At 44.7% G+C, this 115343-nt stretch carries 121 protein-coding genes, 1 pseudogene and 1 riboswitch; of the genes and pseudogenes, 68 read left to right on the top strand and 54 right to left on the bottom strand.

Features of this window, described 5'->3' with window-relative positions:
- The first annotated feature begins 109 nt into the window (after positions 1 to 109).
- The 3 genes from FN782_RS13095 (at position 110) to FN782_RS13085 (ending at position 5076) form a co-directional block, all read left to right on the top strand.
- Positions 110 to 1441, top strand: coding sequence for a tetratricopeptide repeat protein (locus FN782_RS13095; protein ID WP_142506255.1), 1332 nt, complete (start codon positions 110 to 112; stop codon positions 1439 to 1441).
- The gene (locus FN782_RS13090) at positions 1428 to 2006 is read left to right on the top strand and encodes a T-complex 10 C-terminal domain-containing protein (protein ID WP_142506254.1); all 579 of its coding nucleotides are present in this window, start codon (positions 1428 to 1430) and stop codon (positions 2004 to 2006) included. Before FN782_RS13095 ends, FN782_RS13090 begins: the two co-directional genes overlap by 14 nt.
- A 394-nt stretch (positions 2007 to 2400) precedes the next feature.
- Entirely contained in the window at positions 2401 to 5076 is a 2676-nt protein-coding gene (locus FN782_RS13085; RefSeq protein ID WP_185956290.1) for an AAA domain-containing protein, read from the top strand.
- Positions 5077 to 5277: 201 nt separating this feature from the next.
- On the opposite strand, the gene FN782_RS13080 is transcribed toward FN782_RS13085, so the two are convergent.
- Positions 5278 to 6414 carry a phytase gene (locus FN782_RS13080; protein WP_281285959.1) on the bottom strand — a complete coding sequence of 379 codons (1137 nt, stop codon included), beginning with the start codon at positions 6412 to 6414 and terminating at the stop codon, positions 5278 to 5280.
- Between the two features lie 560 nt (positions 6415 to 6974).
- Between FN782_RS13080 and FN782_RS13075 the strand changes: the two genes are divergently transcribed.
- On the top strand, positions 6975 to 8474 hold the full coding sequence (locus FN782_RS13075; protein WP_142506252.1) for a Na+/H+ antiporter NhaC family protein: 1500 nt from the start codon (positions 6975 to 6977) through the stop codon (positions 8472 to 8474).
- 69 nt (positions 8475 to 8543) lie between these two features.
- On the opposite strand, the gene FN782_RS13070 is transcribed toward FN782_RS13075, so the two are convergent.
- A complete protein-coding gene (locus FN782_RS13070; protein WP_142506251.1) occupies positions 8544 to 9116 on the bottom strand; it encodes a hypothetical protein in 573 nt (190 codons plus the stop codon).
- A 200-nt stretch (positions 9117 to 9316) separates the two neighbouring features.
- A riboswitch (cobalamin riboswitch) is annotated at positions 9317 to 9508 on the top strand.
- Positions 9509 to 9641: 133 nt separating this feature from the next.
- Here FN782_RS13070 and metE point away from each other — a divergent pair.
- On the top strand, positions 9642 to 11930 hold the full coding sequence (gene metE / locus FN782_RS13065) for a 5-methyltetrahydropteroyltriglutamate--homocysteine S-methyltransferase (RefSeq protein ID WP_142506250.1): 2289 nt from the start codon (positions 9642 to 9644) through the stop codon (positions 11928 to 11930).
- A gap of 26 nt (positions 11931 to 11956) precedes the next feature.
- On the opposite strand, the gene FN782_RS13060 is transcribed toward metE, so the two are convergent.
- Positions 11957 to 12904 carry a F510_1955 family glycosylhydrolase gene (locus tag FN782_RS13060; protein WP_142506249.1) on the bottom strand — a complete coding sequence of 316 codons (948 nt, stop codon included), beginning with the start codon at positions 12902 to 12904 and terminating at the stop codon, positions 11957 to 11959.
- A 79-nt stretch (positions 12905 to 12983) separates the two neighbouring features.
- Entirely contained in the window at positions 12984 to 13544 is a 561-nt protein-coding gene (locus FN782_RS13055) for a hypothetical protein (RefSeq protein WP_142506248.1), read from the bottom strand.
- A 244-nt stretch (positions 13545 to 13788) separates the two neighbouring features.
- Here FN782_RS13055 and FN782_RS13050 point away from each other — a divergent pair, with 244 nt between their 5' ends.
- Genes FN782_RS13050 through FN782_RS13040 form a run of 3 tightly spaced genes read left to right on the top strand, consistent with a single transcriptional unit; the run spans position 13789 to position 16804 of the window.
- The gene (locus tag FN782_RS13050; RefSeq protein WP_142506247.1) at positions 13789 to 15489 is read left to right on the top strand and encodes a carbon starvation CstA family protein; all 1701 of its coding nucleotides are present in this window, start codon (positions 13789 to 13791) and stop codon (positions 15487 to 15489) included.
- Between the two features lie 21 nt (positions 15490 to 15510).
- Positions 15511 to 15789 (top strand): cory-CC-star protein, encoded by a 279-nt coding sequence (locus FN782_RS13045; RefSeq protein ID WP_142506246.1) that lies wholly within the window; start codon positions 15511 to 15513, stop codon positions 15787 to 15789.
- 13 nt (positions 15790 to 15802) lie between these two features.
- Positions 15803 to 16804, top strand: coding sequence for an ArsA family ATPase (locus tag FN782_RS13040; RefSeq protein WP_142506245.1), 1002 nt, complete (start codon positions 15803 to 15805; stop codon positions 16802 to 16804).
- A gap of 4 nt (positions 16805 to 16808) precedes the next feature.
- Here FN782_RS13040 and FN782_RS16920 read toward each other — a convergent pair whose 3' ends face one another.
- Positions 16809 to 16973, bottom strand: a complete 165-nt coding sequence (locus FN782_RS16920; RefSeq protein ID WP_185956289.1) for a hypothetical protein — start codon at positions 16971 to 16973, stop codon at positions 16809 to 16811.
- A gap of 17 nt (positions 16974 to 16990) precedes the next feature.
- Positions 16991 to 17971 carry a hypothetical protein gene (locus tag FN782_RS13035; protein WP_142506244.1) on the bottom strand — a complete coding sequence of 327 codons (981 nt, stop codon included), beginning with the start codon at positions 17969 to 17971 and terminating at the stop codon, positions 16991 to 16993.
- A 248-nt stretch (positions 17972 to 18219) separates the two neighbouring features.
- Here FN782_RS13035 and coaA point away from each other — a divergent pair, with 248 nt between their 5' ends.
- The 7 genes from coaA (at position 18220) to FN782_RS13000 (ending at position 25062) form a co-directional block, all read left to right on the top strand.
- Positions 18220 to 19167: a type I pantothenate kinase gene (coaA, locus tag FN782_RS13030; protein ID WP_142506243.1), complete on the top strand. Its 948-nt coding sequence runs from the start codon at positions 18220 to 18222 to the stop codon at positions 19165 to 19167.
- A 159-nt stretch (positions 19168 to 19326) separates the two neighbouring features.
- A complete protein-coding gene (locus tag FN782_RS13025; protein ID WP_142506242.1) occupies positions 19327 to 20391 on the top strand; it encodes a type III polyketide synthase in 1065 nt (354 codons plus the stop codon).
- 5 nt (positions 20392 to 20396) lie between these two features.
- Entirely contained in the window at positions 20397 to 20960 is a 564-nt protein-coding gene (locus tag FN782_RS13020) for an isoprenylcysteine carboxyl methyltransferase family protein (RefSeq protein WP_342778398.1), read from the top strand.
- Positions 20961 to 21182: 222 nt separating this feature from the next.
- The gene (locus tag FN782_RS13015; RefSeq protein ID WP_142506241.1) at positions 21183 to 21425 is read left to right on the top strand and encodes a ChaB family protein; all 243 of its coding nucleotides are present in this window, start codon (positions 21183 to 21185) and stop codon (positions 21423 to 21425) included.
- Between the two features lie 140 nt (positions 21426 to 21565).
- Complete coding sequence (locus FN782_RS13010) at positions 21566 to 22930, top strand: alkaline phosphatase (protein ID WP_142506240.1); 1365 nt, start codon at positions 21566 to 21568, stop codon at positions 22928 to 22930.
- A gap of 151 nt (positions 22931 to 23081) precedes the next feature.
- The gene (locus FN782_RS13005) at positions 23082 to 24401 is read left to right on the top strand and encodes a purine/pyrimidine permease (protein WP_246064950.1); all 1320 of its coding nucleotides are present in this window, start codon (positions 23082 to 23084) and stop codon (positions 24399 to 24401) included.
- Positions 24402 to 24528: 127 nt separating this feature from the next.
- Positions 24529 to 25062, top strand: coding sequence for an NADPH-dependent FMN reductase (locus FN782_RS13000; RefSeq protein WP_142506238.1), 534 nt, complete (start codon positions 24529 to 24531; stop codon positions 25060 to 25062).
- Positions 25063 to 25191: 129 nt separating this feature from the next.
- Here the strand turns inward: FN782_RS13000 and FN782_RS12995 are convergent, their stop codons facing one another.
- Positions 25192 to 26691 carry an FAD-dependent thymidylate synthase gene (locus FN782_RS12995; RefSeq protein WP_142506237.1) on the bottom strand — a complete coding sequence of 500 codons (1500 nt, stop codon included), beginning with the start codon at positions 26689 to 26691 and terminating at the stop codon, positions 25192 to 25194.
- Between the two features lie 397 nt (positions 26692 to 27088).
- Between FN782_RS12995 and FN782_RS12990 the strand changes: the two genes are divergently transcribed.
- From FN782_RS12990 to FN782_RS12950, 9 genes are all read left to right on the top strand, one after another.
- On the top strand, positions 27089 to 28099 hold the full coding sequence (locus FN782_RS12990; protein ID WP_142506236.1) for an ABC transporter ATP-binding protein: 1011 nt from the start codon (positions 27089 to 27091) through the stop codon (positions 28097 to 28099).
- On the top strand, positions 28065 to 29051 hold the full coding sequence (locus tag FN782_RS12985) for an ABC transporter ATP-binding protein (RefSeq protein WP_142506235.1): 987 nt from the start codon (positions 28065 to 28067) through the stop codon (positions 29049 to 29051). The genes FN782_RS12990 and FN782_RS12985 overlap by 35 nt, the downstream gene beginning before the upstream one ends.
- Positions 29052 to 29132: 81 nt before the next feature.
- The gene (locus FN782_RS12980; RefSeq protein ID WP_142506234.1) at positions 29133 to 30740 is read left to right on the top strand and encodes an ABC transporter substrate-binding protein; all 1608 of its coding nucleotides are present in this window, start codon (positions 29133 to 29135) and stop codon (positions 30738 to 30740) included.
- 89 nt (positions 30741 to 30829) lie between these two features.
- Positions 30830 to 31840: an ABC transporter permease gene (locus tag FN782_RS12975; RefSeq protein ID WP_185956288.1), complete on the top strand. Its 1011-nt coding sequence runs from the start codon at positions 30830 to 30832 to the stop codon at positions 31838 to 31840.
- Between the two features lie 6 nt (positions 31841 to 31846).
- The gene (locus tag FN782_RS12970; protein ID WP_142506233.1) at positions 31847 to 32746 is read left to right on the top strand and encodes an ABC transporter permease; all 900 of its coding nucleotides are present in this window, start codon (positions 31847 to 31849) and stop codon (positions 32744 to 32746) included.
- A 68-nt stretch (positions 32747 to 32814) separates the two neighbouring features.
- Positions 32815 to 33756, top strand: coding sequence for an MBL fold metallo-hydrolase (locus FN782_RS12965; protein ID WP_142506232.1), 942 nt, complete (start codon positions 32815 to 32817; stop codon positions 33754 to 33756).
- Between the two features lie 268 nt (positions 33757 to 34024).
- A complete protein-coding gene (locus FN782_RS12960) occupies positions 34025 to 34255 on the top strand; it encodes a glutaredoxin family protein (RefSeq protein ID WP_142506231.1) in 231 nt (76 codons plus the stop codon).
- 310 nt (positions 34256 to 34565) lie between these two features.
- Positions 34566 to 36080 (top strand): sodium-dependent transporter, encoded by a 1515-nt coding sequence (locus tag FN782_RS12955; protein ID WP_142506230.1) that lies wholly within the window; start codon positions 34566 to 34568, stop codon positions 36078 to 36080.
- Position 36081: 1 nt separating this feature from the next.
- Complete coding sequence (locus FN782_RS12950; protein WP_142506229.1) at positions 36082 to 36192, top strand: MetS family NSS transporter small subunit; 111 nt, start codon at positions 36082 to 36084, stop codon at positions 36190 to 36192.
- A gap of 28 nt (positions 36193 to 36220) precedes the next feature.
- Here FN782_RS12950 and FN782_RS12945 read toward each other — a convergent pair whose 3' ends face one another.
- Positions 36221 to 37231 carry a M23 family metallopeptidase gene (locus tag FN782_RS12945; RefSeq protein ID WP_142506228.1) on the bottom strand — a complete coding sequence of 337 codons (1011 nt, stop codon included), beginning with the start codon at positions 37229 to 37231 and terminating at the stop codon, positions 36221 to 36223.
- A gap of 248 nt (positions 37232 to 37479) precedes the next feature.
- Here FN782_RS12945 and lipA point away from each other — a divergent pair, with 248 nt between their 5' ends.
- The gene (gene lipA / locus FN782_RS12940; protein WP_142506227.1) at positions 37480 to 38373 is read left to right on the top strand and encodes a lipoyl synthase; all 894 of its coding nucleotides are present in this window, start codon (positions 37480 to 37482) and stop codon (positions 38371 to 38373) included.
- A gap of 42 nt (positions 38374 to 38415) precedes the next feature.
- Here lipA and FN782_RS12935 read toward each other — a convergent pair whose 3' ends face one another.
- A complete protein-coding gene (locus FN782_RS12935) occupies positions 38416 to 39057 on the bottom strand; it encodes a YhcN/YlaJ family sporulation lipoprotein (protein WP_142506226.1) in 642 nt (213 codons plus the stop codon).
- A gap of 140 nt (positions 39058 to 39197) precedes the next feature.
- Here FN782_RS12935 and FN782_RS12930 point away from each other — a divergent pair, with 140 nt between their 5' ends.
- The gene (locus FN782_RS12930; RefSeq protein ID WP_142506225.1) at positions 39198 to 39533 is read left to right on the top strand and encodes a YutD family protein; all 336 of its coding nucleotides are present in this window, start codon (positions 39198 to 39200) and stop codon (positions 39531 to 39533) included.
- Between the two features lie 29 nt (positions 39534 to 39562).
- Here FN782_RS12930 and FN782_RS12925 read toward each other — a convergent pair whose 3' ends face one another.
- From FN782_RS12925 to FN782_RS12850, 16 genes are all read right to left on the bottom strand, one after another.
- Positions 39563 to 39835 (bottom strand): hypothetical protein, encoded by a 273-nt coding sequence (locus FN782_RS12925; RefSeq protein ID WP_142506224.1) that lies wholly within the window; start codon positions 39833 to 39835, stop codon positions 39563 to 39565.
- Between the two features lie 51 nt (positions 39836 to 39886).
- A complete protein-coding gene (locus FN782_RS12920) occupies positions 39887 to 40159 on the bottom strand; it encodes a DUF3055 domain-containing protein (protein WP_142506223.1) in 273 nt (90 codons plus the stop codon).
- Positions 40160 to 40244: 85 nt separating this feature from the next.
- Complete coding sequence (locus FN782_RS12915) at positions 40245 to 40895, bottom strand: MerR family transcriptional regulator (protein WP_142506222.1); 651 nt, start codon at positions 40893 to 40895, stop codon at positions 40245 to 40247.
- 155 nt (positions 40896 to 41050) lie between these two features.
- Positions 41051 to 41401, bottom strand: a complete 351-nt coding sequence (locus FN782_RS12910; protein ID WP_142506221.1) for a winged helix-turn-helix transcriptional regulator — start codon at positions 41399 to 41401, stop codon at positions 41051 to 41053.
- Between the two features lie 215 nt (positions 41402 to 41616).
- Entirely contained in the window at positions 41617 to 42816 is a 1200-nt protein-coding gene (locus FN782_RS12905; RefSeq protein ID WP_185956287.1) for a hypothetical protein, read from the bottom strand.
- On the bottom strand, positions 42813 to 43550 hold the full coding sequence (locus FN782_RS12900; RefSeq protein WP_185956286.1) for an OmpA family protein: 738 nt from the start codon (positions 43548 to 43550) through the stop codon (positions 42813 to 42815). Before FN782_RS12900 ends, FN782_RS12905 begins: the two co-directional genes overlap by 4 nt.
- A gap of 10 nt (positions 43551 to 43560) precedes the next feature.
- A complete protein-coding gene (locus FN782_RS12895; protein WP_142506218.1) occupies positions 43561 to 45066 on the bottom strand; it encodes a hypothetical protein in 1506 nt (501 codons plus the stop codon).
- Between the two features lie 576 nt (positions 45067 to 45642).
- On the bottom strand, positions 45643 to 46191 hold the full coding sequence (locus FN782_RS12890; RefSeq protein WP_142506217.1) for a carbonic anhydrase: 549 nt from the start codon (positions 46189 to 46191) through the stop codon (positions 45643 to 45645).
- Positions 46192 to 46209: 18 nt separating this feature from the next.
- A complete protein-coding gene (locus FN782_RS12885) occupies positions 46210 to 47877 on the bottom strand; it encodes a SulP family inorganic anion transporter (protein WP_246064949.1) in 1668 nt (555 codons plus the stop codon).
- Between the two features lie 348 nt (positions 47878 to 48225).
- Positions 48226 to 49365 (bottom strand): MBL fold metallo-hydrolase, encoded by a 1140-nt coding sequence (locus FN782_RS12880; RefSeq protein WP_142506216.1) that lies wholly within the window; start codon positions 49363 to 49365, stop codon positions 48226 to 48228.
- A gap of 22 nt (positions 49366 to 49387) precedes the next feature.
- On the bottom strand, positions 49388 to 49786 hold the full coding sequence (locus FN782_RS12875; protein WP_142506215.1) for a DsrE/DsrF/DrsH-like family protein: 399 nt from the start codon (positions 49784 to 49786) through the stop codon (positions 49388 to 49390).
- An 11-nt stretch (positions 49787 to 49797) separates the two neighbouring features.
- The gene (locus FN782_RS12870) at positions 49798 to 50370 is read right to left on the bottom strand and encodes a sulfurtransferase TusA family protein (protein WP_142506214.1); all 573 of its coding nucleotides are present in this window, start codon (positions 50368 to 50370) and stop codon (positions 49798 to 49800) included.
- A gap of 60 nt (positions 50371 to 50430) precedes the next feature.
- Positions 50431 to 51054, bottom strand: coding sequence for a sporulation-specific diadenylate cyclase CdaS (cdaS, locus tag FN782_RS12865; protein ID WP_142506213.1), 624 nt, complete (start codon positions 51052 to 51054; stop codon positions 50431 to 50433).
- A gap of 106 nt (positions 51055 to 51160) precedes the next feature.
- Positions 51161 to 51388: a sulfurtransferase TusA family protein gene (locus FN782_RS12860; protein ID WP_142506212.1), complete on the bottom strand. Its 228-nt coding sequence runs from the start codon at positions 51386 to 51388 to the stop codon at positions 51161 to 51163.
- A gap of 32 nt (positions 51389 to 51420) precedes the next feature.
- Positions 51421 to 52563 carry an MBL fold metallo-hydrolase gene (locus FN782_RS12855; protein WP_142506211.1) on the bottom strand — a complete coding sequence of 381 codons (1143 nt, stop codon included), beginning with the start codon at positions 52561 to 52563 and terminating at the stop codon, positions 51421 to 51423.
- A gap of 36 nt (positions 52564 to 52599) precedes the next feature.
- The gene (locus FN782_RS12850; protein WP_142506210.1) at positions 52600 to 53169 is read right to left on the bottom strand and encodes a sulfurtransferase TusA family protein; all 570 of its coding nucleotides are present in this window, start codon (positions 53167 to 53169) and stop codon (positions 52600 to 52602) included.
- Between the two features lie 191 nt (positions 53170 to 53360).
- On the opposite strand from FN782_RS12850, the gene FN782_RS12845 reads away from it, so the two are divergent.
- Positions 53361 to 54707, top strand: a complete 1347-nt coding sequence (locus tag FN782_RS12845; RefSeq protein WP_185956285.1) for a glycosyl hydrolase family 18 protein — start codon at positions 53361 to 53363, stop codon at positions 54705 to 54707.
- 28 nt (positions 54708 to 54735) lie between these two features.
- Here the strand turns inward: FN782_RS12845 and FN782_RS12840 are convergent, their stop codons facing one another.
- Positions 54736 to 55002, bottom strand: coding sequence for a metal-sensitive transcriptional regulator (locus tag FN782_RS12840; RefSeq protein WP_142506208.1), 267 nt, complete (start codon positions 55000 to 55002; stop codon positions 54736 to 54738).
- 61 nt (positions 55003 to 55063) lie between these two features.
- Complete coding sequence (locus FN782_RS12835; protein ID WP_142506207.1) at positions 55064 to 55549, bottom strand: DsrE/DsrF/DrsH-like family protein; 486 nt, start codon at positions 55547 to 55549, stop codon at positions 55064 to 55066.
- 413 nt (positions 55550 to 55962) lie between these two features.
- Here FN782_RS12835 and FN782_RS12830 point away from each other — a divergent pair, with 413 nt between their 5' ends.
- Positions 55963 to 56283: a TM2 domain-containing protein gene (locus FN782_RS12830; protein WP_142506206.1), complete on the top strand. Its 321-nt coding sequence runs from the start codon at positions 55963 to 55965 to the stop codon at positions 56281 to 56283.
- Positions 56284 to 56402: 119 nt separating this feature from the next.
- Here the strand turns inward: FN782_RS12830 and FN782_RS12825 are convergent, their stop codons facing one another.
- From FN782_RS12825 to FN782_RS12815, 3 genes are all read right to left on the bottom strand, one after another.
- Positions 56403 to 57476 carry an acyltransferase family protein gene (locus tag FN782_RS12825; RefSeq protein WP_142506205.1) on the bottom strand — a complete coding sequence of 358 codons (1074 nt, stop codon included), beginning with the start codon at positions 57474 to 57476 and terminating at the stop codon, positions 56403 to 56405.
- Between the two features lie 218 nt (positions 57477 to 57694).
- Positions 57695 to 58030 (bottom strand): spore coat protein, encoded by a 336-nt coding sequence (locus tag FN782_RS12820; RefSeq protein ID WP_142506204.1) that lies wholly within the window; start codon positions 58028 to 58030, stop codon positions 57695 to 57697.
- A gap of 13 nt (positions 58031 to 58043) precedes the next feature.
- Positions 58044 to 58265, bottom strand: a complete 222-nt coding sequence (locus tag FN782_RS12815; protein ID WP_142506203.1) for a ferritin family protein — start codon at positions 58263 to 58265, stop codon at positions 58044 to 58046.
- Between the two features lie 155 nt (positions 58266 to 58420).
- Here FN782_RS12815 and FN782_RS12810 point away from each other — a divergent pair, with 155 nt between their 5' ends.
- Genes FN782_RS12810 through FN782_RS12790 form a run of 5 tightly spaced genes read left to right on the top strand, consistent with a single transcriptional unit; the run spans position 58421 to position 61971 of the window.
- Complete coding sequence (locus FN782_RS12810; RefSeq protein ID WP_142506202.1) at positions 58421 to 58873, top strand: DUF86 domain-containing protein; 453 nt, start codon at positions 58421 to 58423, stop codon at positions 58871 to 58873.
- Positions 58870 to 59478 carry a hypothetical protein gene (locus FN782_RS12805; protein ID WP_142506201.1) on the top strand — a complete coding sequence of 203 codons (609 nt, stop codon included), beginning with the start codon at positions 58870 to 58872 and terminating at the stop codon, positions 59476 to 59478. The genes FN782_RS12810 and FN782_RS12805 overlap by 4 nt, the downstream gene beginning before the upstream one ends.
- Before the next feature lie 20 nt (positions 59479 to 59498).
- Complete coding sequence (locus FN782_RS12800) at positions 59499 to 60233, top strand: class I SAM-dependent methyltransferase (protein ID WP_142506200.1); 735 nt, start codon at positions 59499 to 59501, stop codon at positions 60231 to 60233.
- Entirely contained in the window at positions 60230 to 60997 is a 768-nt protein-coding gene (locus FN782_RS12795) for a TIGR01457 family HAD-type hydrolase (RefSeq protein ID WP_142506199.1), read from the top strand. The genes FN782_RS12800 and FN782_RS12795 overlap by 4 nt, the downstream gene beginning before the upstream one ends.
- 11 nt (positions 60998 to 61008) lie before the next feature.
- Entirely contained in the window at positions 61009 to 61971 is a 963-nt protein-coding gene (locus tag FN782_RS12790) for an MBL fold metallo-hydrolase (protein ID WP_185956284.1), read from the top strand.
- Between the two features lie 47 nt (positions 61972 to 62018).
- Here the strand turns inward: FN782_RS12790 and FN782_RS12785 are convergent, their stop codons facing one another.
- The gene (locus FN782_RS12785) at positions 62019 to 62525 is read right to left on the bottom strand and encodes a phosphatidylglycerophosphatase A family protein (protein WP_142506197.1); all 507 of its coding nucleotides are present in this window, start codon (positions 62523 to 62525) and stop codon (positions 62019 to 62021) included.
- Between the two features lie 141 nt (positions 62526 to 62666).
- Between FN782_RS12785 and FN782_RS12780 the strand changes: the two genes are divergently transcribed.
- From FN782_RS12780 to FN782_RS12765, 4 genes are all read left to right on the top strand, one after another.
- On the top strand, positions 62667 to 63452 hold the full coding sequence (locus FN782_RS12780; protein WP_185956283.1) for an SDR family oxidoreductase: 786 nt from the start codon (positions 62667 to 62669) through the stop codon (positions 63450 to 63452).
- Between the two features lie 78 nt (positions 63453 to 63530).
- Positions 63531 to 64601, top strand: coding sequence for a phosphotransferase (locus FN782_RS12775; protein WP_185956282.1), 1071 nt, complete (start codon positions 63531 to 63533; stop codon positions 64599 to 64601).
- Between the two features lie 113 nt (positions 64602 to 64714).
- Entirely contained in the window at positions 64715 to 66379 is a 1665-nt protein-coding gene (locus FN782_RS12770; RefSeq protein WP_142506195.1) for a GAF domain-containing sensor histidine kinase, read from the top strand.
- The gene (locus FN782_RS12765; RefSeq protein ID WP_142506194.1) at positions 66354 to 66998 is read left to right on the top strand and encodes a response regulator; all 645 of its coding nucleotides are present in this window, start codon (positions 66354 to 66356) and stop codon (positions 66996 to 66998) included. Before FN782_RS12770 ends, FN782_RS12765 begins: the two co-directional genes overlap by 26 nt.
- On the opposite strand, the gene FN782_RS12760 is transcribed toward FN782_RS12765, so the two are convergent.
- The gene (locus FN782_RS12760) at positions 66995 to 68533 is read right to left on the bottom strand and encodes a YheC/YheD family endospore coat-associated protein (RefSeq protein ID WP_142506193.1); all 1539 of its coding nucleotides are present in this window, start codon (positions 68531 to 68533) and stop codon (positions 66995 to 66997) included. The genes FN782_RS12765 and FN782_RS12760 overlap by 4 nt on opposite strands.
- Positions 68534 to 68699: 166 nt before the next feature.
- On the opposite strand from FN782_RS12760, the gene FN782_RS12755 reads away from it, so the two are divergent.
- Entirely contained in the window at positions 68700 to 69443 is a 744-nt protein-coding gene (locus tag FN782_RS12755) for a YheC/YheD family protein (protein ID WP_142506192.1), read from the top strand.
- A gap of 70 nt (positions 69444 to 69513) precedes the next feature.
- Here the strand turns inward: FN782_RS12755 and FN782_RS12750 are convergent, their stop codons facing one another.
- Entirely contained in the window at positions 69514 to 69804 is a 291-nt protein-coding gene (locus FN782_RS12750; protein ID WP_142506191.1) for an MTH1187 family thiamine-binding protein, read from the bottom strand.
- Between the two features lie 262 nt (positions 69805 to 70066).
- Between FN782_RS12750 and FN782_RS12745 the strand changes: the two genes are divergently transcribed.
- The 3 genes from FN782_RS12745 to FN782_RS12735 are packed head-to-tail and all read left to right on the top strand — an operon-like array spanning position 70067 to position 71097.
- Positions 70067 to 70276, top strand: coding sequence for a spore coat associated protein CotJA (locus FN782_RS12745; RefSeq protein WP_221930189.1), 210 nt, complete (start codon positions 70067 to 70069; stop codon positions 70274 to 70276).
- On the top strand, positions 70276 to 70503 hold the full coding sequence (locus FN782_RS12740; protein WP_221930188.1) for a spore coat protein CotJB: 228 nt from the start codon (positions 70276 to 70278) through the stop codon (positions 70501 to 70503). The genes FN782_RS12745 and FN782_RS12740 overlap by 1 nt, the downstream gene beginning before the upstream one ends.
- 24 nt (positions 70504 to 70527) lie before the next feature.
- Positions 70528 to 71097: a manganese catalase family protein gene (locus FN782_RS12735; RefSeq protein ID WP_142506189.1), complete on the top strand. Its 570-nt coding sequence runs from the start codon at positions 70528 to 70530 to the stop codon at positions 71095 to 71097.
- A gap of 35 nt (positions 71098 to 71132) precedes the next feature.
- Here the strand turns inward: FN782_RS12735 and FN782_RS12730 are convergent, their stop codons facing one another.
- Together FN782_RS12730 and recQ are read right to left on the bottom strand one after the other, a co-directional pair.
- The gene (locus tag FN782_RS12730; protein ID WP_142506188.1) at positions 71133 to 72041 is read right to left on the bottom strand and encodes a TIGR01777 family oxidoreductase; all 909 of its coding nucleotides are present in this window, start codon (positions 72039 to 72041) and stop codon (positions 71133 to 71135) included.
- Positions 72042 to 72234: 193 nt separating this feature from the next.
- The gene (recQ, locus tag FN782_RS12725) at positions 72235 to 74370 is read right to left on the bottom strand and encodes a DNA helicase RecQ (RefSeq protein ID WP_142506187.1); all 2136 of its coding nucleotides are present in this window, start codon (positions 74368 to 74370) and stop codon (positions 72235 to 72237) included.
- A 179-nt stretch (positions 74371 to 74549) separates the two neighbouring features.
- Here recQ and FN782_RS12720 point away from each other — a divergent pair, with 179 nt between their 5' ends.
- The gene (locus FN782_RS12720) at positions 74550 to 75494 is read left to right on the top strand and encodes an ABC transporter ATP-binding protein (RefSeq protein WP_185956281.1); all 945 of its coding nucleotides are present in this window, start codon (positions 74550 to 74552) and stop codon (positions 75492 to 75494) included.
- 51 nt (positions 75495 to 75545) lie between these two features.
- Here the strand turns inward: FN782_RS12720 and FN782_RS12715 are convergent, their stop codons facing one another.
- Entirely contained in the window at positions 75546 to 77081 is a 1536-nt protein-coding gene (locus FN782_RS12715) for a class I adenylate-forming enzyme family protein (RefSeq protein ID WP_185956280.1), read from the bottom strand.
- A 460-nt stretch (positions 77082 to 77541) separates the two neighbouring features.
- Positions 77542 to 77664 carry a hypothetical protein gene (locus tag FN782_RS17315; protein WP_281285957.1) on the bottom strand — a complete coding sequence of 41 codons (123 nt, stop codon included), beginning with the start codon at positions 77662 to 77664 and terminating at the stop codon, positions 77542 to 77544.
- A 223-nt stretch (positions 77665 to 77887) separates the two neighbouring features.
- Here FN782_RS17315 and FN782_RS12710 point away from each other — a divergent pair, with 223 nt between their 5' ends.
- Positions 77888 to 79099: a cytochrome P450 family protein gene (locus FN782_RS12710; RefSeq protein WP_342778396.1), complete on the top strand. Its 1212-nt coding sequence runs from the start codon at positions 77888 to 77890 to the stop codon at positions 79097 to 79099.
- Positions 79100 to 79169: 70 nt separating this feature from the next.
- On the opposite strand, the gene FN782_RS12705 is transcribed toward FN782_RS12710, so the two are convergent.
- Positions 79170 to 80057 (bottom strand): LysR family transcriptional regulator, encoded by an 888-nt coding sequence (locus FN782_RS12705; protein ID WP_342778395.1) that lies wholly within the window; start codon positions 80055 to 80057, stop codon positions 79170 to 79172.
- A gap of 116 nt (positions 80058 to 80173) precedes the next feature.
- Between FN782_RS12705 and FN782_RS12700 the strand changes: the two genes are divergently transcribed.
- Positions 80174 to 81202 (top strand): YeiH family protein, encoded by a 1029-nt coding sequence (locus tag FN782_RS12700; RefSeq protein WP_246064948.1) that lies wholly within the window; start codon positions 80174 to 80176, stop codon positions 81200 to 81202.
- 6 nt (positions 81203 to 81208) lie between these two features.
- Here the strand turns inward: FN782_RS12700 and FN782_RS12695 are convergent, their stop codons facing one another.
- Positions 81209 to 81586, bottom strand: coding sequence for a DUF3899 domain-containing protein (locus FN782_RS12695; RefSeq protein ID WP_142506183.1), 378 nt, complete (start codon positions 81584 to 81586; stop codon positions 81209 to 81211).
- Between the two features lie 209 nt (positions 81587 to 81795).
- Here FN782_RS12695 and FN782_RS12690 point away from each other — a divergent pair, with 209 nt between their 5' ends.
- The 6 genes from FN782_RS12690 to FN782_RS12665 all read left to right on the top strand — a co-directional run bounded on the left by FN782_RS12690 (position 81796) and on the right by FN782_RS12665 (position 89522).
- Positions 81796 to 83436 (top strand): peptide ABC transporter substrate-binding protein, encoded by a 1641-nt coding sequence (locus FN782_RS12690; protein WP_246064947.1) that lies wholly within the window; start codon positions 81796 to 81798, stop codon positions 83434 to 83436.
- A 406-nt stretch (positions 83437 to 83842) separates the two neighbouring features.
- Positions 83843 to 85444, top strand: a complete 1602-nt coding sequence (locus FN782_RS12685) for a peptide ABC transporter substrate-binding protein (RefSeq protein ID WP_142506182.1) — start codon at positions 83843 to 83845, stop codon at positions 85442 to 85444.
- 137 nt (positions 85445 to 85581) lie between these two features.
- The gene (locus FN782_RS12680; protein ID WP_142506181.1) at positions 85582 to 86511 is read left to right on the top strand and encodes an ABC transporter permease; all 930 of its coding nucleotides are present in this window, start codon (positions 85582 to 85584) and stop codon (positions 86509 to 86511) included.
- Between the two features lie 8 nt (positions 86512 to 86519).
- Positions 86520 to 87461, top strand: a complete 942-nt coding sequence (locus tag FN782_RS12675; RefSeq protein ID WP_425462713.1) for an ABC transporter permease — start codon at positions 86520 to 86522, stop codon at positions 87459 to 87461.
- 19 nt (positions 87462 to 87480) lie between these two features.
- Entirely contained in the window at positions 87481 to 88512 is a 1032-nt protein-coding gene (locus tag FN782_RS12670) for an ABC transporter ATP-binding protein (protein WP_142506180.1), read from the top strand.
- Complete coding sequence (locus tag FN782_RS12665; protein WP_142506179.1) at positions 88509 to 89522, top strand: ABC transporter ATP-binding protein; 1014 nt, start codon at positions 88509 to 88511, stop codon at positions 89520 to 89522. The genes FN782_RS12670 and FN782_RS12665 overlap by 4 nt, the downstream gene beginning before the upstream one ends.
- A 142-nt stretch (positions 89523 to 89664) precedes the next feature.
- On the opposite strand, the gene FN782_RS12660 is transcribed toward FN782_RS12665, so the two are convergent.
- Complete coding sequence (locus FN782_RS12660; RefSeq protein WP_142506178.1) at positions 89665 to 89886, bottom strand: NifU family protein; 222 nt, start codon at positions 89884 to 89886, stop codon at positions 89665 to 89667.
- Positions 89887 to 90103: 217 nt separating this feature from the next.
- Here FN782_RS12660 and cysK point away from each other — a divergent pair, with 217 nt between their 5' ends.
- From cysK to FN782_RS12645, 3 genes are read left to right on the top strand one after another with little or no spacing between them, the layout of a single operon-like run.
- On the top strand, positions 90104 to 91027 hold the full coding sequence (cysK, locus tag FN782_RS12655) for a cysteine synthase A (protein ID WP_142506177.1): 924 nt from the start codon (positions 90104 to 90106) through the stop codon (positions 91025 to 91027).
- Positions 91028 to 91030: 3 nt separating this feature from the next.
- The gene (locus tag FN782_RS12650) at positions 91031 to 92164 is read left to right on the top strand and encodes a bifunctional cystathionine gamma-lyase/homocysteine desulfhydrase (RefSeq protein ID WP_142506176.1); all 1134 of its coding nucleotides are present in this window, start codon (positions 91031 to 91033) and stop codon (positions 92162 to 92164) included.
- Between the two features lie 17 nt (positions 92165 to 92181).
- On the top strand, positions 92182 to 92514 hold the full coding sequence (locus FN782_RS12645) for a YuzD family protein (RefSeq protein WP_142506175.1): 333 nt from the start codon (positions 92182 to 92184) through the stop codon (positions 92512 to 92514).
- Between the two features lie 41 nt (positions 92515 to 92555).
- Here the strand turns inward: FN782_RS12645 and FN782_RS12640 are convergent, their stop codons facing one another.
- Positions 92556 to 93167: a class D sortase gene (locus FN782_RS12640; protein ID WP_142506174.1), complete on the bottom strand. Its 612-nt coding sequence runs from the start codon at positions 93165 to 93167 to the stop codon at positions 92556 to 92558.
- A gap of 213 nt (positions 93168 to 93380) precedes the next feature.
- Here FN782_RS12640 and FN782_RS12635 point away from each other — a divergent pair, with 213 nt between their 5' ends.
- The 5 genes from FN782_RS12635 (at position 93381) to FN782_RS12615 (ending at position 95637) form a co-directional block, all read left to right on the top strand.
- Positions 93381 to 93641 carry a YuzB family protein gene (locus FN782_RS12635; protein ID WP_185956279.1) on the top strand — a complete coding sequence of 87 codons (261 nt, stop codon included), beginning with the start codon at positions 93381 to 93383 and terminating at the stop codon, positions 93639 to 93641.
- Between the two features lie 144 nt (positions 93642 to 93785).
- Positions 93786 to 94022, top strand: coding sequence for an aspartyl-phosphate phosphatase Spo0E family protein (locus FN782_RS12630; RefSeq protein ID WP_246064946.1), 237 nt, complete (start codon positions 93786 to 93788; stop codon positions 94020 to 94022).
- Positions 94023 to 94074: 52 nt separating this feature from the next.
- Complete coding sequence (gene erpA / locus FN782_RS12625; protein WP_142506172.1) at positions 94075 to 94473, top strand: iron-sulfur cluster insertion protein ErpA; 399 nt, start codon at positions 94075 to 94077, stop codon at positions 94471 to 94473.
- Between the two features lie 110 nt (positions 94474 to 94583).
- Positions 94584 to 94787, top strand: coding sequence for a hypothetical protein (locus FN782_RS12620; protein WP_142506171.1), 204 nt, complete (start codon positions 94584 to 94586; stop codon positions 94785 to 94787).
- A 262-nt stretch (positions 94788 to 95049) separates the two neighbouring features.
- Positions 95050 to 95637, top strand: coding sequence for a DUF2179 domain-containing protein (locus tag FN782_RS12615; RefSeq protein WP_142506170.1), 588 nt, complete (start codon positions 95050 to 95052; stop codon positions 95635 to 95637).
- Between the two features lie 290 nt (positions 95638 to 95927).
- On the opposite strand, the gene FN782_RS12605 is transcribed toward FN782_RS12615, so the two are convergent.
- The gene (locus FN782_RS12605) at positions 95928 to 96128 is read right to left on the bottom strand and encodes a hypothetical protein (RefSeq protein WP_142506168.1); all 201 of its coding nucleotides are present in this window, start codon (positions 96126 to 96128) and stop codon (positions 95928 to 95930) included.
- 113 nt (positions 96129 to 96241) lie between these two features.
- Complete coding sequence (locus tag FN782_RS12600) at positions 96242 to 97249, bottom strand: NAD(P)/FAD-dependent oxidoreductase (RefSeq protein WP_142506167.1); 1008 nt, start codon at positions 97247 to 97249, stop codon at positions 96242 to 96244.
- 345 nt (positions 97250 to 97594) lie between these two features.
- Between FN782_RS12600 and FN782_RS12595 the strand changes: the two genes are divergently transcribed.
- Positions 97595 to 98788 (top strand): NAD(P)/FAD-dependent oxidoreductase, encoded by a 1194-nt coding sequence (locus tag FN782_RS12595; RefSeq protein WP_142506166.1) that lies wholly within the window; start codon positions 97595 to 97597, stop codon positions 98786 to 98788.
- A 76-nt stretch (positions 98789 to 98864) separates the two neighbouring features.
- Here FN782_RS12595 and FN782_RS12590 read toward each other — a convergent pair whose 3' ends face one another.
- Positions 98865 to 99638, bottom strand: a complete 774-nt coding sequence (locus FN782_RS12590) for a chlorite dismutase family protein (protein ID WP_246064945.1) — start codon at positions 99636 to 99638, stop codon at positions 98865 to 98867.
- Between the two features lie 204 nt (positions 99639 to 99842).
- Between FN782_RS12590 and FN782_RS12585 the strand changes: the two genes are divergently transcribed.
- Positions 99843 to 100103 (top strand): YuiB family protein, encoded by a 261-nt coding sequence (locus FN782_RS12585; protein WP_246064944.1) that lies wholly within the window; start codon positions 99843 to 99845, stop codon positions 100101 to 100103.
- Positions 100104 to 100163: 60 nt separating this feature from the next.
- On the opposite strand, the gene FN782_RS12580 is transcribed toward FN782_RS12585, so the two are convergent.
- On the bottom strand, positions 100164 to 100970 hold the full coding sequence (locus FN782_RS12580) for an ABC transporter substrate-binding protein (RefSeq protein ID WP_142506165.1): 807 nt from the start codon (positions 100968 to 100970) through the stop codon (positions 100164 to 100166).
- 58 nt (positions 100971 to 101028) lie between these two features.
- Here FN782_RS12580 and FN782_RS12575 point away from each other — a divergent pair, with 58 nt between their 5' ends.
- Complete coding sequence (locus FN782_RS12575; protein WP_142506164.1) at positions 101029 to 101592, top strand: GNAT family N-acetyltransferase; 564 nt, start codon at positions 101029 to 101031, stop codon at positions 101590 to 101592.
- On the opposite strand, the gene FN782_RS12570 is transcribed toward FN782_RS12575, so the two are convergent.
- Positions 101589 to 102071, bottom strand: coding sequence for a divergent PAP2 family protein (locus tag FN782_RS12570; protein WP_142506163.1), 483 nt, complete (start codon positions 102069 to 102071; stop codon positions 101589 to 101591). The two genes, FN782_RS12575 and FN782_RS12570, sit on opposite strands and share 4 nt — an antisense overlap.
- Before the next feature lie 129 nt (positions 102072 to 102200).
- Between FN782_RS12570 and FN782_RS16915 the strand changes: the two genes are divergently transcribed.
- On the top strand, positions 102201 to 102368 hold the full coding sequence (locus FN782_RS16915; protein ID WP_185956278.1) for a hypothetical protein: 168 nt from the start codon (positions 102201 to 102203) through the stop codon (positions 102366 to 102368).
- Between the two features lie 203 nt (positions 102369 to 102571).
- On the opposite strand, the gene FN782_RS12565 is transcribed toward FN782_RS16915, so the two are convergent.
- On the bottom strand, positions 102572 to 103255 hold the full coding sequence (locus tag FN782_RS12565; protein ID WP_142506162.1) for a protein kinase domain-containing protein: 684 nt from the start codon (positions 103253 to 103255) through the stop codon (positions 102572 to 102574).
- Between the two features lie 163 nt (positions 103256 to 103418).
- Between FN782_RS12565 and FN782_RS12560 the strand changes: the two genes are divergently transcribed.
- Entirely contained in the window at positions 103419 to 104321 is a 903-nt protein-coding gene (locus FN782_RS12560) for a hypothetical protein (RefSeq protein ID WP_142506161.1), read from the top strand.
- Positions 104322 to 104352: 31 nt separating this feature from the next.
- A complete protein-coding gene (locus FN782_RS12555) occupies positions 104353 to 105054 on the top strand; it encodes a glycoside hydrolase family 25 protein (protein ID WP_142506160.1) in 702 nt (233 codons plus the stop codon).
- 104 nt (positions 105055 to 105158) lie between these two features.
- On the opposite strand, the gene FN782_RS12550 is transcribed toward FN782_RS12555, so the two are convergent.
- Positions 105159 to 107228 (bottom strand): molybdopterin-containing oxidoreductase family protein, encoded by a 2070-nt coding sequence (locus FN782_RS12550; RefSeq protein ID WP_142506159.1) that lies wholly within the window; start codon positions 107226 to 107228, stop codon positions 105159 to 105161.
- Between the two features lie 261 nt (positions 107229 to 107489).
- Entirely contained in the window at positions 107490 to 108299 is an 810-nt protein-coding gene (locus FN782_RS12545; RefSeq protein ID WP_142506158.1) for a squalene/phytoene synthase family protein, read from the bottom strand.
- Between the two features lie 577 nt (positions 108300 to 108876).
- On the opposite strand from FN782_RS12545, the gene FN782_RS12540 reads away from it, so the two are divergent.
- Complete coding sequence (locus FN782_RS12540; protein WP_342778394.1) at positions 108877 to 109347, top strand: GNAT family N-acetyltransferase; 471 nt, start codon at positions 108877 to 108879, stop codon at positions 109345 to 109347.
- A 57-nt stretch (positions 109348 to 109404) separates the two neighbouring features.
- Here the strand turns inward: FN782_RS12540 and FN782_RS12535 are convergent, their stop codons facing one another.
- Both FN782_RS12535 and FN782_RS12530 read right to left on the bottom strand, forming a co-directional pair.
- Positions 109405 to 110001: an LOG family protein gene (locus FN782_RS12535; RefSeq protein ID WP_142506156.1), complete on the bottom strand. Its 597-nt coding sequence runs from the start codon at positions 109999 to 110001 to the stop codon at positions 109405 to 109407.
- A 402-nt stretch (positions 110002 to 110403) separates the two neighbouring features.
- On the bottom strand, positions 110404 to 110622 hold the full coding sequence (locus tag FN782_RS12530) for a DUF3951 domain-containing protein (protein ID WP_342778399.1): 219 nt from the start codon (positions 110620 to 110622) through the stop codon (positions 110404 to 110406).
- A 293-nt stretch (positions 110623 to 110915) separates the two neighbouring features.
- Here FN782_RS12530 and FN782_RS12525 point away from each other — a divergent pair, with 293 nt between their 5' ends.
- The gene (locus FN782_RS12525) at positions 110916 to 112241 is read left to right on the top strand and encodes a helix-turn-helix domain-containing protein (RefSeq protein ID WP_185956276.1); all 1326 of its coding nucleotides are present in this window, start codon (positions 110916 to 110918) and stop codon (positions 112239 to 112241) included.
- A complete protein-coding gene (locus FN782_RS16910; RefSeq protein ID WP_185956275.1) occupies positions 112228 to 112365 on the top strand; it encodes a hypothetical protein in 138 nt (45 codons plus the stop codon). Before FN782_RS12525 ends, FN782_RS16910 begins: the two co-directional genes overlap by 14 nt.
- 134 nt (positions 112366 to 112499) lie before the next feature.
- On the opposite strand, the gene FN782_RS17520 is transcribed toward FN782_RS16910, so the two are convergent.
- Both FN782_RS17520 and FN782_RS12515 read right to left on the bottom strand, forming a co-directional pair.
- Positions 112500 to 112736 carry a GNAT family N-acetyltransferase gene (locus tag FN782_RS17520; RefSeq protein ID WP_425462714.1) on the bottom strand — a complete coding sequence of 79 codons (237 nt, stop codon included), beginning with the start codon at positions 112734 to 112736 and terminating at the stop codon, positions 112500 to 112502.
- A 28-nt stretch (positions 112737 to 112764) separates the two neighbouring features.
- A complete protein-coding gene (locus FN782_RS12515; RefSeq protein WP_142506154.1) occupies positions 112765 to 112974 on the bottom strand; it encodes a hypothetical protein in 210 nt (69 codons plus the stop codon).
- Positions 112975 to 113394: 420 nt separating this feature from the next.
- On the opposite strand from FN782_RS12515, the pseudogene FN782_RS12510 reads away from it, so the two are divergent.
- Positions 113395 to 114747 (top strand): annotated as a pseudogene (locus tag FN782_RS12510) (alpha-amylase family glycosyl hydrolase); the annotation flags it as partial.
- A 272-nt stretch (positions 114748 to 115019) separates the two neighbouring features.
- On the opposite strand, the gene FN782_RS12505 reads toward FN782_RS12510, so the two are convergent.
- Positions 115020 to 115343, bottom strand: a 324-nt coding sequence (locus FN782_RS12505; RefSeq protein WP_142506152.1) for an RNA-guided endonuclease TnpB family protein, incomplete at its 5' end; no start/stop codon positions are given.

Below are 115343 nucleotides of genomic sequence, written 5' to 3'. Positions count from 1 at the left end.
TTTTTAGGAGGGGACAAGGATATGATTATCGTATATCTTAATAAGTATATTTCAGTGGATGGCTATTTGCTTTTGTAAGGAGAAGTAATTATTTGGAAAGGGGATTGTCATGTCTGCCATCGCGATTCGAGAAATTGGCGAAATTATAAGAAAAAACAGGAAAGAAAAGGGATTTCGTCTGGAGGATTTGGCTGACGAAAACATTTCATCAGCCACAATCAGTAATGTGGAACGTGGTATTCCGTATGTCAGTCTGGATAAGGTTCAATATTTGCTGGCCAAGCTGGGCATTGAGATGGACAAGCTTCCCAGTCTGTTAATGGATGAACAGCGGGAGAACAAAGATCTGGAATTTAAACTGTTTGCAATTGAGACCATGCGTGATGCATTTGGCAATACTGATGATCTCTTGAAAGAATTAAATGGGCTTGAATTGGAAGATTCCCATCCGTATGCAGCGACAGTTTGGTATTTAAAAGGGCGTTGCTACTGTCAAAACAGATTATGGGACAAAGCGGAGAGAGCATTGTCCAATGGTATACGCTTATCCAAGCAACACCCCTATGGAGAGAAAAGCAATATTGAAGCAGCATGCTTTACGGAGTTAGGACTCTGTAGTTACCATCAGAACAATTTGGAAACGGCATTGAAATTTACGGAAAGTGGTCTTGATGCTTTTCAAACGGAGGGGGACCGGAAGTTTATTCAATATAAGTTGTTACGGAATAAAGCAGTTTATCTAGAGCGATTGGGTCGGTTGAATGAGGCACTTCAGGTGGTTCAGGACACTTGGGATTACCTTTCCGAAATTCAACCGGTCAGTGTTGTTTTGAGTCTCTATTGTCTTCGCGCCGATCTATCTGTAAAAACGGGATTATACCAGGAAGCGATTGAAATTGCCAAAGATGGATTGAAAATAGCACAATTCGACCAACGGTATGGTCATCTGTTTGATTTATGGGCCATTCTCGGTAGTGCGTATATCAAGTTAATGGAATGGTCCATTGCAGAATACTGTTTTCGGATGGCATTGAAATTGAAAGACAAACCCATTCACCAACACTCACTGATTGATGCCTATACACGTTTGGGATTGATGTATTTGAAACAAGAACGCTGGGAAGAGGCTCGTGAGGTGATTGAAAAAGCAGTAGAAAATGGAAAGAAATTGAATCATGTACCATGGTTGATCAATGCGTATATCTCTTTGGGGGATTATTATCGGTTGCAAGGCGGAGATCAGCAGGCGATTTCTAGTTACCAAAACGCCTATGATCTCGCTTATGCGAACCAACTCCGTTACAAAGAGCAAACAATTCTCTTACGTCTCGCAAAATGTTGGGAAAAAATAGATGAGCAGGAATTTCAAAGATGTATGAGAAATATATACAAGGTGCAAGAAAAAATCAGTGAGGAGGATGATTTCCTTGAAAATCTCTAGTAAAGGGTTTTTGATTGGTGCAACTGTATTTGTTTTGGGACTCAGTATGACAAATATGCAAGGAGTGGACGGTTCCATGGAAGTAAGCCGCCATCCGGACGGTACGATGAAAGAGGATGTCCGTCACCCGGATGGCTCGATGGAAGTGAGCCGGCATCCGGACGGGACGATGAAAGAGGATGTCCGTCACCCGGACGGCTCGGTGGAAGTGAGCCGGCATCCGGACGGGACGATGAAAGAGGATGTCCGTCACCCGGACGGCTCGGTGGAAGTGAGCCGGCATCCGGACGGGACGATGAAAGAGGATGTCCGTCACCCGGACGGCTCGGTGGAAGTAAGCCGGCATCCGGACGGGACGATGAAGGAGGATGTCCGTCACCCGGACGGCTCGGTGGAAGTGAGCCGGCATCCGGACGGGACGATGAAAGAGGATGTCCGTCACCCGGACGGTTCGGTGGAAGTGAGCCGCCATCCGGATGGGACGATGAAAAAGGATGTCCGTCACCCGGACGGTTCGGTGGAAGTGAGCCGCCATCCGGATGGGATGATGGAGCAAAACGTTTAGCTGATCATTTATGATACATTGATGAAATATTCCAGATGGGAAGACCGGTCTCAGACCGGTCTATTTTTCTGGGGGGAATCGGATCTTTTTGGTACTTTTAAAACTAAAAAGATACAGTCAGCATGTTTACATCAGAGAAAGTAATTATAATGACCTATTTTTAATAGAACATGTGCAAAGTCAAGTCTTAAGATGATAGAATTTCATTTAAAGAGACAGGCGGTGGATTCATTTGTCTTTATTTATGTCTTTCTAGCTTCAGCTATCGGAGAGAAAAGCGAACGTACACAGGAACTTCCTTTGGTCGCACCATGAACACTTCCTTGGGTTGTGGTGAGAAAGGGGTGTTTTTTGCCTCTCTAACTTTGTTCATCAATTACGTGGGGTGTGTATGATGGAAGGACAACTAAATGAGCTGAAGAATCGGTTCAAAGATTTAAGTCTACACAATCGCTCCATTCGTTTGTTGAAGCTGGACAAAAAATGGGCGATGGATTTGTTGCAGTTGGATCAAGATCAGGAAGACGGAACAGCGGAAAAAGTGATAAAGGGGATCTTGTCACGCAGAGAGAAAGTATCCCTTTTGCGGATAAAAGGGGAGAATCAACGTTTGCAGTCATTGAGCCATCATTTGACAATGTTGTATCAAACGTTGAAAGAGGTTGAAGAAGAGACCGGTCTGTATGATCTGTATCTGGGTTATCCCTTTTTATCCGGAACTTTGGAAGATGGAACCTATATTCAGGCACCACTTTTTCTTTATCCCGTACGTTTGGAGAGACAGGATTCCAGTAATCGATTTTGGCGTCTGCATCGTGGAGAAGGAGGGCCGCAACTTAATCGGACATTGATGTTGGCGTTGAATACGTTTCATTCATTTCAAGTAGAGGATTCCATTTATGAGGAAGCGGAAAAGGAATCGCTCAAGGGAGACATCACACAGTGGACGCAGTGGCTACGTGATCTTGGTCTTCATCTTTCCGATCCGAATCCTGATATTCTCCCACTACCTGAATACAAAAAAGATGAACTTCCGGACCAAGCTCCTTTGACATTGAATCGTCATGCAGTATTGGGACATTTCCCCCAGGGAATGTCAGCGATTCTGAAAGATTGTCAAGAATTGATGTCAATGGATACGAAAGAGTTGGGAATGGTAGGAGAGCTTCTTCAAGCGGGAACGGATCGGCTGAAAGACGGTGTTTCTACAGAAGAGGATGAGGAATGCAAACGGGAGTTGCCGGAAAAAGAACGGTTTTATCTTCTCCCTTTCGATGTGTCCCAGGAACGAATTTTGCTGAATGCTCGCGAAAAGAAAACGTTGGTGATCGATGATCCGCCAGGTACCGGAAGATCTCAGATGATCGTAAATTTGATCGGAGATGCCTTGTCGCAGAGGAAAAAAGTGTTGTTGGTTTCACCGAAACGGGCGGCTTTGGATGGGGTGTACCAACGTTTGGATGGACTAGGGCTGAGCAAGTATACAGCTTTGGTTCATGATGAAAAGGCGGATCGAAAGAAGGTGTATACCCAGATTTATCATTTACTTTCTTGGTCGAAAGAAAGCCTTTCTGATCCAACGGAGCAGTTCGAATCTCTGTGTCAGCGATTGGAAGATCAAAAAGCCAAGTTGGACGCTGTCCAAAAAGGGCTGTATGAGCCACACCGCAGTGGATATCATGCCCATGAACTCTATTCGCGGGTTCAATCGCATGATCAGTTGAAAGATGTGATCGATCTCAGTGGGTTTTTGAATAAGTTGGATCGACACAGCCTGGAGGATGTTTTGCAGGAAGTTTCCACATATGCGTCCTTTTATCAGCGTTTCGGTCAAAGGGATTATCCTTTAAACAAGCGTCAGTCTTTTGCCTCTTTGGATCATCAGTCTTTTACGTTTATACGAGAGCGATTGGATAATATTTACCGCAAGGCAAAGAAAGCGGAAGAATACTTGAGAGCTTTGCATCATCCCAAGATCACCCCGGCCTATACATGGCTGGTAAGTGACCGACTGGAAAAGGTTTATTCGACTCTGGGGATTCAGAAGAAAAATATCATTCATAAAATACGCTTCTGGTGGTGGAGATCTTTTGCCGGAAAAGAGATCATTCAGAAGCTGTTGCAGGGGAACTCATTTCCCGGAACAACCTCAACATCGGAATGGACCCATATTCAAGACAGTCTACGGGTGATGTATGATCTGGCGCAGATAACAGAGCAAATGAAGCAGGAAATGGATCAGTTACAGCCCTATTTCCAGGACAACTGGATTCAGGATCTGAAGAATGCGATCTCAGAGGGGAATGTTCCAAGCAGCAAACTGTTGCAGGTAATTCAACATTTCGACTCAGATTTTGCTGATCTGCGGGAAATGGATCGTTTCCTGGAACAAACCTCTTCATTGGCGAGGGAAATGATCGCTTATGTACACAAGCAAATCGGGTGGCAGGCAGAGGGTTTATCCAAGCGCTGGACAGAGGCCATTCGACAAAATGCATATGTCCAATGGTTGGATGAAATAGAGAAACAGTATCCCATGATTGCCAATATATCTTCAGATGAATATGAGGAAATTCGTCAGTCATACAAAGAATTGTTGCAGGAAAAAAGAGAGATTGCAAGAAAGTGTCTGCTCCGAAACATTTCCCAACGAGTGGAGCAGCGGAAGAAAGAGTTCCCCAAAGCTGTAAAAGAGCTTCGGCATCAAGTGGGGAAAAAGCGGCTAATTTGGCCTCTTCGTAAGTTGGTTCGTCAATTTTCTGGGTCAGGGTTGTTGGAGATCGTGCCTGTGTGGTTAACGAATCCAGAGACACTTTCTTCCATTTTCCCTTTGGAAAAGGGAATGTTTGATATGGTCATTATTGATGAAGCATCCCAATGTAGAGTGGAGGATGGTCTTCCTTCTGCCTTTCGGGGAAAACAGGTGATTGTTGCAGGGGATGAAAGACAGCTTCCTAATTCCGATTATTTTCAAGATATGATGGCTGATGACGAAGAAAAGCCGGGATTTGAGATGGAAGCATCGGAGAGCCTTTTACGAATTGCACAAGTAAAGGGAAGGAAAACATGAAAGTAACTAAACTCCCCAACCGACACTCGTCGTATCTAGCTGTAAGGAGCCCGGCTGTTTGGCCGGGCTTTTCTAGTGGTACACGATGACACATTCCGGTCTGAAGGGGAGTTATTCTTGCTATTGGACTAGAAGGGCAATGAGATCCGGAAGAGACGGCTGAAGGCGATCTTCCATAGGAAGATTCGCATCCGTTTGATCTTATCGTTTCCGTTTGGTCAATGTACGTGGATTGACAGCATCGTCCGTCCACAACTCTGGACAAAAGGACTCTGCGATCGTTTCCCATCTTACCATTTTAAAATTTTGGTTGGCGATTCTGCCATTCTCCCGATTTTGTCCATCCTGGGCGATAAACAATCCATAGGGATAGGCATCACCCAAACCGAATCCAATGACATCGATCCCATCGGTTTCCTCCGTGCCGTCCGTTTTGTCACCATCGACAATGCGAAAGTTGCCAATGTATTTGTTTTTTCCCTTCCGATCATAAATCGCATAGCTGTTATCGCCTTGACTGGAGGCGATTAAATACCCTTTTCCCTTTGCCCCGTAGTACAGTGTCAAACCCTCAATATCCGCGTGCAGGTGATTTCCATCCGCACGATCCACGATCGTCGGCTCTCTGTCGCCATTCGGTTCAGCGTCATATTTCCAGATTGCCACTTCCTCTTCCGCTATGTAGAGATACCCGTATTCGTCATCGACGACCATCCCTTCCGCTTTTGACCCCAATTTGAATTCCCGCACTTTCTTGCCTTTTACCCTGCCTTTTCCATTGTCATAGAGTCGGTATTGTTCAAATTCCCCCTGTTTTCCCACAACCATCGCATAAAAATCTCCGCTTCGACGGCTCTGGTACAGACTAAATCCATACACTTCCGTCATATCCGCTTGGATTGGATGTGCTGCAATATTCTTCAATTTTCCGGTTTGAGAGATTGAAAAGATGTCAATCGTATTGGTTGTGCGGTTTGTACCTGCTACGATATCCACTTTTTTCTCTCCCAGCGGAAAGTTGTAGCGCACATCCACATTGTTGATTCTCCCTAGATCAACGGAGTTTACTTGTTTCCCTTCCAAATTGTAGATATTCAACCCTTTTTTCTTATCCGTTCCGATCAGAAGACTCTTTTCCGAATCGGTCGGATGGACCCAGATGGCGGGATCGTCCGCGGCATCCTCTTCGCTTTCCACCGGTTCCGTCTCCGCATCAGCCGTTACCTCGACATGGAGCGGCTTTGGAGATCGCGATTCTGGTCGTCCCTCCACCACTCCAGTAAACGAATGAAACACCATGAAAAACGTCAAGAGACAAGAGATAACGATTTTTCGCATAGTTGATTTTTCTTCCTCCCTTAGATAAGTTGTTGTCTTAACTTATAATAAATGGTAAATATGAAGTAATAGATAAATAATTATTAATATTTTTTATATTCCGCGAACCGGAAAAAACGCGTTCCTCAATGAATGTAGGCTACTGCAAAGGATTTTGAATCCGGTTTTGGAAAGCAGGTTTGGATACCCTGCGGGATATGGTGATCAAGTGGAGACACAGGTCGGGGTTTCTGGTGACCAGTGAATCTGGCAGCGATTGTTTCCAGGGACCCACAACGGAGCTCCTAGGGTGGTTTGTGGTGTAAGAAAGTGAGAGAATGAGATGCTTATTAATGGGGATTTATCTTTCCTTGAAGCAGAGAGAAAAGATTGAATCGCGTGGATGAAGCCCAATGATTATTTCCTTTAAATAACAGGTATCATTTGTGTAAATCCGGAGACAACAAGTGCAATATGTAGAGAGAAACCGGATATCCAATATATTTTGGTTTGATCCCGAAGGGATCAATGGTAGTATTAAAAAAATCAAGATATCTTGTATACAGAAAGGAGAGAATGAGTTGACAGAGACTTGGTTATCGCTCCTTCCGCCATTGATCGCGATTGGAGCAGCGTTATTGACACGTGAGGTGATTTTGTCCCTATTACTGGGTATAGCGAGTGGCAGTGTGATTTTAGCTGATTTTTCTGTCACCCAGGGATTGGCTGATTCATTTCAGGTGATTTTTGCACAGATTGCTGATCCGGAATGGTCGGTTCCTACCATTATTTTCCTTCTGATTTTGGGAGGACTGACCAATCTGATTGGTGAATCCGGTGGAGCGGAAGGATTTGGCCGATGGGCGATGTCCAATGTGAAATCGCGGGCTGGTGCACAAATGGTTCCATTTGCAGCAGGTTGCGCCGTCTTTATCGATGATTATTTCAACTGTCTGGCTGTCGGTCAAATTGCACGTCCGATTACGGATCGACAGGGTGTGTCCAGAGCCAAGCTGGCATATATCCTGGATGCTACCGCTGCCTCTGTCTGTATTCTGGTTCCTTTATCCAGTTGGGGAGCTTACCTGATGTCCCAGATCGCCAAGCCGATTCAACAGTATGGTGTGGACAGTTTGTCTCCGATGACAGCATTTATCTCATTAATTCCTGCCAACTATTATGCAATTTCGGCTCTCCTGCTGGTTTTTCTGACTGTCTGGCTCCGAATTGATTTCGGTCCGATGAAAAAGCACGAACAGAAAGCGATGCAGAGTGTTCAAAAGCAACGTGTTGAATCACAACAAAACGGGAAAAGCGTGATGGACCTGGTGCTTCCTTTGGCCATGCTAATCGGAGTAACCCTGTTTTTTATCTTGCAAACAGGAGGCTATTTTGAACAGAAGAAGGGGGTCATCCAGGTATTGGGTGATGCTGATGTCATGCTCTCTCTTCTATACGCCGGGGTCATTTCAATCATTTTTACCGCTGTTCTCTATATCCCTCGCAAACGGATTCAGGCTGGAGAATTTCTTTCTATATTTTCCAAAGGGATGGAGAGTATGCTTGGTGCGGTAGTGATCCTTGTATTGGCCTGGTCGGTAGGGGATATTGTGGAAAAACTGGGTACAGGGGAATATTTGGCCGGTTTGGTGAAATCGGCGAGTCTGCCATTGGAAATGATGCCGATTGTCCTCTTTATCATTTCCGGTATAATGGCTTTTTCCACAGGGACATCATGGGGGACATTTGCCATTATGATTCCAATCGGTGCCGCGATTGCCGGACAGTTTTCCCCGGACTGGGTTTTGCCTTTTATCGGTGCAGTTTTGGGTGGTGCCGTATTTGGTGATCACTGTTCGCCTATTTCCGACACCACGATTCTGTCTTCCGCCGGTGCTCAATGCGATCATATGGATCATGTGCGTACCCAATTGCCCTATGCTTTGTTGGCGGCGGGAACTGCCAGTGCAGGATATTTGGTTTACGGTTTGTTGCATGAGGTGTGGATCGGTTTGGTAAGTGCTGTGACCCTGTTGGTGGTTGTTCTCCTGTTTATCAAAAAAAGAAGCGTTCGTTATTGACCCTCTGATTTTGAATGCTGAAAAAACAGCCCGGTGGCAACTGGGCTGTTTTTGTTCAAGGTACGGTTTTTATTGAGTTTCTTCATACTTCATTTCAACGGAAAATGAGCCTATCGAAATGCCGTCAAGGGGATTATCAGATGATATGGACTTATTTCCGTGGATAATAAATCGATCTTTCTTTGCCAGCTCAATCACTTGATTTAAATCATCATCTTTTTTGAGTTTAATCAACACCTGGATGGTTTCCTCTTTTTCTTTTTTGGGTGGAAAATCATAGCTAAAAGGGTTTTTTTGAGTCCACAGTACTCTCTTCTTCATTTCCTCTGAGAAGGTGGGTTGGTATGCAAATCCAAAAATCCCGACAAATTTAGAGGTGTTGTTTAATTCACAGCGATACTGAATAAACCGATAACGCTCTGAATGTTGAAGCAGATCCTCTGCCTGTTTGGCATTTAGTCCAAAACGATGCATCCATTCATTTTTATCCATATTTAACTCATCCACTCGATCAATATTGATGCTTACTATTTTTGCCTTGATCGGTGAGCCGCTTAAAAGAGTAAAATAAATACCAAAAAACAAGACCATTACAATTAAGGTCACTTTTACATATATCTTTGGCTTTAGAAAAATTTTCATTTTTATCCTCCTGACACCGAAGAACATGGTGATCGTTCCCACTTATATATTTAAATCTATATTGATGTATGGATCAATATAGGGTATTTTTGGATAAAGGGCTGTCAACATCCCCTATCCAAAGGAAATATTTGAATCATTAAAATTGGTTATTGACTTTTGTTTAATTCCATGTAATCCTATAGTTTAACTAGGAAATAGAACATGCAAAGGGAACAGGTACCTTGTCGCTGTGGATGAGGTTTAAAAGGGAAGTCGGTGGAAATCCGACGCGGTCCCGCCACTGTAACAGAGAAGTTGACGCTTGTACATGTCACTGGTATTTACCGGGAAGGCAAAGCGTGCAGCAAGGATTCTGAAGCCAGGAGACCTGCCTGTTTCAACGCCACTGCTGGACCTACGGAGGATAGGGAGGTGTGCTTGGAATAAATGGATTCAAACCATTCGTATGGTTTGAATGTTTCAGGCATCCCTTTTTTCAGATTTCTGGGATGTTTTTTAATTTGCTTATAAGGAGGATGTTTAATGAAATGGGTGAAAAGCAGTAATCTTGGATATCCGCGCATTGGGGAACAACGAGAATGGAAAAAAGCATTGGAGTCTTATTGGGCTGGTGACTTAACCCAGGAATCCTTGATGAAACAACTGAAAACCATACGGCTCAATAATCTGAAAAAGCAGGCGGATAAAGGGATTGATTGGATTCCTGTCGGTGACTTTACATTATATGATTCCATGTTGGATACAGCCGCCATGTTTGGGCTGGTTCCTCGTCGGTTTGGCTATGATGGGGGGCCGGTATCGGTCAACACATATTTTGAAATGGCCAGGGGAAGTCAAGACCGTGTCGCTTGTGAAATGACAAAATGGTTTAACACCAACTACCATTATATTGTACCGGAGTGGGAAGGGCTCAAGCCTCAGTTGACGGAGAATCGGCCACTCAGGGAATACCGGGAAGCAAAAGCCGAGCTGGGCATTGAAGGAAAGCCTGTCTTGATTGGCCCCTATACGTTTTTAAAGTTGTCCAAGGGATATGAACAGAAGGATTTCAGCCAATATCTGGAAATTCTGGTTCCATTATATAAACAGGTGCTCGCTGAATTGGAAAGAGAAGGAGTGGAGTGGGTGCAGATGGATGAACCCATCCTAGTCACCTCTTTTCCCAAGGAAGAAATGAAAATTGTGGTGGAGGTTTACCAAGAACTTCGTCAGGCGGCTCCTTCATTGAAGCTGATGTTACAAACATACTTTGATTCCATTGAATACTATCCCGAAACGGTAGAGCTTCCTGTTCAAGGGATTGGACTGGATTTTGCGGCAGGCAAGAAGAATTTTGATCTGATCAAGTCCCACGGTTTCCCAGATGACAAAGTATTGGGAGCCGGCATTGTGGATGGTCGCAATATCTGGCACAGTCGTCTGTCAGAAAAGGCAGAGATTTTGGAATGGTTGACCTCCTTTGGATCGGGTGTGTTTGTTCAGCCTTCGTGCAGTTTGATTCATGTTCCTGTTACGGTAACAGCAGAGACGGAGCTGGACCCGTTGCTGAAAAAAGCCTTATCGTTTGCTGATGAAAAATTGGACGAAGTGGAAATATTAACCCAACACCTGCGGGAAGGAAGGGAAAAAACGGTTGATCGATTGAAGGAGAGCAATAAAAGGCTGGATGATTTGGATCAATCCGATCTTCGTCATCAACCCCAGGTTCGGGAAGCGGTTAAAGATGTGAAGCCTCAGGATACCGTACGCACTCCCTTTGAATTACGATGGGAGAAGCAGCAGAAACGGTGGAATCTTCCTCTTTTTCCGACCACAACGATTGGTAGCCTTCCCCAGACGAAAGAAGTCCGACGTGCCCGGCTGAAAAGGCGGAAAAAAGAGTGGTCAGAGGAACGCTACAACAAGTTCGTTCAAGAAAAAATCGTTGAGTGGATTCGCCTTCAGGAAGAGGTTGGTTTGGATGTTCTGGTTCATGGAGAATTTGAACGCTCCGATATGGTGGAGTACTTTGGAGAAAGGTTGGAAGGGTTTGCCTTCACCCGAAATGGATGGGTTCAGTCTTACGGCTCCCGTTGTACCCGACCTCCGATCCTTTACGGGGATGTTCGATTTGTAGAACCGATGACGGTTAGGGAGAGCTCTTATGCTCAATCCCTTACGGATAAACCGGTGAAAGGGATGTTGACTGGTCCCAGCACCATTTTAAACTGGTCTTTTGTTCGGGATGACATTCCTCGACGGGATGTTGCGTTCCAGGTGGCTTTAGCTTTGCGAGAAGAGGTGCAACATTTGGAGTCCGCTGGAATTGAAATGATTCAAGTGGATGAACCGGCTCTAAGAGAAGGGTTGCCTTTGAAAAAGGAAGCGTGGTCCGATTTTCTCGCCTGGTCTGTTGAAGCCTTCCGTCTGGCGACTTCATCGGTGAAGGATACAACGCAGATCCATACGCATATGTGCTATTGTGAATTTAGTGAAATCATTGACTCCATTCGGGACTTGGATGCAGATGTCATTTCCATAGAAACATCCCGCAGCCACGGAGAGTTGATTGAAGTCTTTGAAAAGCATACCTATGATCATGGCATTGGACTGGGGGTTTATGATATACACAGTCCCCGAATCCCTCAAGTGGAAGAGATGGAAAAGATTATTAACCAGGCGATTGGTGTGCTGGACCCTAGCCTGTTTTGGATCAATCCGGATTGTGGGCTAAAAACACGAAGGAGAGAAGAAGTGATTCCAGCGTTGAAAAATATGGTGAAAGCCGCGGTTGGTGTACGAGACCGTTACCGTCTCAGTAATCAACCCTGATGTGAACCAATAAATCCCAGTGCTTTTCAGGCACTGGGATTTGTTTCATCAGTTTCCCCTTTTCCCTGCGACACCTGTGTCCAAGTTCCTCCTCCATCACGGCTGGTATAGATGTTTCCATCAAACGTGGAAATGGCTAACGTTTCAGGATTGCTGGAGCTTTGCGCAATAAACTGAATGGCGTCGTTTGTATGATCAAAGGGGAGAGGGACTTCCTTTTTCTTTTTTGATCGGATATTCAGATGGTATAGATGGGGTTGGTCGGTGTAAGTACCAATCCATATTTTTTCCGGATTTTTGCGGTCGTGTAGCAAAGCGGTGGCTTGAATACCCGTCCATACGTTTTCAAAGTCTTTTTTATTTCCGCTTTTCAGATAAACACCTTGGTCGGTACCGACAACCAATGCATCTGCTTTTTGCGGATGGGCATCCATGGTGATCATTTTACCGTCGATCCCTTTTGTGGAGACTCTGTTCCACTTTTCTCCCTTTTTCTGTGAAGTATAAAGCCCTGTCTCCAATTCTTCATTGGGATGTTCATTCCAAACAAAGATTGCTCCTGATTCAAAACCGGCTGTCATATAGTGAAAATCGGATTCCCCTTGGAATTTGACAGGGGTCCACGATTGACCTTCATCATTGCTGATGATTAAGCCCAAAGGGTCCGGTAGATTGGAGCCTTCGGCCGGATGCCCGCTGGCGAAGATCCCATGTTGGGTGTAGGAGAAGCCCATGAGATCGTGGCTTTCTCCCACAGGACCGGTCCATGAACGGTTTTGATAGCGGTAGATTCCGTGGTGGGTTGCTGCGATCAATGTTTTTCCATCATCTGAATAGGAAAGACCATGGATATGTGGAGTACTTAGTGCACCTTTTTGCTCTTCTGTTTTTCCATCCCCAGCATTGCAGGCGAAAAGTGACAGAGATGCAACGACGGTTACAAGAATGATCCCTATTTTTCTCCGGCGTTTCATGAGCAGCACCCTCTTAGTGATTGTGAGATATTTTCCAGTGTAGCCGGAAAACGAATGGTTCATGCTTGGATAGGGAAGGTCACTTCTCAGGAATGGACTCTTTCACCAAATGTGCCAAGAACAGCTTTAAATAGAATAAGGGGTAAAACCATTCCAGTCCTGGTGGGGTATTCAGATAATACTGGATTAAAGCAAGGGATAGGGTATAAAAAATGAACGCCACCAATCGCTGAATAAACAGAGGAACGCTTAGAATGATCAGACTGGCAAGGAGTAAAAACAAATAGGCAACAGTCGCTTGAATCCATGTGATCTCAGTGAATAACAGTGCCAAAATAAAGGGTTGGATATGAATGAGCACAAAGTAGATATGATCTTTTTTGGTTTGAGAGGGGCGGTGCCACCATGCCTTTGCGGAATTGGAGGCATTGACGCTCACTCCTCCCGTGATATCCACAAAAATGAGAATGACGATCAGTAATTGCACCCATGACCATTGAATCTCCCGAATGCCCAAACTGATCAGAAAGGCAACAGCGGTTAGAATGATCCATAGTCCGTTGATCCAGTTTTCAACACGTGTAGACTCCGGCCCTGCTAACTGTGACCATGCTTTTTTTACCCAATTCTGTGAACTCATGTGTCAGTATCCCCTTTCTTTTACCGGGTTCACAAAGATGAATCAGCACTCATTTGGATCAGTATTGACCAAAAAATGAATTCGTTCAAAAATGAATGTATTCATATTTTAACGCTAATGAAATGCAAACGTCAACTCAAAAGTCTTTACTCCAAAAGAGATCTGAATTTTTGTTGAATAAAGAATAAAGATTCTCTTAAAATAGTAATACCAACTCAACAAACGTTTATAGGGAGGGGAAGATATGAGCCATCCGGTTTGGTTAACACTCAGTTCATTGCTGTTATTTTTTCTGGGGTACCGTATGTATTCAAAATATCTGGCTGAAAAAGTATTTCGCCTGGACCCGGAATTTCAGACGCCGGCTCATGAATTCCGGGATGGAGTGGATTATTTGCCGACGAACAAATTCGTCCTTTGGGGGCATCACTTCAGCTCGGTTGCTGGAGCAGCTCCGATTGTGGGTCCGGCGATTGCAGTGATTTGGGGCTGGGGTCCAGCCTTGTTGTGGGTGGTATTTGGAACCATCTTTTTTGCCGGAATGCATGATTTGGGGACGTTATGGTCTTCTGTCCGATCCAAAGGACAGTCGGTGGGTGTCATCACTCATTCTGTGATTGGCTCCAGAGCCAAAGGTCTGTTCCTTCTGATTATTTTCTTTTTACTGTTGTTGGTAAACGCGGTGTTTGCTGTTGTCATCGCGAACTTATTCACCGGATTTCCGGAAAGTCTGTTGCCTTATTGGCTTCAACTGCCGGTAGCCATGAGCATTGGCTATTTGGTGTACCGACGGGGAGTGGGGCTTTTCTGGCCGTCTGTGGTCGGTCTCATATTGTTGTTTACTTTTATTTTTCTTGGGTCCCAAATGCCTGTCCAGCTTCCAGAGTCGATTGCCGGTCTCCCAACAACCGGTTGGTGGGTCATTGTGATGCTTTTATATGGAGCGATTGCTTCCCGGCTCCCGGTATGGCTTTTGTTGCAACCTCGTGATTATATTAATTCACACATGCTGTTTTTGGGTTTGGGCGTTCTTTATTTGGGATTGTTTTTTGCCCAACCGGAATTTAATGCTCCCTTTTTCAACCGGGATGTTCCGGAAGGAACCCCTGACTTGGTTCCCCTGCTCTTTGTTACGATCGCGTGTGGAGCGATTTCCGGTTTTCATGGTCTGGTGGGGTCCGGAACGTCTTCCAAACAATTGAATAAGGAGACGGATGCACGATTTGTCGGATATTTTGGCGCTATGGGAGAGGGATTGCTTGCACTGGTTGCTGTCATGGCGACAGCGGCGGGCTTTGCCTCTCTGGATCAATGGTCTGAACATTATGGCACCTGGGAGAGCGCCAGCTCCGGAGGGGTTGGTGCTTTTGTTACCGGAGCAGGAAGCTTTCTTGCCAGTTTGGGAATCCCAGTGGTCATTGGAACGACTTTTATTTCGATTATGATTGTGGCCTTTGCCGCGACTACGTTGGATACCTCGATGCGTCTGCAACGTTTTATCCTTTCGGAAATCGGAGAGCAATATCAGGTTCGTGCCTTGAAAAACATCAATATCAGTACCATTGTTGCCTTTCTTTCCTGTATTGCATTGGCTTTTCTAGCAGATCCGGCCAATCCTGGACAAGGTGGAATGGTTTTATGGCCCCTGTTTGGAACGACAAACCAATTGACCGCAGGTCTTTCCTTGATTGTGATGACACTGTTACTGTGGCATAAAGGGAGAAACTATTTGGTTTCCTTGATTCCCCTGGTTTTTGTAGTAACCATGACTGCCTGGAGCATGGTTCTGGGGATTGCGGATTATATGAACCAAGGAAATATCATGCTGGTGATAGTAGGAATACTCATTTTGGCACTTAATCTCTGGATGATTCTTGAAGGGCTTCTTGCCGCACGTCGTCACCGCAGTCAATCGATTACAACGGATTACGGAAGAGACGTATGACAGGAGAAAGGGGGGGAGCATATGTTTTATGATCCAGCAAAAGTTCGTCAATGGTGGAATCAAATCAAATGGTTTTATGAGGAGATGTATTTTGTTCCTTACCGTCGAACGATGCTGAAGGAAATTCAGAATGAAGAAGATCTCTTTAAACTTCTCGCGTTGTGTGAGACGTTGGGAGTGCCAAACCCGGTTTCCTACTACACATTGGAGTTGATACCGTTTATGGTGGAGGATTTTCATCAGTGGCACCAAAGGATGGGTATGGAAAAATCTCCGTTGGAAGGATTTAAATGCTGTTAAGAGAGGGGAAAAAATGTTGGCATTGGAGAGAGAAAGAATCACCTTTTTCGGAGGGAAGGGTGGGGTAGGAAAAACCACCTGTTCGGTTGCTTATGCAGTAGCCTTGGCTCAACGGGGTTACCAAACATTGCTGGTTTCCACTGATCCTGCACACTCATTGGGGGATCTTTTGGAGTTAAAAACGGCGGCGGAACCGGTTCATGTAACCGCTCACCTATGGGTGCAGGAGATTGATCCAGAAAAAGTATCCCAACAGTATATAGAGGAAGTAAAACAGAATATGAAGGGGTTGGCTGCTCCGGGTGTATTGCGGGAAGCAGAGCGGCAGATGGATTTCGCTCTTGCTTCTCCCGGAGCCGACGAAGCAGCACTTTTTGATGCGATGGTTTCGGTTATTCTTGCAGCTGAATCCGATTACGACCGGATTGTCTTTGACACCGCGCCGACAGGGCATACCCTGCGTTTGTTAACATTGCCCGAACTGATGGGGGTGTGGGTGGAAGGAATGTTAAGCAGACGAAAGAAAACCCAGGAACTGCATCGAATGTTCCAGCATGTATCCAGAGGATCGGAAGAACCGAAGGATCGGGTTTATGAATTGTTGGAGAGAAGAAAAAATCGATATACCTCTGCACGGAAGCGTCTTCTCAATCCAAAAATCACATCTTTTTACTTTGTTCTCAATCCGGAGAGGCTCTCCATTTTGGAATCGGAGAAAGCGATGAAGTTATTGAAAAAATATGGCGTTCCCGTTTCTGGGATTCTTGTAAACCGTGTGATTCCTGATGATGCGGATGGTACGTTTCTTGCCGGAAGGAGAGCGATTGAAAATGGTTACCTTCAGGAAATTGAAAAACGGTTCGCCAAACTTTCCCGGACCGTGATTCCTCTTTATCCCGACGAGATTCGTGGACTGAACGGAGTGGAAAGAGTGGCGAAAGTGTTGGAGGCGGATGGATTTGGAACGCTACAGGAAATGGGAAGAAAAAACCTGGGCACAGGCCCAGGTTTTTAAAAAATCATCCCAATATGAGGCGACTTTCTGTTTTTCCCAAGACAGCGGAAAATAATTGTTGGTGATTTACTTTTTTGACTCCATCCTTTTTTACCGTGAATCCCAGTTGTCGCAAATTGTCAATAACCCATTCTTCATTCATATAATCGCCTTCTGTGGATTTTTCCAAAATCAATCAGCCCCCTTTCAATCTATAGGGTCATTATACGGTAAATGAAAAGTACTTTGCATATGTTTTGCAAACTTTTGTTGAATGCGATCCAATTCATTGTATTCATCATCTTCATACAGGATGTCAGGGTTCAGCGTCAGCATGAAAATATAGGGTGTTCCTTTAATTTCGGTTGTTCTTGTGAGATAGAGACGACCCCGTTTCCGACTGGTGCCTTTGTGTTCAAAGATATATACTTCTTCGTCCAGCAAGATTCCTCTTAAGATGCCCGTTCGTTTTTGTTCGTTCAATGCCATGATCAGATCTTCATCGAGCGGAAAAGAAACCTCGATGTTTAATTTGTTCTCCAAAAGATTGATACCCATGACCAAAAAAGCGTATTTTAGGCTGAGATTATCATTCACTTGATCACGGTTGCCATATTCCTTGATTTCATGATAGATTTCCCCGATCAAGGAAAGCAACGAATCCGGTTTATTCTTGTCAATATCCCTTTTGGCACGGAGAAACCGATAGTATAGATCTTTATCGATGTCAAAGATAATCTGTACCAAAGCATTTAGCTCAAAACCTTCCGAAACATAAGCTGTGATATGATTCACTTGAACTTTTACATGGCGGTGATAATGCTTCATATTGTATTTATACAACTGTGAAGCAAGTACATGAGGTTCATTTCGTGCGAATTTTTCCATTGCTTTTTCTATGGAACTTCTCCACTGCATTTCATTCAGGTGATCGTACAGTTCCATAAACGTCCGTGCCTTATCAGCCAAAATATCTTTGTAGACTTCCCCTCGCATTCGGGCGATCAGAATACAAAAAATCAGTAAAAGAAAAGTGACGATCAAGGGGAACCTGTACCCTAGGATATCTTCCAGATAATAATTGGAATAGACCGTACCGGAACCGTTTTCGATCCACAAATCCAAGATAAAAAGGGCGACAGCAGATCCTGCTACTAGCCAGTGCGTCAGTGCAAATTTAATTTTCAACCATATACACTCCAAATGAATAGAAAAATCTGTTTTGCATTTTAGCACAAAAAATTGTGTGGTTGCTTTAATTTTAAACTATAAATATTACTTTGATCATGGTTTTCTCATGGATCATAAAGGGATGTATTCCAGCTCGTTTGATACATGTGGAAATGAAGGAGAGAATTGTGTCATAGTAGAATCATAGGCTTGTTTTCTTTTGAACAGGATCTGGACTGTTCCGTGGAAAGAGAGGAACCGATGCAATGAGTGTGACGAAGGGTATTTCACAATATCTCACTTTTGACCGTGAACAGTGGATGCAACTGCGTGCCTCTGTTCCGATGCCCCTGACGAGAGAAGAATTGGAAGATCTTCGGGGGATCAATGAAAATCTATCTTTGGAGGAGGCCTCAGAGGTTTATCTCCCATTATCCCGTTTGTTAAATCTGTTGGTGACAGGCAATCAAAAAATGGCTGAGGCAACCGGACTGTTTTTGGGAGATCTTTATCCAAAAGTACCTTATGTGATCGGGATTGCTGGTAGTGTCGCCGTCGGGAAAAGTACGACAGCCCGTGTTTTAAAGGCTCTTTTACGCCGTTGGCCGGGACACCCTAAAGTGGATCTGGTGACGACGGATGGCTTTCTCTACCCAAATCGGGTACTGGAAGAGCGGGGATTGATGAAAAGAAAGGGTTTCCCCGAAAGCTACGATATCCGGCGATTAATCCGGTTTCTTACGGACTTGAAGTCTGGTCGGGAACGTCTGAGTGTCCCAATCTATTCCCATCTCTCATACGATATTCTTCCCGACAGAGAGAAAGTGGTGAATCAGCCTGATATCTTGATTATTGAAGGATTAAATATATTGCAAAATCTTTGTGTGGATAAGCAGCAATCACCTTGTGTGTTCGTTTCTGATTTTCTCGATTTTTCCATTTATGTAGATGCTCATGAAACGGACATCGCTCGATGGTATCAGGAACGGTTTCAGGTTCTCAGGAAGACAGCTTTTCGCAATCCGGCATCGTATTTTCGCCGCTACGCTGATTTGACGGTAGAGGAAGCGGAAAAAACGGCTCAAGGTATATGGGAGGAGATTAATCGGGTGAATCTGAAGGAAAATATCCTTCCGACACGGGAACGAGCCCGTTTGATTCTGGAAAAGGGACCGGATCATTCAGTAAAAAAAGTATACCTCAGAAGGATCTAAAGATTGAAACGCAAGGAATCATTTTCTTATTATCAATTATGATTGATGCCGTGCGGTTGAAGCCGCATGGTTTTTTCTTTTTGGGGCATATTTCCAATAGCAGTGGAGAGACTATGGGAAAATGTTTAAGGGAATGTCGAACAGATGGAGGGTGCGGGAATGCCAAAGATTGTTTCTGTCGGGACCGCTGTCCCGGAACATATCCTGGAACAGCAAGAGGCACAGGAGTTTGCCGTCCGTCTGTTTAAGGATTCCTTTCAGGATCTAGAGCGTTATCTGCCGATTTTTGCAAATTCTCGGATTCAAACACGTCGGTTGAGTCGACCCAGAGAGTGGTATGAAAAGGAGCGGGGATTTGCTGAACGAAATCGGGCTTATACCGAAACGGCTTGCAGATTGGGAGTTGAAGCGATTTCCCGCTGTTTGGATGCGGCAGGACTTTCCCCTGAGGAAGTGGACCATCTCTTTTTTGTTTCCACATCTGGATTGGCAACCCCCAGCATCGATGCAAGAATGGTCAATCAGCTGGGGTTTCGTCGCCATGTCAAACGGACACCGATCTGGGGATTGGGATGTGTGGGAGGCGCATCAGGGGTGGCACGGGCTTATGAATACACCCGAGCCTATCCGGACAGTCGGGTTGTATTGTTAACCGTGGAGTTATGCAGTTTAACCTTTCGTTACAATGATCGATCCAAAAGTAATTTGGTGGCTACTTCTCTTTTTGGGGATGGAGCGGCAGCCGTATTATTGGCGGGAGATGAAGCAGAACTTCCTGCAAACTCCTCCCATATACCCCGTGTGTTGGATACCATGACAACTACTTGGCCGGACTCTTTAAACGTTATGGGATGGGATGTGACCGATAATGGACTGAAAGTCATCTTTTCCAAGTCCATCCCTGCAATTGTAAAAAATGAGGTGTTGCCCGTCATTCAAGAATTTTCGGATCAAACAGGAGTTCCCTTGAATCAGGTGCGTCGGTATATTGCTCACCCTGGTGGAATGAAGGTATTGAAGGCCTATGAAGAAGTATTGGGACTACCGGAAGAAGCATTGGAATGCTCTTATGCCATTCTTAATGAGTATGGAAATATGTCTTCAGCAACTGTTTTGTTTGTTTTGGAACGGGAACTCCAACGGCGGCATCATCCGGGGGAGTATGGTTTGCTTACAGCACTGGGACCTGGATTTAGCTCTGAGCTTGTGTTGATACGGTGGTGAAAACAATGCTGGAAATGAACGATTGGTTTGTGGTGGTTATGATTGGAGTGATTCTACAACGGGGGATGGAACTGTCGATTGCGAAAAAACATACCGAATGGATTCGAAGTCGGGGAGGGTATGAGGAAGGAAGAGGTCATTATCCGTTGTTGGTGATCATTCATCTGTTCTTATTTATCGGGCTCTTTGTGGAGGTGACAATATTCCGCGTGACCCCTCCTTTTTGGTGGCCGGTTCCCTTTTTGGTGTTTTTAATTGCCCAGGGATTTCGAATCTGGTGTATTCGTTCTTTGGGTCCTTATTGGAATACGCGGATTATGGTGATCCCTGGTCATCAGCCAGTGGTTCGCGGCCCATACCGATTTCTGCGACATCCTAATTATTGGGTAGTCATTACTGAGATTTTAACTCTGCCTGTTATGTTTGGTGCCTATGTTACAGCAACCATTACATCGCTTTTCAATCTATGGGTTCTGTTTAAAGTGAGAATTCCCACAGAAGAAAAAGCGTTGGCCACTGCAATGCTCTATGGAAAAGAGACTGGAAGTTTAGAAGGTGATGAGACATAAATATTGTAGTGATCATGGGGAAGCTTCTTTCGCAAAAAACCGGGTGGTTGGTGCCCGTAAAGATGTAGAGTATATGGAGAAAGCCGTATTTATGTGAATAAGTCTTGTATTTTGCCGTTAGATCCGGTTTAATGAAGGGGTATTTTCCTTATTGAATCAGATAAGTGGAACTCATCATAAAGGTTTCTAAAAATCTATTTTCATTGTTGGGGGAGTGAGCTGATGTCGCAGGAAGAAGTGGAAGACCTAGAATTGCATGATCAGGTAAAAGCACATCTGTCTTACCGGGCAGCACAAATTTATTCGACGGCTTATCAACTGATTTGGATGCATGTTTCCGGCGAACAGGGTGAACGGGAAGAGATTGCCCACCAGGTTGCCTGGGATCGCTTAAAAGACGAGTACATCAAGCGATCCAAACGTATTCGCTTACATTCCAATATCGGTCAATGGAGCCGGAATTAACAAAAAATCATAAAATTAAGACAACCTCCCCGATCAAGGGGAGGTTTTTTGTTTTTGTAAAGATTAAATCATGAAGATTGACATTTTATCAGGTGAAGTTTAGCCTTGATTTTGTAAAATATAATAAAGGGGGATAATTTGTGAAAAAAAGAAAAGCGGGAATTGTTCTCTTGATGATCGTTTTGTCAATTGCTTTGATCGGTGGACAAATTCATGGTGTGCAAGCTGGCGGAAAGCAGGATATTTCCAATAAACCGAAAAATGTTATCCTAATGGTGGGTGACGGAATGGGGTTTCCCCAAGTGACAGCTGCCGCTTATACTAAACGTAAGCGGGGCTACTCGCCGGGTCATCTACATATGCAACGGCTAACACATTCCGGCAATGTCATAACACATTCCCATGACAGTGTGGTTACCGACTCTGCGGCTTCAGCTACAGCTTTCTCTGCGGGTCACAAAACGGATAATGGCTACCTTGGGCAAGCTCCTCGAAACAAACGACACTGGGATCACGAACATTTTTATAATGTTCAGACAGTATTAGAAGCTGCAGAAAAAAGAGGATTGAAGACAGGGTTGGTCACGACAGCCCGTTTGACTCATGCCACACCAGCTGCCTTTGCCTCCCATGTGCCGGATCGCGGGATGGAAAATGAGATTGCATCACAGATGTTAACGCAGGATATTGAAGTGCTGCTGGGAGGGGGACGGCGTCATTTCCTGCCAGAATCGGAAGGTGGACGCAGGGATGATGGACGTAATTTGCTGAAAGAGGCTGATCAAAAAGGATATGATGTGGTCCAGGATCGCAAATCCTTGCGTAAAGCAACCGGGGAAAAGCTTTTGGGCGTCTTTAATGATTCACATCTAACCTATGAACTGGATCGAAAAATGACCCGTGAACCCCACTTGAAGACCATGACAAAAAAAGCCATTCGTCATCTCAGTAAAAGCGATAAAGGGTTTTTCCTGATGGTGGAAGGGGGACGGATTGATCATGCCGGACATGCCAACCATCCTGCCACCAATGTGAATGAAACGCTCGCTTTTGATCAGGCAGTCAAAGAGGCAATTAAATTTGCCAGCAAGGATCAAAATACATTGGTTATTGTGACGGCTGATCATGAAACGGGTGGAATGTCTGTAGGAGCCAACAGTGAGTATGCTTATCACAAAGATGTGATTCGTAAGGTGAAGCGGACTCCGGAGTATATGTCAAAAAAATTGAAAGCAGACGGCAGCAATCTGGAAGCCGTTCTGGCCCGTTATGCCGGAATAAAGAATCTTAAACCAGAGGAAAAAGAGATAATTCGTTCTGCTGACAATACGGCGGATGGAATTGCAAAAGTAATCAGTGACCGAGCCTTGATCGGATGGACAACGGACGGACACACAGCACTAAACGTTCCGATATACAGCTATGGACCTTATTCGAACCGATTGACCGGCACCTTGGACAACACTTTAATTGCCAAAATCATTTTTCGTGCGATTGGCGATTAAAACGTAACGATCCAGCCCTTGACAAAGGGCTGGATATTGCTTTTGAAAACCCACCAGAAAGATGGACTCCATGAAGATGTGGTTGACGGTCTCACCCGCTTCAGCGAGAATAAAGAAGAGTGTTAAAGTGTAATGGAATGATGGTGATTCGATGAAATCCTCGATGCCTTCCAGACAAACCGCGGCGGGGTCCGTTCAGTGGTTTGTTTTTCTTGTGTCCAATACCGTGGCCATGCCGATTATAATCGGTCAGGTGTTTCAATTATCACCGGAAGAAGTAGCTGGTTTGATGCAACGAGCTTTTCTGGTAATCGGTGTGGCTTCCTTTCTTCAAGGTTGGTTGGGACATCGGTTGCCAATTGCCGACGGCCCTGCGGGAGTTTGGCTTGGAGTGTTTGTAATCACGGGAGAAACAGCGATCCGGCAGGGACAGGAGCCTTTGGAGGCTCTCCAATTGCTACAAGGCGGAATGCTGGTGGCAGGATTTTTTCTTGCCTTGCTGGGGGTATTTCGTTTATTAAGACGCATGCAGAACCTGTTTACCCCCTTTATAACCGGTGTATACTTATTGCTTTTGGTCATCCAACTAAGCGGTGTACTGTTGAAGGGGATGCTGGGAGCCGGTGGATCGGACATCAGGTTGAACAGTGAAACAGCTGTGATTTCACTTGGTGTACTGTTTTTGATATTGTTTCTTTCCTTTAGAGGCAAGGGGTCCTGGAAAAACTACGCCGTTTTGATTGGAATCGCGATTGGATGGTTAGCGGTGACCGTATTGGGAGAAAACCAGGCTGTGGGTGCCAAAGGAGCCGGAGTGGCACCGGATGTGTTCGCATGGGGAGAGCCTCGCTGGGATGCGGGAATTCTGCTTTCCGGTCTGTTGATCGGGTTGGTGCTGGTTTCCAACATTTTGGCTAGTGTTTCTGCTGTGGGTCAAGTGGTTGGGGCTTCTGAAAAGAATACCCGTCCTGGATTAAATCGGAGTGGGATGATCGCCGGGGTCGCTACGGTGCTGTCTGCTCTTTTTTCCACTGTTGGCTCGGTTCCCCTGTCCAACAGCGCGGGCTTTATTCAGATTATCGGTCAACGAGCACGGCGACCGTTTCTGATCGGGAGTTTTCTCATGGGAGTGGTAGCTTTTATTCCTCCAGTGATGATGTGGTTGGCAACCATTCCTTCGCCTGTCACACATGCTGCACTGGCAGCATCATTCACGGGGATTGCAGGCATCGCTGTGCGCAACCTCACCCGCCAACCTCTGGATGAGCGAAGAATCACCATTTTAGGTCTGGCACTGATTTCTGGTACCGGTGTGATGGTGCTGCCAGCTTCTTTTTTTCAATCCTTGCCTGCTGTGTTGCAGTTTGTCGGTGGCAATGGGTTGTTAACCGGAACCATGGTGGCGATGGTGTTGGAACAGGTGTGGCGTTCAGATGGTGAGCGGACACGACGCAAACGGAAACGTGCTTGACGTCTTTGAGATGGACGGGCCCTGATAGATGGAAAAATCATGTTGTTGAATGGTAAGATGACAGAGAGACTTATTGATTCTGATACATGTTGTGCTACTTAAATCTTAACCAAAGGAGAAATGGGATATGAAGATCATGGTGATCAATGGGAGTCCGAGAGAAAAATCTCTGACCGGCACCTTGGCGGACCGGGCGGAACAGAAGTTGGTAAGGGAAGGGGCGACGGTTATTCGCTTTGATGTGGGTCAAGCTGAAGTGCCTCTGTTCCGGGGTGGGACGGAAGGAGAAGCTGAGATTGTGCGCCAGTTGAAAGAAGATGCATTATCAGTGGACGGTTTTTTCATTTGTACCCCTGAGTATCACAATGGAATCAGTGGAGCGTTGAAAAATGTATTGGACTTTCTCAATGGTTCCCACTTTAAAGGAAAACCGACGGCGATCGCGGCAGCGGCAGGAGGTGGCCGCAGCGGGATCAATGCACTGAACAACCTGCGATTGGTGTTGCGCGGGTTGTATGCCTGGGTGTTACCAAGTCAAATCGTGGTGGATTCGGGGTCCTTTGATATGAAAGGAGAATGGTCTGACCCGGAGATTCGCGAACGCATGGACAATCTTGGAGCAGATTTGGTACATGCTGTCCGTGCTTTGGGGAATCGCTGACATTCGTATCCATATGAAATCGGAATCAGTGATAAGATCTACAATAGAGATCAGATAAACCTGACCGTGAAATGATTGAAATGAAGAACCTCCGCTAAAGGCGGAGGTTTTTTGTGGTTTCCGATCGATTTATCCTCTTCGTTTGGCATAGCGAGCGAGAACAGGATGATGCTTTTCCAATTCCATATATAACTGTTCAAATGTAGATCGGATATCCCATTGTGCTTCCGGACTGGTTCGCAGGTTGATCAAGTGATACAGCTCCCATAGGTTGGCGGTTGCTTTTACCATTCGATGATGGGCATTGGTGACACAATAGGAAGCGATGTTAGGACATTCTTGCTGCATCTGATCAAACAGCCGTTCGGCGTCCTCCATCAGTTGGGAAAACATTTCCGTCAGTCCTGCTTCCCGGACATGAGGTGGAATCGTATATCCCCAATCCACAGTGGGTTCTCCAAAGGTGAAATGAGTCCCTCGGTTGTGACGCAGCAATTGATGCCAATTCGCTTCTGACAGGGTCATCTCCATCGCATAGAAGAGATGACGGAACAGGTCTTTTGGATGGTCGAAAAAACGGATGGACTTTAATGTCTCTTCAATACGCTCCTCCTGTTCCTGAAAATTCATCTGCCGGGCTTTTTCAGCAGCTTGATCGTGGGAAAAACCGTATTCGCCAACAAACAGATGGGTGCAGAGTATCTCCAAAGCCTGGGAATAATCCGTTAATTGGACAAAACGGGCTGAAGGGCCGTCAAAAGCCTGACCGCGTGTTGAACTTTCCGGTCGAGGGAGCGGCTGGTTCTCCAGCTTTTCACGGGTGCTTAAAAGATAGTCGCTCGCTTTTACATGCTTTAACAAGGTAGGAATCACCTGACTGATTTCACGTTCCATCTCCCGTGCCAAGGTTCGCGATTCAGCATATCGGCTGGATAACAGCCTGACCAGAGTGTCCCGGAGAGCCCGTCCATTTCCAGTTAATCCAAGACTGGTTTGGGTGGCCAAGGTGAGCACATAGCGTGCGTCTTCAAAGGCGATTTTTTCCAATCGGGAAGAAAAACGTTTGTCACTTTCCCCTTTCTCTCGTGGAAGGGTATTTTCCAAGTAAGGGATCAGTCCAGCCAGAAGTTGCTCATATGTGTCAAAAGCTTTTTTATTCAATCGAATAAAGGCTTGTTTTAGTTCAGGGAATGAATCAAGTTCTTCAGGAACATGGAAAGATCCACGATTGGGACGTTGATAACGTTGACTGTATTCCGTAAAGCTGTTGAAGGTGTTGGCCAATTCCAGTTCTGCTGATGCCAGGCGACTGATTTTTTCCACTCCCAGATGGGCGACGGCGTGTTCGGCAACACTGCTGTGACCATAGCCTACCACCCATTTTTCATGGAAACGGGCGGCTTTTTCCGAATAGGTGGTAAAGGAACCCTCTGGCGTGTTTCCCACAGCCAAATCGTCGTCTTTCAGCAACTTAGCTAGGTTGTCTCGAAAACTGGCGGGACTTCGGCTTACATAGGCAAAGATGACAGCGATCACTTCTTCAGGCAAGTTATAAATGGTGTAAACATTCCGATCCAGATTGGAGACGTACCGGGTAAGGTCAACGGTTTCATTCTCAGTTTGTGTCATTTCCGTTCCTCCGTTTTTGCGTGTTCACTTCTCTTATTCTATCAGGAGGTTCAAGTTCCCCCAAGTGGAAAAGAACGGACAGCTACTGAAAAGGTACGGTTGTATCCAGTCAGTCATATTTACTAATGTATGTTTAGTTTCTTTCAAAAAACGTAAGCAAAAATTTAACGGGACTTTTTTTGCCCCTCGATTTCCTTCGTATAAGTTTGTAAAAAACATCTTGATCAGTTTGGTTATTTTAAAAAATGGAGCGGATAGATGGGTCTGAAATTTTTCTTTTATTAATAGCTAGGAGAAGGAATTGTCCCCTTTTCATCGAATATGAAAAATAGTCATGTATTTAATTATTTTGCAAGTGAATGACTTATTTATACTTTTTGATGAATGAGGTGTCTTCATGGCTGAACCGTTACTTGATATTTCTGAATTTAGAATGTACTTTCACACGGAAAAAGGGGTCGTGAAGGCTGTTGACGGTGTGGACTTAACGGTTCATGAAGGGGAAGTGGTTGGTCTGGTCGGAGAATCCGGTTGTGGAAAAAGCGTTACATCTCTTTCAGTGATGGGCTTGGTTCCTCAGCCGCCAGGAAAAGTGGAAGGAGGGAGTATACGGCTGACAGGGAAGGATCTGACCCACCTTCGTCAGAGAGAATGGCAAAGGATTCGCGGAAATGATATCTCAATGATCTTTCAGGAGCCGATGACTTCTTTGAACCCGGTATTTACAATCGGTGATCAAATTGTGGAAGCGCTTCAAAAGCATCAGAAAATCAGCAAGAAAGAGGCAAAAAAACGGGCTGGCGAGGCTCTAAAAGAAGTGGGAATCTCACGTAAAGGGATCCTTGGTGAATATCCCCATCAATTGTCCGGTGGAATGAGGCAACGGGTGATGATCGCGATGGCGATGGTCTGTCGCCCCAAGCTCCTGATTGCGGATGAACCGACGACAGCACTGGATGTGACGATACAGGCCCAGATTCTGGACTTAATGAGGCGGCTCAATGAGGAAACGGGAACCGCCATTTTGATGATTACCCACGATTTGGGTGTTGTGGCGGAGATGTGTGATCGTGTGGTGGTGATGTATGCCGGTGAAGTAGTGGAAAAAGCGGATGTTAAGACCTTATTTCAAGATCCCCGGCATCCCTACACCCAGGGTCTTTTAAAGTCAATCCCTCAATTGGATAAACGTTTTGACCGGTTGTATTCCATTCCCGGAAATGTTCCTGATCCCAGAAAAATGCCTGAAGGATGTCGTTTTTCTCCGCGGTGTGAATTTGCAAAAGATATCTGTATGACACAGAAACCGGATTTGCTGGATCTGGGGAAGAGCCATTTCAGCAGATGTTGGCTGCATGACGAAAAAAAGGGGGATGCGGATCGTGACCCAATCACAGTCACTACTTGAAGTAAGAAATCTAAAAAAATACTTTCCGATCCGCGGTGGGGTTTTTGGTAGAAAAGTAGGAGAAGTCAAGGCGGTAGATGATGTTTCTTTCTCTGTTAACAAGGGAGAAACCCTGGGAATTGTGGGAGAGAGTGGATGTGGAAAATCAACTACCGGTCGGGCGATTCTTCGCCTAGAGGAGCCTACATCAGGGAATGTGGAGTTTGAGGGGAATGAACTCACCCGACTGAAAAAAGAAGCGATGCGTCGCATGCGTCGGGAACTTCAAATGGTTTTTCAGGACCCTTTTGCTTCTCTGAATCCGAGAAAAACGGCCTTTGAAATCATCGAAGAACCACTAAAAGTACATGGCATCGGTCATGCATCTGAGAGAAAGGAACAGGTGATGGAACTTCTGCAAGTCGTCGGCCTTGACGTCTCTCATGCCGGCAGATATCCTCACCAGTTCAGTGGGGGGCAACGGCAACGGATTGGGATTGCACGAGCCCTGGCGGTTCGTCCCAAATTGATTGTTGCGGATGAGCCTGTATCGGCGCTGGATGTTTCGATTCAATCGCAAGTGTTGAACTTATTGGAAGATTTGCAGCATACATTTGATTTAACCTATGTTTTTATTGCCCATGACCTTAGTGTTGTTCGCCATATCAGTGATCGTGTGGGTGTGATGTATTTGGGGAGAATGGTTGAACTGGCCAATCGGGATTCACTATATGATCAACCTTTGCACCCCTATACTCAAGCGTTGCTGAGTGCGGTTCCCGTTCCGGACCCGGATTCGGTTCGGGAGCGAATCATTTTGAGTGGAGATGTTCCAACTCCCAGTAATCCTCCCAAAGGGTGCGCTTTTCACACCCGGTGTCCCCATGTAATGGATATTTGCCAAGAGGTGCGACCGGAATTTAAGGACTATGGGGAAGAGCATTATGTTGCCTGTCATCTGCTGGAAAAATGAGATTTTGTGAAGGAGGTGTTGACGGAAGGGCAGTGGTGATGGTGAACCATCAAAATTAAGATGAAGGGGGCAAACTGACAGATGAAGTTTCGCAAATCGGCTTTTCTAATCATTGGACTTCTGTTTGTTTTATCCACAGTTCTGGCCGGATGCGGGGGAAACAGCGCAGGAGGACAGGGAAAAACATTGATTTATGGACGAGGTGCGGATTCTCCCAAGCTGGACCCTGCACTGGTTACAGATGGAGAATCCTTTCGAGTGACTGGAAATATTATGGAGACGTTGGTTCAGTATGAAAAAGATAGCATGAATGTGACAGAGGGATTGGCCACCGAGTGGAAAAATTCCGAAGACGGAAAAAAATGGACATTCAAGCTGCGGGATGATGTGAAGTTTCATGATGGTACCAAATTTAATGCTGAAGCGGTTGTCTTCAACTTCCAACGGTGGATGAATCGTGAACATCTTGGCAGCAAGAAAGATGACTTTATCTACTATGGTTCCATGTTTGGCGGGTATAAAGGGGACAAAGGGCATGTTATTGAAAGTGTCAAGGCGGTGGATGAGTACACCGTTGAGTTTACACTGAAAAAACCGCAAGGTCCTTTTTTGCAAAATCTGGCGATGTCCCCCTTTGCGATCGCCTCTCCCAAAGCGGTAAAAAAGGACCCCAGTAAATTTGCAGAACATCCAGTCGGTACCGGGCCTTTTAAGTTTAAGAGCTGGAAAAAGAATGATTCCATTACCCTTGAGAAAAACAACGATTATTGGAAGAAAGGGTTGCCAAAATTGGATCGGGTCATTTTTAAATCGATCCCTGACAATTCAGCCCGGCTGACAGCTCTTCAATCCGGAGATATTGATGTCATGGATGGATTAAATCCGGACGATGCGAAAAGGGTGGAAAAGAATAAACAACTGCAACTGTATAAGCGTCCTCCCAATAATGTCGGCTACTTAGCTTTTAACATGGAGAAGAAGCCTTTTCATAAGAAAAAGGTGCGGCAGGCGATCAACCATGCTGTCAACAAAAAAGGGTTGATTAAAAGCTTTTATGCCAACTTGGCAGAACCGGCCAAAAATCCAATGCCACCCTCTCTGTGGGGATACAACGACAAGGTTGAGGAGTATGAGTATGATTTGGATAAAGCGAAAAAACTCTTAAAAGAAGCCGGATATGAAGACGGATTTGAAGTGGAATTCTATGCCATGCCGGAACCGCGTCCCTATATGCCTGACGGAAGAAAGATTGCGGAGTATATTCAGGCCGACTTGAAAAAGATTGGAATCAAGACGAAGATCGTCAGCCCGGAATGGCAAAGTTATTTGGAGGATACTCAAGAAGGTAAGCATGAAATGGCTCTTCTCGGATGGACTGGAGACAATGGTGATCCGGATAACTTCCTGTATGTGTTGTTAGATAAAGACAACACCAAAATCCCGGCCCAAAATATTTCTTTTTATAAAAGTGACAAATTACATGATATTTTGATTGAAGCACAAAAGGAAACAGATCAATCCAAACGCACAGAGTATTATCAAAAGGCGCAGGAAATCATCCATGAAGACGCCCCCTGGGTTCCGTTGGTGTATGCGACCCCGCCGCTGGCTGGACAGTCCTATGTAAAAGGATATGTTCCCCATCCCAAAGGAACGGAAAGTCTTGCGGAAGTCGACATCCAAAAGTAAATTCCAAAGGGCGGTGTTGCACTGGGCAATGCCGCCTTTTTCACACGGACCCTAAGAATTGACACAGGGATCGAAAGGTTGGTGAAAATGTGATTGCTTATACAATCCGGAGAATATTGATGCTGATCCCGGTTTTGATCGGTATGTCGGTCATCACTTTTTTCATTGTACATGCCATTCCAGGAAGCCCTGCCAAGGCTTTATTGGGAGAGCGGGCAAGTCCGGAAGCGCTGCATCAGTTGGAAGAGAAAATGGGGTTAAATGATCCTTTGTATATTCAATATTTCAATTATATCAAGAATTTGCTTCAGGGGGATTTGGGAACCTCCATCCAAACAGGTCAGCCTGTATCGGAAGAGATTATTCCTTATTTGGCGGCCACTTTTGAGCTGGCTTTGTTTGCTATGGTAATCGCTGTTTTTTTTGGAGTGAACCTGGGAATCTTTTCAGCGTGGCGGCAAAATTCTTCTGTAGACTATCTGTCTATGGTGATTGCTTTGATCGGGGTATCCATGCCGGTCTTTTGGCTTGGATTGATGGAACAATGGATATTTGCTCAGGAATTGGCTTGGTTTCCCTCGTCAGGACGTCTCGATTCACGGTTGTTTTTTGAGCCTGTAACGCACTTTTATTTTTTGGATGCTCTCATCCAGGGGGATTTTGTTGTTTTGCAAGATGCACTGAAACATATGGTCCTTCCTGCTGTTGCCTTAGGAACCATTCCCATGGCAATCATTGCCCGAATGACCCGTTCCAGTATGCTGGAGGTACTCCGTTCTGATTATATACGAACAGCCCGTGCCAAAGGGGTTGGAGAACTTTTGATCATCTATAAACATGCCTTAAAAAATGCTCTCATTCCTATTGTGACTGTTTTTGGCCTTCAGATGGGTCTATTGTTGGGTGGAGCGATTCTGACCGAGACAATCTTCAGTTGGCCTGGCGTGGGTCGATATCTTTACGATGCCATTCATGCCAGGGACTATGCCGTGGTTCAGTCCGGAATTTTGGTGGTGGCAACGATCTTTGTGCTCATCAATTTGATTGTTGATCTTCTGTATGCCTGGATTGATCCGCGGATTCAATACGGGAAGGAGTGAGAACCCATGAATGAACCCGTCCTGACAGAGCGACATTCTGTGACAGAGCTGAACCAAGAGAAGGTGGAATCTCCTTTTCGTGAAACCATGCGGGCTTTGTTACATCATCGTTCCGCAATGATCGGCGGAGGAATTATTTTATTCCTCATTCTGATTGCATTCATCGCCCCATTGCTTCTTCCTTTTGGATACAATCAGATTGATGCGGATGCCAGGTTACAGCCTCCGTCAGCTGAACACTGGTTTGGAACGGATGACTTTGGTCGAGATATCTTTGCCCGTGTGGTATACGGAGCCCGTATTTCCCTTTGGGTTGGATTTTTTGCCATTACCGGGTCGATTGTGATCGGTTCGGTTCTTGGATTAATCGCTGGTTATTATGGTGGGTGGCGTGATACGCTTATTTCCCGGAGCTTTGATATCCTCTTGGCATTCCCGGCTATTCTTCTGGCTATTGCGATTGTGGCAATGTTGGGACCCAGTTTGGAGAATGCGATGTATGCCATAGCCATCATTAACATCCCCACGTTTGGTCGTTTGATGCGTTCACGGGTTTTGGCTGTGAAGCAAGAGGATTTTGTATTGGCGGCACAAGCGATCGGCATGAAAGATACCCGGATTTTGTTTCACCATATTTTGCCAAATTCATGGACTCCGATTATGGTTCAGGGTACACTGGGATTTGCTACGGCGGTATTGGAAGCGGCTGCCCTTGGCTTTATCGGTATGGGGGCTCAACCGCCGGACCCGGAATGGGGAAAAATGCTGTCGGATTCCAGAGGTTTTTTTCAGTCGGCTCCATGGACGATGATCTTTCCCGGTCTTGCCATTATGTTGACCGTTCTCGGCTTTAATCTCCTGGGGGATGGCCTTCGGGATGTTTTGGACCCTAGGATGAAACAATAAACCATTGTTTTCGATTCTGAGATGAATCCGTTATGATGAAAGAAGCATCAGGGAGGAGGGCGGAGAACATGATGTCGTCTCACTTGTATGACTGGGGAAATCACATCCGGATGATTGATGGATATGATTTGAAACTGCCGGAGAGAACAGGGATATATGTGCTGGAAGCAGAAGAGTTGACACTGGTGGAGACCGGTCCCAGCATCTCCATTCCCTATCTATTGAAGGGATTGGAAGATTTGGGACATCGACCGGAAGATGTGCGAAATATCATTGTTACCCATATCCATCTGGATCATGCGGGGGGTGTGGGATTACTTCTGGAAAAATGTCCAAACGCGCAGGTGGTTGTGCACCCCAGGGGGGCACGCCATCTAGCCGATCCATCGCGGTTGATTCGGGGAGCCCGAATGGTGTATGGGGATCAATTTGATTCTCTTTTTGATCCGGTTCTTCCGGTTCCTGAAGATCGCATACGGATCAAAAAGGATGAAGAAACGCTAGCGATTGGTCCGGAACGGACATTGACATTTTTGGATTCTCCTGGACATGCGGCTCACCATTTCAGTATTTATGATCCAATCAGTCGTGGATTGTTTACAGGAGATACCGCTGGGGTAAATTACATTCGGTCAAAGGTGTTTGGATTCCCTTTTTATCTTCCTTCCACTTCACCCAATCAGTTTGATCCGGAAGCGATGAAAGCTTCCATCTCCCGTTTTCAAAAATGGGATGTTGAGCGGATTTTCTTTGGACATTTTGGTATGTCAGATAAGCCCGGTGTTGTATATGATCAAGTGACAAAAGAATTGGATACCTTTATGGAAATGGGTGAGCAGGCAATAAAGGCAGGAGAAGGAGCGAAAGGAATAGAGATCAGACTGAAAGAGCATTATCAGCAATTCCTATTGAACAAAGGGGTTCCTGAGAATGACGTTTTGTTCCAACTCCTTTTCATAGACTTAACGGTTTGTGCCAAGGGAATCGAGCATTATCTGGGCAAAAAGTGATCCTTATCGCTTGACTGGAGTTTAATAGGGATTCTTGGCGAGTTTCATCGTTGTATCGTTTACTCAATGGAGTCTGTAAGGACCGAACCGTGTTAGTGCCCACTAGGGCTGGGTTCGGTCCGAAGCAGACAAAATTCCCCGCACGATGTGGCAAATGGACAGTTACAAAGAATGGACCTGAAACGGTAATGAATGCAATTCCTGGATAGATGATCATGCAGTCGATTAGAATGTAATTGCAACTTTTTGAGATAGAGGAGGAGAAAAAATGAACGTGGTTGTCTACTCTAAACCCCACTGTTTGGAATGTAATTTGGTCAAACGATTTCTTCGTGATCATGGGGTGGAATTTGAAGTGAGAGATTGTGGGTCCAATCCGCAGTACTTGGAAGAAGTGAAGGAAATGGGCTTTTTGGGAGTTCCTGTGACGGTTGTGAACGGAGAAGCGATTCAGGGTCTGCAACCGGAGAAACTTAATGAATATCTCCATAAAACGTAAGAGGTTTGCCCGTCACGAACGGGCAACTTTGAATAATATGGGTATAAAACCATTTATTTTTATAAGAAAAGAATGGACAATTAAATGGAATTGAGTTAAAATTCAATGATATAATTACAGTAAAGGGGGAAAGCAATAGAGTGTGTCTGTTATCCTATTAATTTTCTGACTTTTGTTATCCTACAAATAACGATGTGTTTGGATGGAACTTATTTTTATTTATTTTGCATCAAATAGTAAGAGAAGAGGATTTATTCAGAAAAAATCGAATATAGTAGAGGTAAGGATTTAAGTATCAGGGGGGAACGAAATGGCACAGATAAGAGATCAATGGACCAGTCGAGCCGGATTTATACTGGCTGCTGTCGGTTCAGCAATCGGTTTGGGCAACATTTGGCGTTATCCCTATACCGTTTACGAACATGGTGGCGGGGCTTTTTTGATTCCTTATTTTGTTGCATTGCTGACGGCAGGAATTCCTCTTCTATTGTTAGAGTATGCGATGGGACACAAAAACCGAGGGTCTGCTCCACTTGCTTATCATAAACTGTCGAAAAAATGGGAATGGCTTGGATGGTGGCAAGCCGTCGTTGCCTTTTTGATTTCAAGTTATTATGTGATTATTCTGGCTTGGGCGATGAGCTATACTTGGTATTCGGTTGGTACTCAGTGGGGGCAGGATACGGAAAAGTTTTTCCTGGATCAATACCTGGGTGTCGCGCAAACGAATGGGTTTTGGGACTTTGGTGGATTGCAGCTAAGCGTTGTGATTCCATTGGTTATCATTTGGGCCTTTATTTATTTTGTTATGCGTCAACAGGCGCACAAAGGGATTGAGCGGCTAACGCGAATTGTGATGCCTGTTTTATTGGTGCTGATGGTGATTATCACCTTGAGAGGAGTAACACTTGAGGGGGCGACAACGGGATTGAATGCCCTTTTAACTCCCGATTTCGGTGCATTGATGGACCCCAATGTCTGGGTGGCTGCTTACGGACAGGTTTTCTTCTCTCTTAGTGTTGGCTTTGCAACCATGATTACCTATGCCAGTTATCTGAAGAAAACAGATGACCTCGCCAACAGCGGATTGATCTGTGCCTTGGCAAACTCGGGGTTTGAATTTATGGCGGCCTTGGGAGTTTTTGGGGCGCTTGGCTTTCTTGCTGTTCAATCAGGTGTCGACGTGCAGGAGGTTGTGGGTGGCGGAATCGGATTGGCATTTATTGTATTCCCCAAAATTATCAGTCAACTTCCTTGGCTGAATTCTCTGTTTGGAGTGATATTTTTCGGTACTCTCGTCATTGCCGGATTAACCTCCATTGTCTCTTTGGTGGAACCGGTTGTCTCCGCTGTTCGGGATAAACTGGGATTGGCCCGAACCACAGCTGTCAACTGGATCTGTGGAATCTCCTTTTTAATCAGTATTCTTTATGCGACAAAAGGTGGGATTAACTATCTGGATCTGGTAGACCACTTTGTCAATACGTATGGTCTTCTGTTCGGTACGATTCTGATGACCCTTGTTACGGCATGGTTCACTCGAAAAGTTGGAGATTTGCAAAATCATATCAATGAAGTCTCTGATGTTCACATCGGAAACTGGTGGATCTTCTGTGTCAAATATATGACACCAGTGATGTTGATCATTATTACAGGCGTTCATATCTGGGAAGAGTGGCTGGCTCCTTATGGAGGATTCCCGCAATCCGCTATTTGGGGAATGGGATGGGGAGCTCTGCTCGCTGCATTGATTACGGGAATTATTTTCCAACGAATTGAGTGGAAAACCATTGATCAATCGCTTCGGGATAAGGAGGGTGCTTAATATGACGGCTGGTGCCTGGGCAATGTTTCTCGTCGGTGCGATCACCCTTTGGGGAGGATTTGCTTACTTCTTATTGATTGCTTACAAAGCTGAAAAAAAAGGAAAAGCATAAAAATAAAAGGTCCCAAATCTGGGGCCTTTTATTTTTTACGTTTTTTGTTTTTGTTTAATTTGTATTCGGCTCGTTCCCAAGCTTTTAAATAGGGGTACGGGTCAAAAGAATACGTTGTTCGTCCATTAAATTTGTAGATTCCATAATGAAGGTGTGGAGGAAATTTTCCTGATGTACCGGGGGGGCCATATCCAGACGAGCCAACATAGCCGATCACCTGACCGGGCTCTACGATATCCCCTTTTTTGATTTTCTTGTTGTAGCGGCTTAGATGTGCATAGTAGTGGTAGTTGTTTTTTAAGTCACGAATACCGATCCTCCATCCTCCATAACGGTTCCATCCTTTTAACTCCACATATCCGTAAGTGGTACTTCTTACTGGAGTACCATAGTCCGCAAAGATGTCCGTACCTTCATGAATACGGAGTCCCCCCCATCCTCGCCGATCTCCCCACGTATTGTGATAAGTATAGTTGTACTGAAGTGGCATGATAAACCGATTCTTATTTAATTGTGTCGTTCCGAAATGAGCGTAGATATCTGCAAAGTGCGTAATGAGATCTACGGCTGTGGAATGCTGATAAAACTCCCACAAGCCAATGCGCAGATCATCACGGGTTAATCCGTGACGGGAAAGATACTGGGTAATTGTATAAAGTACATCAAGCGGTTCCTGCATATCCGCTTTGCCATCTCTGTTCCCATCCAGGCCGATTCCTCCAAAAAATTGGATGGATTCAGGAACCGTATCATAAGGGTCAGGGTTGGGTACTCCACTCCAGATTTTTGGTGGAAGGGATATGGCTACCAGGCCATCTTTTTTTTCAAGATCCTTGCGAACCTGTTGGATATTCCGTTCATATTGATCCATTGCGGCTATAAAATACCAGGGGACTCCGGTAAGTGCTTCCACCTTTTCAAAAAGAGCCTGTCTTTTCGCTTCAAATTGGTTGTCTGAGCTGGCATATAATTCAGTAACAGGACAAATATGCCCCAAAAGGGTTATCACCAGTAAAAGAGAGAGAACTTTTTTTCCCATTTTCTCAACACCACTTTGGTTCTTTGCTGTTACTAGTGTGCAACATGATGGAAAAAGTCATTTTAGAAAATAATGACAAGAAAAACCGGGAAGATTTTCCGGGTAATCCGATCTCTTTTTTCTTACTTTATCGCAAGAAGCTTTTGCTTTTGTGTTAAACTATCGGTGAGAGTTGTTTCAATTGGTTTGCTAAGAGAATAAGGTTTTCTATACCTTTTACTATTTATTACATAGGGGGAGGGTGCGGTTTGGCATACGAATACAAGCGCAAGCCGGAATGGCTTAAAACCAAATTGACAGTCAATGAAAACTTTCGTGAAATCAAGCGGATGATGCGGGGCAAAACACTTCACACGGTATGTGAAGAAGCCAAATGTCCAAACATTCATGAGTGCTGGGCGGTTCATCGAACAGCTACCTTCATGATTTTAGGGGATATCTGCACCCGTGCCTGCCGTTTTTGTGCGGTGAAAACCGGTCTGCCAACGGAGTTGGACTGGCAGGAGCCACAACGGGTGGCTGAGGCGGTGGAACAGATGATGTTAAAACATACGGTAGTGACATCTGTTGCCCGTGATGATTTAAAAGATGGTGGTGCCGCTATTTTCGCAGAGACGATCAAAGCGATTCGAAAGCGGAACCCTTTAACGAGCGTGGAGGTTTTGATTCCCGATTTTCAAGGGAATCCGGAAGCCCTAAAAACCGTAATGGATGCCCGGCCGGATATTTTAAATCATAATCTGGAGACTGTTCGTCGGCGTTCTGATCGTGTCCGGTCAAAAGCGAAATATGAACGGTCTCTGGAACTTCTGAAGCGTGCAAAAGAGTTCCAACCGGAAATCCCCACCAAATCCAGTTTGATGATTGGGGTTGGAGAAGAATGGGGTGAAATCCTGGAAACCATGGACGACCTTCGTCAAGTGGATTGTAATATTATGACGATTGGCCAGTATCTTCAGCCAACCAAAAAACATTTGAAACTGGAAAAATACTATACACCGGAGGAGTTTGCTCAACTCAAGGAAGAAGGACTGAAAAGAGGATTCGATCATGTGGAATCAGGTCCTTTGGTCCGAAGTTCCTACCATGCCCATGAACAAGTGGAGGCTGCGACGAAATCGTTACGAGCCAAAGCCCAATAATGAAAAAACAGCCCCCGATCATCGGAGGCTGTTTTCGTAAAATCAGTCGTTTTGATTGGTGACCGTTCCGGGAGAAGGGTTGTTGGGAATATGCTTTTTCATGGGGTATCCTTTATTCATTTGATCCGTCAGGTCTTCCATTTCTTCTTTGTTCATACGGATGTTTTGTTGTGATCCTCCCACCCGACGTCCAATCCGAAGCAACTTTTTTCGGGTGTTTTCATCGTTTGTCACATAAATTTGGTAATATCGTGGAGTCAGACTCCAAGCGGTTCGTCGAACTTCATAAAGGGTATCATCCAAGATTTTTTTGTTATGATTCTTTACTCCAATAAAAACCTTGTCATCGGTTACCAAGACGGTAGCGTCATCTACTGAGGGGAGTTTTGTGGATAAAAATGATATTTGCCGGGCGAGGGCTGTTCGGTTAATGTAAACATCAGGTCCAGGAACGGCACCACCATCGGTAGCATTATACAGTTCATTTCCTTTCTGATGGCTGAACCCAATGGTGTTGTAGCGATCTCCACGAGGCCTTCGCCCGTTGTTGGTTAAATAATCATATGCCCCTCCCTGGGGGTCCGGATATAGGGATTCATCGTAACCATCATTGGGTCTTTCAGCAGGTGCGCATGCTGAAAGGGCCAAACACAAGGCTAGAATGGGAAAAAGCAATCGCTTCATGTCGTCACCTCCTGGTCCTTAGGTTACCCATGAAATCCTTTGTTTGCTTCTGGGAAAAGAAGGATTCCCAATCTTTGTTGCGAATTGATTAAGGAAAGATGAGGGATATTGAAAAAGAGGGGTGTATTGAGGGGTTTTCAATGGAAACGTATGAAATACAGGGAAAAACGTATAAAGTGCTGATCAACCATAAAAATGGATGGAATCCCAAGGCATTCAGTAAGCGATACAGTGAGGTTCTGGATAAGTATGATTACATTGTGGGTGATTGGGGATATGGACAATTACGTTTGAAAGGATTTTTCTCCGATCGCCATCCTCGTGCCACTCGCGAAACTCGAATTGCACATGTGGAAGAATACATTCATGAGTTTTGTAATTTTGGTTGCGCTTACTTTGTGCTTGAACGTCTGAAACCGAGTACGGCTTCTCATTCACGAAACGGAAAGCATAAACAACGTCGCCAGCAAGGATAAAAGCCAACACCGTCGGTGTTGGCTTTTCATTATTGGTTTACTTCCTCATCTCGATCTGGATCATCATGAGTGGGATGGCTTCCGGGGACTTGTCGGGGAATGCCTTCATGAAATTCCCGCATTTCGTAAGTGAAACGCGGGGAGGCATGCTGGGATGCCCGCCAAGGGGATTCTTTACCTAATACGTCTTCATTGGTGGTGGCACCATAGGGACCTTCCGGAAATTCTTCCGGGACGAGTTCATTTCGCTGGGATTCCACAGATTTTAAATCGTTGTAGGAAGTATTTCGGCGTCGAATCACATTGAATCACCTCTAGCCGGTAGGATATCCCGTGAGGTGAGTATTTAAACGTTAGAACAGGGAGAAGAGAAACTGTTTGAGTTCCTCTGCCTCATCCGCATTTAAATGATATACTTCTTCCAAATACCCCGGTTCTTCTAAATCATCCGGACCGATAATGGCAAATCGGCTGGATTGAATGTTAAAAACCAGCAACTTGCCGTAAAATCGGTCCGTAATGGTAATTCCGAGGTCGAAACGACTGTTTTCCCCAATGAAACTGACAAATCGCGTACGCGTCTCTTCTGTTTCATCGTAGAGAAAAATCGGACTCTCTTGGGACATGGGAATAACTCCTTTTTAACAGGGTTCCCTATCATTATACAGAATTCTGTTTGTTTTCCCACTGCCCTTGTGAGGTTTATTCTGTTTAAAAGATTCCTAAAAATCGGGTTCGCTTCTGTCTTCTGGGAGTAAGTGGTTGCGTTTGGGATGTAGCGGATGCCAGACGGTGAGAGAACGTAGCGTTTCTCAGCTCCGCCTTCAGTTGATCCTGTTTTTTTCCGATATCCTCCATCATGTGCTGAACAGTAGCCACAGGCAACATGTTTTGTTGAGTGGCGATCAGTCTGTTTTCCATTTCCTCCACCATATCAAACATGGTAAAAACATGATCTTCCAGCTGGTCCAGTCGTGTAAATACAGCCTCCATCATTTCCCCGATCTCATCAATGCTTCCAACCAAGCGATATACGGGATATTCATTCATATGGGGAACACTTAGATTTTCATGATTCGTTTCCTTGGTGTCTGTTTCATCGATGGGCCGTTCCATTTCCCATTTCCCCTCTTTAATCAGATCCTGACGGATTTGACGCATGGATTTGTTGGTTTCCTGTAGACGTTGCTGAATATCTGAAAGCTTTTGGAAGCCATCAGAGGTTAACATATAGTGTCCACGGTCATTCACTTGAGGGGAAATATATTCTTCAAAAACGTCAATCCATTTTCGGATTGTACGTGCATGAACGTGGAGGCGTTCGGCGGCCTCCCGCGTGGAAATGCGCGCCTCTTCCGACATAGAATTACCTCCCGAATATACATTTTTAAAAGTATTTTTCGGGGATCTTTTGCGGAATCCTCCCTGAGCGACAAAGGGTGCCACTCAATGACAAACAAAGTGTCAGGTTGACAATACACGTAAAAAACCGACCAGACAGAGTGATATCAAAGAATTTAAGATTCGTTCTTTTCCCTGATTCCTAATATATCCCATTTATTTCCCCAGTCTTTCATTGCATCAAAAACAGGACGAAGTTCCTGACCTTTTTCTGTTAGTGAGTACTCTACATGAGGTGGAATTTCGGAATAAATTTTCCGCGATATAATCCCTTCCTTCTCCAATTCTTTTAATCGCATCGAAAGGGTTCTGGGACTAATACCTTTCAAAGATCTTTGCAATTCACCAAATCGCTTTGGCCCATAAAAAAGGTCTCGAAGAATAATGAACGTCCATTTTCCGCCAATTACACTTACTACTTTTTCAATCGGACACTTTTGTTCGTTGTGTTCTTGGGAGTCAGTCATTTTATGTCCCTCCAACGCTTTTTATAAATATAGTTCCTATATAAAAAGATTGTACTTGCAGATAAATAGCACTTTTAATAATTATAGTTTTATCTGGACTTTGAGTAAAGAATCTCTGAAATGTATGAGAAAAGCTTGTTACACTCATTAGTTCCATGGAACCGCTAACAATCGAGGTTCCTTTGCTAATGGATGCAACAAGCCAATCAGACCACCTAAAAATTTCCCTCCAAATACCTTTCCACAACCTCACTCATCCTTTTCTTCCAACTTCCCTGATGCGAAATCCGATTAATAAAAACAGGAATCCCATTTTGATAACGGGTTTGCACTTTCAAATAACCTTCTTTTTGAGTTTTTTCATATGGGGGACGCACTACTTTCTGAAATCCTTCTGGATGGTAGAAATAAGCGGCATTCCCTGTGCCTGCAAACTCTACCACGACGAATTCAGGAAAGAATAAGAATAGGACAGATTGCATTTTATGTAGCTCATAAATACTGACTTTATCCAAGTATTTTTCCCAGAATCGGAAGCGATGGGAGTTGTGGTCTTGGGCGAAGAATTTTTTAAGCTGGCTTTTCATATAGTACTGCTTTACTTTCTCTAATGATTGTTTATCTAGGAAACCCCAGTTCTCCTCCTTTTGTTGTGGATCTCCAAACCGATCCCGAAAGAACGTCATCAGTTCTTCGGCATAGAAGGTGTCGGCATTTCTGGATTGGACATATGCCACAACGTATGGTGTTAGTTGCTCCTTGGAGAGACGCTTCATCTGTTGGATGATCCAACGCTCTTTTATACGCTTGATCCAACGATCGTTTGATAAACCAAGGTGGATCATAGTATAGAGGAGCCTCTGCTCTAAAAGGGATTTAGGTTGAATGCGCCATGTTCGCAAAGTTTTACGTATGGATTGTCTTGAATCTACTAATTGTTGAGCCAGAGATTGGATGGGATCGATGTCGCTCATCGCTTGGGATAAGATACTCCACTGTTTTGATTCATAATCATCGAAACGAAGCCTGGGTTCTTGTACTTGAAAGGCATATCGCAAAAGAGCGAAAATCTCTGGATGTTCTTGATCATGTTGGTAATGCATCCAGACATGTCGTCCAATTTTAGGTGTATAACGTTTCATAAGAATGTGGGTGATCTTTCGAACCAGTACAGGCTCGTTACGATTTGCAAAGGGATATGGTTTAATGATGAGATCCAATTCCTCGATGCTTAATTGTTTAGAGAGTTGATCCAACTGAGAATAAGGTGTTCTACGGATTTTTTCCAAGAGAGAGGAAAATGGATCCGATTGGGAGTTAAGGTTATGTTTAAATAACGTTTGCAGCTCTTTACCTTGTTGGTTCAGTTTTTTTGGAAAAAAGACGAATGGAAAACGGTTTAAATCTGTTCTCATGGTTTTTCCCCTAGCAATTTATTCACGTAATTAGCCAGCTCATCATCTTTTAGACGAAATTTGAAGACGACTCGACGGGATTTCTCAGCATCAATGGATTTTGTCCCCTTGATATAGATTGGATCACTGTAAGAGCGCCCATTGGCAGTAAGAACTTTTTGTAAATCATCTTTTTGAGGGAAGTTTGGAAACTCCTTGCTATAAATTGTTCGGACGACAGAGGAAGCGCGGTCTTGCGATAGATCCAGGTTATATTGATAACTTCCTGTTGGATCTGTATGTCCTTCGATGATGATGGCACTCACGTGATTCTTAAATGGACCAGAAAGAAGTACATCGATATAGGTCGGAAAGAAGTCTTCTAACCTTTTCTTTCCGGCATCTGAAATGTTACTACTGTCTTTTTCAAAGAAAATGCTTCCACCAAAGGTGATATCACCCGTTTTTTCATCCAGATTGATGTGTAAGTCATTTTTGCGAAAGGTAGTGATTAACTCCTTGATTATCTTGTTTTTTACTCTGTTTTCCTCTTCGACTTGTCTCTGGGCAGTCTCTTTTTCTTGTGCTCGATTGTTAAATCCGATTGCGGTGTTACTGTTGACGATTACAGCTATGACGATAGAAAACATGAAACAGAGTAACAGAAAAGCTAAGAGTGTTGCATAGGAAATCCATGTTTTGTGTCCGTTGCCATGGTTGTTATGCAATCTACGTTGACGGCGTTTACGAATCATAAAGTACCTCCTAACTCCGTGATTTCTGAGAAAGTACTGTTTGATGTTGTACTTCCTGGATTGCTTGGAGAATACTTTCGTTAGCATCTGAGATCGATTTGCTTAGTTTGCCATTGATCTCGCCTACCTGATGATTGAGCTGTTCGACTTGAATAGGGAGCTCTTGAAACAGTGTTTCTAAGGTACCTACACCACTGGCAAGTGTACGAATCGCATTTGTGAGTGCAGTGTCAAACTGGGTGAACGTTTGTTCTAAACCCGAATGCATGTGCTGTACAAAACGATCTGTGGATTCGCTTAGTTGTTCATTTACATCTTTGATCATACAATGGGTGTCTGACCAGTGCTCTTTTAATTGAGCAGCACGATCATCCATTTGTTGAAGTTGCTTGATTAGTTGTTGTTCAATCTGTTGACGTTCAGCAGTGATTTTCGACAATAGATCGGCGAATATCATTTGTAATTCCCTTTGTTCATTCGTTGTTTCATTCAGTTTAGTAATATTCGGTTGAAGAGCAGCTTGATATTTAGAGAGATGTTTGGCATTTTGTTGAATCTCGGTTGCAAGAACCGTTGTTTTTTCTACCATCTTCGTTTGATGGGTTACGGAATTTTGAAGGGATTTCACGAGTTCGGCCATATCGCTATGTATTTTTTCTTGCCATTCCACCGATTGGTGGAGTGTTTTTCCAAGTTGCTGCATCGGTTCTTCTAGGGACTCGACAAGTTGATGCGCCATTTTTTCCATAACAGCTGTTTGGTTCTCCGTATTCCGGGTGAGAGTTTCTTTCATCATGGATTGAGTCGCTTGAAGATGGGATGTGAATGTCTCATTCATTTGTTGAAAACCATCTGCCAGAAATGTCTTGAAGTCTTCTAACTGCGACTTCAAAGTTGGTTCTTCACTTGGAAAAGCTCGTTGTAACACATTGAGAAACTTGTCATATTGTTGAAGTAAAAAGGGATAATAGGTACGATCATTGCTTATTTGCCAATATAGAGATAAGCCGATTGCAGTGATGGAGCCTACAAATGCAAATCCAATTCCATTCATTAGATAAGGCATTTGGTTAAAATCAACATATAGACCAGGTATGGATAGAGTAAGTCCTAAAAATGTGCTTAGGATTCCAATGCCAAGAAAAATCCCTGGTACCCATTCTATTACTTTGCGATTTCCAAGCTCTTGGGTAAACCCATACTCATCGAAGTGATCTTCAATCGATGGAATCATGGAACTTCCAGCTGTTTGGTTTCTATGGAACGCTTGATTAAAACGTTCCCAGGATTGTTTGATCCAAATGCAAACTTCTGTTTGTTTTTGCAGCTCCTTATGAAACAAATCAATAGTTTTTGAATCATTTGTCTTACATAATTGTTCGATCAGGGACACTTGATGACGAACCTGTTTCATGAGACTTTTTCGTTTTACTACGAAAAAAATGTGTAATCCAGTTAATGCAGTTACTAGAATGAAGAATTTGTATTTAATGAGCAAAATTATAAATTCCTGCATATCCTACCCTCCAAAAAGTATTTAATAATATATTTATTAAGGACAATATATAGTGCTTAAGTTTTATGTAATAACCATTATACATATACTCCAAAAGTATGAAAACAATTATAAGTAACCTCTTTTGTAAGATAAGGATGGCATCAGTAAAATGCTTAAGAACTTTAGATGTCCTAAAAAGAATGTGTCTTTAGAAATAACGAAACATAATCAAATAAAAAAACACACAATCAGCGACTCCAGTTGTGCTGAAAGCGATGTTTTAAAAATGATCACGTTTATTTACTTAAAAGAAGAGATGGACAGAATAACGGGAAGAAGGGCTCATATCTGTATTTGCTAACAATCTTAACGGAAGAGCAAATGACGAAATCATCAATGAACACCATTCACAATAAAAAATATTAACCATGAATCGACTCAGGAATGATAACAAGATACGTAATCTAGGGTTTCAAACAAAATATTCAATGACAGATGCAGTAGAAGCGGCGGTCAACAATTTAATGAGATGACAATCCAAAAAAATCCCCCCTTTCATTGAGAAAAAGGGAGGTATTTATTCATAAGACATATTTATAATTTTTCCAATTCCCCGGATTCGAGGTGAAACAGGTAACCGATAATATCCACTCCTGCTCCATATTGTAGATAAACGGGGTGTTTTTTTAGTTGCTCCATCTGTTTGAGTACATTGATTCGGGACAATGCTTCAGGGGTTAGATCGGGATTTTCTTTTGGATTCGGCAAGTGTTTGCGGATTTCTCCCACCCAGCCTTGCAGTTCCGGGTCTTCTATACCCTTCCACGCAGCGGCAATCCCACCACAACCGGTATGACCGTTAATAACAATCTGTTTTACTTTCAGATGCTTCAATGCATAAGTCAGACTCGCGGTAAAACTGGTGTCTTCTTCACTTGCCTGGTTGGCGATGTTGCGATGGACAAATAAGGAGCCCAAGGGCATTTTGGTAATGACAGAGGGATCAACACGTGAATCGCAACATGCCAATAGAAAGGTGTGGGGCTGTTGCCCCTCTTTTAGTTGGTTAAAAAAATCTGGATTCTGATCACGGGTTTGTTGAATAAACTGACGATTTCCTTTTACCAGATCATCGTTGTTCACAGTGGTTTCCCTTCTTTCTCAATGGAGGATTTCCAAAGCTTGTTTTACCGTTGGGTAGGCGATATTCTTTCCGAATTTTTCCTTCCAACCCGCTCTTTCTGCCAAATCCCGAACGGGACCTTTCATGGCCGCGATTCGGAAGTCAATACCTGCCTGCTTGTAATTATCCATAAGTTCCTGCAAAATGTCCAACGCAACAGCATCTATATCATTAACCCCCGAAAAATCCAGGATCACTTGTTTGGTGTCCGGTTTTTCCTCCAGTTTTTTGCGTATGATCTCTTCCAAAAACGACATGTTGGCAAAATACATTGATGCGTCAACGCGAAGGATGAGGGTTTGGGGAAAGGTCTGGGCTTCAGGAAATCGTTGAATGTTTCGGTAGATGTTTTGCTCTTCGACATATCCCAATTCCGCTGTATGGGGTTTTGCGCTTCGCAGAATAAAGAGAAGAAGCGAAAGTGCAACCCCGAACAGAATCCCTTTTTCAATCCCCAGCGTCAGTGTGGCGAAAAAGGTGGTCAACAGTGTCCATCCATCTGTAGATTTTACGCGAAACAGATGGATCGCCTCTTGTATATCGATCAATCCGAAAACAGCAACCATGACAATGGCGGCGAGGACAGCTTTAGGAAGGTAGTAAAAAAGCGGAGTGAAAAACAACAGGGTGACTATAATAATTGCAACGGTGATGATGGAGGCGAGTCCAGTTCTGGCTCCCGCCTGGTAATTGACAGCCGACCGGGAGAAACCACCTGTGACCGGATAAGAAGAGAAAAAGGATCCGACAATATTGGCCAATCCAAGAGCATTTAATTCCTGGTTAGAATTGATTTTATACTTTTCCCTGGAGGCAATCGCTTTAGCAACAGCGATCGATTCCATAAAACCGACAAAAGAAATCGTCAAAGCGATGGGCAGTAATGTTCCAATTGATTCCATACTAAATCCAGGCAAGGAAAAGCTAGGCACCCCACTGGGGATTTCCCCCACGATTTTTACACCGGACTGGTTTAAACCAAAGAAGTAGACAGTGAAGGTTGCGAGCGCAACGACTAGCAGAGGACCTGGGAACCGTGGCAGGATTCGTTTGAAAACCAACAAGAGAATCATACTGAGCAATCCGATGATAAAGGTAATCGGATGGGTTTTAGACATTTTTTGTATCGCATCCCACAAAAGGAGAAAAACATTTTGACCTTTCTCCAGATCCACACCCAACAGGTGCTTTAGCTGACTCAATCCGATAATGATTGCAGCTGCCGATGTAAAGCCGCTAATCACAGCGTGGGAGAGAAAATTGACCAAGGAACCTAATCGGAACAGGCCCATGGCCAGTTGAATGACACCTACCATTAACGATAACAAAAGCGTGTAGGAAATGAACGCTTGTGAACCCGGTTCAGCCAAGGTGGATACCCCTGTGAACACCAATAGAGAGACCATAGCCACCGGTCCTACAGCTAATTGTCGGGAAGAACCGAACAATGCATAAATCAGAAGAGGAATGGTGGATGAATAAAGGCCGATCACTGGTGGTAATCCAGCGAGCATCGCATAAGCCATACTCTGGGGAATCAACATGACAGCAACGATGAGCCCAGCTGAAATGTCACCACTTAAATCCTTTTTGTTATATGTGGATAACCAATCAAATGCAGGAATGATGTTTTTTAGTATGGACATTTTCGTTTCTCCTTTTCGCCTTAATCCGGTTCATATACATATACCCCTATATGTATATGATACAATGTTTTTTCGATCATGGCAACGATAAAAGAGGAGGGAAACCTCCCTGAGGTTCATGACAAAGTGATGAAGGGTAGATCCGTTTCCTCTCTTTCCTCCAGCAAAAAGAAGTGGGCTGTACCCTTACCTGTTCCAAACAGCGAACCAAATATCCGCTAAACGGTTAGGGGGGCCTTCAGTGGTTCCGCTGAGTCGTCGGAAAAGGATGTTCCACCAGAAATTTTTGTCATAAGTCTCAAAGGGGAACCCTCCCTTTTTATCATTATCTTTGCAAAGGAGAAGAAATTAACCGTGGTGATGTACGGCACAACGATTGGGGCCGATTTCCAGCTCCGTGGCTTCCGCTTCATCTACCTGTTTTTCTCCACGGTTAATGGCTACGATGGTTTCAAAGTTGGGAGGTGTTTCTGTGGCAGCAGCACTCGACACGATTTCGGTGAACGCTTTCTGTTCCTTCGTCTGCATCGCTTGATTACTGCTCCGGATTTCTCCTAATTGCGCACCTACAATACCATGTTCGTTAATCTCACTGATATCTGCATAATGAGCAGGAAGGACTAGCACATCATCCGGCAGATTTTTTATCTGGTTAAATACGGTTTTATACAACATTTCTGCCCATTCCTGGGCTTTACCACCTAGATCTGGACGACCTAAGCCGCCGACAAAGATGGTATCTCCGGATAAAAGGAATTTTTTGTTAATCAAGAAGGAGACACTTCCAGGGGTATGGCCGGGAGTTTGCAGGGCCAATACTTCTACTTCTACATCTCCAAAAGATATATGGTTGGTTTTTTCTAGCGGTTTATACGAGAAGGGAGGATTTCCTTGTAAGTCGCTAGTATTGATATAGTATATGGCTCCCGTTTTTTCTGAAAGAGCCGGTCCGCCGGAAATATGATCTGCATGAACGTGGGAGTCAAGAATATGGGTAATCTGAACGTTTTCCCGTTGAGCCATCTCCAAATAAACATCGATATGGCGGCCTGGGTCAACCACCGTTCCCTCGCCATTGGAGGCAATCAGATAGGAGAGGCATCCTTTGGCGGGGCGAATCACCTGGAACAGTTTCATTCGGTTTCCTTTGAATACCAGAGTGTCGTCATACACTTGGCTCCAGGCTTTCATTCCGCCTTCCAGAGACTTTACCTTGTATCCTTTGTTTTGCAAGATTTCCGCTACATATTGGGAGGAGCCTCCCTTGGCACATACCGTGATCACTTCAGTATTTTCGGCGAGGCGATCATCCGCTGCATTTTCATCATCCAGAAACTCAAAGTATGGAATATTTACGGATTCCACATTGCCGCCTTCTATTTTCCAATCCGTGTAATCCTCCTCATTGCGAACATCTAGGATGAGGATTGAATCTCCATCCTTGATCCGTTGTCTGAGCTCTTCTGCGGTAATCAAAGGTATTGACATGTTGTTCATCCATCCCCCTTGTTCAAAATGTGACGGTTGTGTCCGCATCATAGGCAAAGTCAAGGAAAGTAACGGCTCCACCTACCTCCACACCTTCTACCAGTTCTTCTTTTGCGATATTCATGACATCCATTGTCATCTGGCATCCAATCAGTTTAACATTGGAATCCTGTGCGATCTGCAGGAGTTCTGGGATGCTTGGAACATTGGCCTTTTTAAATCCTTCCACAAAGTGTTCTCTGCCAGGACCCATGGACAACGCCTTATGTCCTTCCTTGTGAATTATGTTTAAGCCTTCAAAGGTAAAAAAGACAGCTGCTTCAGCTTCGGTAGCCGCTGCTGCTGTGGCAATATTTAATACTTTGTAAGCATGGTCTAATCCGCCGTTACTGGCAATGATGGCAATCCGTCGGGTGGACATGGCTATTCCTCCTAGTCTTTTTCCATCTCTTTGTTCCATTCTTTCATTCCAGGAACTACATTTTTCACTTTGGAAAATCCTTTTTCATTTAATAACTGACAAGCAGCATCACTTCTTGTTCCTGTTTGGCAAATCACATAGTACTCCTTGGTGGGATTCAGCTCAGAGATTCTTTCCTCCAGTTCTCCAAGAGGGATGGACTTGGCTCCGGGAATGTGACCAAAGGTATATTCCATTGGTTCCCGGACATCAACAATCTCCACATCGGGGTCATTTCGTTTCTGTTCCATTTCCTCCAGGTTGGCTACATGGGGATATGTTTTTTCATGTTTTTCCTTTCCCTCTGCTGCCTTTCTCAAAAAATGACGAATCACGTCCCCGTCCTCTTTGGAACCAAGGTAATGATGTCCCGTCCGTTGTGCCCAGCTCTTCAAGTCGGCTAGCGATCCTTTGTCGGTAGCTTCCACTTGCAAAATCTGTCCCGGTTTCAACGCTTCTACCGCTTTCTTTGTCTGAATGACTGGCATTGGACAGGAGAGTCCTTTACAGTCCAGCGTTTTATCCACCTGATAGGATGTAGTCATAACATCCTCCTTTTTTTCATGAAGTTCATTTTGCTCATAACACGGGTTTAACGATTATGTTTAAACCGCTATCTCACTGATGTTTAAGGGAAACAGTTCTCCTTCCATAGCGAAGGAAGCATGACCTGTCTCTTCTGAGACAATCATCACCAAGGCATCGGTATTTTCTGTTAGACCGAGTGCAGCTCGGTGACGCGTTCCTAGTTTCCAGTCATCTATAAACTGGCGGGATAAAGGTAACAAATTGGCTGCTGAAAGAATGATATTCCCTTTTACAATGACAGCTCCATCATGTAAAGGACTTCCGGGATAAAAGATGGATTCCAACAACGAACTGGTTAAAGTGGCTCCAATGGGTGTTCCTGATTGGATTAAGTGATCAATAGGGTCGTTTCGGTGAACGACAATCAATGCGCCGTGCTTTTTTTGTGACATTCTTCGTATGCTGCTGCTTAACTCCTGATATTTATCTGTATAAGGAGAGAGATAGCATTGTAGATAAAAGGATGCCGCCATCGACTCCACTTGTGACAAGGTCTTGTGGATTTCTGCAATTTCCTGCAGTAAACAGTTTCGTTCCTCCTCCAAACCTTGCACAACTCGATAAATTTCGCTATGCAAGCTTTTAAGGTTGTCCTTGACCATTTTCTTCATGGGAGAAAAATCACAATCCGTTTGTTGCATCCCTTTCACCCCCCGAATAATTTTTAGCATTACCTGAATTTCAGAATGGATTCATTCCATAAAAAAAGAGAAAGGGAGTGATCCCCTTCTCTTTTGTTTGTTTCAATCAGCCTTTCCTTACATAAAACGTGTAGACGCCATCTTCTTCTTTGTGCTCCAGCAGTTCATGTTTGGTTTGTTTTACCCAACTTTGAAAATCTTTGACAGACCCTGGATCAGTGGTGATCAGTTCCATGATTTCACCGGTATTTAGGGAGTCAATCGATTTCTTGGCTCGAACGATCGGCATGGGACAGGACAATCCTTTGGCATCAACAGTCATATCCGCTTTCATTTTTAAAACCTCCTCAATTGTTAAGTAGTTAATTAACCATGGTGATGAACGGCACAACGGTTTGGACCGATTTCCAGTTCAGTAGCCTCTTCCTCTCCTGTTACTTTTTCCCCACGGTTGATCGCAATAATCGCTTCATAGTTCGGGGGAGTTTTTGTAGAGGCGGCGCTGGCCACCATTTCTGTAAAGGTTTCTTTTTCCTGAGTCTGCATCGCCTGGTTATTTTGACGAATGGTACCCAGCTGGGCGGTGATTAGTCCTTTTTCGTTCATCTCACTTTTGTCTGCATAGTGTGCCGGGAGGACCAAGACATCGTCCGCCAGTTGATTTAATTGATGAAAAACGGTGTCGTAGAGCATCTCTGCCCATTCCTGTGCTTTTCCTCCCAGATCGGGACGACCCAGCCCGCCAACAAAAATTGTATCCCCGGACAGGAGAAATTGTTTGTTGATAAAGAAGGAAACACTGCCAGGTGTGTGTCCGGGCGTTTGTAGTGCAAGTACCTCTACTTCAACATCTCCAAAATGAATGAATGGATGTTCTTCCAAAGCTTTGTACTCAAAAGGAGGTGTTCCTTGGAGATCGCTGGTGGTGATAAAATAGTCGGCCCCGTGTTGTTTGGCCAGAGCAGGACCACCGGAAATATGATCGGCATGTACATGAGAATCCAAAATGTTAGTAATCCGAGCGTGTTCCCGCTCAGCCAATTGCGTATAAAAATTAGTGTGGCGTCCGGGATCAACCACTGCGGCTTCACCATTGGAGACAATCAGGTAGGAGAGGCATCCCTTGGCAAGGCGGTTAATTTGGAACAGTTTCAATTTTTCATCTTGATATACCAATGTGTCACTGTACACTTGACTCCAGTCTTTCATTCCACCTTTGAGAGAAGCGACGTTGTAGCCTTTACCATCGAGAACTTCCCCCACATACTGAGAGGAACCTCCTTTGGCACAGACAGTCACGATCGGTGTGTTTTTGTCTGGAAGCTGATCGTCTGCCACATCTTCATCATCCAAAAATTCAAAGTAGGGGATATTGAGAGATTGAACAGTATTTCCTTCAATTTTCCAATCCTGATAGTCACTTTCATTGCGAACATCCAGAATAAACAGGGGCTCACCATTTTGAATTCTGTCGCGGAGCTCTTCCGCGGTCACTGTCTTTACGGCCATGTTGAAACCTCCTTAAAAGTCAGGATGAGGAGACATTTAGCTGTTGTCTGTAGGACCATCCCAGTCTTTCATTCCCGGAATCACATTTTTAACGTTTTGAAATCCCTTTTCCATCAAGATTTGGCAGGCTGTATCACTTCGGTTTCCTGATCGACAGATTACCCACGTTTCCTTGCCAGAGTCCAGCTCTTCTACCCGGCTTTCCAATTCACCCAGCGGAATGGAAACAGCTCCAGGAATGTGGCTGAAGTGATACTCCATCGGTTCGCGAACATCGATCAACTGGATGGAAGGATCTTCATAACGGATTTTTACTTTATCCAACTTGATCACCTCAGGGTGCTTCTTCTCTTGTTTTTCTTCCCCTTCTACAGCTTTGCGGATGTAATGGTGAAGCACCTCCCCTTCTTCCTTGGAGCCTAAGTACTGATGTCCAGTTCGCTCCGCCCAGCTCTGCATGTCAGCCAGAGAACCCTTGTCAGTGGCTTCTACATGGAGAACGTCACCAGGATTCATCCCTTCTATGGCTTTCCGGGTTCGCACAATTGGCATCGGACAGGAAAGCCCTTTACAGTCCAATGTTTGATTGGCTTGGTAATGAGACACCGTATTCACTCCTTCTGGTTTCAGATTGTTTCTGTTGTTGATAGGGCATATACCTATACAGGTATATTCTTTACAGTATTATACCCCTATGGGTATATTACGTCAATGTACCTTTGGATTTTTTTTATCAATGCATCATTTTTAAACCAGTTTGTCACATTAATGACATAAGGAAAGGAGGAATGATCATCATGTATTGGTTTCGTCTGTTTTTTGTTGTGTTACCGATCCTTTCGGGATTGTTCGTTTCCTTACCAGTGGCTAAGGCAGTTGAATCAAACGATTATATTATTGAAACGGTTCGTAGCGGGGATACACTAAGCTCCATTGCCAAGCGGTATGGAACGAGCTGGAAACAAGTAAAACAACTTAATGGTCAACCCCCATCCCAGTTGGTTCCCGGACAATCGGTGATTGTTCCCGGACATCGCCTTCTGGTTCGTTCCGGGGATACTGCTTGGGAGATTGCTCTTCGTCATGGTTTGCAACTCAGCCAATTGAAAAAGGTTAATCCACATCAGAATCTTACATCGCTTCAAACGGGAACATTTCTTAACATTCCTCAACCTCTGAGACGAAAGATCGATACGGGACTATTTTTCGACCCTTCAGGAAGCTCTTCCAAAGACCGCCAAACGATGAGCAAATACCGGGGATTAATTTCGAATGTCGGTCTGTTCCATGTTCCTGTAAATCCCAACGGAAGCTTAAACGTTCGCTCATTTGGCACCACCACCCATCTGATCCGGAAACAGGGTTATCAGCTCTATCCTGTTGTGACGAACCTGACGAAAAAAGGATTTGATTCAGAACGAATGCACCAAATCCTCTCTCAATCTTCCAAACGTGACGTTTTGGTGGATAGTATATGGCACTTTCTAAAAGCGAACCAGTTTCAGGGAGTTATGTTGGACATTGAAGGTCTGAAACCGAAGGATCGATGGTATTTTAATCGTTTCCTTCGCCAATTAAATGTGAAACTCCACCCTTCTGGAATGAAGATCGCAATATCCATTCCACCTAAACTCGGACATCAGGTTCCCGATTATTCAATGGCATATGATTATCCAATTATTGGGAAAAATGCAGATCAAGTTTTTATCATGGCTTACGACTGGCACCTTCCCAAGTATACGGGTCCAGGTCCCATCGCGCCCTACGCACAGGTCAAGGCGACAATGAAATATGCTTCTTCTGTTATACCAACGAAAAAGCTGTATTTGGGTATCCCTATGTATGCGTATGAGTGGGAATCAAAAACAACGCATGGGAAGGCATATTCACAGGCAGACGCTCTTAAGAAAGGGATTGATCATGGAAGTGTTATACACTTTGATTTGAAATCTCGCAGCCCCTGGTTTCAATATCAAGAAAATGGGCAAACGTACACGGTATGGTTTGAAGATGCACGCAGTTTGTCATCTAAATTTCAGTTGGTTCGATCTATGAACTGGGCGGGAATGGGCGGTTGGAAAATGAATTTATCTTTCCCTCAAGGGGAGAGACTTTTACGAAGGCAGTTTACAATTGAAAAATAAAAAAAGAGCGGATATCCTTTCCGCTTTTTTATCGGCTCTTCACCAGTAATCGGACAGCTTCTTCCAACATATCATCGGTGTTCCCCTCATTCTCTTTCTGAAGCTCTTCGATAAGGCACTGTTTTAGGTTGGAAGTGACCAAAACGGCTATGGTTCGATCCACCGCTTTACGGATGGCGGAGAGTTGAGAAAGGACATCGTTACACTCTTTCCCATCATCCATCATCCGTAAGACACCGCCGATTTGCCCCTCTATACGACGCAGTCGGTTCTGGATCTTTTTATTGTAGTCCATTGGATCGCCTCCTTAAATGATGATAAAAGCCCGAGGGAAACCCTCGAGCTTCTGGGGCTTTTTAGATAAACAGGTTGACCTTGGCATCATACGCTTCCCCCAGGTATGTGGCCACACCCCCATAATCGATTCCATCGATCAGTTCATCCTTACCGATTCCTAGGACATCCATAGACATGGTACAGGCGACAATATTGACATCCAATTCTTTCGCCATCTCCATCAATTCAGGAAGTGTGGAGATATTTTTGTCCTTCATCACTTTTTTCATCATTTTCGCGCCCATACCACCCATGTTCATTTTGGACAGTCCCAGCTTTCCCGGACCCTTAGGCATCATCTTACCGAACATTTTTTCCATAAAGTTCTTGTTTTCAGTGGAGGTGTAGTTCTCTTTCCGAAGAACGTTTAATCCCCAGAACGTAAAGAACATCGTTACACGGTCACCCATGGCAGCTGCTCCCGTAGCAATAATGAAACTGGCGATCGCTTTGTCCAGATCCCCGCTGAACACGACCATCGTGGTGTTGTTGTTTTCTTCAGCCATTATGATTCCTCCTTATGATTTATAGGTGCCAGATCCGAGTTATGACCTGTGATTCCAACAAGATGAACAGGCATTTTACTTATAGGGGTAAGGGTAATATATCAGGCGAAAGAAAAAGGCTACTTCCAATATACCCCTATAGGTATATGATGTCAAGCAACCTTGTTTAGATAAAAAGATGGTATGTTGGATGGACATATCTTATGGTTTATTGGGGTTCTTCTGAATCACTATATAGTTGTTCTGGTTGTTTGTTAAAGAAAATATAATTCTTTGTAAAAGAGATTTGCAAAATAATGTAGAATTAGATTATTATATTAAAATAAAGTAAAACATAACAAAGTTTGATTTCGGCCTTTTCACTCTATGAAGTGTGGGATATAATGATATTTTATAAAGGGGAATCTTTACTCATGGATAATATTTTGTTGAAAAGGGATTTGACTGGAGAGCAACTGTCTATGGTCCATTCTGAATTGGAGCGTCGTAAAAAAAGCAAAGGCGTTTTATATCTTATGTGGTTTTTTCTGGGTCTTATTGGTGGACATCGGTTCTATTTGGGGGATATTGGTCTGGGGGTTGCGATGTTATTCTTTGGATGGCTGACCTTTGGCATTTGGCCTTTTATCGATGTTTTCTTTATTGGAAGTCGTTTGGAGAAAAAAACGGAGATGTTGGAAAGGGAAATCATCCAAGGGGTTATGGTTGCTACGAAACAAAAACCTTCGGCTTAACCTGTTAACCTGTGAGATGTGTAACTTTGGATGGCAAGAGCTTTAAGATGGAAAGTCAGAAGCAAAAACCGGGTGAGGATGATTCCTTACCCGGTTTTTGTTTTTGCATCAAAAATCAGTTAGTAGGTTGCCTTGTTCCATTTGTTGTGCTTTGTGTGATGATAGATCCATTGGATATTTGGTTGGATCATGGGCTGGAACATCCTTTGAATCCATTGGGAGGAGAGCAATACTGTTAATAAAATCGCAAAAACCGTGACCAAGAGGTAAAAGGCAAGTCCAGAAAATTTGTCGTCAAGATCCATGGCATCATAAAATTTGATGAAGAATCCATGGATCAGATAAACATAGATGGATCGACTCCCCATTTTGCTGAAGAAGGTTTTTCTTTGGGGTATGATCGACAGCAGGAAAAAGGAAGCCACCAAAGCCAGAAGAATTAAAGCGATTCGAATCCCTCCCGCATACCATTCAGGGTGGCCGATGTCTTCATAGGGAAACTCAAAATATAGCCAGCGCCGTAAATCGAGATCGATGGAGGAATGAAATTCCAATCCATACATCATCAGAAAAAAGAGAAGTAAACCAGTATAACCGATGATCCGTTTCCTCGAAGTAAATAAGCGTTCAATGTGATGCCTTTTTAAATAAAAACCGAGCAGAAAGAATGGGAAAAAAGCAATCGTTCGGGAAAGGCTTAAAAAACCGTCCGCTTCATCAATGTAACCGATTCCAACAGAAAGAAGCACAGCAATGACCAATGAATATCTCAGATGAACGATGTATGGCAGAATTAAACGCCACAAAAAGAGGCTGAACAGAAACCACATAATCCAATAGGGTTCCAAAATGGTGAAGGTTACGGAATCGGTCTGATAAACCCAATGGTCATACAGTGAATACAGAATCTCAAAGATGATATAGGGAATGAGCACGGAATTGATCAGCTTTTTATTTTGTCCTTCTTTACTGTAGTTTTTTGCAAAATATCCGGAAATGAGAATAAACAAAGGCATATGAAATGTATAAATGGACAAATATATAGCCTTGATGATTTCGTTTTCGTCAATTAAAGGGCGATAGGCGTGACCAAGAACCACCAACATGGCCAAAATAAATTTGGCATTGTCAAAGTAATAATCTCTTGATTTGAGATTGTTCTGTTGAATGGTCTCTTGATTTTTGGTACACATAAATGGTTTGTTTACCCTCCTTAAAAAACTGTAAAACAAGGGTTAAATTTTATTGACATTCATCCCTTGAAAGAACCCTACTCTAGGAACGATGAGAATGAGCTGTCGGTTTCAGTTTTTCAGGAAAGTAGCTGATAAATTTTACCTTATAGGAATATTCAATCTAAAATTTCACAAATAGAAGTCGCCGACCGATAGAGATCGGTCGGCGATTCTGTTTATTGATATGGAAACTGGCTCTGATAGTTGGTAAATTTTTGAGCGGATTTGGCAACATGTTGTGGGTTAGCATTATCAAACTTGTACCAGCCTTTGGAATGCATCAGGTTAAAAATATCCCGTTGACATTGATGCAGTTCAGAAAGAATATTCATCTGGATTTGGTACAGGTCGTTGTTACTGGCCTCATTTGCGGCGATATTGTAGGCCATCAGCATATATTTTTCCATAGCCAATACATCATTAATCCGGTCGCGATCATTCATTTCCGGTCCCTTTACTTGGGGAGTCATCGTCTGAGCACCGGGTTGATTTGTCTGTTGTTGATTTTGCATCGGTGATTCCTCCTTATTGGGGCATATTGGGTTGTGTTCCACCGGTATTGTTGGCATTTAGGTATTGTAAAATTTGCTCATAGTGACGTTGATGTTTTCTGCCGATATCGTCAATCATCTGTTTGACTTGAGTGTCTTGGCACTGTTGGGCATAATGGTGGCATTTCTTAAACGCAAGCAATTCCCAGGACATTTCGTCTTTCAGATAGTTTAAATCCTTGGTACTGAGTGTCATGTCCTTTCACCCTTTCCGCTTTGGTTGTTATTCTTTTTTATCCTTTAACAGCAGAATAAGATTATACATTCAAGAGGTCTTTTCTTTTGGAGTGTAGGCTGAGATATAATAAAAGTGTTGTGGAAAAAGGGGATCATGAGAGAGAGGATGTTAAGATGATTTACGATGTGGATACCGAACGGATTGAAGCTCAACTGGGATGTTTAGAGCAATGTTTGGATGTCATGGAACGTTCGCGCAATGAGTGGAAAGGGAAGAGTGAAGAGGTGATAATCTTTGCGGCTTCCAGGGCCTTGCATATCGGGGTCGAGTGTGTCATCGACATCGGAAGCACGATGATTGATGGGTTTATGATGCGGGACCCAGGGGGGTATCTTGATATTATTGACATTTTGGAAGATGAAAAGGTGATTCCAACGGAATCTGTTTCCCGTCTCAAAGAACTGATTCGCTTTCGCGAGCGCTTGGTGCGTTACTATCATGAGGTATCAGAAGATGAGTTGATTCAGGAGTTGTCCGATATAGCGGTATTGGTTCACTATATGGATTGGGTACGGTCCTACTTGCGATGGGAGTTGGGAGAGAGGGACCCCAGTGGTGCTTCATGAATCACTTTGCGACACTCCCGCTCTCTGAATTTGCTGATCACATGGCTGAAAGGAAATTGCCCAGTCCCGCTGCGGGAAGCAGTCTGGCAGTCTCGTTAATGATGGCTTGTTCCCTTCTGGAGTTAACGATCTCTTCTCTGGCGGAAAAAGGAGAAGTTGCAGGAAAACGGAGTCCTTCCAGTGACCTTGCGCAGTTGTCCGCTTGGAGAAAAGAAGGGGAGGAATTGGTGGAAGCGGATATTCGCGTTGTAGAAACCATGTTGCGAGAGCCAGAAACAGCGAAGGCGGACGTTCTTTTGAGACCTGTGCGACGGTTGCATGAGATAGCCAAAGAGATCCTGGCGATCATTCCTGACTATTTGGCTGTATCCGGTTCAAAGGCGAGCGATACCTTGACAGCCTGTCTTCATTTACGGACGGTGCTTGTCAGCTCTGTTCATATCGCTCGCTTCAATGCTCAAGCCTTTGGTTGGCCCGATCCGTTGTCAAATGGTTGGGAAGAGGTGTTGACACAGACGGACCAACTGATCAAGGAAGCGATTCAATTGGTTGATATAAGCGATGAGAGGGGAGCAGAGTCCCCATCAGCAAAGGAGAAAGAGTAACCATATGGAGGATTCCAAATATGCCATGGTATGAGGAAAGTTTTGGGGAAGATTACCTGATCGTTTACCGTCACCGCAATCGATCAAAAGCGGAACGGGAGATCCGATCGGCTGTTGAGTGGCTACATTTGAAGCCAGGTAGTGAAGTGCTGGATCTGTGCTGCGGAACGGGCCGTCACTCCATCGTTTTGGAAAAAATTGGCTTTAAAGTGACCGGAGTCGATTTGTCCCCCGTTTTACTCAATTATGCTCAAAAGTATGCAAAAGGAGAAGGGATTCAATATGTACAAGGAGATATGCGAAATCTTCCCTTCAAACAGAATGCTTTTGATGTGGTCATGAATTTGTTTACCTCTTTTGGCTACTTTACAGACGATGCTGAAAATCAAAAAGTATTGGATGAGATTGCTCGTGTGACGCGTCCTGATGGACCATTTTTAATCGACTTCTTAAATCGTGAATATGTGAAAAACAATTTAGTTCCCGAAAGCCAGCGGGAAGAAGAGAATGGAATGAAGATTACAGAAGAACGTTGGATTGAAGGGGATTTTGTGCGAAAAAAAATTATGGTCACCGATGCGAAGGGACCCCGTGAGTATCATGAACGAGTAAAAATGTACAGCCGGGAACAAATGATGGAAATGATGGAGACCGCAGGACTTTTGGTGAAGGAGGTTCGGGGAGACTTTACAGGAAGTGCCTATGACCAAGAGACAAGCCCCCGAATGATTTTTACGGGGAGGGTCATGGGATGACACGTTACCGAGGGTATCTGATCGATCTGGATGGGACGTTATTTAAGGGTGAAGAGGTTATATCCAGCGGGTTGCGCTTTATTGATGAGTTGGAAAAGCGTGGACTTGCCTATCTTTACTTTACCAACAATTCTTTCCGAAAACCGGAGCAGGTTGCAGAGAAACTGCAGGGTTTCGGTTATCCGGCGACCCCGGATCAGGTGGTCACCTCTGCACAGGCAACAGCTGTTTATTTGCAAAACAGATTGGGAGCTCCTTCCGTCTACCCTGTTGGTGGGAAAGGATTAAAAGACGCACTGACCGAGGTTGGCTGTCGTTTTACGGAACATCATCCGGACGCGGTTGTTGTTGGAATCGATCCATCGTTTACCTATGATAAGATGAAAACAGCCTGTCTAGCGATCCGGGCAGGAGCGAAGTTTTTCGCGACCAATGGGGATTTAATGCTACCGTCTGATGAGGGACTGCTTCCGGGAAACGGTTCTCTGTGTGCGGGGATTACAGCTGCCACAGGGGTTCAGCCGACATTTATAGGAAAGCCGGAACAACCGATTGTGGATTATGCGTTAAGTCGGCTCCAGACATCCGTACAAGAGACATTGATTGTCGGTGATAATCTGCTGACGGACATTCAGGCTGGTGTGAACAGTGGGATGGATACATTATTGGTGTTTGGCGGGGTGACTACAGAGGAGGAATATCGGAAGAGTTCCATTCAAGCGACGTATAGTGTTTATGATCTGATGGAATGGAATTTTATTTAAGGAGGCTCTTCATGAACCGCTGGAATGATATCATAGAAGTCCCTTTGCCGTTGCCCTTTCCGTTGAAAATCATAAAATCCTATGTTGTGAAGGGCTCCACAGGTTATACCATCATTGATACCGGTCTTCATTATGAAGACAGCCTGAACACATGGGAAGAGGCAAAAGAGAGTATTGGGTTTACCTGGAGTGATGTGGAGCAAATTGTATTAACCCACTATCATCCGGATCACTATGGATTGGCTGGATGGATGCAAAACCAGACGGGTGCACCGGTAAAGGTGTCACAAACGGACTTTGAACAGGCGAGCCTGTTCTGGGCGAAAGATTCAGACCAGCCGGAAAAGATGGCTCAATTCTTTTCCGAACATGGACTGTCTTCGGAATGGGCAAAGGAGATTCCCGGTCACTTAAGAGCGTTTACCAAATGGGTGGAACCTCATCCTGAACCACAGTTTATTGAAGGTGGCCAGACCATTTTCCTAGGGGACCGGGAGTATCAGATTCTTCACACTCCGGGTCATGCTGACGGCCATTTGAGTTTTTATGATCCAAAACGGGGTTGGTTGATTGGCGGGGATTTTTTATTGCCCAGAATTACACCCAATATCAGCCTTTGGCCCGGATGTGATCCAAATCCTCTCCACACTTATCTGACGACATTGGATCAAATGGATCAACTTCCGGTCAAAAAAGTGTTTCCTTCACATGGTGAGGCTTTTGGGAATTATCATGAGCGGATTGAAGCATTAAAACGGCACCATCGGGAACGCCTGGAGCAGATGAAAGGATGGACGGAAGGGAACGGACTTACTGCTGTGGACATTTGTTATCAAATCTTTGGAAAAAATATGTCCATTCATAATCTCCGTTTCGCATTGTCCGAAACCTTGGCCCATTTGGAATATCTACGTATACGAGGGGAATTGGTTTGTGAGAAGGTTCAGGGAACATGGAGATATAAACGTGTATGAAAGGATCTGGCTGTCGTTGAAGAAGACCCGGAAACACCGGGTCTTCTTCATGATTCTTGTTTTGCGTCTTGCTGTTTCTTTCGGTTATGAGAAAGCCGGGCAGCAGCGGAAGCGGCCAGGGCCCCCACCAGATCATCGAGAAAAGTATGGATTTGATCACCGTCTTTGTTGTCCAGCCTTTTGAGTATCCCTGGTTTTACCCGGTCTATAAATCCGTAGTTGGTTAAGCCGATACTGCCATAAACATTAAGAATTGAAGTGGCCAAAATCTCATCGATCCCATAGAGGCTTTCATCCTTGCGAATGATTTCTAGGAGTGGTTCAGACAAAATGTTTTTTTCTGCGAGTATATCTAGTTCAATTCCAGTCAGTATTGCATTTTGAACCTCTCTTTTCCGAAGGACATGTTCCACATGCTCCTGGCACTCAGCAAGCGTGAGTCCTTGATGATAATCTTTTTGCAGATAAAATACCAGATCCGCGATTTCATCCAGGTTTACACCCCGTTTTCTCAGCTTGGAAAGCGCGATTTGGTATACCCTTTCTTCTTTCATATCCGTTTTCCTCCCCGAAACAAAAAGACACAAGGTTATTATGACAGAGAAGAGGGAAAAACATGCCCGTTATGAACGGTTTGCAATGGATGAGAAAGGGAAAAATTTCTATGGCATCTGAAGATCAGAGGAGGATCGTTTATGAATTCCGAAATCAGACGTGTGGTGTTGGTAACAGGGAGTTCAAGAGGGTTAGGGCGTATGGCAGCCCAGGTGCTTGCAGAGGCGGGATGGAATCTGGCGATTCACTGCCGCAGTCATGAAGATCAGGGACGCAATTTGGTGAAGGAGCTTTTGGAAAGTGGGAGCGAAGCAGATCTGTTTCAGGCCGATGTCAGTGTCCGGGAAGAGGCGGATGAGTTAGTAAAGAAAGTGGTGCAACGCTATGGGCGATTGGATGCGCTTGTTCATGCCGTCGGTCCCTTTATCCGGAAACGTTGTCGATTTGCTGATTATACTTCCCGTGAAATTGAAGAGCTGGTAAACGGCAATTTTAAAAGCGCTCTTTATACCACACATGCAGCTCTTCCCTTTCTTCGAAACGGGGGATGCGGTCGGATTATTTTATTTGGATTTGGACGGGTGGGTGAAGCTCCTGCCTGGCCGGACCGTGCTGTATATGCCGCTTCAAAGACGGGTTTGGTCTCTTTTGTTAAATCGTTATCGGTGGAAGAAGCCCCTTTTGGGGTGACGGTCAATATGATCTGCCCCGGAGATATTGTGGGAGAAAACAAAGAAAAGCGAATTTCTGAAGTGGCAGGGTTAAAAGATCATGAAGTTCCTCTCGGCCGTCCAGGTTCAGGAGAAGATGTCGCTCGTGTCATTCGGTTTCTTTGCGAACCAGCATCCGACTTTATTACCGGGAACATCATTCAGGCGACCGGAGGTCTGGATGTGATTCATCCTGTTTCCAAGGCAGAGAAATGAAACGGGGCATAGCATGGATTTTACCTGCCTATACATAAGGTAACTCTTGTAATGGGAGAGAGGAAAGGGGGGGAGCCCTTGACCGAAAAATGGACTGAATGGACGGGTGAGCCTCGGCTTCCGGAAGTGTTGTGGCATCATTACGGAATCCGGCTCAAAGATGCCCATCCTTCAGGTGGGGTTTTGCGTCTGGAAACAGACCAAGGGGTGTTTGCACTTAAACGTGTACAGGAATCGGATGCACTTCGTTGGCATCTTGTGAAGGAATTGGGGGATTACATTTCAGAGACTGGTCTGATTCAGTTTCCTGTTCCTGTGCTTACCGAACGGGATGGAATCATGGTATCAGGTCATCAGCGTCGATATGTTTTGCTTCCTTGGATTAAAGGGAAGGTCTATGATCTGCGGACGGAGAACCGCTGGCCTCAAGTAGTCCGAACACTGGCCCGGTTTCATTCCGCTTCCAAAGGCTTTTCTCCCTCAAGGGGAATGGTCGGCAGGTGGGTTCATACAGGGAAATGGAAAAATATTTGGGAAAATTTAAACCGGCAGATTCAGATGTTTAAACTGACCGCTGACTTAAATCATGAACCGGAACCGGTGGACCGTCTGTGGCTAAAACAAAGTGCGTTTGCAGAAGGAATGGTGGAGACGGCGATCCAATACCTTGAAAAACTGGGTGGAGATCAGGTGGTTCTTTCCACGCGAAAGGGCGGCGAAGCTTGTCATTGCAATCTCCATCGTCGGAATTTGGTCTGGGATGAGACCGGTGAGGTTCATTTTATCGACTGGAACCGCCTGGTTTTGGATGTTCGAAGTCGCGACTTGGCCCGGTTGGTTCTTTATGCTTATGGACGAACCGGTTCCCTGGAACCAGTAGAAAACATACTGAAGAATTACCGAAAGTTTGCTCCTTTGGAAGAGGAAGAGTATTCCCTGATTTATGCTCAGCTTCTTTTCCCGCATCGCCTGTTACGAACGCTCTCACGCATTTATCGGGAGCAGAAAGTTCCGTCTCATTTGACAAAGAATGATTTATCTAATTCCTTGGCACAAGAGGCCAAAAAAGAAGGACTTCTGCGGGAATATCCGAAGTTGGTGGAACGGGAGTTTGGTGTGACCATGAACCGGGTGGACTGGTTATCATAGTTTGGTGAAAGGCCCATCTTCCTGGAGGAATGGGTCTTTGTATTTTTCCGTAGCGGTGAGTGCAATCAAACCGACATCGAAACGTGATATATTGGATAGGGAAGAGATTTTACATGAAAGGGAAAAAAGCGGTGACAGAGAATATCCAGAGTCAACAGTGGAAGATGTTGCGCACGATTGCTGAAACTTTGAATCAATCCACAGAGGTCCAACCGATGCTTCAGTCGGTATTGGAAGAATTGCTGGATGTAACGGGTCTTTCCACAGGGTGGATTTTTCTTACAGATAAATTCTCTCTTTTTGAAACAGTGGCGGTACAGCGCATTCCGCCTGGATTGTCCTGGGAGAGGAATCGGCCATTGTGCGAGGGTTCTTGTTGGTGTCTAAACAAATATTGGAAGGGAACGTTGAATCAAGCGGTCAACATTATTGAATGCAAACGGTTGGATGATGCATTGAAGTACCATTGGGGGGACACTTGGGGAATTACCCATCATGCGACGATCCCATTGACAGCGGGCAGTCAGCGGATTGGTCTTTTAAATGTAACCTCTCCGGGAAAAGAGCGATTCTCTGATGAAGAGTTGGCTCTATTGGAAGCGTTTGCTTATCAGATTGGAATGGCGGTGCAGAAGACCCGGTTAATCCAAGTTCAAAAACGGCGTGCCCAGCAATATGCCAGATTGGATCAGGCAAGTCGTGCAATCTGGGCCATTCGCGATATCGATCACCTTCCGGAACAGGCAATCTGTGAAGTGGATCGGTCGTTTCCTTGGCCATTTGTAGCCATGTGGGTGAACAAAGGAAATCGGATGCAACTTGTTCAAGGGAAAAAACGACCCTCCAACGTGGACATTTCTTTGGAGATACCAGATCTCATCCGTAAATCTTTTGAAAAACAACAGTTGGTTCTGGTTCGGGAAGATGAGTCACTGGAGCACTTCCAATCGTTTTGGCCTGATTGTACGGGAGTGATCGCTGTTCCTGTCTCTACACAAACGGAACGAATTGGAGTCCTTTCCGTGGGGGGAATCCAAGGCAATGAAGTGGAAGAAGACGATAGCCAAGTGGTGAAAGCTTTGGGAAAACATCTCTCTCTTGCTATGGAAAGTGCCCGTTTGGAAGAAAAGCGTCAGCAATTGACTGTATCACAGGAGAGAAATCGGCTTGCACGGGATCTGCATGATTCTGTCAATCAGAAGTTGTTTTCTCTTTCATTAAGTGCCCAGGCGATCAAAGAATTTCCTCAAGAGGAAAAAAAGCTTTTTCAGGAGACATTGCAGGATATTCAAGATCTGTCCCAGGAAGCGTTAAAGGAAATGCGGGCATTGATCTGGCAACTTCGCCCGCCGGGGTTGGAAGCAGGAATAATGACTGCTCTTCGGAACTATGCTCATCAATTGGGACTGAGAGTAAAAGATGAAGTGGAAGGTGTTGATAGACTTCCCGGTCCGGTTGAAGAAGCGCTGTGGCGGATCGGACAGGAAGCCTTGAACAATGTGAGCCGTCATGCCGGGACGGATCAAGTCATTCTCCGTCTAAAGGTGAAGGAAGGTGAAGTTCGTTTGGAAGTGATCGACTTTGGAAAAGGATTTTCTTACGATTCAAAACAGCATCATCAACGTACTTTTGGAATGACCAGTATGAAGGAACGGGCGGAGATGTTAGGGGGAAGCTTTTATATAGAAAGTATACCGGGTGAACGAACCGTTTGTCGGACCGTCATCCCGATCAGGGAAAGGGGAATGAAAGATGATTCGGATTCTGATCGTGGATGATCATCCGATGGTATTGAAGGGTTTGCGCCTCTTTTTGCAAACCCAGAAAGACCTAGAGATTGTGGGAGAAGCCAGGGATGGCTTAAAAGCTCTGGATATGGTGGGAAAATTGTGTCCCGATGTGGTCTTAATGGATCTGAAAATGCCAAAGATGGATGGAGTGGAAGCCACCCGCAAGATGAAGGAAATCCATCCCGAAGTGAAGGTAGTGGTCCTGACCAGTTTTTCTGATCAGGATCATGTATTGCCTGCGATTCGTGCTGGAGCAGAAGGGTATCAACTGAAAGAGATTGAAGCGGAGGAATTGGCTGCTACAATCCGAAATGCATATCAGGGGAAGACACATCTTCATCCCCAGGCAACAAGACAGCTGGTTGAACAATTCTCGGCGGGGGAGAGCGATGGCTACAAGAAAGATGGTATGGAGATGCTTACCCGTCGGGAACGGGAAGTACTACAGATGATTACGATGGGGAAAAGCAATAAAGAAGCGGCGTTGGCGTTGGGAATTACGGAAAAGACAATAAAAACCCATGTAAGCAGCATTTTAGGCAAGCTAGGATTTCAGGATCGGACACAGGCAGCAATCTATGCAATCAAACAGGGTTGGTTTCATTAAGGGGAAGGTCCACGTTTTTCGGATATACGATCCGTATGTTCCGCTTCGCCGCTTTCATTGGTTTTATGGATCTCTTTTTGTTCTATCTCCTCCTTTTGGCGATCTCCAGAATTTGGGGAGTATGAATCCTGTTGGCTTTCCCGTTCGGAAGATTGATTCGGTTGATGAGTTGAATGGGAAACTGAAGCAGGTGATGAGGTGGGTTCGCTGATAAATCCGGCCAGTTTTTTTGCATACATCATATTGGAAAGACAAGCCTTCTTTGCGAGATCCCCTCTTCCCGCCTTTACGGCTTTTTGGTGGTGAGGGTCCCTTGAGTTGATTTCTATCAACCAAATGTGATGATTGTGATCAATGGCAAAATCCATCCCAAAATTGCCGTATTGGTTGGTTTGATCCATCACTTGGGCGGCTTTTAGGGCAATTTGGGACATCTTCTTTCTCAACTGCTTTGCTTTCTCTGGGTCGTCAACAATACTCTGAATGGTTGTCTCTCCAGGTTCCCGAAGTGCTCCTGTGATACTGCTGCTGACGATGGCTCCTTTTTTTCCAAGGCGACCGATTAAGCCCACATCTTCCCATTGGCCGGTTTGATTTTTGACCAGTATTAATCGAAAATCCCGAATCGTTCCATGGTATTGGATCTGTAGGATGGGCTGGAAAATATACTTTTTTCGCTGATTTAACCGGTAATTTAGAAATTTCAGCAAGGGCTGGGTATCCGAAAAGCTGATTTTTATATTTCTGCCCCCCTTGTTATATTTGATGGCAAGACCGGATGACTCCTTTTGAATGCAGCAAACATTTTTCCCTAAACTTCCTGTAACCGGCTTAATATATAGACCGTTCCATCGGTGGAGATAGGGAAGAAGATCGCTGGGTCTTCTTAACAGGTGAGTTTCAGGCACATGGTTTTGGATGGATGAATCTGCACTTAACACCTGGTACATTTCCCATTTATTAAAACGATAGTTATTAAAGAGTCTGTTATCCAGTGTTTTCGAGAAATGTTTTCTCCATTGTTTGTTTAGTGTAATCCGATTAAATACGGAATCGGGGTAGGGAGTAACGGTTGCTTTCCATTTACCGGTATCGGGTTGATACCAGTAACCGCTGATTTGTTTTGTATAGGGATTCACTCCGTAAAGTGCGAATGCCACAAGAATTCCATTGATAGAATGATAGTGCTGTGTGTATCGAGAGAGCGTCAGCAATCTTCTTTTCAGTTCTCCTTTGGAGATCGCAGCCAGGATTCCAATAAAAGGACCGATATGAAATTCTCCATTGGCGATCTTTACCTCATAGCGTGCTGGAAAGGGAATGTTCATGGATTGAAGGAGGTTGGATGATAATTGGATTTCTTTCGTCGGTACGTTTAAATCGGTTTGGACAAGGAGATTGTACTTAGCTTGCCCGAACCGTAAGTTTATTGCTTGATGCTTTTCAATGGCCATGAATGATGCGGTATCCGGATGCAGAAGTAAGCGGTCCGATTCAATCACCGGGTTTGCAGTTAATGTAAAGGGTCCATCCATTCCATATCCCCTTTCCTTGTTGCTGTCTTCCAATAACGTATGGGTATTTCAACCTTTTTGTCTATGCGGATACATCATGAAAAACACCCATTATCGGCCCCGCCCTTCCCTATGGTGGATCAAACACATACAGATAGAGAGATCAGCCAAGGTTGGGTGAGGGAAAATGAATAAAGATACCAAGTTGACCCGCTATCAGCTGCTGAAGGAGAATCCTTCGGTTGCGCACGCTCTTCCAGAGACCGCTTGTTTTACCAAGGAATCACTGTCAACCTTTTTGGAAAAATATGACCAGGTCATTCTTAAACGGTTTACAGGCAGTCGAGGAAAAGGATTGATGAAGATAACGGGTGTTGAAAAGGGTTTTGAGGTGCAAAACAATCACAGAAAGAAAATATTTGATGATTTGGACTGTTTTATTCAATATATGAAAAGTGAGAAGAAAAGCGAAAATTATTTGATCCAACAGGGTATCGACCTAGCTTGCCTAAATAATCGCCCCTTTGACTTGAGAGTGATTGTACAGCGTCGAGGGAATGAACCTTGGAAGGTCACAGGGAAGTATGCAAAAGTGGCACGCAAGGGTTTTTTTAAAACCAATCTGGCATTGGGTGGGGAAGTATTGCCGGCCAAGAAAGCGATCCGCCGTTCGGAGCTTGACGAAAAGCCCTCCAAGCTATTGGAAAAAGTGGACCAACTGGGGTTGATGACAGCAAAAGCGTTGGAAAAAGGTTTTAAAAGGCAACGGATTTGGGGAATGGATATAGGAATCAGCAAAAATGGGGACGTGTACTTGATTGAGGTGAATCGGGCTCCGGGTTTCAAGGGTTTTCGAAGATTGAAGAACCGGCGTATGTATGATCGGATTATGCAAGTCAGCCAATATAATCGGATGAGAAGGCAGGTTTGATAACCAGGCGTAATTCTTTTTTTTGAACAGATGAAACAGGCAGCCCGTTTTAAGGTGGGCTGCCTGTTTTTTATGGTCTCACTTTGTCCGTCTGACGTTGCAAACCCATGGGTTCGTCTTGCCGATCATCAATGGTGATATGAGTGATCAGACGCTGAATGCCGTTTTGAAGGGAGGTCCGGTGAATATCGGAAGCGACGGATATCAGGCTGTCCAAGTCTCCTTCCACAACTGTTGCTGTGGGGGTGACTTGGTAAGAAAGGCCGTTTTTTTGGACGATACGACAAGCATCTTTAACGACCGTGCTAAAACTGGGTGTTTCTCCACCAACAGGAACGATGCTAATTTCCATCAGGGGCATAGAACAATCACCTCATTGAGGATGGTTTGATAGGTCGAAGGTGTTTTTCCTCCGGTTTTCAGTATGCCCCATATATTCCTGTTACACGCCTAAAATTAAGACTTGCTTTTTAGGAAAATGGGATACTTTTTCCTTGATCGTTCTAAGGGCCTTTTTTGTGAAATATATACTGTGTAGAGAGAATATAAAGGAGGGCGGAGAGTTGTACACGTATCGGAAGGCGTATCGCCCCTTTGTCAGTCCGAATGATCCGTGTCCACCGATGTGGGTGAAAACGTATGAAACGCCGCCACAGTTGTACTTGGGATTTCAGCCGTATGGCATGCCCCAGTTTCCACCCATGGAAGCGCTGAGATGGGGAACATTGTGGCCGGCATTGTTTGCTCCATACAGCAACCCGTACAAACAGAAAAGAATGGGGGGATACAGGTGGAATGGACAGATGAACGGTTCAAGGTATACCAACAGTTAATGAAGGAAATCCAGGCTGTAGACTTTGTGCTAGTGGAATTGAACCTGTATTTAGACACCCACCCCAATGATCAGCAAGCTGTCGAGCAGTACAATGATTATGTTCGGCAGAGTGCAGCATTGAAAAGTCGCTTTCAGTCCATGTTTGGCCCCCTGTACGGCTTTGGAAACAGTTATACCACCTGCCCATGGTCATGGAAAGAGGCGCCTTGGCCTTGGCAGGTGTAATGTTGGACACAGGAGGTTTGCACCTTGTGGGTATATGAAAAAAAGCTTCAATATCCTGTCCGTGTCAATAAATGCGACCCTCGGATGGCAAAGTTTTTGATTGAGCAATATGGGGGAGCAGATGGAGAACTGGCAGCAGCGCTTCGCTATCTGAACCAGCGGTATACATTGCCGGATCGGGTGATCGGGATTGTCAATGACATTGGTACAGAAGAACTGGCCCACTTGGAAATGATTGCAACGATGGTTTACAAACTGACCAAGGATGCGACTGCCGAACAGATGAAGGAAGCGGGACTCGGTCCCCACTATGCGGATCATGATAAGGCCTTATATTTTCACAATGCTGCAGGTGTGCCATTTACAGCTACCTACTTTAATGCGAAAGGAGATCCCATTACAGATTTGTATGAGGACATTGCGGCGGAAGAAAAAGCGAGAGCTACCTATCAATGGTTAATCAATATGACGGATGATCCGGATCTCAAGGATGGTCTGCAATTCCTCAGGGAACGGGAAGTCGTTCATTCCCAACGATTTAGAGAAGCGGTGGAGATTTTGAAAGAGGAGCGGGATGCAAAGAGGTTGTTCTGAATCTCTTGCATCCCACTGCTCCATGAACCGGTAGATTAATTTGTCAACTCCTGAAGCGTTGCTTGCAGATCCGTATGTTGAAACTGGAAGCCTTCATCGAGGAGACGTTGGGGGAGACAGTTCCGACCGTGAAGTGCCAGATCGGGATCGGATCGCATGACGATGATGGCTCCCAGTCGCACCAGTGGAGCAGGAGTGGGAGGAGCCCAGCCTTTTCCCATGGCTTTTCGCAGTGTTTCCATAAATGTTCGATTGGTTACTGGATTGGGTCCGGTGGCGTTATAAATCCCTTCTGTTGGGTGATCCAGTATATATCTGAGCATGCCCTTCAAATCCTCCATATGAATCCAACTGATGTATTGCTTTCCACTTCCAACCGTTCCACCGAGACCATATTTGGTCAATCTTTGCAGGGGCTCTAAGGCCCCTCCGTTTTTCCCCAGTACAAATCCGATCCGTAGAGCCACTTGTCGTGTATTTGGCAAATTTTCTTTAAAGAAAGCACTTTCCCATTGTTTGCAAACATCTGCCGAAAACCCTTCTCCATGGGGAGCATTTTCATCACATGGATTCTGGGTGTTTCCAAAAATGGCCAGAGAACTGGCTTGGATAAACACTTCAGGGGGGGTGTCGCAGGTTTGAATGGCTTGATGCAGGACTTGGACGGAATCCAATCGGGAATCCAGGATTTCCTTGCGATTTTTTTTGGTGTACAAGCAGTTGACACTTTTCCCTGTTAAGTTAACAATTCCTTTTGCCCCATCCAGCTCGTGAATCCATGAACCCATTGTTTTCCCATCCCACTTCATATATCGGATGTTCCCATCTGTCCGTTCTTGTCCTCTGGTTAACACAGTGACTTGAACATTTCTGGAGGCTAAGTCGTTGGCAAATGCCTGTCCGAGAAACCCTGAACCACCGGGAATCACAATTTTACGGTTCATATCGACACCTCATTTGTGATAGTTTTCACATATCTGCCATCATTTTATCATGTTTGGAAGAAAAATAGGAAAAAAAAGAAAACCCTCTCATGGAGGGGAAGGTCTTGCGACCTTCGGGGGTCTCAGCGAGAAAAAAGAGGTGTGGAGATGAAAATTGAATTTCCGATTGTCAGTTCCTCGTTCTTTAAAAGTTTTATTTATGTTCCGCCAGTTTGGCAAAAACCGCCCGAATGGTTGTATAGGAAATGTGATTGGGGAGGGCTTCCTTAATGGGCTTGAGGCGGGTTCCTCCCACTTGTTGAATCGCTTGGCGGACGAAACCTTCCTGACCTTCAGGGATCAGACGATCCCAATCGATTGAATAACCTTCTCCAGCCGCATCAAAAAGGTGTTTTTCAACAGTGGAAATGACAATCCCCCGTTCGCGGCTGATGGATTCCAGATCCTTTCCTTCCTGCCAAAGCCGCCAGGTGATCAGGTGACTGGGTTCTTTGTCCTTTTTTTGCGAAGATGATGTATTGTCCCCAGCCAATTCACTGGTCGTTTGATCAGGGCGAAGTCCATTCTCCTCTATATATCGGCGGATAACGGTTAAGAATTTCTCCCCATACTTCTCCAATTTCCTCTCTCCAACACCACGGATGAAACGCATGCTTTCCCGGTCTGTAGGGAGGGTTCGGGTCAGGTCTGCCAACGTACTGTCAGGAAAAATTAGATAAGGTGGCACCTGTTCTGCTTCCGACAGCTCCCGTCGCAGGGTGCGAAGAACTTCGAAGAGATCTTCCCGAATGGAAGCTAACCGTTTCTTCCGTTTTTTCACCCGAAGGAGCACCTGTTTTTTTCCTCTTAGAACCTCGATGGCTTCAGGGGTCAAGGTGAGAACGGGATATTCATCTTCCGTCAGTCTGAGATAGCCTTCCGCAGTCAGAACGTGGATGCGATGCGTAATCTCTTTTTCTGTATACTCTTGAAGAATTCCATACGTGGGCAATCGGTTGAAACCCCATTCAAGAACACGCTTGCTTTTGGACCCTTTTAATACTTTGGCTGTCAGTGAAACGCCGAATCGCTCCCGCATACGACGGATACAGGAGAAAATTTTTTGTGCTTCCACCGTTACATCTGTTTTTTCTTCCTCCGCCGTGCAGTTACTGCATTTCCCACAGGGGTCCGAAGAGGTTTCTCCAAAGTAGCGGACGAATGTTTGCTGCAAACATTGCTGTGTATGGGCGAAACGGTACATTTCCTGCAATTTGGCGTGTTCTCGCATTTTTCGTTCCGGGGAAAGCTCGGATTGATCGATCAGGTACTTCTGAGTATGTACATCCGAGGGAGAAAAAAGCAGGATGCATTCACTCTCTTCTCCATCCCTCCCTGCCCGACCGGCTTCCTGGTAATACGCTTCGATTGTGCGGGGCATCTGGCAATGGATCACAAATCGAACATTGGATTTATCAATCCCCATGCCAAAAGCATTCGTAGCAACAATTGCCTGTACCCGGTCGTAGGCGAAATCCTCCTGTGCCTGTTTTCGCTCTTTTTCCGTTAATCCCGCGTGGTAGCGACCGACTGTCATCCCTCGTTCTGTTAAAAAACGGTGCAATCCATCTACATCCTTGCGGGTGGCACAGTAGAAAATGCCCGGTTGTCCGGGACGTTCCTTTAAATACTGAAGTGTGAAGTCCTGAACCGATTCTCCATGTAAAACAAAAAAAGAAAGGTTTTTGCGTTCCACGCCTCCGGAGAAAATCCGATCTGAAGAAAAAGAGAGAAGACGAGCGATATCCTCACGTACTTCCTGCGTTGCGGTTGCTGTGAAGGCGGCGATCACCGGTTTTTGCGGAAGCTCTCCGATCCAGTGTGCCAAGGCCCGGTAACTGGGACGAAAATCATGTCCCCACTGTGAGATACAATGTGCTTCATCCACTGTGACAAGAGATAGCGGAATCTTCCGGAGCATGGTTTGAAAGCGGAGTGATTCCAAGCGCTCTGGAGCGATATATAACAACTTGTAGGCTCCTTGATTGGCATCCCGCAAGTGCAGTTCCATCTCTTCAAAAGAAAGCGAACTATTGATATAGGCAGCGGGAATTCCCAGCTGATTCAGGTTATCCACTTGATCTTTCATCAATGAGATTAAGGGTGAGATGACCAAGGTGAGTCCTGATTTCATGAGTGCGGGGATTTGATAGCAAATGGATTTTCCTCCGCCAGTGGGCATAATGGCAAAAGTATTGTGTCCGTCCAGGATACTTTGAATGATCCGTTCCTGGCCCGGACGGAAGGAGGGATAGCCGTAGTATCGTTTTAACAGATCCAGCGGTTTCAAAAAAGCATGCTCCTTCCATCTAAGATAGTTTGCGACGGGTTATGGAATCATTATATCGGAGAGTTTGGATGCCGTACAGAAAGTACAGATGAAAAGGGTTTTCTATTAAAAAAAGAGTCTTGTATGCTATAAAGGGAGGATGATTCGTTGTTTATTATTTATTGGGAGGAGTCAAATCATTGAACCGTTTTCGATCAACATGGTTGGGGATTAAGTTGTTGCCTGACCCGGTGTTACATAGGATTGAGGAGTCCTTTCCAGAGCAAGATTGGGAGGATCCATGGCCAGATGTCCAAAAATTTAAAGGAGAAAAATGCTATATTTTCTATCGGAGATCTAAACCCCCCATTGTTATTTCCGAAACGGGGAAAATCCTATCTAAGAAGGGCTTACAGAAGGAGAAAAGTAATTGGAAATTTCTATCATACTTGCTTTCCATCGTACGGGGGATCGTTTCGCTTTTTATAGGGATCGTTTTTCTTTTTTCCATTATGGTGATCAGTATGGCGATTTGGGATATATTTGCGGACCCGCCGGAAAATGCGTTTATCGAGGACGAAAGCAGTGTTTGGTTAACACTGTTATTCGCTTATTTCACGATCTTTGCTCTTCTTTCTTTTCATTTTCTCCGCCCGATGAACTGGAACGTGTTAAAAATTCTGAGACGACGTATCTTTCTGGGTTCTTTGCTGGCTTTGGCGATTCTATTTTTCCCCTTTTTAGTGCTTGCCCAAGACGCTTATACCTTTTATACTCCCAAGGGAATTGTGTCGTCTAATTATTGGGAATGGAACGATCAACAAAAGGTTTCTTGGAAAACATTTAAAGAAGTCCGATTTACCACTCGGTGGGGTGAAGAATCGTTCTATCTGGTTTTTGAAGGAACGGCGAAAAATGGAAAAACCTTTTTATGGCAGGCTGATTCCCACGATGAGGTGAAGGGCTATATGAAACTGGTGAAAAAGGCTGATGAAACGGGAATTCAGAAAGTGGTCAAATGGATGACGGATGAAGAGTTATTTGATGTATACAGTCATTTTGGAGATGAACCCCGTAAGTTTTTTTATGAAAAAGCTCAGTATTTTGAAAAGAAATACCCGGGTCAATCTGCTGAAGACCATTGATGAACAATCTGTTGCTGAAAAGGCATCCCATTGGGGGATGCCTGAAAATGTTTACTGGGACGCGGTAGATGATTCTTCTTCATTTGCTTTCTGATGCAAAACGTTTTTCATCACTTTACCGATTTCATTCTTGGGAAGTTCCTCTGTAAATACGACTTCTGCCAGCTTATAGGGGGCGAGATGTTTATGAACGTATGTCAATACATCGCCTTCAGTTAAACGGGAGTCGGCTTTTTTTACAACGTAAGCACGGGGGATTTCTTCCCAAAAAGGATCGTTACGGGCAACAACGGCTGCTTCCAGAACCTCATCCATGTCCATCAGAACATTTTCCACCTCTACCGGAAACACTTTTTCAGCACCGACATGGATGACGTCTTTGTAACGACCGACAAGATAGAGAAAGCCGTTTTCATCCATCTTGCCGGCATCTCCTGTGAAAAACCAGCCATCCCGAAGTGCTTTTCTTGTTTCTTCTGGGTTTTTCCAGTATCCCTTAAACAGCTGAGGTCCCCGAATAACCACTTCCCCCACTTCTTTTTGAGGTAACTCGTTTTCTGTTTCGGGATCGACGATCTTTATCTGTCCGATTAGGTTCTTTCCTACGGAACCACACGTTTCAATTCCCATCAGATCTGGATGCCAAAATGTGGCCACACTGGTGTATTCACTTAAACCGTATATTTGGAGAACAGGGAAACCAAGTGCGTAAAACTGTTTGATGATGGGGACCGAAACCGCGGCACCTCCGCTGACAATCATTCGAAGCGTTTCCAGCTCCCGATTTTCTTCCATGATACTACCCAATATCATTTGTAGCATGGGTCCGATCCCGACAGCTTGGGTGACGCGTTCTTTTTCAATCAGATCCAGAATATGATGGGGGTGAAAGTGAGGCATACAGACAATGGTCATTCCAACATAGGGGGCGCTGGTAACCATGACGGAGCCACTGATATGAAAAAGGGGTGTGGGCAGCAATGCTCGATCCCCCATTTGAAATCCCACATGGGAAAATGCGGCGGGACCCGGATGATAAAGATTGGTATGCGTGGCAATCACCCCCTTGGGTTTACCAGTGGTACCGGATGTATAGGTGAGCATCGCCGGGTCTTCACCATCCAGTTCTACATTGGGCTCTTTTGTTGCATAGGTGGCAAAAATGGAAGAAAAATCGGGATGAAGCTCTCCACTGATAGAGACTTGAACCCATTCCCGAATAAAAGGGACTTCATTTGTTTGAGGCAATGATGAAGAGAAATCCCCGTCGTAAAAGATGGCATCGGGTTGGCTGTGTTCCAGAATCCATATCAGTTCATCAGGGTGTAAACGATAATTGAGAGGAACGGCGATCGCTCCGATTTTTAAAGCGGCCCATAAAATCGTAATGAACGGATGATCTGTCAGACAGAGAATGGCGATTCGGTCTCCTTTACGGATATTCCGTTCTTGAAGGTAGTGGGCGAGTTGATTGACACGTTGGTTTAATTTTCTGTATGTAAGGCGAACGGAGGGTCCTACCACTGCCTCCAGCTGGGGATGAAGATTGCTTCGGTTTTTCAGAATATCTCCCATGACAAGACTCAAGTATAAAACCTCCTTATCAGTCCATCTCATTTATGTCAAACGAGAAAAAGGAACTGATCGTTCCCATTATTACAAAATTAGGAGATAGGATGATGTTCATGACAAAGTCAGTAGCGGAGTTCGAGTGGAATCCCTCCGCTAACCGAATCACCTCCTTTCGTGAAGAGATGTCTTTGTCGGCAGTCCTCAGAATGCTTTGTTTGATTTGTTATGATGAGAGGAAGTGTCCTTTCTTTTCAAATCCATAAAAAGCCCCGCTGCAAACGGGGCTATAAAGAAGCATATTTTTGTTTGGATTTGCGGGAAAAAATCTCTGCGCATGAATGTGATCCATTTCTTTCACACATTTTTAAGTGGAATCCCTACATTATTACCTTGAAAAAACGAATTGTCTGCTACACTTGAAATGCATCTGCTGAGATGCTGTCTGTATGGACAACATTAGCAGATCCGTGTTTTGCTATTTAGGGCTGTTTGCAACATCAGACATAAACTGAACCAATCCCCAAAACCCGGCAACTACTGTCAAGGTCCATACAGGCAAACAAAGGAGCAACAATACCGCAGGAATCAAGGTATCCATTTTAGTGATTCTCCTTTTAAGAGGGATTGTTACTAATATAAATAATATTAATTACGAAAATAAGACAAAAGCATTAAATTCATATTACAAAAGTACTAGAAAATATCCGATTCTATTATATGATGAATAGTTTATAAATTTGTAATAATTGATGAAAGGAAATGGATGATGTTTGTAAAATTAAGGAATATAAATGATTATGAACGATAAAGGGGCGAATATTGTGCAGCAGTCTCTCGCGCGTTGGGACATTGATTTATTTTCTTCAGCGTTTAAAAAACATGCGTACTCCATTTACAAAGACCTCAGAGCCAATTCCCCAGTCCATCCTGTGAATATTCCTCTCGAACGAAAAGCTTGGTTGGTGACGAAGTATGACGATGTCGTTGCGATGTTAAAAGATCATCGATTAACAATGGATGCGCGTTCCGATTGTAGAACGGGTCCACTCCCACCATTTGTGGAAAAAAAATACTTGTCAACCAATATGCTCAGCTCTGATCCACCGGATCACACGCGTTTGCGAAAGTTGGTGCAAAAAGGGTTTACCCCACGTATGGTGGAAGGATTGAGAGAGCGGATTGAAAAAATCGCACAAACGTTGTTAGACCAGGTACAAGATCGGAAACAAATGGATTTAATCGAAGATTATGCGTTTCCTTTACCGATCATTGTGATTTGTGAGATGCTGGGGATTCCATCGGAGGATCGTGATCAGTTTCGGGAGTGGTCCAATACGATTGTGGATACCACCAATCACCCGGAGAAGTTTCAGATGTTCTCCCAACAAGTCCGGGAGTTTACGCAATATCTTCAGGAGATGATTGAGCAGAAGCGAAAATATCCAGAAGATGATCTGATCAGTCGGCTGGTTCAGGTGGAATCAGAGGGGTCCCATCTGACAGAAGCAGAACTTTCCTCGATGATTTTTTTGTTGATTGTTGCTGGACATGAAACGACAGTCAATCTCATTGGAAACGGGGGATTGGCTTTGCTTGAACATCCTGATCAGATGGAGATGTTAAAATCTGCTCCTGATTTAATGGAACAGGCGGTAGAGGAATTATTGCGATACTACAGCCCGGTTGAATTGGCAACCAATCGCTGGGCAAAGGAAGAAATTTGCCTCCGTGATACAGTAATTTCCAAAGGAGATATGGTGATTGCCTCCATCGCTTCCGCCAATCGGGATGAAGAGCACTTTGAATGTCCGGATGAACTGGATATTACCCGAAGAGAGAACCGGCATTTGGCGTTTGGGCAGGGCATCCATTACTGTTTAGGTGCTCCCTTGGCTCGCTTAGAAGGTCAGATTGCCTTATCGAATCTTATACAAAGGTTCCCTGACCTGAGATTGGGAGTTTCTGCTGATGCATTGAGATGGCGCCCCAGTTATTTGATGAGAGGATTGAAAACGTTACCAGTGCTCCTTTGAAGGGAATGCTGGTCTGTGGAAAAATTATAGCCCCCCGTCGGCTTTACGGTCCGGCGGGGGGTTTCGGTGTTCAGGAAGGTGGGGTGCGAAGCTTGACTTCCCGAATTAAAAATCGAAGAAAATGATTCATGGCTTGGGTGTGGAAAGAAGTGGCATGGGTGAGAGCAGTGAAGCGTCTATGTAAAGGGCAATCTTTTATTCGAATAGGAAACAGGGTTCCCCAAAACTGTTCCTTTCGGATGGCCCATGGAGAAAGAAGGGTGATCCCCATCCCTGCTTCCACGGATTCCTTGATTGTTTGGATGCTTCCAAATTCCATCACCTTGAGAGGGGTAAAGTGATTGTTCTGAAACAGACTGTCAGCTACCGCACGTGTCCCGGAGCCGGGTTCCCGCAGAATCCAGTTTTCATTCGCCAAATTGGTAAGCGGAGTGATTTGCTGACCAGACAGTGGATGTTCAGCGGGAAGAACCACCATCAGTTCATCATCTGCCACATGGCGGATTGTTAATTCCTGATGATGCACCTCACCCTCCACAATTCCGATATCCAGTCTCCTGCGACGCACTCCTTCTGCGATCTCTGTTGTATTGGCGATCGTTACTGAAGGGTTCACACCGGGATATTGGTTACCAAAGGCGGAAATGATCCGGGGTAACACATATTCACCAAATGTGTAGCTGGCACCGATTGAAAGCGGTCCACCCGTTCCCTGGGTAAGATCATGGATAAGGCGTTCCATCCGTTCATATTGGTGCAGTATTTTTTCGCCTTCCTGCAGAAGAATCTCCCCTGCAGGAGTGAGACGAACCGATTTGTTGGTTCGTTCCAGAAGCAAGGTGCCAAACGTTTCTTCCAAAGAGCGAATGTGTTGGCTGACAGCTGGTTGGGTGAGATGGAGTTGCTCTGCCGCCCGTGAAAAATTTTTCGCTTTGGCAACAGTGACAAAGACCCGCAATCGTTGTTCCAGATGAGATCACTCCTTATTTATAATATAAACTTATCATCGATATAATATATATTCATTTTACTTATAGTATGAACCGCAATAAGGTAAGGATGAGGTGATCTTCCTTGCATAAATTTTGGCATTGTATGATTCAGACTGATCAAGGGAAAAACCATGTGTTCATGAACGTTGGCGGTTTTCTGTTTACGCTGATTTTCGCGGGGGTAGGTTACGGACTTATGTTGTTGCCGGGTCTGGATCGGCTTGGTCCTCTGATTGTAGCCATTCTTTTGGCTGTGGGGTGGCGCCAGATTTTTGGTTACCCGGAGGCATTTCGCTCCGGAATTGTGTTTTCGTCCACAACGGTGTTGCGAGTGGCTATTGTTTTGTACGGATTTCGGCTGGATATTTCTGAATTGATCCGCCGCGGTCCGGAAATGCTCTTATTGGATACAGTAACGGTGATGATCGGGGTAGGGATCGTTTGGTTGTTGGGAAAAAGAGTGGGAATGGACAGTCGTTTTTCACTCCTGTTGGGAGCTGGAACGGGCATTTGTGGAGCGGCAGCCATTGCGGCTGTTTCTCCGGTACTGGGTAACCGGGAAGAGGAAACAGCGATGGGGGTTGGGATCATTGCCCTGTTGGGAACCGTTTTTGCTCTTCTGTATACGGTTCTGCTTCCTGAACTTTCCTTGACACCTGAACAGTTTGGCATATGGACGGGATTATCCCTTCATGAGATTGCCCATGTTGCCGCGGCAGCTTCCCCAGCGGGAGAGGGAGCTCTGACGCTGGCCCTGATGAGTAAATTGGGGCGCGTGTTGCTGCTCGTTCCCTTTGTTTTTATTCTTGTGGCCATTCGAAACCGTCGAACAAAAAAGGGGGAAAGCAACCGCCTGAACCATTTCCCCTGGTTTTTAGTTGGATTTGTCTTAACGAGTTTGGCCGGCTCCTATCTGTCCATTCCTTTGCAGTGGTTGCAGTGGTTGACTTATCTGGGGACATTTTTTCTGACTGCCGGTATGGTGGGGCTAGGATTAAATGTACAGCTTCGTGGGCTTAAAGGTCAAACATTGATCCCGATGGTGACCGTTGGTGTTTCTTCTATTATTCTATCATTCGTGATGCTGGGATTTACGGTTTTGGTCTGGTAAGGTGATTTACAGACTCAGCAGCAAAGAGAGAGCCGTATTGATGATGCCGACACCAAAGCAGACAGTGGCAATCCATGCCCAGGTCTGCTTTTTGCGTTTCTTCTTCTCCTCGCTTCCGGAACCGTCCAAGGGGTCTTCAAAGCCGTATTCTTCCTTTCTTTTGAATAATTGACCAGGTAGAATGTCCATCTTTTTGAAGCCAATGGCAAATGCATCAAAAAAACCGCCGTTAATTACAAAATAGCCCCCAGCTACCATAAGCGGAATAATTCCGGTCATAAACAGGGAATTGATAAAGTGTTCCCATTCACTCGCTGCCTGGATATAGCATGCGGTAATGCTGGCCAAGGTCAAAATAGCTATCCATAATATACGACTTTTCACAAAATCCTCTCCTTTTGTCCTAACCTATGGATAGTAAGCGTCAGCATTTGTATCATACCATAGAAAGAAAAACCGGTTGAAATCTTTCTATTTTTCAATAACTCTTTTCTATGATGAAGAATTCAATTATAATTGGACAAGACTCACAGGATTCAGCAATTAAATCGAGCTTATTATATTCTAAAAATCACCAAGGGAGGAAGAGACTGTTGGTAAGAAAACGGCTTATCCCTGTGTTGGCTGTGGTTACTGTGATCAGTCTGTTATTGACAGCTTGCGGTGGACTGGGACCGAGTGGGGCGACAGGACCGAAGAAGAAATCATTGGACAAAAAGCAAGTACTGAACATGACTTTTCCGGCAGAACCTCCGTCATTGGACAGTGCCGTGACGACGGATGTTACTTCTTTTGATATTTTGAATAATGTGATGGAAGGGCTTTATCGATTGGATAAAGATAATCGACCGGAACCGGCTATTGCCACTGGAGTGGATATCTCCGACGATAAAAAGACGTATACATTTCATTTGCGGGATGCCAAATGGAGTGATGACAAACCGGTGACGGCACAGGACTTTGAGTATGCCTGGAAGCGTGCGCTCAACCCCAAGACAAAGGGGGAGTATGCCAAAATCTTTTATGCGATTCGTAATGCCAAAGCATACAATACCGGAAAAGTTTCCGCCAATGAAGTAGGAATCCAGGCAGTGGATGACAAAACCCTTCGGGTGGAACTTGAGGACCCAATTCCCTATTTTCTCAGCTTGACCACGTTTGCCCTCTATCTTCCCCAGCGGAAAGATATTGTGGAAAAGTATGGGTCAAAGTATGCGACAGAACCGGAATATATGGTGTATAATGGTCCGTTCAATCTTTCGGAATGGAAGCACGAACAAAGGCTGATACTGGAGAAAAGCGACACATATTGGGACAGGCACACGGTTAGCCTGACAAAGGTGAACTTCGACATTGTAAAAGAGACCAATACAGGTGCCAATCTTTATACCACCGGACAGACGGATATTACCCAGCTGGATTCTGAATTGGCGGAAGCGTTTAAGAAAAGCCCGGAATTCCTTCCCGTATCCGGTTCCGCTGTCCATTATCTACAGTTTAATACATCTAACAATTTTTTTTCCAATAAAAAGATACGAAAAGCGATCAGTTATGCCATTGACCGTGAAGCCTTGGTCAAAGTCTTGAAAAACGGGTCCAAGCCGGCTTATGGTCTGGTTCCGCCCTCCATTGTAAACAGTGACAATAAAAACTTTCGCAAACAGGTGGGAGACGGACATCAATATAATCCGGCTGAAGCGCAACGCCTATTGAAAGAAGGCATGAAGGAGCTGGAAATTGAAGAGCTTCCATCGGAAATAAGACTGTTAAGCTATGATGATTATCGAAAAGATGCCGCCATTGTGATTCAGGAGCAATTAAAAACCAATTTGGGATTCAATGTATTGATTGATCCGCAGCCATTCAAGCAGAAATTGGAACTGGAGGCCAACGGTCAGTTTCAAATATCATTTGCCGGATGGTCAGCTGATTACAATGATCCCATGACTTTTTTGGATATTTTTGTAAGTGATGGGGCGTTTAATCGGGGAAATTGGAGCAATAAACAGTATGATCAACTCATTCAACAATCCATGGGTAATAAAGAATACAAGGCGCGTGCCAAGGACCTCGTGAAAGCGGAGACGATTCTAAATGAAGAAGTGCCAATTGCTCCCCTTTACTACGCAGGAACGGTTTACCTGCAAAAGCAGTATGTGAAGGAACTGGTTCGGCATCCGGTTGGTTCTGGACTCAGCTTGAAATGGACTTATATTGACGGAAAAGAGAAATAAACGGGGATCTTAAAGGCATCTGTGTATCATTCACAGGTGCCTTTGTTTACTGGATGATTCCCTTTTGTCATGATCATCCATTTATTTCTTCTTTGATTTCTGATCCAATTACGGTTATGATAGAAATAGTTCAGTATCACTAAACTTTAATTGTGCGAAAGTTATTTCCTTTTCTACTCCAGAAGTATAAAAGTTTCCTCTTAGGGAGGAAGCAGATGTTGAAGGTCGACTAGAAATGAAGTATTGTTTTCTATATGAAGTGTCAGACGATTCCTTCTACGTTTACATAAACTTCATATTTTTTTTGCTGGGATCTCACAATCGTTTTCATACTTGTGTTATCGACCCAGCTGGGTCATAACAATATAGAAGAACTTTTTTATCTCTTCAAGGGGGGAAAACCTTTATGGGCAAGAAGTTCACGATGACCCTGGCACTTTTGTTGGTCGCCAGTATGGTTCTGACAGCCTGCGGCGGCGGTCAGAGTGCCGGAGGGGACAAACAGGTATTGAACATTACGGAGACTGGAGAGCCGCCTGGTCTGGACAGCGCTGTTACAACAGACCAAATCTCCTTCGATATTTTAAACAACGTAACAGAAGGCTTGTATCGGGTTGATAAAAATAATCAACCACAGCCAGCGATCGCGAAAGATGTAGAGATTAGCAAGGATAAAAAGACTTATACCTTCAAACTTCGTGATGCAAAATGGAGCGACGGCAAGCCGGTGAAAGCGCAGGACTTTGAATATGCTTGGAAGCGTGCGCTGGACCCCAAAAGCAAATCCCAGTATGCTTACATTTTGTATCCAATCAAGGGTGCTGAAGAGTATAACACGGATAAAGGTGACAAAAAAGACGTTGGGGTAAAAGCCCTGGACGACAAAACATTGGAAGTCAAGCTGAATGATCCGATCCCATACTTCCTGACCCTGACCACCTTCGCCACCTATCGTCCCCAGCGGGAAGACATTGTGGAGAAGCATGGAAAGGAATACGCCCAGGACCCTGACAAAATGGTTTACAACGGTCCGTTTGTCATGTCGGAGTGGAAGCATAAAAAGAGTTTTCAATTGAAAAAGAATGATAAGTATTGGGACAAAGATGCCGTTAAACTGGATGAGATCAATGCCAACATCGTGAAAGAAACTTCTACCGAAGTCAACCTGTATAACACCAAAAAAGCGGATGTAATTAATGTAAACGGCGAGTTTGTGGATAAGTACAAAGACAGTAAAGAATTGGTGAAAGTTCCTGAGGCCTCTAATTTCTACTTCCAATTCAACACCAAAGAAAAAGTCTTTTCCAATGAAAAGATCAGGAAAGCGTTTTCTTTAGCGATTGAACGGAAAACCATCACTGAAAAAGTGACCAAAGATGGCGTTCCCGCCCAAGGGATTGTACCGATTACGCTGGACGTGAACGGTAAGAATTACCGTGAACAGGCCGGCAACATGATTGAGGAAGATGAGGAGAAGGCCAAGAAGCTGTTGGAAGAAGGCCTGGAAGAGCTGGATATGGATAAAATGCCCTCTATCGAACTGTTGGGTTATGATCGTGAGAACGCCAAAAAGACACAAGAGTATATGAAAGAACGGCTGAAGAATGTTCTGGGTGTCAATGTCGAGATTAAAATCGTTCCGTTTAAACAGAAGCTGGATCTTGAAAACGCTGGTGATTTCCAACTCTCCTTTGCTGGTTGGGGTGCGGACTACAACGATCCGATGACCTTCCTGGAGCTGTGGGTCACTGGTAACCCGTACAACCGTGGTGATTGGAGCAATAAAGAGTATGACAAGCTGATTAAGAAGTCGCAAACCAATGCAGATTATGAGGAGCGGGCCAAGGATCTGATCAAAGCGGAAAAAATCGCAATGGATGAAGCAGCGCTTGCTCCGCTTTACGATCGGCAAAGACTCAAACTGCAAAAGCCATATGTAAAAGGTATTGCCCGTCATCCCTTCGGTGCGGATAACACATACAAGTGGGCGTATATCGAAGGTAAGTAATAGAGAAAGCAACAGGCTGGATACCTAATAAAAGTACACAGAAGGTATATGCCCAGTCGGGTCATATACCTTCTGTGCGCTAATGAAACAATTTTTATCTCGATTCTGATATCTTCAATCAGAAAGGAGTGCAGTTTATGGGTCGATTTGTCTTAAAACGGTTGATCTATATGGTGATCACCCTGTGGTTGATTGCAACCATTACCTTTTTTCTGATGCATAATCTACCGGGCTCTCCGCTGCAAAATGAGGAGAAACTTCCTCCAGAGTTAAAGGAAATCATTTTGAAGGAGTATGGATTGGATAAACCCTTACCCGTTCAATATGTCAATTATCTCGGAAATCTGATCACTGGAGATTTGGGAAACTCCTATAAATATGACGGACGCAAAGTGACGGACATGATTATGGATGGTTTTTCAGCGTCTGCTACATTAGGGGTTCAAGCGATTTCGTTTGGGGTCGTCGTTGGCTTGATTCTGGGATGTGTTGCCGCTCTGCGCCGAGGCACATGGATTGATAGTGGAGCAACCGTTCTATCTGTATTGGGCGTTTCCATTCCCAGTTTTGTTTTGGGAGCGCTTCTCTCCTATTACGTTGGAGTTGAATTGCAATGGTTACCGCCCGCTCTGTGGGAGGGCTGGGAGTATACCATTCTTCCATCACTCGCTCTATCCTTCCTAGTCATTGCCCAGATTGCCCGTTATGTCCGGACGGAGATGCTGGAAGTATTGGGACAGGATTATATCAAAACCGCCAAGGCAAAAGGGTTGGGGCGTCCGGCTGTCATTATCCGCCATGCGCTGCGTAATGCACTGATTCCGGCGATCACCATCATGGCACCCCTGACTGTAGCCCTTTTGACCGGTACGTTGGTGATTGAGCAAATCTTTGCCATTCCCGGTATGGGATATATGTTTGTTGATTCCATTCAGACGAATGATTTTACAGCGATTATGGGTGTCACAATGTTCTACAGCTTTTTGCTGGTTGTCAGTATTTTTATCGTGGACATCTTATATGGAATTATTGATCCCCGGATTCGTCTGACGGGTGCGAAGGAGTGAGTGACGAAATGGCTATGAATACCGATCAGTTGTCGCCGGAACTGTTTCAGCCAGCAGAACGTGAACAGGGAGCAGAGGAAGCTGTCAGTCGCAAGCGCCTGTCTTACTGGCAAGATGTTCGACGCCGTTTTGTAAGTAACAAAGGGGCGATGATCGGTCTTTTGCTGATTGTGATTATTGGAGTCATGTCCCTTGTTGGTCCTTTAATGAATGATTTCACCTATTCGGATCAAAACACGGATATGATGAATATTTCTCCGTTTGAAAAGATTGAAGGGGATTACTGGCTGGGAACCGACCATCTGGGACGGGATCTGTGGACCCGCATCTGGTATGGAGCTGGAATCTCATTGTTAATTGCCATTATTGCTGCTAGTTTGGATTTGGTCGTCGGTGTGACCTATGGGGCCATTTCCGGTTATATGGGAGGCAAAGTGGATGATTGGATGCAACGGCTGGTTGAAGTGCTGGTGGGAGTTCCTCAGTTGGTTGTAATCATTCTTCTTTTGATTTGGTTGGAACCGGGGATTTTTGCGATTGCTCTCGCTTTGGCGTTAACCGGTTGGGTGAATATGTCCCGGATTGTTCGGGCACAGATGCTGAAATTGAAGTCACAGGAGTATGTGCTGGCAGCACGTACTTTGGGGGCCAATACGCGGCGAATGCTGACCAAGCATATGATTCCCAATGTGATGGGACCGGTTATTATTACGTTGATGTTTACGATTCCCAATGCCATCTTTTTTGAAGCCTTCCTTGGATTTATTGGATTGGGTCTCCGTCCGCCGCAAGCCAGCTTGGGTGTTTTGCTCAACGATGGGTACCAGATGTTGCAACTATATCCTTACCAATGCTTACTTCCTGCGACTGTGCTGTCGTTGCTGATGTTCAGCTTTAACCTGTTGGGTGACGGACTGCGGGATGCTCTCGATCCAAAATTGCGTCAATAAGGAAGGAGGGGACGAAACCATGGATCAGAATAACATGCTGGAAGTGCGTGATTTGCACGTATCTTTTCAAACCTATAACGGAGAAGTTCAGGCAGTGCGCGGAGTAACCTTTGATGTGAAAAAAGGGGAGACGGTCGCGATTGTAGGGGAGTCCGGTTGTGGTAAGAGTGTAACCTCGCAAAGCCTGATGCGATTGATTCCTCAACCGCCGGGCCAGATTAAGTCGGGGGAGATTTGGTTTGACGGAAAGGATTTAACCCAGGTTGCAGAGAAGGATATGGAAAAGATTCGCGGGAAGGATATCGCAATGATCTTCCAGGACCCGATGACCTCCTTAAATCCGACCATGACTGTTGGAAAGCAGATTATGGAAGGTTTGATCAAGCATCAAAACATGGGGAAAGATCAAGCACGGGAACGGGCGTTGGAAATGTTGCGTTTGGTGGGAATTCCCAGTCCGGAAAGTCGGATTCATCAATATCCCCACCAATTCAGCGGCGGAATGCGTCAACGGGCGATGATTGCCATTGCTTTGGCCTGTGCTCCGAAGCTGCTGATTGCGGATGAGCCGACTACCGCCCTGGATGTGACGATTCAAGCTCAGATTCTGGAACTGATGAACGATCTGAAGGAAAAACTGGAGACATCCATTATTCTGATTACCCACGATTTGGGTGTAGTAGCAGATGTAGCAGACCGTGTCGTTGTGATGTACGCTGGAAAAGTGATTGAGACAGGTACCGTAGAAGAGATTTTCTATCGTCCGCGTCATCCCTACACATGGGGCTTGATGGGGTCCATGCCACGCTTGGATTTGGAGCAGGAAAAGGAACTGACTCCGATTTTAGGAACGCCACCGGATCTTTTGTCTCCACCCAAAGGTTGTCCTTTTGCAGCTCGCTGTAAACATGCCATGAAGGTCTGCCAGCAGGAAATGCCGGAAACGACTGAGGTTGACAGCGAAACGCATAAAGTGAACTGTTGGCTGGAACACCCCATGGCACCTGCGGTGGAACCGCCGGCTGAAGTGGTAGGAGGGGGTTCAAAATGAGTGTAACCAAACAGAAAGTAGAAAAGATCCTGGAAGTCAACCACGTGAAAAAGCACTTTAAGATGGGTCGCAACCAAGTGGTCAAAGCGGTGGACAATATCTCCTTTGACGTGTACAAAGGGGAAACCCTGGGGTTGGTGGGAGAATCCGGTTGCGGAAAATCCACCATCGGCCGGACGATTATCCGTTTGTATGATACGACGGATGGAGAAATCCGGTTTAAGGGTGAAAGTACCAGGAACCTGAAGGGTAAGGATCTGAAGAAGTTTAATCGGGAAATGCAAATGATCTTTCAAGATCCTTATGCCTCGCTTAATCCCCGAATGACTGTGGCGGATATTATTGCTGAAGGACTGGACATCCACGGATTGGCTCAAGGAGAAGAGCGCCGTCAAAAAGTGACGGAGCTTTTGAAAACGGTGGGTCTCAATGAAGAACATGCGGACCGTTTTCCACATGAATTCAGTGGCGGACAACGGCAGCGGATTGGGATTGCCCGCGCATTGGCCGTCGATCCGGAGTTTATCATCGCTGATGAGCCCATTTCCGCATTGGATGTATCCATTCAGGCCCAGGTTGTCAATCTGATGAAAAAACTGCAACGGGAAAAAGGATTGACTTATCTGTTTATTGCTCATGATTTGTCGATGGTAAAATATATCAGTGATCGGATCGGAGTGATGTACCTAGGGAATTTGGTGGAGCTGGCAGACAGCCAGGAGTTGTATGACCACCCCCTCCATCCCTATACGGAAGCGTTACTTTCTGCCGTCCCGATTCCTGACCCCGATGTGGAAAAGGAGCGGGAACGGATTATCCTGAAGGGGGATGTTCCCAGTCCGATCAACCCTCCCAGCGGTTGTCGCTTCCGTACCCGTTGTCCTAAAGTGATGGATATCTGTGCCAAGGAAACACCGAAATGGCAGGAAGTAAAACCGATGCACTGGGTGGCTTGCCATCTGTATCAGGAAGAGTCCCTAAAAAAAGAGGAAGGGAACAAAAATAAATGAGTAAGCGATACGGCCCCTGAGCAAATGTTCAGGGGTTTTCATTCAGATTGGGCTCTTATTAATACTATAACGAGATAAATTGATAAAGTGTTTCCCGTGAAAAAAACCGTCAGGGCTACAGTCTGACGGTTTAGGGAAACAATTACAATACTTGTTCGACTTCGGTCACTCCCGGAACTTCTTCAACCAGTGCACGCTCAATTCCGGCTTTCAGAGTGATCGTAGAGCTGGGGCAGCTACCGCAGGCTCCGAGAAGGCGGACTTTGACAACCCCGTCTTCCACATCGACAAATTCCACATCGCCACCGTCCCGTTGGATAAACGGGCGAAGCTTATCCAAAACTTCCTGGATTTGTTCTTTCATGTTTATAATCTCCTTTCAGTGAGGTAGCTTTTCAAGGGATCCATTCTCTATCGCTTATTTTATAAGCTTTTTGTATAAGGATCAATAAGGGATGGTTTGGGAGTTCCTATTATTGTATACAAAAAAACAGAATTTGTCTTATATGGACAGTTTCCGTTTGGATGTTATGTTTATGTCACGGGGAAAGAAATGATATGATAAAGAGAGAGGGATTTATGTGAAAAATGTTTATGAAGATATAAAGGATGTTATCGGCTGGACACCCATGGTTCGGATAAAGCATTTTCCTTTGCCGGAAGGGGTTCAGATTTATGCAAAGCTGGAATATCTCAATCCAGGTGGCAGTGTAAAGGATCGTTTAGGTTTGGCTTTAATCCGGGCCGGGGAGGAAAGCGGCCAGCTGAAGCCGGGAGGCACCATTGTTGAACCTACGGCCGGGAATACCGGAATCGGTCTTGCGATGGCAGCGGTGGGGACAAGTTACCGGGTCATCTTTGTTGTACCGGAAAGGTTTGCTCAGGAAAAACAAATCCTAATGCGCGCGTTGGGAGCAGAGGTAGTGAATACTCCCACCGAAGAGGGGATACGAGGAGCCATCGCCAAAGCAAAAGAGCTTGCTGAGCAAACGGGGGCTTGGTGTCCACAACAATTTGGCAATCCGGCCAATCCTAAGATCCATTATGAGACAACCGGTCCGGAGATATGGGAACAAATGGATGGGAAAGTGGATGTTTTTGTAGCTGGTGCCGGTTCGGGTGGTACTTTTATGGGATGTGCCCGTTATTTAAAAGAACAAAATCCACAGGTTCGGACTGTAATTGTGGAGCCACAAGGCTCAATTCTTGGCGGAGGGGAACCGGGTCCCCACAAAACAGAAGGAATCGGAATGGAGTTCCTTCCAGATTACATGGAACCTTCGTTTTTTGATGGTATTCATACGGTGCAGGATGAAGATGCATTTCGGATGGTAAAGGAGCTTTCCAAACAGGAAGGAATGCTGGTGGCCAGTTCTTCCGGTGCGGCCTTTTATGCCGCTTTGAAAGAGGCGGAGCAGGCTCAGTCTGGCACCCGGATTGTGGTTATATTTCCGGACAGCAGTGAGCGATATCTCAGCCAGAATATTTATGGAGAAGGAGAGTAAACCATGCGCATTGATACAAAATTGATTCACGGCGGTGTCTTTGGTGATGAACGAACCGGCGCGGTCAGTGTGCCCATTTATCAGGTTTCCACCTATAAACAGGATGCAATCGGGAAACACCGAGGTTATGAATATTCACGAACGGGTAACCCGACACGGGAAGCATTGGAGAAATTGATTGTTGATCTGGAAAATGGGGTTCGGGGATTGGCCTTTTCTTCCGGAATGGCTGCCATTTCTTCCGTTCTGTCTCTGTTTGATCAAGGGGATCACCTGGTGGTGGGAGATGATATTTACGGAGGAACATACCGGGTGATGAGCGGAGTGTTCAACCGGATGGGACTTGACTTTTCCTATGTGGATACCAGCCGTCCGGAGGATGTGGTGGAAGCGATTCGTCCGGAAACAAAGGCTGTCTATATGGAAACGCCCAGCAATCCTCTTTTAAAAGTGACTGATATTCGAAAGCTGGTGGAAATCTGCCGGGATCGTGGGTTACTCCTGATTGTGGATAACACGTTTCTTACACCTTACTGGCAAAATCCGTTGGATCTCGGTGCGGATATTGTGGTGCACAGTGCCACGAAATACCTGGGTGGGCACAGTGATGTGGTGGCCGGATTGATCGCAGTGAAGGATGAATCATTGGGAGAACGGCTTCATTATCTGCAAAATTCCATTGGCGGTGTGTTACCACCCCATGATTCATGGTTGCTAATCCGAGGAATAAAAACACTGGGTCTTCGCATGCGGCAACACGAATCCAGTACAAGAAAGCTGGTCGAGTGGTTGCAGTCCCGATCGGATATTCAGGGAATTTATTATCCAGGATTAAAGGAACACCCTGGTTTTGGAGTGGCTGCTAGTCAAGCCCGTGGTTTTGGAGGAATGTTTTCGTTTGATGTGGGAAGTGGAGAACGGGCAGAAAAGGTGCTTTCCCGGACAAAGCTCTTCACGTTGGCGGAAAGTCTGGGAGCAGTGGAAAGCCTGATTTCCGTTCCTGCTCGAATGACGCATGCTTCCATTCCGCCGGAACGTCGACAGGAACTTGGGATTACAGATGGTTTGATCCGGGTATCTGTCGGTGTGGAAGATGTACAGGATTTACTGGAGGATTTGGAACAAGCGCTTAGGTGATAACAGGAGGTGGCATGATGACGACTGATCATGTGGAGTTGCTCGTCTATGGTGCAGAGGAGTTGTGTCCCAGCTGTGTGAACTTCCCCTCAGCCCAGGAGACAGCTTCCTGGTTGGAGGCTGCGTTGGAAAGGACATACGGGGATCAGATCTCTGTTCGTTATGTGGATATCCATCAGCCCTTGGGCGATGAAGAGAAGGCATTTTCTCAACGCGTCATTGATGAGGAGCTTTGGTATCCTGTGGTCGTGATTGACGGGGAGATTGTGGGGGAAGGAAATCCTCGTTTAAAGGATATTAAGAAAAAATTGGAATCGATGGGGTTGTATGCAGTAGAGACAAATCAATAATTGTGTAAGATGAAAGACCCATAGGTGTACATGGGTCTTTTTTATTTTTCTCCTTGTTTACTTTCAATCAGTTCTCCACGGATAATATATCGCTGGGGAGCACTTCCCACCAGATTGAAGGGGTAGCAGGTGATCAGGGATAGATTTGGTTTTTCATGAGGAACAATAACGCTACGGTCATCTTTATCGACAATAAAGGTTTTTCGAATCTGGTATGTATAGGTATATCCATTTATCTTTATATACAGTTTATCCCCTTTTTTCAGTTCTCCTGCCTGACGAAAAGTGGTTTCGCGGTGACCGGCCAGAACAGAATGACCTGTTTCTCCGGGAAGTACGGTTCCATGGCCGATATAATGTCCCACTCCCTTGGCAAGTTCTTTGTCTCCTGTTCCGTAGATGATAGGAAGAATCGCACCGATTCGGGGTATGACCAGCTCTCCAATTTTGTCTCCTTTTTTGGGTTGAAACGTTTTATCTGTTCCTTTTTCCAAGGAAGGTTTTTTCTTTCGGTCATCCCAGTCTTTCGAGATGGACTCGGACTTTTTGGGATCGTAAACAGCAACGTTGACTTGATCCCACCATTGATAGCCGCTATAGACTGCCAGGGAAAGACCTAAAATAATAAGGGATACAGCAATTCCCCGAATCATGATATTGGAAAATCACCCCTTCGCAAATCCTGAATACTGGAGTCGACATTTTTTACAAGCGTATCGTATCATCTTCATTCCTGGGATACAATCAGCCGGATGGAGTAGTCTTCCAATAAATTGCGGTGGCGGGGACTGTTTCTGTCAGAGGGCTTTCCGGGTTACAATATAGATTAATATTTGATGAGGGATGAAAAAAGTGAGGGCTGTTTTATGCGACCGATGGTTGAAATCTGTATCAATCAGCTGACACCGGAGCTGGAAGAGATGATTGAAGAGTTGGAGAATGATTCAGAGGTGGATGTGTTGGAATCGCCCTGTTTGGGAAATTGTGAGGTGTGTGCGCAGACACCTTACGCAATGGTAGATGGTGAGATCATTACTGGAAAAGATGGAGAAGAGCTTTTGAAGAAGATTCGACAGGCGATTAAGGAACAGGAAAAAAAACTGGATGATCTTTTGGATCTGCTCTAGATAAATGGTAGCCTTTGTAATATATGAAAAAACAGGGTATAATAACCGGAAACGGATGTTCTTCTTTTTACGACCCTTTTCTCTGGACATGCCTTGAAATACTTCTATCAGAGTAAAGGAGGAGAGAGAAGGGAGTTTTCAGGTTTGTACAAATATCAACTGGAAGAAGAGATGGAGCGATTAAGGGCGTTTATGTACACGAAAGCCTCACAACTGGGTTTGAATCACCCAACAGTCATTCAGATCAGTCAACGATTGGACGAGCTTCACAATCAGTGGAATCGTGAACAAGGACTTCATTCCAAAAAAAAAGATCAACAGATATATTTCATACAGCGGTATTCTTCAAACATTCGGGAAGCTGTACTCCATCGCGCTTAGAGTTCTATCGTAATGCCGGGGTGACTTTGGTTGCTTCTTCATATGCTGTATAATGGGAAGTAACCTGTATCAGGAGAATAAGGAGGAGTTTCGTGTGATCGAACTATCCGATCGAGCGGGTCACAAGATTAAAGAGATGCTGCAAGAGGAAGAAAATCCAGAAAAGCAGTATCTTCGAGTTGGTGTTCAAGGCGGAGGATGCAGTGGGTTTACCTACAGTCTCGGCTTTGATGAGAACAAGACCGATAACGATCATGAAGTGAACAACCATGGGATACGCATATTGGTGGATAAGGATAGTGCGGATCTGATCAATGGTTTGCAGATTGACTATAAAGAGTCCATGATGGGTGGAGGGTTTATCCTTCACAACCCCAATGCTGTAGCCACGTGTGGTTGTGGAACCTCTTTCCGAACGGCAACAAAAGAAGGAACTCCAGAGAAGTGCTGATATAACGGTTTTCAAACAGGTGCCTCCGACCGTGAACAGGTCTGGAGGTTTATTTTTTTATGGAATGGAGAAGGAGAAAATGGCGAAAACTATGTTTGGAGGTGTTATCCGTGTCGAATGAAAAGTCCAAAGTAGATGTTCAAGCTGAAAAGAAGGATCGTACGGACGAGGGAAGAGACAGCTATTGGATGGATGTGGATCGTATGATTAACGAAGGACTTGGTGGCGGAAATGTAGGTCAATGGTCAGGTCTGATTGAAGAGAGCCGTCCGCTGGAACAAGAAGAACCTCCCCAGCGTACAAATGATCTATAAAACCCGGTAATGGGGTTTAGGTTCATGACAAAATGGGGGAAGTCCGCATCTCTTTCCTCTACCAAGGTAGTGGAATGAGTCCGCTTTACCCCCTCTGGTCCGGCTAAACGGTTGGGATCTCCGGAGGTTCCGCTGGGTTGTCGGAAAAGGATGTCTCCACCGGAAATCTCCCTCTTTTTTCATTTTGTCTTTGTCAGCAGTCCAAAGCCCGTTATCGGGCTTTTTTATTCCGCTCCCTTTTCAGGTAAAGCGGTATTGATGTATGATTTGTAAAGGATTGGCTCGCAAAGGTTCATTACCTGTTGTGGATGAACTGCACCGTTGGGGGGAACAGACCTTGTTTGGAGTTTTGCTGTTCATTTTTTTTGTGCAGATCGCTTACGTAACTCTGTCCACCGTTCGGCTGATTATGATGATGAAAGGCAATGCGCGCCTCGCTGCGCTAATCAGCTTTTGTGAAGTTTTCATTTATATGCTGGGGTTGGCTACTGTTCTGGAACATATTGATGCTTGGTACAATTTGGTGATTTATTGCTTGGGATTTGCTCTTGGTGTCTATACCGGCTCCATTGTTGAGGAAAAAATGGCGATGGGATATGTAACGGTTCAGGTGATCACCCGCAAAGAAGATTCAAATATGCCGGAGGAGCTTCGTAACGCCGGATTTGGAGTGACGTCCTGGTTGGGAGAAGGATTGACCGGAGAGCGTTTGGTATTGATGGTGTTAACCAGGCGCAAAAAACAGAAAGAACTGATGAGACGTGTAAAGGAAATGGACCCACAGGCTTTTCTGGTATCCTATGAACCGAAAACATTTCACGGTGGCTTCTGGGTTCGGCGTGCACAATAGAGGTATCCGTTTCATGGTGTACTTATGTCTCCAAGGGAAATTTCTTCTACCATCCATATATTGGAATAATTGCATTGAGGACAATAAAGATGGTGGGGACATCGGTGGGTTTGCAAATCCTTTAGTCCATCACTTTTTTTCATGTCTTCGATGGGGCGATAAGGACTATAATCTGCTAATAAATCAAAGAATCGTCCATTATCTACCATATACTCATTGCAGTGGGGACAAGCAATTTCCAAGACATCAAATCCATTGCATACTGGACAACCGATCGATGCTTGCATCGGTCAGCGCCCACTCTGTCGAAGATTGGGGATAATCAAATAAGCCAGAAGGATGACAAAGGCGAGGACAGCACCAACCGTGCCGTAAAAGGACTCGGTTCCTTGTCCCCTGGTACCATAATAAATCAATAACGGAATAATCAATGTCGAGAGTACCATAAACAGGTGATAAGATCCAGCGATGAAACGGCGCGTCTTGTTCATATGTTCTCTGTCTCCTTTTCAGAAACGGTTGTTGACCTTTAACCGTAGTCTGTCACCGGAATGATCAAACATACATCGAACAACAAAACCGCCTCTCGAAGAGGCGGTTTTGTTCAAAGCTTCATATGGGAACTGTGTCCGGGTTGCAATCGTGCTTTAGGGTCCATAAACTGTTTGGCGTTGTTGACAGCTGTCGGTGCTTCACCAAAACCTACTGCGATCAGTTTGACTTTACCTGGATAGGTTGTCACATCGCCGGCGGCATAAATACCTGGGATATTGGTTTCCATGCGGGAGTTGACGACAATGGAACCTTTTTCAATCTCCAATCCCCACTCTTTGATCGGGCCCAACGAGGAGACAAAACCAAAACTGACAATAACTGCATCCACATCCAGCTCCTCAACCTGCTCCTTCTTTTTGTCGGCGATGACGACCCTTTCGATTTGATTTTCTCCATGAAGGGAAACAATTTCTCGTGGGGTGAGAACCTTGACACTGGATTGTTTCATTTTTTCCACACTGGTTTCATGGGCCCGGAAACGATCCCTGCGATGGATCAGAGTAACTTGTTCTGCAATGGGTTCCAGCATATTGGCCCAATCTACAGCAGAGTCTCCGCCGCCGGAAATTAAAACCCTTTTCCCTTTAAACTGCTCTAGGTCTTTTACAAAGTAGTGAAGATTGGTCTTTTCATACTGTTCCGCATTTGGAACCTTCAGTTTTCGTGGTTCAAACGCTCCCACACCTGCTGTGATAATAATGGTCTTACTGAGATGGACCGTTTGATCGGTGGTAATTTCAAAAATTTCATCGGAATTCTTTTCCACATGAAGTACTTTTTCATTCATGCAAAACAGGGGGTCAAATAACTTGCATTGTTCCAGAAGGTTATCGATGAGCTGTTGCGCACCTATTTTAGGAAATCCAGCCACATCATAAATATCCTTTTCCGGATACAAAGCGGAAAGCTGTCCCCCCATTTGAGGCAGACTTTCAATCACTTTAACGGATGCATTGCGCATACCGGCATAAAAGGCAGCAAAAAGCCCAGTGGGTCCGCCCCCGATAATGGTGATATCCATGATTTCAGGGTCACGTTGCAGATTGTTCGTTGTCATTGGCGCACCTCCATAGCGGAATAAATGATGGAATGCAGAAATGATGGAGTTTTCCAGTGGAATCTGTTGTATTCTATCATGAATCCGGACAGGAGACCATTGAATGGAAAAAAAATCAAATGAAGTAAACCAAGGGTTTTCAATTTCCGTTCATTTTGGTATATACACATGCATTGTGACGAATTTCACCAAGTATTTACCGGGATAATCAGAAGCACACTGGACAGAATGTCAGGCAGGAACCCCTTGTCAAACGAGAGAGAAACTTTTATCATGGTTTATAGTGTCTAATAGTACTTCTTATCTATGTGATTTTTTTAACATAATATAAATGGATGTGGTATAATGGCTCTTCCTAAAATTGTTGTTTTAGGTGCAGGTTATGGCGGTTTAATGACAACGGTGAGGCTCCAAAAAGAGCTCAACCATCATGAAGCGGAGGTAACATTGGTCAATTTAAATCCTTATCATTATGTTACCACCAAACTTCATGAACCGGCAGCTGGTACATTGCCGCCGGATTATGCACGGGTGGACATCGCTTCTGTTCTGAAGCAAGACAAGGTCCAATTTATTCAGGACCGAGTAACTAAGGTGGACCCGGAAAACAAGGAAGTTTCTCTTGCTGAAGGAGAACCCTTGAAGTACGACTACCTTGTTTTCGGATTGGGAAGTGCTCCGGAAACCTTTGGAATCAAAGGGTTATTGGAGAATGCTTTCTTTATTCGAAATCTCAACGGGGTGCGTTTCATTCGGGAACATATGGAGTATATGTTTGCCAAGTATAACGCGCTGGAAGAAAAGCGGGATGACTTATTAACCATTGTTGTAGGTGGTGCCGGGTTTACCGGAATTGAATATGTAGGTGAGTTGGTGGACCGAATCCCTGAGCTCTGCCAGGAGTTTGATATTCCTCGTGAAAAGGTTCGCCTGATTAATGTGGAAGCTGCCCCGACGGTGCTGCCTGGTTTTGATCAGGAATTGGTGGACTATGCGGTTGAGTATTTAAAAGAACGGGGGGTTGAATTTTATATTAACACCCCAATTGAAGAATGCACTGATGACGGAGTGGTGTTGAAAGGTGGCGAGAAGATTGATGCTGCCACTGTGGTATGGACCGGTGGTGTCCGAGGCAATCCCTTGTTGGAGGAAGCTGGCATTGAAACGGCCCGCGGTCGGGTGAAAGTGGATGAATATCTGCGGGTTCCTGGATATGAAGACTTTTTTGTCGTGGGTGACAGTTCACTGATCTTTAATGACGAAGGTCGTCCCTATCCTCCAACCGCTCAGATGGCTACCCAACAAGGTCAACATCTGTCCAAGAATCTGGTTTCCCTTCTCCGCGGAGGAAGCATCGAACCCTATAAGTTTGAGTCAAAGGGGACATTGGCATCGTTGGGTCGTGGTTCAGCAATTGGAATCGCTTTTGGAAAAAAGGTGGTTGGAAGCAAAGCATCCTTCTTGAAGCGGGTAAATGATTGGCGTTGGTATTATATGATCGGTGGTCTTTCCCTCATGTTTAAAAAAGCAAAACTGTAACTCCTGATTAAAAAACCCTGTCTGTTACGTGGACAGGGTTTTTTAATAAAAAACACCCGGCGGTGGCCGGATGTTTTTATAGGGTGTTCAGTGCATCCATCACTTGGGAATGGTGGATGCATGTAAACATGGGAACATCTCTGAGTGTATATCGGCTGGCCTCCGATTCCCGAAGTTCCTGAACCAATAAGGAGAAATCCGTAATCTCATCGGTTTCAAAGGCAACAACAAACTCATGATCATCAATTCCAAAACTATACGTTGTGTTTAGTTTTACGGATGGATATTTACTTCCCACTTGGATGTGCTCGTCCATCATTCCCTGACGGGTGGGATAGGACAATTGGTACCAATCACGGGTTTTAATAAAGGGATAGACAAACAGGTACTTCTTCATTCCAGGAATAATGTAGACTCTGGGATTCTGGTGTTCCGGGTCCATTTTATCCACATACATGCTCCGTTTGGTAAAGGAGAGATACGAATAAGTGATTTCCAGATATTTTCCCAGGCCTGTATGAAGTAGTTTGGTCATCATTTCCTGGAATACTTCCACCTTTTTGGAAATCCTCCACAGCATAAAATCCGCATCAGAACGAATTCCTACCATGGAATAAGAATTGACCATCATCCCTTGTTCCCGGTATTCTTCCACTACAGAAGCAAATTCCTGCTTGCCTGTTTCCTGCTCTTCACGGCTGAGACGTCGCCATGCCGGGTCAACTTTGAAAAATACGAAATTGACAAATTGGGTTGGCATCTTTTTCTTCTGTTGACCGTGATCTGTACTTTCACCTGCGGGTTTACCGGGACGACCCATCGGAGGGCGACCTCCAGATTGTGGACGCATGTTATGTACCCCCTCTTGTTTACAACATCACAACTCATTGTATCGAAAGGAATGGGCTCTCGCAAACGATGACCAAGGATTGTCGGCAGAATGCCACAAGTTGTTCATTTCTTCACACGTCGCCTGATGAGGGGAAACTGTGTTACAATATCCTGAGAAATAATGCCTTGGTTGTATGGCGGTTGAGGATGGAGGCAATTTTCAATGAATATGGGTCTGGTTCAATATGTGATCGGGGTTCCGTTGTTTGCCTTTTTGGCTTTTGGGATCTCGTTTATCCTGAATATGATTTTAAAAACCACATGGTTGCCTTTGATATTGTATCTGGGACTTCTCGGTTACTGTTTTTATTCTTTTGATATGAAGAGTGGAGATTATCTCATGCTGTCTGTGGGAATGATTGGAATCATCGGTGGTGCCTGGACGATTCGATTTATGCGGAAAAAAGGATATCGCATGTTTTAATGATGAAGGCGAAAAAGGGGATTTTGCAAGCTATAAGCATTGCAAAATCCCCTTTTTTCGTTAGATGGGTTGCTCTGGATTTGGGGGCTGAAATCGGTCCGGATACAGCACATGAGCGAGATGTTCCACCCCTGTAAGAATGCGAGGGGAGGGGCGACAGTACCATCCTTCTTCCAAAATATGAACGCGGTGCTCTTCAGCAAAAGGGAGACCTTGCCAGGGTGGGCGACCGGTTATTTTTTCCTTGCGGATCTTTTCCTTTGGTACCCCAGTCCATACAATCAGGGTAAGATCCGGATGTCGGTCTGCCACCGATTTCCAGTCGGTTTTGACGGTCTGCCCTTTCTCATCTCCAAATATATTTTTCCCACCTACGATCTGGCTTAAATCTGTAAGCCAGTTTTCTCTTCCAGGGGTAAATACGGGCTTGGGCCACCACTCCCAGTAAAGCCGGGGAGCAGCTGAATGATGGGGGACATTTTTGTGAATCGATTCCAATTTTTCTTTAAATTGATCGGCCATTTGTCGCCCTCGCTGTTCGATCCCGGCGAACTGGGCCACTTTAATGAAATCGGACGGGATGTCTTCCAGTCGGCCCGCCTCAAGAACGATAAAAGGGATCCCTGTTTTTTCGAGGGCTTCAATGTTTTTTTCCATTCCGGGAACACTAAGAGAGGCCAATACCCAGTCAGGTTGAAGGGCTTTCAGTTTATCCATGTCAATTTTTAAGTCGGGACCAAGCCGTGGAAGGTGATCGAGAGCAGGCGGCCAATCGGAGTAATTATCCACACCGACGATCTGATTGCCCAAGCCCAGTGACCAAAGGATTTCCGTGTTGCTTGGGCAGATGGAAGCAATTCGTTGCATCGGTTGCACCCCTTTGTATCACAAGTTTTTTCGATCCGCGTGAAAGGAGTCTCAATCTATGGTTGTTGACTTAAAACAAATGGCAAGTAAGCATCTGGAGAAAAATAACTATCGGGTAAAAGGGCATCAAGTGATCATCCGTCAAGCTGTACCGGAGGATGCGGAGGAGCTAAGAAAACGTTTTGCCCGCGTGGTACAGGAAGAAGTCTATCTGGACGAAACTCCGGATGACCTTCCAGATATCCGTGAAAAACGAAGAGAGATTAAAGAGATTCGAGATTCTGAGGGCATGTATGCGGTTGTAAAAGTGGATGGCAAGATTGCAGGTTCAGCTCAGTTAAAGCGGGGTTCTAAGGGAATCAGCCACCACACAGCCCAGTTTCGAACGTGGTTAACTCCTGGTTATCGGGGGATGGGACTGGGTAAAAAGTTAATGGAGTATACCATCAACTGGGCGAAAAAACACGGTATTGAGAAGATTAATCTGGACGTTTGGGATACAAATGATCGAGCGATCCGCTTGTATCGCAAATACGGCTTTCGGGTGGAAGGTTGCCGTCGCCGTCAGGCGATCTTTGATGGAAAGTATGTGGATGAAGTGTTTATGGCCCGTTTTCTTTAAGTCCAAAGGAAGTACAAAATGAGGGCAATACCAATTCCATACCAAGCTCCCACAAACACCTCAATTGGCTGGTGTCCCAATATTTCCTTTAACTTCACTCCGGTTTCACGGGGTGATTTTTGTTTAATATGTCGAAGCTCCTCCAATACTTGAGCAAAGTCCTCAGCGAGTTGGTTCAGGATCTGTGCATGCATACCCGCTTGCCGGCGAACGCCCGTTGCATCATACATCACAATAATCGCCAGTATGGTGGTGATGGCGAACAGGGAAGATCCCCACCCTTCCCATATGCCGACAGCTGTTGCAAGAGAGGTGACGGCTGCGGTATGGCTGCTTGGCATCCCGCCGGCGTTTAGGAACCATTTCGGATTCCATTGACGAGTAACGGTGTAATTCCAAGCAATTTTTAGCATTTGAGCGGAGACAATTGCCGTCAATGCAGCCCAGAGTGGATAGTTGTCCAATATGTTGGAATACATTACTTGAGTGCCGTCCTTTCAAATAAACCTTCAACCCGGAAAAAACCTTGGGTCAACTCTTCCCAGGGTCTTTATTGTATCATAAAACCACTTTCCGATTTGGAGATAAAAATCAAGATCCATGATCCAATGTCACGAACAATGAAGGATTTGTTTTTCCATTATTCCACAAGTGGGATGTATGGATTTACTTGTGAATGGACGATTCCCATATTGAGAATCGAAGAAACCTCTCCTGAACCCTATCAATCGATTGAATCATCCATGGCCAAGGCAGAAGGCTTCTTGAAAAAGTGAAAAAAACGGATGCTGGGTCGGTCACTCCAGCTTTGGAAGCGTTGTATGAAGCGGTGGAAACCTATGAAGCTACAGACATACTATCCCTTTCCAATGCTCCTGATCTTAGGGCTTTTCGGAATGTATCCCACACTCAAAGGATAGGATCAAACCCTTAACGACCATAAAAAACGCCCGGCTTGATGGCTGGGCGTTTTTTGCAATTAGGTGGAGAAAAGCTTTCGAATCTTTTTGTACGTTTTCCGGTATTTGCGCCGGGATGAGGAGTAAGAACGTGATGAGTAGGAGTAGCTTCGGGAATAGGAACTGGATGATTTATAACGACGATGACGACGACGTTTTCGTCTTTTGGAAGAAGAGTAACTGAATAGGCAGTATTTCAGATCTTCAAGGTCTTCCGTAAGGCGATCATGGAAGACTTTTTTCTGGTCTGTTGAATGGAACCGACCGACATCCACAATTTTGATATGATTATTCTGATCGATCATAATATTGTTTAAATGAAGGTCTTTAGCGATGATTCCCTGACGATAGCAGTGTTCCACACAGTCTTCAATCTGAGTATAGTATGAATCCCTAACATTCTCCCCGCTCTTCATCACCTGAGCCATGGTAAATCCATTGACTTTATCCATAACCATAAACTGATCTTCATAATGGTACAGCGTTGGAAAAGACGGATGGCTCTGTAACTGATTCAGTATCCAATGATCCTGACGTTCACTGCTATCTTCCTTAAATACTTTCACAGCGAACCTTTCAAATTCGTAGACTTTACCACTCAGCCCTTCACCAAGCAAAGGATAATGATCCTGAATCTGACCGGATGCGATCATGGAAGAAATATGATCGATGGCTTCTTGAGGGACGGAATGAAATGGTTCCACATGGACGCCTCCTTCGGTGTGCTGTTATATTAATTCTACTATTAGATAAGAATTCCTGTTTATCTTCCATTTATTTTGTGTGAATTTCTACCATTATTTCTTTTTATATGATAAGATAAGATTTGTTTTCTTAAAAGAAAGGTTGATTTCAGGAGGGGAAAGAATGCCTTCATATTTTTCATTGTTAAGGCAACACGGTTTAAAAATGGGTTTTGCCAATTTTCTTGGTTATTTAGCAGGATACAGTGCTTTTTACCTTTCAATGATTATCCTGGTGCTTCCCATTATACTGATGGCTGGTGGCCTAGGGATCGCTGAAGAGTCCTTCAGCTCAGAAATGATGGATGAAATCATAGCTGGGTTAAGCATGTTTGGCTTTATCGTTGTCGTTCTTTTATATTTGGGACTTGTTGTTTTCTCGGTTGCCGTTTCCTGCTTTTTAAACGGTGGAATCTATGGAATGGGAGCTCAGATTCTCCGGGAAAGAGTCGCCAAAATCGGGACGTACTTTTCCCAGGGTTTGCGTTTTATGTGGAGGCTGACTGGCCAATATTTATTGATGATGTTCATCTTGCTTCCATTATATATTCCTGTGGTTGGAATCATTATATTGGAAGAAATGTTCGGAGAAAGTCCCGTTTTAATGATATCTGCTATTTTTTTTATGTTCATCTTGTTTATTTTTGCCAGTCTATTCTATTTGATTGCTCCTGCTATTTTAGTTCATGATGATTTGCGGGTTTGGGAGTCCATCAAACGTACCTTTCATGTTGTCTTTCGCCATTTTGGTCACAGTTTGCTTTCTGTGTTGCTGGCAGGGGTTATTTTTATTGGGCTCAATTTTGTGTATTTAGCGTTTAGTGGGGTGATCATCCTTATTATCGCTGTACTGAAGCTTTTCCTTTCTCAAAACGTGATATTTATCATTATGGTGCTGGTTGGAATTCCATTGGCATTGGTGTTTATTGTTTTCGTCCTGCCTCTCTCTGTGGCGGCTGCCCAATTTCTGGTGCAGTATCGGTATGAAAAGCGGATTCGTTTTAAATATCTGCCACAAGAAGCTTAGGGTTTATTTTAAAAGATAAGTGAGGCATTTTATGAAACGAAAGATTCTGATCATCAGTATCATTTTGTGCGCTCTTTTGATTATCGGTGTTTTGGAGTATAAAGGGATCATCTGGCATAACGATTTGTTCTCTATGCACTATGAAGTCAAGGGGCTGGATGTGTCCCATCATCAGGGAACGATTGATTGGGAGATAGTTCAAAAGGAAAATGAATTTCAGTTTGTCTTTATGAAAGCAACAGAAGGTCATGACTTTATCGATCACCAGTTTCAAACCAATTGGAAAGAAGCGCGGAAGAATGGGATGTTAACCGGTGCCTATCACTTCTTTTCCATGCGAAGTTCAGGCAAAAAGCAGGCTGAAAACTTTATTCAAACGGTACCCAAGGAACCGGACAGTCTGCCCCCTGTGATTGATTTGGAAATCCACCTGAATCATGACAAGGAAGATGTTAGACGGCAGTTAAAAGAAATGGCGACGGAAATGGAAAAACACTATGGAAAAAAGCCGATCTTATATGTAACCTATGATACCTATCATACCTATGTGGAAGGATTCTTTAAAGATTATGATCTCTGGATTCGGGATGTTGTCAAGTTTCCCACTTTGGGAGACCGTCCATGGATCTTTTGGCAATACAGCAACCGGGGAAGAGTGGACGGCATTGATACTTATGTGGATATCAATGTATTCCACGGAGATCTGGAACAGTTCAATAAATCCTTCCGTTGACTCTTCGTGTTATGGATAGATCAATCAGATCGAAGGCGATCAAAAAACCGCTCACCGTTATGATGATAGGTGGAGCGGTTTTTGTGCAACAATAGTATGTTTTTCTATGGGGACGTCTTTTTTTCCACTGTGACAGCAGTGGAAAAAAAGACGGCACCTCCTCCCATATCTGCCTCCCGATCCGGTGTCAGTCGGTTAATACCCCCTTTTCTTGCTGGATGCGCATCATGCCACCACAAACCGGGTGCAACAACTACACCAGGGAGGACATCTTCAGTAACTTTGACGGTGAGCAGGCAGCTTCCTCGGTGGTTCTTGACACATGCGATGTCACCGGCGTTCAGTCCGATGTTTTGAGCATCTGTAGGGTGAACCTCCAACTCCGGTTTTCGTTCCATCTTGCGAAGATTAGAGATATTGCCCATGCTAGAATTGATAAATTGGTGGTTGGGAGGAGAGATCAACATAAATGGATACGCTTCCTGGTAAGCACCTGTTCCATCCCGTCCTTCTTTTACAGGTGCATATGATGGAAGCGGGTCCATCCCTCTGCTTTTCATGGTATTGCTAAAGAGATTGATTTTACCTTCCGGTTTCGATAAGTGATCCGGATAGATGGGAGCTTTTTTGTGATCCAGTTTTACAATGCCCTCTTTTTGCAACTGTTCATAGGAAAGTTCTTTCATATAGGGATTGTCCGGATTGTCCAGGATCTGACGAATCATCTCTTCCGGCTCATCTTGAAAACAAGATTCTGTAAATCCCATCTTGTTAGCCAATGTTTGAAAGAGGTAGTGGTTGGACCAAGCCTCTCCCTGAGGTGGAATAACAGGACGGGATAATTGAACATACAGGTGCCAATAGGACTTGTAAACATCCAAATTTTCAAAATGGCTGGTTGCAGGGAGGATCAGGTCTGCATACTTGGCTGTATCTGTAACAAACAAATCGTGAACGATAGTGAACAGGTCTTCTCGAAGAAGTCCACGAATGACCTTCTCTTGATCAGGAGCGACAACGGCCGGATTGGAGCTATATACAAACAAGCATTTCACAGGTGGCTCGGCAGTAAGCAGAACGCTACCCAAATGATTCATATTGATGCTGCGTACCTCAGGGTTCGGTAACAGGTCGGGTCGTTCCAGCCTTTCTTTGTTTACGGAGAAAAAACCGTTTCCTTTTAAAGCTCCGCCACCTGGATATTTCCACTGTCCTGTCAGTGCCGGAAGGCATGCGATGGTGCGGATGGTCATTCCCCCGTTGTCGTGATGTTGAAGGCCATTTCCAATCCGGATCAAGGAGGGGGATGTCTTGGCATACTCATAGGCCAGTCTCTGGATGGTATCTGCCGGGACTCCGGTGATTCGGGCTACAGCATCCGGTGGATACTCCTTGACACGTTCCTGGAATGCTTTCCAGCCTGTGGTGAACGTTTGGATGAAGTCATCATTCGTAAGTCCTTCATTGATAATTATATTCATGATTCCTAAGGCGAGAGCAGCATCTGTTCCAGGATAGAGTTGCACAAATTCATCCGCCCATCGGGCAGTTCGAGTACGCCGGATATCGATAGTGACAATTTTGGCCCCCCGCTGACGCGCTTTTTTCAGAAATATCATCTGGTGCATATTGGTGCTGACAAAATCTCCACCCCATAAGATGATATAGCGACTGTGGACTGTATCTTCGGGATCAACAGTTCCTGGTACACCCATGGTATACTGAAATCCCTCACTGCCTGCAGTATTACAGATGGTTCGCTTTAATCGACTGGCACCCAGTCGATGAAAAAAACGTCGGTCCATTCCTCCGTTACTGACCAGACCCATATTTCCATAAAAACTGTAAGGCAGAATCGATTCCGCTCCGTAGTCCCGAATGGTTTCCTTAAAACGGGTGACGATTTCATTTAAAGCCTCTTCCCAGGAAATGCGTTCAAAGACTCCTTCTCCTTTAGGCCCAACCCGTTTCATCGGGTAAAGGAGTCGATCTGGATGGTAGACCCGATTGGGGAAGTGGCGTACTTTATGACAGATGGTACCTTGGGTGATCGGGTGATCCGGATCTCCGTCCACTTTGCTAATTCGTCCTTCCTTCAGAGTAACCTGTAAACCACAGGTGTCCGGGCAATCCAAGGGGCAGACAGAACGAGCGATTTGTTTATCCGTTGACATACCATCACCTCAGTTTCTTTTCGTGGCTATTACGGGGTTTGGCTACAAAGTGTGGGGAGCCAATTTCCGTTCCCCGCACCTTTTGCTCCGGCAGATTCTTCAATATCCCAAGCGCTTTCTTTGGGTCCACAGCTACTCTCGATTGATCAAAAAAGGATAAAAACGATTTTTGTGTATCTTATCACTTTTGGGCTCACTTTTGGGTAAAACATTCAACAAAAAGAGACCGTCCAATCATTGGACGGTCTAGCATGTTTCTAGTTACTCTCCAATGGCCTTTTTAACCAAGTCCTTTACATCATCCCGGCTCAGTTTTTCCTCACCCGCTTCCAAAGCCTGAAGTGTACCATGGGCGAGCACCAACGGGATTTTGCAGAAATCCAGTACGGGAAGGGACTGAATATTTTCCGTGTAAGTATCCGCCAACGCAAGATTGCGTCGGGCATATGTAAACATTTCTGACAGGTTCCAACCCTCAGGGAAATAATCGACGCCACGGGAGAGATCTTCCTCCCGGTTGCGAATAATATTCACCGCCTGTAGTCCTCGACCATAGGCAACAGCCAACTCTTGATCCAATTGGGTTCCATCATACCAGTTCCAGAGATCGTTGAGCAATACACCAACCAAACCGGCTACATAATAGGTATAATCATCCAAATCCTCTTTGGTTTGGATATTCCACCCCTTGGAAACCCATTCAGCCATGCCTTTGGCCATGGTTGCTGTGGAATGGTAAATATCTGATTGAATGGAGGAAGGAACCAACTTTGCCCATTCATCCATACGTAGAGTAACCTCTGGCAAGTCGGACTGATAGGGTTCAACAATCGCCTTTAAATCAGCGTCACGGAAAGGTCCCTTTAAGGTTGTACTGATTGAACACAATAGGTTTATTTTTGTTTCAGCCGGGAGTTGAGGATGATCCTCGATTTCGTCTATTGCCCTCATACAGAGATATGAGGATGCAACGGCTTCTTTTAAACCGGAAGGCAGACGACTGATCGGAATGAAGAACGTCCGACTGGTTTCGCGCAATACATCCATCGCATCCTGATGTAGTTCACTCATTGGGACTGGCCTCCATTTTTAGCTTTATTATTCTACACATGTGTGCATATTAGACAGGAATTTCAAAACCTATATAAGAAATAACCCGCGCCTAGCAAAGGATCGCGGGTTGTTTTCAAGAATCTCTTTGCTCATCAGCATCACCAAAAGCAACGACACACCTTGCTATCCTGTATTCTCAGGATACTACAGATATACATACTTCGTCTAGTTGTTTGTAGTGGATGGGTCAAGAGGGATTGCCGGTTTTAAAAATCTGTCATGAAAAGATGATTGCGGCCATGAGACTCAAACCAAGTTGGCCGGGAAAAGGAGCAAAATAAGTCAAAATGGATGCTGATTTACTTGCTATAATTCTCATAGAAAGGAAGAAAGGAAATGAATGAGGAACATTGAGCCCGTATTCAAGAAAGCTTGACTTATATTGAAAGCAATCTAATGGAAAATATCCGATTAAGAGAGATAGCTGATTATATGATTTTTTGAAATGGACTAAGGATGTCAGACGGGTAGAACCTTTTCTAGACAAGTGATATGGTATATATTACTCCAGTAGAGAGAGTGAGGTAAATCACCGTTGGTTGACATCTGTTTTTATCAACCTGAACATCAAGATATTTTGAACCAATTTCAACTTTCTGAAAATCAATTGCCTTTTACGGAATTGCCTAGGCAGGCCCTGATGAAATGTCATCAGGATTCCGAGCGTTATCCAATCGTGATTCTCCATAAGAATGAACCTGTTGGTTTTTTTGTATTGCATATGGGCAATGGCATTCGGGGGTATACAGACAATGCACGAGCAGTGTTGATTCGCGCATTATCCATCACCCGGCATGCCCAGGGAAAAGGATTTGCCTTGCAGGCGATGAAGAGTTTGCCGACATTTGTTCGAAAGCATTTTCCAACGGTGAATGAAATGGTTTTGGCGGTGAATGAAGACAATGTTGCGGCCGAACAGTTATATCGAAAAGTTGGATTTCTGGATAGCGGTCTTAAGCGGGAAGGGCCGATCGGAGCGCAATCTGTATTCTATCTTCCATTATAGGGGATTTATAAGAACAAAAGCCAATTCCTCCAAAGGGATTGGCTTTTTTAGGCATCATCACTTCTCCTTGGTTAGGGGTTGAGGATCTTTCGCCCATTTGACCAGATTAGGTGCTTGGTAGTGTGAAAAACGATCCAACAGGGATTGGGGATCGGATTCGGAAATCACCATGGATTGGTATGCTTTCTTCATAAAGCCTTCTGTTGTCATATGTGTAAGCAGATCTAGAAGTGGAGTATAGTAATCATGAATGTTCAGTAACCCGCAGGGCTTTTGGTGATAACCCAGTTGAGCCCAGGTAAACACTTCAAAGAACTCCTCCAATGTCCCACTGCCTCCAGGCATGGCGATAAACCCATCGGAGAGCTCAGACATTTTGGCCTTTCGTTCGTGCATGGAGTTTACAATATAAAGATCGGTTAACGAAGCGTGCGCAATCTCTTTATCAACCAGCGATTGGGGAATGACACCAATCACCTTTCCTCCGTTTTCAAGGACACTGTCGGCGACTGCCCCCATCAGTCCCACGCTCGCACCACCATAGACCAAGGTGAGCTCCCGCTCCGCCAAAGCCTCCCCAAGCTTTTTTGCCCCTTCCAGATAGGCTGGATTGGAACCGGAACTGGACCCACAAAAGACAGCAATCGTTTTCATCTTTATCACTCCAACCTCCAGAATCACCTTTACATGATCGCATCCCTATAAGTATAACAGATCCGTGTCGGGAATGACCCGATCACTTTTAAAAGAGAAGAGGATTTCTGAGATAAGATGAAAGTATACCGTTTTCAAGTATTGCATTATGAAACTTACTGACAGAATCTTGATTGAAATAGGGAGGGAATATCCTTATTTTAATCGATGATTAGAGGATATAGTGAAAGAGTCAGAGTCCAGAATCGTAAAGAGAAGATTGAAAGCTATTGAGGCAAGTTGTACATTTTGATATGGGGAAATAAGGATTATATGTGTGGAAAAACAAAAAGGCGGGGGGTTGATGAAAAAAGATCATCCATCAAAATCGAGTCCGAACGCTTACAGAGATTTTATGGGCATCTACGAAGTTGAGGCTTCCATCGTTTGGGGGGCCGGTTGCACATTTGGCTTAATTATCTGTTCTCCATGATCCCTTGATGGTAAGAAGGGAAAAGAGTTAGTCATGATGTTTTTTTCTTCTTTTTCCTCTTTTTCTTCATGAAACTCCACACTTGTCTGACCAGCGATTTTGTCAAAAGGGGTATAAAGAACATCCACATTCTGTTTTTGAACAAACAGCCTGTATGAAATGACCTACGTTTGACACGAAGAGGCTTCCGGTAAATAGAATCGCAAGAATGCTGAAAGTAAACATAAAGATATCCTCCAGTAACATTTTTTTATTTTATTTGCTTAAATGGTATATTTAAACACTAAACTGTCAATTAAATGGATTTAACTCTATATAGATAGATTTTTCTTATTCATAGGTAAAAAAACAAAGTTAAAATAGTATGAAAGTTGGTGTTTCCACATGGAGTTATTTCATATAAAATAAAGTTTAACCACCGAAATTGAAGGAGTGTTTAACTGTGGAAGCCTTAAAAATAAAAGATATCGGTGAAGCGATTCGCAGGGTGAGAAAAACAAAAGGTCTTCGATTGGAAGATCTGGCGGATGACGGAATCTCTACCGCTACAATCAGTAATATTGAGCGGGGAGTTGCTCACGCTCATACTTCCAAGGTCTACTACCTCATGGAAAAGCTAGGTTTAAGTATGGAACAAATTCCGGAGATTTTGATGGGTCAGGAAGAAGAGTTGAAGGAGTTGAAATTTCGCTTAACTTCCATTGAGGCGATGATTGACCTTGAGAAACCAAGAGATGCTGTGAGTCAATTAAATCAGATAGATCTTGAGGATCATCATCCCTATGCTGCACTCGTCCAATATATCCGAGGCAAGGCATTTAGAGTGATGAAAAAATGGAAACGTGCCGAAAAAAGCTTTTCTTCTGCCATCGTTTTAAGTAAACAGAATAACGACAAGGAAAATATGGAAGCGGTTTCCTTTCTAGAATTAAGTCTGTGTTGTTATCTTCAGAATAATATGGATAAGGCTTTGGACTTTGCGAACAGTGGGTTAAAAGCCTTTGACCAAGAGGGTGAACGCAGGTATGTCAAATATGCATTGTTAAGAAACAAAATTATATTCCTTGAACGTTTGGGAAGGGTTGTGGAAGGATTAAAAGTCATCCAAGATGTCTGGGATCAGATTGATGAGATCAAAGATATGGAAACGGTTTTAACATTATATTCAACACGGGTGGATCTCCTTCGAAAAACGGGAATGATGGATGAAGCGATCCATTACGCAGAAGAGGGTTTGGAATTGGCCAGGATCAATAAGCACTACTCCTGCATGTTTGACATGTGGACAATCCTCGGAAGTGTGTATACTTCCAAAGGTCGATGGGAAAGAGCGGAACAGTGTTTTCATACGGCGTTGGCTTCTAAGCATTTGATTCAAAATGGAATGGTTTTGACAGATGCTTATGTTTGGCTGGGAATACTGAACGTGCAGCAGAAAAAATGGGATCAGGCAAAAGAATCGCTTCAACAAGCGATTGCCAATGCGGAAAAACACGATGATGCTCCCAAATTGATCTATGCACTACGGGTCATGGGGGACTTCTGGAAAGAGCAGGACAATAAACAAGAAGCGATTCCGTATTATGAACGCGCTCTTCAAATTGCACAAAAGTTTCATTATAAACCGGCAGAAAAGAAACTCCATTTTCGCCTTTCCCAGTGTTATAAAGACCGGGATCAGAAGGAATTCGAACGTTCCCTGTTGAAAATGTATGAGACACAAATGGAACTAAAACGAGGGGCAGGTGATATTCTTGAAGAAGAGTAAATGGTTCGCCGCCGTTATGGTTATTGCCGTGGCTTTTGGCTCTTTTGCATTTGTTGGTGGGTTGAAAGATGGAAAAACTGCCAACGAATATCTGCAACTTCGTTCGCAACCCAGAGGTGGTTGAGAAGGAGCGGAATAGTGGGGGAGAGCTGTGGCTCCCCCCACTTCATTTTGCTAGCCTTGGAATCCATCCAAGGCTTTTTATGAATCTTAAAATATGGCGTCGATATTTATAAAGGGTAGGAAAATCTGGATCATCTAACCCAACCATTTGGACATATAGATGTTTGTTGCTTGATAGTTCAGCTTTTGATATAGATGGATCGCCCGTTTATTATGAGCAAATACATGAAGGGATATTTTTTTCACTCCATGTTTGCCTACATGCTCCTCTAACGCTTGCAGTGCGTTTTGACCCCATCCTCTTCCCTGAGCATCTTCAAAAATGAGAAAATCATAGATAAACGCTTCCTTATGGGGATGTTTATTGACCAGCTTGTACCATATCCATCCAATCTTCTCCTCATGAACGGTATAGGATCGAGAACAGTTGATGTTCTTGGGTATTCAAGCCTTCCGGTAACAATGTATCAAATGTACCTTTCGCTTTGCCAAGCGCTTCTTCTTCGCTCCAGATTCCTGAGTTGATCTTTTCTCTGGCAAACGCTTGGGAAGAGTGTTCAATAAATACAGAAAAATCCTCAGAGGTCATTGGGCTGAAAGAAACAGACATATTTTCATTCTCCTTCATTTGTTCAGCTAATGGGGGGTTCATTGTTTAAGAGCTGTATTGACGATGAAAAGAACATTGCCTTTAAAATCTGCCAGTGACTTCATTGTTGTGGCTTTAAAGTCAAAAACGGTTGTCAATAAACCTTCCCTTCGATCATTGTAAACGATTCGTTGAAGTGATCACAGGGTGTATGCTCTCCTATTGCGTAGAAGATTCCATCTTTTTTTCTGTACGGCCAAAAAGCAGCATAAATATATCAGAATATTAAGTCATAAGCCGTTATATAATGATGCAAACGGTTTCCTAAAAAGGGAGGAGAATATGGTGAAATATTTAAGGAGTCAAGTACTTTTATGGTTGTTGGTGAGTGTACTAAGCGTTTCTTTTTCAGGACCATCAGTGCAAGCGTTTTCAAATGATGAATGGGAAACAAGGAGCATTTATTTCATTATGACAGACCGTTTTTCAAATGGAGACCCATCCAACGATGACTTTGGTGGCTTCCCATCGGACAAAAATGACCCACGGAAATATCACGGAGGAGATTTTCAGGGGATTATCAATCGGTTGGATTACATTAAAAACCTTGGATTTAGCGCCATTTGGATTACCCCGGTCACCATGCAAAGGAGTGACGAAGCGTATCATGGTTACTGGACCTATGATTTTTACAGTGTGGATGGACATCTGGGAGATATGAACAAATTGAAAGAGCTGGTGAACACAGCCCACTCCAAAGGGATCGCTGTCATGTTGGACGTGGTAGCCAACCACACCGGTGACTTTTTACCCAATAATGGAATGGCCGCTGCTCCCTTTAACCAGTATGATTGGTACCATCATAACGGGGACGTTCAGGATTGGAATGATCAATGGTGGCTGGAAAACGGAGATATTTTTGGACTGGATGACTTAAATCATGAAAATCCTGCTGTTCAGGAGGAGTTGAAAAATTGGATCCAATGGTTGGTTCAAACCACAGGGGTGGACGGACTCCGGGTAGATACGGTGAAACACGTGCCCAAATGGTTCTGGGATGATTTTAATGTGGCGGCTGACACGTTTACCTTGGGAGAGGTTTATCACGGAGATCCCGCCTACGTGGGACCCTATACTCATCACTTGGACGGTGTCCTCGATTATCCAATGTACTATACCATCCGGGATGTTTTTGGACAGAACCAGTCGATGTACCACATTCGCGATCGGTTTAACCAGGATCGCCATTACCGGAACAAGCACCTGAACGGGGTTTTTATTGATAACCATGACGTTCCCCGGTTTTTGCATGAGGCCTCAGGGAAATCTGGTGACCAATCGGGTAAGGAGTTACAGTTGAAAGCTGCTTTAGGGTTTCAGTTTACCATTCGTGGGATTCCGGTGTTGTATCAGGGAACGGAACAGGGGTTCAATGGAGGTCACGATCCATATAACCGTGAAGATATGGTGTTTAACCCTGACCACGAGTTGTACGGTTATATCGCCAAACTGAACCATATTCGCAACAACCACCCGGCTCTGAAGAATGGAAGCCAGCAGGAGAAATGGGTGGACGACGGGTTTTATGCTTTTCAGCGTTCCAAGAACGGAGATGAAGTGGTCGTCCTGATTAACAACACCTGGTCCAATCAGACACGAACCATTCCCAATCTAGACAATCTTCCTGACGAAACCAAGCTTTACAACCGGATGGGGTCTGATCACGTGATCGTGAGAAACGGCGGTATCAAGGCTACATTGAAGGCGAAGGAGGTAAAAATCTATACGAAATAACAGACGACTGATCCTTATATACGACGGAGTTGGTTTCGTTAATCCAACAGTTCTTTAATAAATTGCTTGTGATCGTTGATGACCCGTTTAGTAACAAAAAAGTGAGAGGTATCTTCATATTGTGTTTCAGAGATGGGGGATGTATCAAAGGTGTATATTTTAGCATCAGGATAGGTAAGCACAATTGGAGAATGAGTAGCATTGACACTCCCCATGCCTGAAGGCAGGGGATTCTTGGGAGCTCCCGTCTACTGATAGGATCATATCCAAGCTTAAACGGTCTGCCCGACCGCAAGTACTCGAAGTCCTTCTTGCAAGATGTTTTTGGATGCATTGATGTCTCGGTCATGGTGAGAGCCGCATGTAGGGCATGTCCATGCCCGAAGGTGGAGGTTCTTTACATCCTTGTTTCGGTAGCCACAGGAAGAGCAAAGCTGACTAGAAGGGAACTGTTTCCCCACTTTCACCACGTTTCTTCCATGCCAGGCTGCCTTGTAGGTAAGCATAGCGACAAACTCCGACCACGAGGCATCCGTGATCGATTTGGCTAACTTGCGGTTTTTCACCATATGCTTTACTTGGAGGTCTTCGATACA

This window comes from Melghirimyces algeriensis (assembly GCF_900182565.1).
Classification (GTDB): domain Bacteria; phylum Bacillota; class Bacilli; order Thermoactinomycetales; family DSM-45169; genus Melghirimyces; species Melghirimyces algeriensis.
The sequence above is the reverse complement of the archived record's forward strand: the minus strand, read 5'-3'. Positions and strand labels throughout refer to the sequence as shown.

Excerpts from the sequence above, each read along its gene's own strand:
- FN782_RS13095 (WP_142506255.1), top strand. The coding sequence starts at position 110 with ATGTCTGCCATCGCGATTCGAGAAATTGGCGAAATTATAAGAAAAAAC.
- FN782_RS13085 (WP_185956290.1), top strand. The coding sequence starts at position 2,401 with ATGGAAGGACAACTAAATGAGCTGAAGAATCGGTTCAAAGATTTAAGT.
- FN782_RS13080 (WP_281285959.1), bottom strand. The coding sequence starts at position 6,414 with ATGCGAAAAATCGTTATCTCTTGTCTCTTGACGTTTTTCATGGTGTTT.
- FN782_RS13070 (WP_142506251.1), bottom strand. The coding sequence starts at position 9,116 with ATGAAAATTTTTCTAAAGCCAAAGATATATGTAAAAGTGACCTTAATT.
- metE (WP_142506250.1), top strand. The coding sequence starts at position 9,642 with ATGAAATGGGTGAAAAGCAGTAATCTTGGATATCCGCGCATTGGGGAA.
- FN782_RS13060 (WP_142506249.1), bottom strand. The coding sequence starts at position 12,904 with ATGAAACGCCGGAGAAAAATAGGGATCATTCTTGTAACCGTCGTTGCA.
- FN782_RS13055 (WP_142506248.1), bottom strand. The coding sequence starts at position 13,544 with ATGAGTTCACAGAATTGGGTAAAAAAAGCATGGTCACAGTTAGCAGGG.
- FN782_RS13050 (WP_142506247.1), top strand. The coding sequence starts at position 13,789 with ATGAGCCATCCGGTTTGGTTAACACTCAGTTCATTGCTGTTATTTTTT.
- FN782_RS13045 (WP_142506246.1), top strand. The coding sequence starts at position 15,511 with ATGTTTTATGATCCAGCAAAAGTTCGTCAATGGTGGAATCAAATCAAA.
- FN782_RS13040 (WP_142506245.1), top strand. The coding sequence starts at position 15,803 with ATGTTGGCATTGGAGAGAGAAAGAATCACCTTTTTCGGAGGGAAGGGT.
- coaA (WP_142506243.1), top strand. The coding sequence starts at position 18,220 with ATGAGTGTGACGAAGGGTATTTCACAATATCTCACTTTTGACCGTGAA.
- FN782_RS13025 (WP_142506242.1), top strand. The coding sequence starts at position 19,327 with ATGCCAAAGATTGTTTCTGTCGGGACCGCTGTCCCGGAACATATCCTG.
- FN782_RS13020 (WP_342778398.1), top strand. The coding sequence starts at position 20,397 with ATGCTGGAAATGAACGATTGGTTTGTGGTGGTTATGATTGGAGTGATT.
- FN782_RS13015 (WP_142506241.1), top strand. The coding sequence starts at position 21,183 with ATGTCGCAGGAAGAAGTGGAAGACCTAGAATTGCATGATCAGGTAAAA.
- FN782_RS13005 (WP_246064950.1), top strand. The coding sequence starts at position 23,082 with ATGAAATCCTCGATGCCTTCCAGACAAACCGCGGCGGGGTCCGTTCAG.
- FN782_RS13000 (WP_142506238.1), top strand. The coding sequence starts at position 24,529 with ATGAAGATCATGGTGATCAATGGGAGTCCGAGAGAAAAATCTCTGACC.
- FN782_RS12995 (WP_142506237.1), bottom strand. The coding sequence starts at position 26,691 with ATGACACAAACTGAGAATGAAACCGTTGACCTTACCCGGTACGTCTCC.
- FN782_RS12990 (WP_142506236.1), top strand. The coding sequence starts at position 27,089 with ATGGCTGAACCGTTACTTGATATTTCTGAATTTAGAATGTACTTTCAC.
- FN782_RS12985 (WP_142506235.1), top strand. The coding sequence starts at position 28,065 with ATGCGGATCGTGACCCAATCACAGTCACTACTTGAAGTAAGAAATCTA.
- FN782_RS12980 (WP_142506234.1), top strand. The coding sequence starts at position 29,133 with ATGAAGTTTCGCAAATCGGCTTTTCTAATCATTGGACTTCTGTTTGTT.
- FN782_RS12970 (WP_142506233.1), top strand. The coding sequence starts at position 31,847 with ATGAATGAACCCGTCCTGACAGAGCGACATTCTGTGACAGAGCTGAAC.
- FN782_RS12965 (WP_142506232.1), top strand. The coding sequence starts at position 32,815 with ATGATGTCGTCTCACTTGTATGACTGGGGAAATCACATCCGGATGATT.
- FN782_RS12960 (WP_142506231.1), top strand. The coding sequence starts at position 34,025 with ATGAACGTGGTTGTCTACTCTAAACCCCACTGTTTGGAATGTAATTTG.
- FN782_RS12955 (WP_142506230.1), top strand. The coding sequence starts at position 34,566 with ATGGCACAGATAAGAGATCAATGGACCAGTCGAGCCGGATTTATACTG.
- FN782_RS12950 (WP_142506229.1), top strand. The coding sequence starts at position 36,082 with ATGACGGCTGGTGCCTGGGCAATGTTTCTCGTCGGTGCGATCACCCTT.
- FN782_RS12945 (WP_142506228.1), bottom strand. The coding sequence starts at position 37,231 with ATGGGAAAAAAAGTTCTCTCTCTTTTACTGGTGATAACCCTTTTGGGG.
- FN782_RS12935 (WP_142506226.1), bottom strand. The coding sequence starts at position 39,057 with ATGAAGCGATTGCTTTTTCCCATTCTAGCCTTGTGTTTGGCCCTTTCA.
- FN782_RS12930 (WP_142506225.1), top strand. The coding sequence starts at position 39,198 with ATGGAAACGTATGAAATACAGGGAAAAACGTATAAAGTGCTGATCAAC.
- FN782_RS12920 (WP_142506223.1), bottom strand. The coding sequence starts at position 40,159 with ATGTCCCAAGAGAGTCCGATTTTTCTCTACGATGAAACAGAAGAGACG.
- FN782_RS12915 (WP_142506222.1), bottom strand. The coding sequence starts at position 40,895 with ATGTCGGAAGAGGCGCGCATTTCCACGCGGGAGGCCGCCGAACGCCTC.
- FN782_RS12910 (WP_142506221.1), bottom strand. The coding sequence starts at position 41,401 with ATGACTGACTCCCAAGAACACAACGAACAAAAGTGTCCGATTGAAAAA.
- FN782_RS12905 (WP_185956287.1), bottom strand. The coding sequence starts at position 42,816 with ATGAGAACAGATTTAAACCGTTTTCCATTCGTCTTTTTTCCAAAAAAA.
- FN782_RS12900 (WP_185956286.1), bottom strand. The coding sequence starts at position 43,550 with ATGATTCGTAAACGCCGTCAACGTAGATTGCATAACAACCATGGCAAC.
- FN782_RS12895 (WP_142506218.1), bottom strand. The coding sequence starts at position 45,066 with ATGCAGGAATTTATAATTTTGCTCATTAAATACAAATTCTTCATTCTA.
- FN782_RS12885 (WP_246064949.1), bottom strand. The coding sequence starts at position 47,877 with ATGTCCATACTAAAAAACATCATTCCTGCATTTGATTGGTTATCCACA.
- FN782_RS12880 (WP_142506216.1), bottom strand. The coding sequence starts at position 49,365 with ATGTCAATACCTTTGATTACCGCAGAAGAGCTCAGACAACGGATCAAG.
- FN782_RS12875 (WP_142506215.1), bottom strand. The coding sequence starts at position 49,786 with ATGTCCACCCGACGGATTGCCATCATTGCCAGTAACGGCGGATTAGAC.
- FN782_RS12870 (WP_142506214.1), bottom strand. The coding sequence starts at position 50,370 with ATGACTACATCCTATCAGGTGGATAAAACGCTGGACTGTAAAGGACTC.
- cdaS (WP_142506213.1), bottom strand. The coding sequence starts at position 51,054 with ATGCAACAAACGGATTGTGATTTTTCTCCCATGAAGAAAATGGTCAAG.
- FN782_RS12860 (WP_142506212.1), bottom strand. The coding sequence starts at position 51,388 with ATGAAAGCGGATATGACTGTTGATGCCAAAGGATTGTCCTGTCCCATG.
- FN782_RS12855 (WP_142506211.1), bottom strand. The coding sequence starts at position 52,563 with ATGGCCGTAAAGACAGTGACCGCGGAAGAGCTCCGCGACAGAATTCAA.
- FN782_RS12845 (WP_185956285.1), top strand. The coding sequence starts at position 53,361 with ATGTATTGGTTTCGTCTGTTTTTTGTTGTGTTACCGATCCTTTCGGGA.
- FN782_RS12840 (WP_142506208.1), bottom strand. The coding sequence starts at position 55,002 with ATGGACTACAATAAAAAGATCCAGAACCGACTGCGTCGTATAGAGGGG.
- FN782_RS12835 (WP_142506207.1), bottom strand. The coding sequence starts at position 55,549 with ATGGCTGAAGAAAACAACAACACCACGATGGTCGTGTTCAGCGGGGAT.
- FN782_RS12830 (WP_142506206.1), top strand. The coding sequence starts at position 55,963 with ATGGATAATATTTTGTTGAAAAGGGATTTGACTGGAGAGCAACTGTCT.
- FN782_RS12825 (WP_142506205.1), bottom strand. The coding sequence starts at position 57,476 with ATGTGTACCAAAAATCAAGAGACCATTCAACAGAACAATCTCAAATCA.
- FN782_RS12820 (WP_142506204.1), bottom strand. The coding sequence starts at position 58,030 with ATGCAAAATCAACAACAGACAAATCAACCCGGTGCTCAGACGATGACT.
- FN782_RS12815 (WP_142506203.1), bottom strand. The coding sequence starts at position 58,265 with ATGACACTCAGTACCAAGGATTTAAACTATCTGAAAGACGAAATGTCC.
- FN782_RS12810 (WP_142506202.1), top strand. The coding sequence starts at position 58,421 with ATGATTTACGATGTGGATACCGAACGGATTGAAGCTCAACTGGGATGT.
- FN782_RS12805 (WP_142506201.1), top strand. The coding sequence starts at position 58,870 with ATGAATCACTTTGCGACACTCCCGCTCTCTGAATTTGCTGATCACATG.
- FN782_RS12800 (WP_142506200.1), top strand. The coding sequence starts at position 59,499 with ATGCCATGGTATGAGGAAAGTTTTGGGGAAGATTACCTGATCGTTTAC.
- FN782_RS12795 (WP_142506199.1), top strand. The coding sequence starts at position 60,230 with ATGACACGTTACCGAGGGTATCTGATCGATCTGGATGGGACGTTATTT.
- FN782_RS12790 (WP_185956284.1), top strand. The coding sequence starts at position 61,009 with ATGAACCGCTGGAATGATATCATAGAAGTCCCTTTGCCGTTGCCCTTT.
- FN782_RS12785 (WP_142506197.1), bottom strand. The coding sequence starts at position 62,525 with ATGAAAGAAGAAAGGGTATACCAAATCGCGCTTTCCAAGCTGAGAAAA.
- FN782_RS12780 (WP_185956283.1), top strand. The coding sequence starts at position 62,667 with ATGAATTCCGAAATCAGACGTGTGGTGTTGGTAACAGGGAGTTCAAGA.
- FN782_RS12770 (WP_142506195.1), top strand. The coding sequence starts at position 64,715 with ATGAAAGGGAAAAAAGCGGTGACAGAGAATATCCAGAGTCAACAGTGG.
- FN782_RS12765 (WP_142506194.1), top strand. The coding sequence starts at position 66,354 with ATGATTCGGATTCTGATCGTGGATGATCATCCGATGGTATTGAAGGGT.
- FN782_RS12760 (WP_142506193.1), bottom strand. The coding sequence starts at position 68,533 with ATGGATGGACCCTTTACATTAACTGCAAACCCGGTGATTGAATCGGAC.
- FN782_RS12755 (WP_142506192.1), top strand. The coding sequence starts at position 68,700 with ATGAATAAAGATACCAAGTTGACCCGCTATCAGCTGCTGAAGGAGAAT.
- FN782_RS12750 (WP_142506191.1), bottom strand. The coding sequence starts at position 69,804 with ATGCCCCTGATGGAAATTAGCATCGTTCCTGTTGGTGGAGAAACACCC.
- FN782_RS12745 (WP_221930189.1), top strand. The coding sequence starts at position 70,067 with ATGTGGGTGAAAACGTATGAAACGCCGCCACAGTTGTACTTGGGATTT.
- FN782_RS12740 (WP_221930188.1), top strand. The coding sequence starts at position 70,276 with ATGAAGGAAATCCAGGCTGTAGACTTTGTGCTAGTGGAATTGAACCTG.
- FN782_RS12730 (WP_142506188.1), bottom strand. The coding sequence starts at position 72,041 with ATGAACCGTAAAATTGTGATTCCCGGTGGTTCAGGGTTTCTCGGACAG.
- FN782_RS17315 (WP_281285957.1), bottom strand. The coding sequence starts at position 77,664 with ATGGATACCTTGATTCCTGCGGTATTGTTGCTCCTTTGTTTGCCTGTA.
- FN782_RS12685 (WP_142506182.1), top strand. The coding sequence starts at position 83,843 with ATGGGCAAGAAGTTCACGATGACCCTGGCACTTTTGTTGGTCGCCAGT.
- FN782_RS12680 (WP_142506181.1), top strand. The coding sequence starts at position 85,582 with ATGGGTCGATTTGTCTTAAAACGGTTGATCTATATGGTGATCACCCTG.
- FN782_RS12675 (WP_425462713.1), top strand. The coding sequence starts at position 86,520 with ATGGCTATGAATACCGATCAGTTGTCGCCGGAACTGTTTCAGCCAGCA.
- FN782_RS12670 (WP_142506180.1), top strand. The coding sequence starts at position 87,481 with ATGGATCAGAATAACATGCTGGAAGTGCGTGATTTGCACGTATCTTTT.
- FN782_RS12665 (WP_142506179.1), top strand. The coding sequence starts at position 88,509 with ATGAGTGTAACCAAACAGAAAGTAGAAAAGATCCTGGAAGTCAACCAC.
- FN782_RS12660 (WP_142506178.1), bottom strand. The coding sequence starts at position 89,886 with ATGAAAGAACAAATCCAGGAAGTTTTGGATAAGCTTCGCCCGTTTATC.
- FN782_RS12650 (WP_142506176.1), top strand. The coding sequence starts at position 91,031 with ATGCGCATTGATACAAAATTGATTCACGGCGGTGTCTTTGGTGATGAA.
- FN782_RS12645 (WP_142506175.1), top strand. The coding sequence starts at position 92,182 with ATGACGACTGATCATGTGGAGTTGCTCGTCTATGGTGCAGAGGAGTTG.
- FN782_RS12640 (WP_142506174.1), bottom strand. The coding sequence starts at position 93,167 with ATGATTCGGGGAATTGCTGTATCCCTTATTATTTTAGGTCTTTCCCTG.
- FN782_RS12635 (WP_185956279.1), top strand. The coding sequence starts at position 93,381 with ATGCGACCGATGGTTGAAATCTGTATCAATCAGCTGACACCGGAGCTG.
- erpA (WP_142506172.1), top strand. The coding sequence starts at position 94,075 with ATGGGAAGTAACCTGTATCAGGAGAATAAGGAGGAGTTTCGTGTGATC.
- FN782_RS12615 (WP_142506170.1), top strand. The coding sequence starts at position 95,050 with ATGATTTGTAAAGGATTGGCTCGCAAAGGTTCATTACCTGTTGTGGAT.
- FN782_RS12605 (WP_142506168.1), bottom strand. The coding sequence starts at position 96,128 with ATGAACAAGACGCGCCGTTTCATCGCTGGATCTTATCACCTGTTTATG.
- FN782_RS12600 (WP_142506167.1), bottom strand. The coding sequence starts at position 97,249 with ATGACAACGAACAATCTGCAACGTGACCCTGAAATCATGGATATCACC.
- FN782_RS12595 (WP_142506166.1), top strand. The coding sequence starts at position 97,595 with ATGGCTCTTCCTAAAATTGTTGTTTTAGGTGCAGGTTATGGCGGTTTA.
- FN782_RS12590 (WP_246064945.1), bottom strand. The coding sequence starts at position 99,638 with ATGCGTCCACAATCTGGAGGTCGCCCTCCGATGGGTCGTCCCGGTAAA.
- FN782_RS12585 (WP_246064944.1), top strand. The coding sequence starts at position 99,843 with ATGAATATGGGTCTGGTTCAATATGTGATCGGGGTTCCGTTGTTTGCC.
- FN782_RS12580 (WP_142506165.1), bottom strand. The coding sequence starts at position 100,970 with ATGCAACGAATTGCTTCCATCTGCCCAAGCAACACGGAAATCCTTTGG.
- FN782_RS12575 (WP_142506164.1), top strand. The coding sequence starts at position 101,029 with ATGGTTGTTGACTTAAAACAAATGGCAAGTAAGCATCTGGAGAAAAAT.
- FN782_RS12570 (WP_142506163.1), bottom strand. The coding sequence starts at position 102,071 with ATGTATTCCAACATATTGGACAACTATCCACTCTGGGCTGCATTGACG.
- FN782_RS16915 (WP_185956278.1), top strand. The coding sequence starts at position 102,201 with ATGTCACGAACAATGAAGGATTTGTTTTTCCATTATTCCACAAGTGGG.
- FN782_RS12560 (WP_142506161.1), top strand. The coding sequence starts at position 103,419 with ATGCCTTCATATTTTTCATTGTTAAGGCAACACGGTTTAAAAATGGGT.
- FN782_RS12555 (WP_142506160.1), top strand. The coding sequence starts at position 104,353 with ATGAAACGAAAGATTCTGATCATCAGTATCATTTTGTGCGCTCTTTTG.
- FN782_RS12550 (WP_142506159.1), bottom strand. The coding sequence starts at position 107,228 with ATGTCAACGGATAAACAAATCGCTCGTTCTGTCTGCCCCTTGGATTGC.
- FN782_RS12545 (WP_142506158.1), bottom strand. The coding sequence starts at position 108,299 with ATGAGTGAACTACATCAGGATGCGATGGATGTATTGCGCGAAACCAGT.
- FN782_RS12535 (WP_142506156.1), bottom strand. The coding sequence starts at position 110,001 with ATGAAAACGATTGCTGTCTTTTGTGGGTCCAGTTCCGGTTCCAATCCA.
- FN782_RS12515 (WP_142506154.1), bottom strand. The coding sequence starts at position 112,974 with ATGTCTGTTTCTTTCAGCCCAATGACCTCTGAGGATTTTTCTGTATTT.